The following is an 82,562-nucleotide window of genomic DNA, read 5'->3' as shown; positions in this document are numbered from 1 at the left end:
CAGCAGCGAGACGATCACGCACCAGGCGGATCGCTCGCTCACGCAACTCCTCGGGGTACTTCTTCGGTGCGGGCATATCTGCATCCTCTCGGCAGATCAGACCCTCCACCACACCCGGGGCGACTCATAGTAGGGCTGGTTGCGGACCTGCCCATCCCGCACTGAATCGGCCTGAGTCTATTGGAGGGTTTGATTTAACAAGGAGAGAATCAGATCATGCCCGCTCAAAAGAAGTACGACACCGAGACTCAGGCTCGCGCGGTGCGGATGTTCACTGATCGGATGGCCGAGGGTGGCGTGTCCCAGTTCGCGGTTCGTCGTGAGGTCGGCGAGCTGCCCGGGGTCAAGCAGGAGACGCTGCGTAACTGGATCCGTCGCGACCTCGGTGAAGGGACGACCCCGGCTGCTGGCCAAAGCGCTGATGATGAGTTGGTCGAGCTTCCGCAAGGAGAACGCCCGGCTGCGTCGCGCGAACGAGATATTGAAGCCCGCTTCGACGTTTTTCGCATCGGCGGAGTTCGACCGCAGACTCGGGTCCTGATCGACTACATCAGGATCTACCAGTCCCGCTTCGGGGTCTGAGCCGATCTGCGCAGTGCTTTCCGAACACGGCATCCAGATCGCCCCGAGCACCTACTACACTACGCCGCCCGCGATTTCGGACCGACCGAGACGGAGTACGAAGACGCCTATGCGGCCAATGCACCTGTTGTGGGGGAAGAGCCGGCACCTCTATGGCAGTGGGAAGTTATGGAAGACATCCGGGCGCGCAGACCACGACTGGGGTCGCGACGCGTTGAGCGGTTGATGAAGATCGCCGGCTCGAAGGCGTCAGGCGGGGTTGCCGCAAGACGATCACCACCCGATCGGATCCGACGTCACTGCGGCATCCAGACCACATCAAGCGCCGCTGGGACTGGCCAGCGAGGCCAGACCAGTGGTGGGTCGCGGACTTCACCTAATGGGAGTGCCGTGACGGTGTCGCGTGTCTGATGCGACTGGCAGGGGCCCTGAGATTTCACGTTTGGACGCCGGCTGGGTTCTGCTACGTCTCATTCATCACCGACGTGTTCAGTCGCCGGATCCTGGGCTGGCGGGTCGCCACCTCCAAGACGACCCCTTTGGTGCTCTCAGCACTCGAGCAGGCGCTGGTCACCAGACGCCGGACCAGCTTCGAGTTCACCACCGACGGCCCGCTGCACCACAGCGACGCCGGCAGCCAGTACACGTAGCTGGCATTCACCGAAGCGCTCATCGACGCCGGAATCACCGACTCGATCGGGAGCGCCGCAGACGCACTCGACAACGCACTCATGGAGTCAACGATCGGCCTGGTCAAGACCGAAGTCATCGATCACGAGAACGACGTCTGGACCAGCTGGCGACAGATCGAGGAAGCCACCGCATCCTGGGTTCACTGGGACAACTCAGACCCGCTCCACTCCTCGATCGGAGACGTCCCTCCTGTCGGGCTCGAGCAGTCGCACTACGAATCAACACGAGGGCACGGCGATCCCGTCGCGGCCTGACAACGCCTTCCAAAAACCCCAGTCCGATTCGGGGTGGGTCATGCCGGGGGTGGGGGTCGATCTGGTCGAGGAGGGTGCCGAAGTCTTGGGTGATGGCGATGGGGGTGGTTGGTGGAGGAGGTCGAGGTGGACGCGGGCGTCGACGATTTCGGTGGTGGTTCCGTCGCCGCCGAGGGCAAGGGTGGGGATGAATCCGTAGATGGTGGTCTCGGTGACCGGCCCATGCTGAGCCAGCGCACGTTGGAACAGTGGCACGTCAGGGTCATCATTGACGCCCCAGACGCTCCCAGCTTCTGTGCCCAGCGCGGAGGAGGCCATTCGGCCTCGGTGGGTAAGCATGCGTGAGGCTTGGTTGTTGGGGTTGAGGAGTCCGTGGATAGGGGTGATGGTGAGGCTGCGGCCGGTGCGTGGTCCCCAGCAGTGGAGCTCGCCGAGGGCGGTGCGGAGGACGACGGTGAGGTCGTCGTCGAAGGGGAGTTCCACGTCGGTGAGCCAGGTGTCGAGCATGGGTTGCCAGTGGGCGGGGTCGGTGAGCCAGACCCAGCCGTCGTTGAATCCGCCGAAGCCGTAGCGGCGCCACAGGTAGAACAGGTCGGTGGGGAGCTGGCCGGCGTACTGGTCGTAGTAGTGGGCCGGGACGGGGCGACCGTTGCCCATCGGTACGGCGGGTCGTTTGGTGCTGGTGAGGCTGCGGAGTGGATCTGGACGGCGGCTTCGTCCATGTCATCGGTTCACCAGGGGTCGCCGACGAATGCCATCCGTCCCTGCTCATCGGGCACGTTGACCATGGTCATCCCTCCGGATCGGCATCAACTCACTCCAGAACCTACCAACGGTGGGTGGCAGGGCGACGCTCGCTCCGTTCCCTCCCACGGGCTACCCTTCCTACGGTTGCGTAACTTCGAGGTGGAGGTCGGCATGTCGGTGAGTCACCTGGGTCAGATGTTGGCGTCCAGCGTCGCGTCCCATCCAGATCGCCCTGCGCTGCGTGTAAGCGCCGGCGACGACTGGAGCGTGACGACCTATCGCGAGCTCGGTACGCAGGTCGCCGCCCTCGCGGGGGCGCTCGTCGAACTCGGCGTCGAGCACGGTGACCGCGTCGCGCTGTTCTCCCGCAACCGGCCCGAGTGGACCGTCGCCGACCTCGCTGTGTTGAGCATCGGCGGCGTCGTCGTGCCGATCTATCAGACGTCCACGGCCAGGCAGGCCCGCCACATCCTCGACGACTCCGGCGCGAAGGTCGTGTTCGTCGAGGGCCCCGACGAGCTCGCCAAGGTCGCCGAGGTTCGCGACCGCCTGCCGGGCCTCGCGTCGGTGATCGCGTTCGAGGGTGACGGCGACGAGCAGGCCGGCGTCACCGCGTACGCCGACCTCGCGGCCCACGTGCCGTCCGGCGACTCGCGGCTCGAGGAGCGCCTGGGCGCGGTCGAGGAGGGCGATGTCGCGACGATCATCTACACGTCCGGCACCACGGGCGACCCCAAGGGCGTCGTCCTGACCCACCGCGCGTTCGTCACCGAGGTCGCCGCGGTGCTGGAGTTCTTCGATATCGACGAGCACGACCACAGCCTGTGCTTCCTGCCGCTCGCCCACGCGTTCGAGCGGGCGTGGACGTTCGTGGTGTTGTCGGTGGGCGGCATGAACACCTACCACGCCGATGCGAAGACCGTCGCCGAGGCGATGCCGCTGGTGCAGCCCACGATGATGGTGTCGGTGCCGCGGCTGTTCGAGCGGGTCTTCGCCGTCGCGAACGAGCGCGCCGCGTCGTCGCCGATCAAGAAGCGCGTCTTCGACTGGGCCATCGCGACGGGGCGTAAGGCGCAGGCCGCCACGGCGGCGGGCCGCCGGCCCAACCCGCTGCTGGCGCAGCAGCTGAAGCTGGCCGACAAGCTGGTTCTGTCCGGCATCCGTCACGCGATCGGCGGACCCAAGAAGGCCCTGGCCGCCGGCGGCGCGCCGCTCCGCAAGGAGGTCGAGGAGTTCTTCCACGCGGCGGGAATCCTCGTGTGCCAGGGATATGGGCTCACCGAGACGGCCCCGCTGATCTCCTTCAACTCGCCCAAGGCGTTCAAGTTCGGCACCGTCGGCCGCGTCATGCCGGGCGGCGAGGTCAAGATCGCCGACGACGGTGAGATCCTCTATCGCGGGCCGAACGTCATGGTCGGCTATTTCCACAACGACCACGCGACCGACGAGACGTTCACCGACGACGGGTGGCTGCGTACCGGTGACATCGGGGAACTCGACGACGACGGCTTCCTGCGCATCACCGACCGGCTCAAGGACCTCATCGTCACCGAGGGCGGAAAGAACGTCGCACCCGGCCCGATCGAGGGCGAGCTGGCGGCCGACCCGCTGATCGAATACGCGGTGGTGCTCGGCGACAACCGCCCCTGTCTGACGGCGCTGGTCCGCCCGAGCCTGCCCGACCTCGAGACGCTGGCCGGCCAGCTGCAGATCCAGTTCGCCGAGGCGCGCGAGCTGGTGACCCACGAGAAGGTCATCGAGGAGATCAAGTCGCGCGTGGCGCGGGTGTCGGAGACGCTGCCGAGCCACGAGAAGATCCGCGAGGTCGAGGTCATCGACGAGGACCTGACCATGGACAACGGGCTGCTGACGCCGACGCTGAAGGTCAAGCGCCGCGCGGTGGAGCAGAAGTTCGCGGAGAAGATCGAGGCGATGTACGACCGGGTGAAGAACCGCAAGCGCTGACCGTGTCGGATCGCACGCTCGATGCGGTCGGAGGGTGTGAGGCGTCATCCAGCCGCATCGAGCGTGCGATCGCACACGGTCACGCCGCTCGCATTGCCCGACCCGGCCGGTCACGCCGCTCCGCGCCCGTGAACTTCGCCAGGCCGACCGCGGCCCCGTTGCCGTAGAACGTCTCGATGCCGGCGGCCGGGACGGCGTACGTCTCGTGCCAGATGCCGACCGCGCCGGGGTGCGAGCGGGCGACGCGGTTGAACCGTTTCCACGCAGGCAGGTGCTTGGCCTCGCGGTCGCCGGCGTAGGCGTACAGGTGGTCGGGGGTCTTCCAGTACTGGACGACCCATGGGCCGCGCGCGCCCATCATCGCCTCGGCGCCGAGGAACCCGAGGTCGGGCGCCTCGCCGCGGTCGGCGGCGGCGCGGTTGCGGCTGAGCTCGGCGATCATCGGCGGCATGGCGGCGAAGACCGGTCCCCAGAGGTCGGGGCGGTGCCAGGCCCTGACGGTCATGCCGATGTGGAAGACGACGAGGTCGCCGGTGTGGGCGGCTGTGGTCGGTCGGGGCATGGGTGCCTCCTCGGGATTGGGTAGTTCTTGTATCCAGTGTGGATACCGCTACTATCCAGAGTCAAGGCCCTGTCGAGATCGAGGTACTCCCGTGAAGATGTCCGCCCTGTCGGCCGAGACCGGCGTACCGGTCGCGACGCTGAAGTACTACCTGCGTGAGGGGCTGCTGCAGCCCGGCCGCGCGACGGCGAAGACGCAGGCCGACTATGACGACAGCCACGTCGAGCGCGTACGCCTGGTCCGCGCGTTGACCGAGGTGGGCGGGCTCTCGCTGGCGACGGTGGGGCGCGTGCTCGCGGTGGTCGCCGACCCGGACGTCGAGCGACTCGGGGTGCTCGGGGCGGCGCAGCGCTCGCTGCTGGGGGCGGATCTGGTGGAGATCGAGCCGTTGTCTGAGGGTGACGACCTGCCGCCGAGTCGCGCCCGCGCCTGGATCGCCCGCCGCGGCTGGCAGATCGACCCGCGCGACCCCGTCATCGACGACCTCGACCGCGCGTGGGCGGCGTGCGACGACGCGAAGCTGGGGCTGACCGAGGAGCGCCTGGACGCGTACGCGGCCGCGGTCGAGCAGATCGCCGAGGTCGATGTCGCGTCGGTGCCGGAGGCGCCGGCGGATGCGGTGCGGCACGTGGTGCTGGGGACGGTGCTGGTCGACCCGGTGCTGGCGGCGCTGCGGCGGCTGGCGCAGCAACACCGCGCGGTGAGTGGCTGACTCCTCGACTCGGCCGCAGGCGGCCTCGCTCGGAGAGCGTTGGGTGTGGAGTGGGCGGCCTCGCTCGGAGAACGTTTTTGGTCGCATGCCGCGACCTCGCGTACGATGCTCTCTTGTCGTGTGCCCACCGAGGGCGCGCGACAGGCACACGCCCTCCTGCCATGGGACCTTCCCACGGCCGTTGAGACCAGAGGAGGTGGAGTACGCGTATGCGCAAGTACGAAATCATGGTCATCGTGAACCCCGATGTCGATGAGCGCCAGGTCACTCCCATGTTGGAGAAATACCTGGAGGTCATCACCAAGGGCGGCGGCACCGTCGACAACTTCGATTTCTGGGGCAAGCGTCGCCTGTCCTACGAGATCCAGAAGAAGCCCGAGGGCATCTATGCCGTCATCAACCTCACCGCGAAGCCCGAGGATGTGAAGGAACTGGACCGTCAGTTCACCATCAACGAGCAGATCATGCGGACGAAGGTCCTGCGCCCCGAGCTGCACAACTGAGCCACCCGCTCCCCACTCTGTTCTCTGTCAGTCCCGACTGGCAGGCTGGGGGAGCACAGGGGCCAGAAGTGAAGCCTCATCAAGATCAGATCTGAATCGGAGCGAAACATGGCAGGCGAACCCGTCATCACCCTCGTCGGCAACCTCACCGGCGATCCCGAGCTGCGCTTCACCCCGTCGGGTGCGGCCGTGGCGAACTTCACCGTTGCCTCCACCCCGCGGACGCTCGACAAGCAGTCCAACGAGTGGCGCGACGGCGAGGCGATGTTCATCAGCTGCGCGGTCTGGCGACAGTACGCGGAACACGTGGCTGAGTCGCTGACGAAGGGCATGCGGGTCATCGTGCAGGGGCGTCTTCGCGCCCGCAGCTACGAGACCCGTGAGGGCGAGAAGCGCACCGTGTTCGAGCTCGACGTCGACGAGGTCGGTCCTTCGCTGCGCTATGCGACGGCGAAGATCCAGAAGACCACCGGCGGTGGTGGCGGCGGCCAGGGCGGCTACGGCGGGGGCAACTCCGGCGGTGGCGGCTATGGCGGCGGCAACGCCGGCGGCGGTCAGGGCGGCCAGGGTGGCGGCAACGCCGGGGGCGACTCCGGCAACCGCCAGCAGGCCAACGACCCCTGGGGTGCGCCCCAGGGCGGCGCCGGACAGCAGAACCGTTCCGGTGGATCCGATCCCTGGGGCCAGCCCCAGAACGACGAGCCGCCGTTCTGATCGGTCACCCGATCATTTCGGCGTCGTCCCACTCATTGCATCAAGGCACATTCCGGCATCACGCCGGGCTCTGAACCCGGGCTGTACGCAGCCCCGGGTCATCATGGAAGGAGAGCACCACAATGGCCGCACCATCGCGTAAGCCGATGAAGCCCAAGAAGGTCGTCCCGATGAAGTCGACGCGCATCGACAACGTCGACTACAAGGACATCGTCACCCTGCGCAAGTTCATCTCCGAGCGCGGGAAGATCCGCGCCCGCCGCGTCACGGGGCTGTCGGTCCAGGACCAGCGCAAGGTCGCCACGGCGATCAAGAACGCGCGCGAAGTCGCCCTGCTGCCCTACGCCTCCGGCGCCCGCTGAGAAAGGACACCAGCACATGAAGCTCATTCTGACTGCTGCCGTGGACAACCTCGGCACCGCTGGTGACGTCGTCGACGTCAAGGACGGCTACGGCCGCAACTACCTCCTGCCCCGCGGGTTCGCCCTCCGGTGGACGCGCGGCGCGGAGACGCAGATCGAGGGCATCAAGCGCGCTCGTGACGCTCGTGAGGTCCGCAGCAAGGACCACGCCGACGAGCTGCGCACGCAGCTCGAGGGCCTCCAGGTCCAGCTGCCGGTCAACGCCGGCGAGAACGGCAAGCTGTTCGGCGCCGTCACCGCCGCCGACATCGCCGCTGCGGTGAAGAAGGCCGGCGGCCCGAACGTCGACCGCCGCACGGTCGAGATCGGCAAGCCGATCAAGTCGGTCGGTTCCCACACCGTCGGCGTCAAGCTCCACGAGGCCGTGACCGCCCACTTCCCGGTGGAGGTCGTGGCCGCCGCCAAGTGAGGCAGCGACACGCGTACGCGTGAGGTTGATACGCATGAGCCGGCCGGTCCCTTCGGGGGCCGGCCGGCTCTGTGTCCTGCGTACGGAACAATGGGGCGCATGACTTTCCAGGCTGCGGATGACCGATATGACGCGATGACCTACCGCTTCTGCGGTGCCTCGGGGCTGAAGCTGCCCGTGCTGTCGCTGGGGCTGTGGCAGAACTTCGGCGACGACAAGCCGATGGAGACCCAGCGGGCGATCGTGCGGCGCGCGTTCGACGCCGGCATCACCCACTTCGACCTGGCGAACAACTACGGGCCGCCCTATGGGCAGGCCGAGATCAACTTCGGGACGCTGCTGAAGCAGGACCTCGCGCCATATCGCGACGAGATGATCGTGTCGACCAAGGCGGGCTATGACATGTGGCCGGGGCCGTACGGGCAGGGCGGCGGCTCGCGGAAATATGTCCTGGCGTCGTTGGACCAGTCGCTGCGGCGGATGGGTCTCGACTACGTCGACATCTTCTACAGCCACCGGTTCGACCCCGAGACGCCGATCGAGGAGACGATGCGCGCGCTGGACGCGGCCGTACGCCAGGGCAAGGCGCTCTATGTCGGCATCTCGTCGTACTCGGCGGCGAAGACCAAGGAGGCCGCCGACATCGCGCGCGAACTGGGGACCCCGCTGCTGATCCACCAGCCGTCATATTCGATGTTGAACCGGTGGATCGAGGGCGCACGGTCGTCGAGCGAGGGCCCCCGAGACGAGGAGGAGGGCTCGCTGCTCGACGAGCTCGAGGCGCAGGGCATGGGCTGCATCGCCTTCACCGCGCTCGCGCAGGGCATGCTCACCGATCGCTATCTCGACGGCATTCCCGAGGGTTCGCGGGCGGCGCGCGAGGGGTCGCTGAAGAAGGACATGCTGAACGAGGAGAACCTTGCGCGCATCCGGGGGCTGAACGCGATCGCCGAGCGGCGGGGGCAGTCGCTGGCCCAGATGGCGCTGGCCTGGGCACTCCGCGACGAGCGGATGACATCGCTGGTCATCGGGGCGTCGTCGGTGGCGCAGCTGGAGAACAACCTGGGTGCGCTGGCCGGGTTGGAGTTCAGCGACGAGGAACTGGCCGAGATCGATCGGTACGCCGTCGAGTCGGGCGTGAACCTCTGGGCGAAGGCGACGAAGGACTGAGGGGCGTACGCGCGGCGGCCTGACCCGCGTACCCCGCGTACCCCGCGTACCCCGCGTACGCCGCGTACCCCATTCCCCAACTTGTGCACACGCCTGCACAGGTTGGGTTTCGCGCGCGGCGTGTCGACCCAACTCATGCACACGCGACGTGGGCGTACGCATGCCCGAGCCAGATCAAGTCCGGCCAGACGGGCGAGCGCCCAGTGCGGGGCCCGCGTACGCGCGCCTCCTCACCCATGACTCACGCGTCCTGTCCATGACCCAAATCCGTACGCCGGGCCCAGCCCACGCGTACGTCGTCGCGTGTGCACAGGTTGCGTTCGTGGCCCGGCGTGTCGCCCCAACTCGTGCAGCGGTGTGCACAAGTTGCGCGAGGGGGGACCCCGAGCCACGTTGCGCGAGGGGAAACACACCGGCCCCGACCAACCGAAGTTGGTCGGGGCCGGCGTACGACGAACCGCGACTACTTGTTGTTGTGCACGAACCGCGACAGGCAGACGCCCACCAGCGACAGCGCGCAGGCGGCCGAGTAGTAGAACCCCGGCGCCGTCAGCAGTCCCGTCGCCGCGACCAGCCACGTCAGGATGAACGGGGCGAAGCCGCCGAAGATCGCGACGCCGAAGGAATACGCGACGGTCATGCCGGACGTGCGGACGCCCACGGGGAACATCTCCGACAGCAGCGCCGGCATCGGGGCGAAATAGAGGCACATGAACGTGCCGACGATGATCTCGCAGATCGTCAGCGTCGCGATCGTCGGGTTGGCGTTGAGGAACAGGAACAGCGGCCAGCCCAGGAGGATGCCGGCGATGGACGCCGGGATCATGATCGTCGTCGGACCCACCTTGTCGGCGAGCCTGCCGACGAACGGTGAGCCGATCAGCGTGATGATGCCGGCCACGACCGCGCCCGGGAACGCCGACCAGGCCGGCAGGTGCAGGTTCTTCACCGCGAACGACGGCAGGTAGGTGATCAGATAGACCGAGATCGTCGCCATCGCGATCACGAGGAACGCGGCGAACAGGCGGCCGAAGTGGCGGCCGAACAGCACCGCGATCGGAGCCGACTCGGGCTCGGAGGCCTCGAACTCGGGGGTGTCGCTCATCTTCGTGCGCACCCACCAGCCCACCGGGCCGATCAGCAGGCCGATGGCGAAGGCGATGCGCCAACCCCACGACGTGAGGTCCTCCTTCGACATCGACGAGGTCAGCAGCCACGAGATGCCGGCCGCCATGAACATCGAGACGCCCTGGGTGGCGACCTGCCAGGACGCATAGAAGGCCTTGCTCTTCTCGGCGTTCTCGGTCATGAATGCGGTGGCCGAGCCGAACTCGCCGCCGGCGCTGATGCCCTGGATGATGCGGGCGATGATGAGGATCAGCGGCGCGGCGATGCCGATTGTCTTGAAGCCGGGCAGCACGACGATGATCGCGACGCCGAGCGTCATCAGGCCGATCGTCAGCGAGAGCGCGGCCTTGCGGCCGTGCTTGTCGGCGTAGTTGCCGATGAGGACCGCGCCGAGCGGGCGGACGACGAACGTGATGGCGAACGTCGCCCACGTCATCAGCTGGGCGGCGAGGCCGGTGCCGGGATAGAAGACCGCGGTCATCGTCGACGCCATGAAGGCGAAGAGGATGATGTCATACCACTCGAGCGCGTTGCCGAGTGATGCTGCCACCACGGCCTTGCGCGCGCGGGCGGCATCGTGCTGGCGCGCGGGGGCGACAGCGGGGGAGGAAGTGCTCATGCTCAGGATTCCTTGCTCAGGTGGGAGATGAGGCGTTCGACGAACGCCTCACAGGCGGCGAGCTGGTCGAGCTCGACGAATTCGTTGGCCGCGTGGGCCTGGGCGATGTCGCCCGGTCCGCACACGATGGTCTCGATGCCGGAACCCGAGAACTGGCCGGCCTCGGTGCCGTAGGTCACCTTGCCGTCGGACTTCTCGCCGCCCAGCGCGGCGCCCAGCGAGACGGCCTCGGCGTCGGCCGGCGTCTCGAGCCCGGGGACCATCGCGACGACGTGCCAGTCGACCGACGCGACCTCGTTCTCGGCCTTCATCTGGGCCTCGAGCTCGCCCGCGTACGCCTCGATATTCGCGGCGATCTCGTGGGCGTCGAGCTCGGGCAGCGCGCGGAACTCGAACGACACCTTGGTCAGGTCGGGGACGGTGTTGCCGGCGATGCCGCCGTGGATGACGTTGACCGAGGCCGTGGAGTGCGTGATCGGGTATGCCTCGTCGAACGGCCCCTCGGCCTTCCACGACTCGGCGAGCTCGCGGACGAACACCACGAGGCGCGCCGCGTACTCGATCGTGTTCACGCCCTGCGAGGTCAGCGACGAGTGGGCGGCGACGCCGCGGAAGGTGACTTCGAACGAGTTGATGGACTTGTGGCCCGTGATGACCTGCATCGATGACGGCTCGCCCACGACGCAGGCGCGCGGCGCGAGGCCGAGGTTGGCGATGTCCTTGACGATCTGGTCTCCGCCGATGCAGCCGACCTCCTCGTCATAGGAGATCGCGAGGTGGATCGGCTCGCTGAGCTCGGCCTCGACCATCTGGGGCAGGAACGTCACGGCGACGCCGATGAACCCCTTCATGTCGCAGGTTCCGCGGCCATAGAGCTTGCCGTCGCGGATCTCGGGCGAGAACGGGTCGGACTTCCAGTCCTGGTCGTCGACGGGCACGACGTCGGAGTGGCCCGACAGCACGACGCCGCCGGAGGTCGAGCCATCGGCGGCCGGGACGGTGACGACGAGGTTCGCCTTGGCGCCATCGGGGTTGGGGAACACCTTGGGGTCGAGGCCGAGCCGCCGGGCCTCGTCGGCGATGAGGTCGATGACGGGCAGGTTGGAGTCGCGGCTGGTCGAATCGATGCTGACGAGCTTGCGGACCCATTCCAGGGATCGGAGTTCGGACATGGGCTCCATTCAATCGCTTGTGGCGCGGGAACAATAGGCGTTCCAGCCACCGATCGTGTCGGAGATCACATTGTGATGGGACAGCGGTCTGCTGACGGTCGCGTCAGGCCGCCCCCAGCCTCATCCACCGCTCGCCCCGCGCCCGCAGCGCGAGCGTCACCAGGCGCCCCGGCATGAACACCGCGTACGCGGCCCACAGCCACACCACGCCCGCGCCGGTGCGGTCGACCACGACGGCCAACGGCACGTACGCGGCCGCGGCCACGACGCCGGCGAGCGCGAGATAGCGCGCGTCGCCCGCGCCGATCAGCACGCCGTCGAGCACGAACACGACGCCCGCGATCGGCTGCATCAGCGCCACCACCAGCAACACCTCGCCGATCGTCGCCTGCACCGCCGGGTCGCGGATGAAGATCGGCGCCACGAGCCCGCGTACGGCGATGATCACGAGCCCAAGCGCCACGCCGCCCCCGATGCCCCAGCGCACCATCATCGCCGTGAGCGCGCGCGTGGTGCGGGCGTCGCCGGCGCCGAGGTGGCGCCCGATGATCGCCTGGGCGGCGATGGCGATGGCGTCCAGGGCGAACGCGAGGAAGGTCCAGATGGAGTTGCCGACCTGGTGGGCGGCGAGCCCGCGTGCGCCGGTGTGGGCGGCGACGACGGCTGTGGTGGTGATGGCGAGCTGGAGCGACAGCGTACGCAGGACCAGCCAGACCCCGCCGCGGGCCGCGGCGAGGACGCCGGCGGGGTGGAGCCGCAGCGGCGTCCCCTCGCGCCGGGCTCCGCGGACCACGACCGTGCCGAGGACGGTGGCGGCGATGGCCTGGGCGGCGAGGGTGCCGAGGGCGGAGCCGGCGATGCCGAGGCCGATGCCGTGCACCAGCAGGAGGTTGAGCCCGATGTTGGCGAGGTTCACGCCGATGGCGACATAGAGCGGCGTACGCGTGTCCTGCAGCCCGCGCAGCACGCCGGTCGAGGCCAGCATGACGAGCAGGAACGGGAAGCCGCAGGCGGCGATGCGGAGGTACGCGTACGCCTGGTCGACCACCACGGGCGCCGCGCCGTAGAGCTCGAGGACGGGGCGGCCGACGAGCTGGAGGGTGATGGCGAGAACCACGCCGAGGCCGGCGGCGAGGACCATGCCGTCGATGCCGCCCGCGAGCGCTCCCGCGCGGTCACCTGCGCCGAGGCGGCGGGCGACGGTGGCGGTCGTGCCGTAGGCGAGGAAGACGCAGAGCCCGGTCAGGACGCCGATCACCGAGGCGGCGAGGGCGAGTCCGGCGAGCGCGTCGGCGCCGAGGTGGCCGACGATCGCCGAGTCGCTCATCAGGAGCAGCGGCTCGCTGACCAGCGTCGCGAACGCCGGCAGCGCGAGGGCGAGGACCTCGCGGCGGTGATCGCGGTGATCGGGGGTGGGGGCCACGCGTACAGGCTAGGGGAGGCGCTGTCCACAGGGTTGTCCCCAGTCTGTGCACAAGTGACACGGGTGTAGTTCGGGCTGGTGGTGCGGCCCGGGGGGTGTGGCCTGGGGATGTGAAAAGTGCACACCTGCGCGCAACACGCTGGCCGATCGGGCGGCGGGCCCGCGTGTTGGGCGCAGGTGTGCACTTTTCACCCGCCACGCCGCCGAGGGATGAACCGCGGCGTCCAGTACGCCATCCAGGCCGCCCCCGCCAGCCCGACCGCCCCGATCACCGCGAGTGCGGCACCCAGCGACGACGCCGCGATGACCGCGCTCGCCACCGCCGGGGCGGCGAGGGATCCGGTCGACGCGACCGACTGCCACCAGCCGAGGAAGCGTCCGCGGCCGACCACCGGCGCCAGGTCGACGCCGATCGTCTTCACGATGCCGGACCCGACGCCGTCGCCCAGGCCCACGACAAGGGCGGCCGCGACGAACCACACCGCGTGGGTGCTCCAGGGCATGGCGATCAACCCCAGAGCCATCAGCACCATCGAGACCACGGCCACCGGCATGCGCCCGAACCGATCCAGCGCGATGCCCGCGGGCCAGAACAGGATCAGCTCGAACGCCGCGGCCACGCCGATCACGAGGGCCACCAGGGCGTCCGGCAGGTGCAGTCCGCGCGCGCCCCACAGCGGGATCAACGTCTCCTTGGCGACCCGCAGGGCCGCGAGGGTGACGATCCCGAGCCCGAGCACCACCAGCCCGTGCAGCGCCCGGCGGGCCTGCGGCGCGGCCTCGGCCACGGCCCCGGTGGGCGCGGCCGTGCCCGGCGTACGCAGGTGGCGGACGATCAGCCACAGCGACACCGCGGCGACGGCCGCCCCGACGCCGAACACCTCGGCCGGACCCCACAGCGCCAGGATCGCGGCGGCCGCCAGCGGGCCGAAGACCCGGCCGATCCGCTGCGCGGCGCCGAACGTGTTCATCGCGCGCCCGAGGTGGTGCGGGGCGGCGAGGTCGGCGACGAGGCCCTGCCGGGCGATGCCCCACACCGCCTCGGCGAGTGCGAACAGGGTGAGGGCGCCGATCATGACCCACCGCGCCCCCGGCGTACCGGTGGCCGTGGCGCCCCACGCGGCCAGCAGGCCGACGATGCCGAGCGAGGTCGTGCCGGCCAGCGCCGCACGTTCGCCGATGCCCTGGACCAGATAGCCCGCGGCGAACGACGCGAGGACGGCCACCAGCCCCAGCCACGTGCCGATGAGGGCGACCTCGGCCTCGTGGAACCCGAGGCGCAGGGCGAGCAGGATGTACGCGGGGATGAGCGCGGCGGCGCCGGCGGCGAAGGTGACCGTGGGGACATAGACCGGCCAGAGCAGGGCCCGCAGAGTCTCGGCGGGCGTCGGCTGGGTCACTGGGGCATCCTACGATCGGGAATCCGGGCACCAACCACCTTGACCGTGTGGGAAGTTGCTGGGTCCGTCGTGGGGACCCTTGTCACCCCACCATGTGTCAGCTACAGTTCACACATGGTGGAGGTCGTCCGATCCGCAACCTTTGACGATGGCTGAGCAGACTGAGGGACAAGCGTGCAGTTGCTCGCATTCTGATTCGCATCAACCACCGAATCGCTGGCGAGTGGAGGAAGGAGTGATCATGACCAACGAGACTTTTGCCCCGTTCAACAGTGCTGATTACCTCAACACGTTCGATGATGTTGCCGCCTACCTGGAAGCTGTCCTCGAAGACGCCGCGGACGACCCGAAGGCCATTGCAGCAGCGCTGGGAGCTATTGCTCGTTCGCGCAACCTGAGCGAGATCGCCCGCGAAGCCGGAATGAGCCGGGAGGGTCTCTACAAGGCACTCTCTGCGGATGGCAATCCCTCGCTGGCGACCGTCGTGAAAGTGGCGCACGCGCTCGGGCTTCGGCTGCACTTCGAAGCCATCGCCTGACAGCGAAACGACGCCACCGGTGTATCCTCCGAGCAGAACACGGGAGCCCCCGGGGCTGAGAGGGAGGCGTACGCCTTCGACCGTCGAACCTGATCCGGATCATGCCGGCGCAGGGAGGCCTCTACATCGACCAACCGTTGGTCGCTGACCCGTGCCCCGCAACCGAAAGGGCACGCACATGACATCCACCACACCCCGTCCCACCTCATCGTCGGCCACGCCCCCGGCCGACGACGAGACCCGTCCCGCGACCACCGGCCGCCGCTCCTGGCGCGTCGTCGACATCGTCGTCGCCGCGGTGCTGGGCGTGGCCTGCGGCCTGATCTTCTTCGGCTGGAATTCGATCGGGTACGCGTGGTTCACCGCCATGGACGCCCTCACCCCGGGTATGGGCGGCATCGCCGCGGGAGTCTGGTTCCTCGCCGGGCCGCTCGGCGGCCTGATCATCCGCAAGCCCGGCGCCGCCCTCTTCTGTGAGCTCGTCGCCGGTTTCGTCTCGATGGCGCTCGGCAACCAGTGGGGCTGGACCACCATGTATTCCGCCTTCGCCCAGGGCCTCGGCGCCGAGATCGCATTCGCGATCTTCGCCTACCGCCGCTGGAACGCGCTGGTCGGCGTCCTGTCCGGCATCCTCGCGGGTGCCGGCGCCTTCGTGCTGGAGTGGTTCCTCGGCAACCACGCCAAGGGCGCCGCGTTCAACGCGATCTACCTCGGCTCGCTCCTTGTCTCGGGCGCCGTCCTCGCGGGCCTGTTCGCGTGGATTCTGATGAAGGCGCTCGCGACGGCCGGGGCGCTCAACCGGTTCGCCGCCGGCCGCGAATCCGGGGCCCGGGCCTGACACCCGAACCCCGCGCGCCGCTCCCGGTCGAGGCCGAGGGCTGGGGGTGGCGCCACGCGGGTCGCGCGAACTGGGCGGTCCGCGACGTCAGCCTCCACATCGAGCCCGGCGAGCGCGTGCTGTTGCTCGGCGCCTCGGGCGCCGGCAAGTCGACGCTGTTGCAGGCCCTGGCCGGTGTGCTCGGCGGCGACGAGGAGGGGGAGGAGTCCGGACGCCTGCTCGTCGGCGGCCGCCACCCGACCCGTCGCCGCGGGGAGATCGGGCTGGTGCTGCAGGACCAGCAGTCGCAGGTCGTGCTGGCCCGCGTCGGCGACGACGTCGCCTTCGGGCTGGAGAACCTCGGCGTACGCCGCGACGAGATCTGGCCCCGCGTACGCACGGCGCTGGACGAGGTCGGCCTCCGCGTCCCGCTGGACCGGTCGACGTCCGCGCTCTCCAGCGGCCAGCAGCAGCGGCTGGCGATCGCGGGGGCGGTGGCGATGCGTGCCGGGCTGCTCCTGCTCGACGAGCCGACGGCCAACGTCGACCCGGCGGGGCTGGCCGAGGTGCACGACGCCGTCGCGCGCGTCGTCGCCGAACGCACCACCACGCTCGTCGTCGTGGAACACCGCGTGGACCACTGGGTGGACCTGGTCGACCGGGTGATCGTTCTGGCGCCGGGGTCGGTCGGCGGGCTGCTGGCCGACGGCCCGCCGGGGCGGGTGTTCGCGGAACACCGCGAGGCGCTGCTGGCGGCGGGGGTGTGGGTGCCGGGGGTCGGTCTGGACTCGTTGGCTGAGCGAGCGCCCGACCCGTTGGCTGAGCGAGCGCCAGCGAGTCGAAGCCACCCCGACTCGTTGGCTGAGCGAGCGCCAGCGAGTCGAAGCCACCCCGACTCGTTGGCTGAGCGAGCGCCAGCGAGTCGAAGCCACCCCGACTCCCTGCTCCACGCCCACCACCTCACCGTCGGCCACGGCGGCGTCCCCGTGCGGACCTTCGACGACGTCGCGATCCCCGCCGCCACCTCCACCGTGATCACCGGCTCCAACGGCTCCGGCAAGACGACCCTCGCGCTCACCCTGGCCGGGCTGCTCCCGCCGCTCGCCGGTCGCGTCGAGGCCGCCCCCGAGCTGCGCCCGCCGGCCCGCCGCATCGGCTGGCTGCGGCGTACGCCTGAGCGCGCCGCCGACCCCGCCCGCTGGGCCTCGCGCGACCTCCTCACCCGCATCGGCACCGTCTTCGCCGAGCCCGAGCACCAGTTCGTCACCGGAAGCGTCCGCGAGGAGCTGGCGGTCGGGCTGCGCGCGCTCGGCCGCGACGACCCCCGGCCCCGCGTGGACGAGCTCCTCGGCCTCCTCCACCTGGAATCGCTCGCCGACGCCAACCCGTTCACCCTGTCCGGCGGCGAGAAGCGGCGCCTCAGCGTCGGCACCGTCCTCGCCACCGCCCCCGCCGTGGTCTTCCTCGACGAGCCCACCTTCGGCCAGGACCGCAACACGTGGCTCGACCTCGTCCGGCTGGTGCGTACGCTTCGCGACGAGGGCCGCGCGGTCGTGTCGGTGACCCACGACGAGCCCTATCTCGAGGCGCTGGGGGAGAACCGGCTCCACCTCGCGGCCACCCAACCGGGACCGATCTCCGAAACAGGCCAGACCCCATGACCCGGCTCGATCGCCTCAATCCCGTCACCCGCATCCTGCTGGCGGTCGTCCTGTCGTTCCCGCTCATCCTGACCCTCGACTGGTTGAGCTCGGCGGTGATGCTGGGGCTCGTCGTGGTGGCCGCGCTCCTGCTGGGGTTCCGGCCCGCGCAGCTGGTGCGGCGGCTCGTCCCGCTGGTGCTCGTCGGCGCCCTCGCGGCCATCTCGATGGCGCTCTATGGCGAGCCCGGCGGCCGGGATTGGTTCGCCTGGCTGCTGGTCCACGTCACCGACAACTCGCTGCTCCTCGCGGCAGCGGTCTGGCTGCGCATGCTCGCGCTCGGCCTCTCGGCGATCCTGCTCCTCGGCGACGTCGACCCGACCGACATGGCCGACGGCCTCGCGCAGGTGCTGCGGCTCCCGGCGCGCTTCGTGCTCGGCGCGCTCGCCGGCATCCGCATGGTCCACCTCTTCGCCGACGACTGGCGCACCCTCGCCCTCGCCCGCCGCGCCCGCGGCCTGGGCGACACCGGCCGCGTACGCCGCTGGCTGTCGATGGCGTTCGCCCTCCTGGTCCTCGCCGTACGCCGGGGCTCGCGCCTCGCGACCGCGATGGAGGCCCGCGGTTTCGGGGCGACGGGGCCGGATGCGCCGGTCCGCACCTGGGCGCGGCCGTCACGCTTCCACGCCGTCGACGCGGTCGCCCTGGCCGTGGCGACCGTGATGGTGGCGGTCGCGATCGGGGCCGCGGTCGCGTACGGCACGTTCTTCTGGGTGGGGTCATGAGCGAGTCGCATTGGGAGCAGGAGTGGGCCGACCTGGCCGCGTGGGTGGCGAGCCTGGCGCCGGCCGGCCGCCGGTTCGTGGCGCTGATCGACGGGGGCTCGGGGTCGGGCAAGACGTCGCTGGGGCGGGCGACGGTGGGGGCGCTGGAGGCCTCGGGTCGGAACGCCCACCTCGTGAGTCTCGACGCGTTCTATCCCGGCTGGTCGGGGCTGGAGGCGGCCTCGCGGATGGTGGTGGACGACGTGCTGGGGGCCGGGGCTTCGACTCGCTGGCGCTCGCTCAGCCAGCGTGGGTTCGGGCGCTCGCTCAGCCAGCGTGGGTTCGGGCGCTCGCTCAGCCAGCGTGGGTTCGGGCGCTCGCTCATCCAGCGTGGGTTCGGGCGCTCGCTCAGCCAGCGTGGGTTCGGGCGCTCGCTCAGCCAGCGTCGGTTCGGGCGCTCGCTCAGCCAGCGTGGGCCCGCATACCAGCGCTGGGACTGGGACCGGAACGTCCCCACCGACTGGGTCGCGCTCGACCCCGCGTACGACCTCGTGATCGAGGGCTGCGGCGCCCTGACCGCGTCGTCGCGGGCGCGCGTCGACCTCGCCGTCTGGCTCGAGCGCGACGCCGCGAGCCGCAAGCGCCTCGCGCTGGGTCGCGACGGCAGCACGTTCGCGCCCCACTGGGACCACTGGGCCGAGCAGGAGCGGCGCCACTGGGAGCGCAATCGCCCGTGGGAGCTGGCCGATCTGGTCGTGGAGGCGACGGGACCCTAGGCTCGCGTCATGGCGAAGGGCGAGCACGGCGACGACGTGACCCTCGAGATCGGCGGCCACGACGTGCGCATCTCGAGCCCGGACCGCGTCTATTTCTCGGCGCGGGGCGAGACGAAGCTCGACCTGGCGCACTACTACGCGGCGGTGGGCGACGGGATCCTGCGGGCGCTGCGGGAGCGGCCGACGATGCTGCACCGCTTCCCGAAGGGCGTGGACGGGCCGAAGGTGCACCAGAAACGGCTGCCCAAGGGAGCGCCGCCGTGGGTCGAGACCGTGCGGCTGCACTTCCCGCGCTACGACCTGCACGCCGACGAGCTGTGCCCGACCGACCTCGCCGAGATCATCTGGGCGGTCCAGATGTCGACCGTCGAGTTCCACCCGTGGAACGTGCGCCGCGCCGACGTCGACCGCCCCGACGAGTGGCGCATCGACCTCGACCCCATGCCGGACGCGCCGTTCACGCGCGTACGCCGGGTCGCCGGGGTCGTGCGCGAGGTGCTCGACGAGCTGGCGATCACGGGCTTCCCGAAGACGTCGGGCGGCAACGGGCTGCACGTCTATGTTCGAGTCGAGCCGAACTGGACCTTCACCGACGTACGTCGGGCCGCGCTCGCGTTCGCCCGCGAGGTCGAGCGGCGTGCGCCCCAGGACGTGACGACGACGTGGTGGCGCAAGGACCGCGACCCGGAGGCGGTGTTCGTCGACTACAACCAGAACGCGCGCGACCACACGATCGCGGCGGCCTACTCGGTGCGGGGGAACGCGGAGGCGACGGTGTCGACGCCGATCACGTGGGACGAGATCGCCGACGTCGAGCCGCGCGACTGCACGATCGCGACGGTGCCGGCGCGGTTCGCCGAGCTGGGTGACCTGCACGCGGCGATCGACGAGGTGCACCACGACCTGACGCCGCTGCTGGAGTGGGCCGACCGGGACGAGGCGGAAGGGAAGGCGGCGCCGCCGGAACCGGAGGAGTGAGCGGCAAGATCGTGCCGGTCGGGGTGTGGTGGGGTGTGCGGGGTGTGTGGTGTGAAAAGTGCACAGGTGTGCGCTGTGTGCTTCGGTGGGGGCGGAAAGTGCGCAGGTGCGCGCAAAGCGCAGGGTCTACGCCCGGGTAACCCGCGAAATCAGCACACCTGTGCACTTTCACCGAACGCTCCCTCGACGCCAGCGGCACGATCGTGCCGCTTTCCCTTGACTTGGAATGCTCCAACGGCTCACCATGGAGACATCGGCACGATCGTGCCGGAATGGAGATCGCCATGGACGAGTTGTCCGCGCAACTGCGCGAGCGCCGCGTCGCGCTCTCCCTGACCCAGGCCGACCTCGCCGATCTCGCCGGGGTGTCCGAGCGCTTCGTCCGCGCGCTCGAGGCGGGCAAGACCACGGTACGCGTCGACAAGCTGCTCGCCGTCGCCGATGCCCTCGGTCTGCACCTCGGGGCGACCCTGCGGGAGACCTCGTGACCGACCCCCGCGGCGTACGCCGGGCCCTGGTCCGCAAGGGCGGCGTCGAGGCCGCCGAACTCGTCCGCCACCACGATCACGTCGCGTTCGCCTACCTCCTCGACTATGACGGCCCCGCCGTGGCGACCACCCTGCCGCGCGACGCCGCGCCCGTGCGTACGCCGCCGGGAGCGCTGCCGCCCTTCTTCGCCGGCCTGTTGCCCGAGGGCCGGCGCCTGACCGCCCTGCGTACGGCGGTGAAGACGTCGGCCGACGACGAACTCAGCCTCCTGCTGGCTGTCGGCACCAGCACGATCGGCGACGTCACGGTCGTGGGCGAGGGGTCAGATCCCGAGCCGGTCGCGCCCCTCGTGACGTCGGGTGACCTCCGCTTCGCCGACCTCCTCGCCGCGACCGGTGTCGTCGACCGCGTCGCACTGCCCGGCGTGCAGGAGAAGGCATCCGGGGCGATGATCTCGCTTCCTGTCCGTCTTGACGGCGTCGCGGCGATCATCAAGCTCGATCCGCCGGAATATCCCGATGCGACCGTCAACGAGGACTACTTCCTTCGACTCGCGCGGCGGCTGCGCCTGCCCGTCGCGCGCGCCGAGCTGATCCATGACCGCGACGGACGCCCCGGGCTGGTGGTCGAGCGGTTCGACCGCGTGCGCGACGGGGCCGGCGTACGCTCCCTCGCGGTCGAGGACGCCTGCCAGCTGCTCGGGCGCTATCCGGCCGACAAGTACGCGGTCTCCAGCGAGGAGGTCGCTCTGGCCGCTGCCGGCATGTGTGCCGCGCGTCCGGTCGCGGCCCGCGCCTGCCTCGTGCAGTTCGCCCTCGCCTGGCTCACCGGAAACGGCGACCTGCACGCCAAGAACCTCTCGGTGCTCCAGCACCCGGGCGGGGAGTGGCGCGTCGCGCCCATCTATGACATCCCGTCCACGCTGCCCTACGGCGACCAGACCATGGCGCTGGAACTCGACGGCCGGCGCGACGGGCTGACGCGACGGCGCTTCCGCGCGTACGCAGCCGCGCTCGGCCTGCCCGAGCGGGCGCTCGACGAGGTGCTCGCCGTCACCGAACCGCTGCTGGGCGACCTGGCCGAGGGCGTGCTGCCACTGAACCGCAACGCGGTGCAGACCCTGACCCGGTGGCTGGCGCGGCGGCGACGGGACCTGGAGGCGGACGAGTAGTTCCCGCGGGAACCCGTTGTGGCGTGAGTCCATGAGCGCTCCCGTGATCGCCCGGTACGCCGCCTTCAGCGAGTCGCCTGACGGGCTCGTCAGTCCTCGTCCAGGCTCGCCAGGAAGTCCTTCGCCCGCTGTGATTGCGGGTCGTCGAGCAGCTGCTGGGGCGCCCCCTGCTCGGCGATGCCCTGGTCGGCGATCAGCACGATCCGGTCGGCCACGCGCCGCGCGAACCGCATCTCGTGGGTCACGCACATCATCGTCATGCCCTCGTTCGCGAGGTCGCGCATGACCGACAGCACCTCGCCCACCAGCTCCGGGTCGAGCGCCGACGTCGGCTCGTCGAACAACATCATCGCCGGGTCCATCGCCAGTGCCCGCGCGATGGCGACGCGCTGGCTCTGGCCGCCGGAAAGGCTGCCCGGGTAGGCATCCACCTTGTGGCTGAGCCCCACGTGTTCCAACATCTCGCGGGCCTTCGCGTCGGCCTCGTCCTGCGTGCGTCCCAGCACTTGGCGCTGCGCCAGCGTGACGTTCTGCAGCACGCTCATGTGCGGGAACAGGTTGAACTGCTGGAAGACCATGCCGACGCGCGAGCGCAGGTGGTTCAGCGTCTTCTCGTCGTACGCGAGCTCCTCGCCGGCCACGTTGATGGTGCCGGAGGTGATCTTCTCCAGGCCGTTGACGCAGCGCAGCAGGGTCGACTTGCCGGCGCCCGAGGGGCCGACGAGGACGACGACCTCGCCCGAGGCGACGTCGAGATCGATGTCTTCGAAGACGAGGGTCTCGCCGAATTTCTTCGTCACCCCACGCATCTCGACGATGTTGGTGCCTCGACCGGTGCCGTCGCCGCTCAGCAGGTCGGCGTTCTTCGGCTCGGACCTCTCATGTGTGGTCATCAGTGGACACCCTTCTTGTCGACGTTCAGGCGGCGCTCGATGAGGTGCACGATTCCGGTGAGCGCGAGCACGATGATGAGGTAGTAGACCGACACGGTCAGGTAGGCGTTCAGCGGCGAATATTCGGCGGCCGCCATGTTCTGTGCGGTGCGGAACAGTTCGCCCATGCCGATGAACGCGACCAGCGAGGAATCCTTCACCGCAATGATGAACTGGCTGCCGAGCACCGGCAGGATCGCCCGCGTCGCGAGCGGGATCTGCACGGCCCGCAGCGTCTTCACGCGCGACATGCCGAGCGAGCGCGACGCCTCGACCAGGCCCTTCGACACCGAGCCGAAGCCCGAGCGGATGATCTCCGCGATGTACGCCGAGTTGTGCACCGCCAGCGCGATCGCGCCGGCCCAGAACCCCGACAGCAGCACGAGCTGCGTCAATCCGAAGTAGAGAACGAAAAGCTGGGCGATGAGCGGTGTGCCGCGAATGAGACCGATGTATGCCGCCGCCAGCCACCGCAGCGGCGCGATCGCGCTCATGTTCATCGCCGCGATGATCGCGCCGCCCACGATGGCGATCGCGAGGGCCACCGCGGTGATCGCCAGCGTCAGTCCGGCGGCCTTGAGGAACGTCGGAATGTACTTCACGAACAGTTCCCCGAAGCTCGGCCCGCCCTTGTCGGTCGGTGCCGCAGCCATGACCTCGCGTACGGGGCCGTTGTCGATCTCGCCGGAGATGTCCTTACCGAAGTATCTCGTCGAGATCTCGGCGTACTTGCCGTTCTTGATGATCGCGGCGGTGGCCCGGCTCACCTCGCCGCGCAGCGGATTGCCCTTCGCCACCGCGGGGGCCTGCGTCTCGCTGTAGAGCCTGTCCCCACAGGGAACCAGCCCCAGGCCGGCCTCCTTGATCTGGTGTTGGCCGACGAGTTGGTCGGTGATCGCACCGCCGAGGCGGCCGGTGGCCGCGTCCTGGAGCGCCGTGATGTCGGACTCGAACGACTTCACGCGGTCCGTGATCTTCTTGTCCTTCACGTATTTCTCGTAGGTCGTGCCCGACGCCACGCCGAGCTCCTGGCCGCGGACGTCCTCGATCGAGGAGCACTGCTGGCCCTGCTTCACGAACAGCTGGGCGCCCGAGGAGTAGTAGCCGTCGGCGAAGTCGACCACCTTGGCGCGCTCCGGCGTCGCGGTCGTCGAGGCGACGAGCATGTCGTAGCGGCCGCTGGCGGTTCCCTCAACCAGCGTGGAGAATCCGGCGGTCTTCGGGACGAGCTTCAGACCCATCTCGTCGGCGAGCGCCTGGGCGATGTCGAGGTCGAACCCCGACAGCTTCCCGTTGTCGACGTAGCTGAAGGGGCGATATTCGCCACTCATCGCCACGACGATCTCGCCCTTGGTGATCAGCTTGGGTTCCGCGGACTGGCGCTGCTGGGCCGGCGTACATGCCGAGACCACCAGACCGATCAGGAACACGGACAGGACGGACGCGATGACGCGTACCGGTCGAGACATGGGGTCAGCTCCTCGAGACAGACGAGTCTCGAACTTATGTCGACATGGGCCCAGCGCCAAAGGGGCGTCACGATCAGGTCACGGACGCGTGGCTCCGAATCGCTCCTCCAGACCCTGTCGGTACGCGGGATCCGCGGGCTCGCTCGGGTCGTGGAAGCCGCGGCCCGACGCCGCCCCGCGGCGCCCGTCGGCCAGCAGAGCGTCGATCATCGCGGGCTCGGTCGCCGTCGACAGTTCCGGCCACAGGCGTCCGCAGACCGCACGGAACACCTCGAGCCCGCCCAGGTCGGCGACGCGGAACGGGCCGGCGAGCGACCACCGCGTGCCGAGGGAGGCGGTGACGACCTCGTCCAGGTCGGCGACGTCGACCACGCCGGTCTCCACGAGGTGGATCGCCTCCCGCAGGACCGCCGACTGCAGGCGGTTGGCGACGAATCCGGGTACGTCGCGGCGGAGGCGGACGACCGACTTCCCGGCTGCCGTGAGCAGCGCCTCGACGGCGTCCAGGGCCGCGGGGTCGGTCTCGGGTGAGCCCACCAGTTCCACCAGCGGCACGACGGTCGCGGGGTTGAAGAAGTGCGCGACGAGCAGGCGGGAGGGGTCGGCCGCGTACGGCGCCAGCTCGGTCGGCCCGAACGTCGACGAGTTGGACGCGACGACGGCGCCGGGTGCGAGTTCGCCGAGCGTACGCAGCAGCGCGGCCTTCGCGTCGAGGTCCTCGATGATCGCCTCGACGACGAGGTCGGCATCGGTCACGGCGGCCTCGAGGGAGTCGGCGGGCTCCAGGGTGTCCAGGCCAAGGGATTCGGTGACGTCCGCCGCGACACGGGGCCGCGCGTCGACCAGGCGTACGCGGTGTCCTGCGCGGGCCAGCACCTCGGCGATGCCGGCGCCCATCAGTCCGGCGCCGACGACGGCGATGTGGTCGATGCGCGTGGGTGGAGGAGGCTGGTCCATGGGCTGATCATGCCACCGCGAACCTCGACACCCCCGAACACGGGGCTATAGATTGCGTCAGCCGTCCAACGTCAGGAGACACCGGTGTCCATGCCCCCGCAGCCTCAGGCCGACGCCCGCCCCGCGGCCGCCGTCGCCCCGCCCGTCAGCACGGCGCGCGCGATCGGCAACACGATCAAGGGGTCGCTCGGCAACCTCGTCGAGTGGTACGACGTGTACGCGTACACGGTCTTCGCGACCTATTTCGAGGCCAAGTTCTTCGACCCGGCCGACAAGAACTCGACGGTCTACATCTATGCGATCTTCGCGGTCACGTTCATCATGCGCCCGTTCGGCTCGTGGTTCTTCGGGCGGTACGCCGACCGCCACGGCCGCCGCGCCGCGCTGACGTTCTCGGTGTCCATGATGGCGCTGGCGTCGTTCATCATCGCGATCCTGCCGACGCGCGGCTCGATCGGGGTCTGGGCGGCTGTGGCGCTGATCGCCTGCCGCCTGATCCAGGGCTTCGCGACCGGCGGCGAATACGGCACGTCGGCGACCTATATGTCGGAGGCCGCCACGCGCGAACGCCGCGGCTTCTTCTCGTCCTTCCAGTACGTGACGCTCGTCGGTGGCCACGTGCTCGCTCAGTTCACGCTCCTGATTCTCACCTTCACGATGTCGCAGGAGGCGCTGAAGGACTGGGGCTGGCGCATCCCGTTCGCGATCGGCGGCCTCGCGGCGATCATCGTGTTCTGGTTGCGGAAGTCGATGGACGAGTCGCTGTCGAAGGAACACCTCGACGACGTCGCCGCCGGCCGCGACCACGACTCGGGCTCGCTCAAGCAGCTGTTCGGCCACCACTTCAAGCCGCTGCTGCTGTGCTTCCTGATCACGCTCGGCGGCACCGTGGCGTTCTACACCTACTCGGTCAACGCGCCCGCGATCGTGAAGACGACGTTCAAGGCGTCGCCGATGACCGCGACGTGGCTGAACCTGATCGGGCTGATCTTCCTGATGCTGCTGCAGCCCATCGGCGGCCTGATCTCCGACAAGGTGGGACGCCGCCCGCTGCTGGTGTGGTTCGGTGTCGGTGGCCTGGTGTGGACGTACGTGCTGATCACCTACCTGCCGAAGACCACCAACCCGTTCCTGTCGTTCCTGTTGGTGGCGGTGGGCTATGTGATCCTCACCGGCTACACGTCGATCAACGCGCTGGTGAAGGCGGAGCTGTTCCCGGCCCACATCCGCGCGCTCGGGGTGGGGCTCGGCTATGGCCTGGCCAACTCGATCTTCGGCGGCACCGCGCCGCTGATCTACCAGGCGGCGAAGGAGGCGAAGCAGGTGCCGATGTTCATCGTCTATGTGACGGTCTGCATCGCCGTCTCGCTACTCGTCTACCTGTTCGCGCTGAAGAACAAGGCGGAGACCCACCTCGACCGCGAGCAGGGCCACGCGTACCAGCGTTGAGCCGTCGCGCCCCGTCCGTGTCTGGTGACGCGGGCGGGGCATTGTCTCGTGTGAAAAGTGCGCAGGTGTGCGCAACACGCTGGGTGAAGGGGCCGGCGGGTCGTGGAAAGTGCGCAGGTGTGCGCAACACGCTGGGTGAACGGACCGGCGGGGCGTGGAATGTGCGCGGGAGTGCGCAACACGCTGGGTGAACGGACCGGCGGGTCGTGGAATGTGCGCAGGTGTGCGCAACACGCTGGGTGAACTGACCGGCGGCCCGCGGAATGTGCGCGGGTGTGCGCAACACGCTGGGTGAACTGACCGGCGGGTCGTGGAAAGTGCGCAGGTGTGCGCAACACGCTGGGTGAACTGACCGGCGGCCCGCGGAAAGTGCGCGGGCGTGCACTTTGCGCTTTGGGGCCCTCCCCGAGCCCGCCCAAAGCGCGCACATGTGTCGATTTCACATTCCGGCGAAGCCCGGCACGGCGAGCGTTGTCTCGTGTGCGCGTGTTGGGAATCCTCCCCGGCGTGTCGACGCAACCTGCGCCCGCGTGTGCACAAGTTGCGTTGGGGGGCGTACGCGAGGCCAGACGCACTCACAAACACAGCCGGCCCCGGGGGAAACCCCGGGACCGGCCGCTTTGTTCAGCGTGAGCGCTCAGCTCACTTCGACTCGTACTTCTTGATCTTCGGGTCGGCCTTGACCGCGTCGACGGCCTTCTGCATGTTCTCGCAGAACTGCTCCGGCGTGGACTTGCCCGTCATCAGGTTGCGGACCTGGTCCTTGCCGGCGTTCTTGATCGGCGCATACCAGGTGTCGTACTGCAGCAGGATGACGTTCGAGCCGGCCTTCTCCGCCGCCTCGGCGACCGACTTCAGCGCGGTCGACGGGTTGGCGATCGACTTGCCGGCGTCCTTGACGGCCGCGAGGTTGCCGGTGAGCTCGGCGAACTTCTTGGTGCCCTCGTTCGACAGCATCTGGCGCAGGAACTCCATGCCGCCCGCGCGGTTCTTCGAGTTCTGGGCGACCATGAAGGGCTCGCCGGCGCCGCCGCGAATCGTCTCGTAGGGCATCTTGTCCGACGACGTCAGCGACGGGGTCGGGAACACCTTCATGTCGAAGCCGGCCGGCACCTTCGACTGGCCGGTCGCCTTGTCCTTCATCTCGTTCTCGAGCCAGGAGCCACAGGGGATCACGGCGGCCTTGCCGAGCAGCCACTCGGTCTGCGACGTCGTGTGGTCGAGGCCCTCGGAGCCCGGGTGGATCAGGCCCTTGTCGAACAGCTGGCGCACGGCCTTGGCCGCAGCCAGCATCGAGTCGGACTTCCAGACGCCGTCCTTGAGGTTGTCGAGGTCCTTGGCGAACTGGGCGCCGCCGTGCTTGACGGCCATGGTCGACATCATCGCGAGCATGTACTGCGTGTGCACGCCCGTGTGGATGAACGGCGACATCTTGCCGTCGGTCTTGATCTTCTCGAGCAGCGCGACGAACTCGTCCCACGTCTTGGGGACGGTCCAGCCCTTCTCGGTGAAGAGCTTCGACGAATACCAGAAGCCCCACATCGAGAACACATAGTTGAGCTCGCGGAACACGCCGTCGAACGAGCCGGCCTGCACGGTGCCGGGCACCAGGATGTCGCGGACCTTCTTGGAGGGGTCGTCGACCGTCGGGGCGTCGAGCAGCTCGGTCAGGTCGGCGACCTGGTTCTGGGAGACCAGCGTCGCGCGGGGCATGGCGTCGGCGCCGGAGTTGTCGAACACCTCGGGCGGGTTGCCGCCCGAGAAGCGCGGCTGCAGCGTCGAGGCGATCTTCACCGTCGAGGTCATCTTCGCGGCCTCGGAGCCGGCCCACTTGTTGTAGACCCCGACGTGCTCGGCGCCGTACTTGTCGCCGTAGCCGCCGTTGAACAGCACGAGCTCGACCGGGTCGGACTTCTTGACGCCGAAGGGGTTCGTCGCGTCCTTCTTCTCGGCGCCGCCCGAGCCCTGGGTCGGCGTACCGCCCGTGGTGCCACCGGTCGCGCAGGCGCTGAGCCCACCGACACCGGCGATCGCAGCGCCGCCGGCCGCCACCTGCATCAGGGAGCGGCGGGTGATCTCCATCTTCTGTTCTGCGCTCATGGTGCGCATTCCTTTCCTAGTGCCGAAGCCGGCGGTTGGGTCTGTCGAGTCTGGGTCGGTGTCACTTCACCGCGCCGGCCGTCATGCCGGTCTGGATCTGCTTCTGGAAGATGAAATAGAGGATGAGGACAGGAGCCATGCCGATCACCAGCCCGGCGAACAGGCCGGAGTAGTCGGAGGCGTACCCAGCGTCGGCGGCCATCTTGGCGAGGCCCTGCGTGATGACGTACTTCGTCGGGTCCTGGTTGTTCAGGAACAGCGGGATCAGGTACTGGTTCCACAGGCCCAGGGTGTTGAAGATGCCGATCGACACCAGCCCTGGGCGCGCCATCGGCAACATCACCGACCAGAACGTGCGGAAGTGACCCGCGCCGTCGACGAACGCCGCCTCGTACACCTCGTTCGGCAGCGACCGGAAGAACGACGTCAGGAAGAACACCGTGAACGACAGCGCCCACGCCGTGTAGACCGCGATCATGCCGTGGTAGGTGTTCAGCAGCTGCATGCCCTTCATCACGCCGAACAGCGGCACCATCGCGACGAACAGCGGCACGGCGTTGGCGCCGACGAACAGCCCGAGCAGCAGGTTGCGGCCCTTGAACTCATAGCGCGCCAGGCAGTACGCGACCATCGACCCCAGCACCATCACCAGCACGACCGAGCAGCCGACGATGATCACGGTGTTGAAGAAGTAGTCCTTGAAGCCCGACTGGTTCCACGCCCGGCTGTAGTTCTGGAACATCAGGGCCTTGGGCGGGCGCCACGAGTCGACGAAGATCTCGTTGTCGGTCTTCAGCGAGCTCATGAAGACCCACAGCACCGGCAGCATCGTCACGAACGTCCAGATCAGCAGGACGATGTGGGTGATCGGGGTCAGGACCTTGTCGCCGCCGCCGGCGGCTCCGGCACCGGCGCCGCGCGGCGTGCCCTCGCCGGCGAACTTGACCTCGGTGGTCGCGTCAGGAGTCAGGTTGGTCGTGCTCACAGCTCCACGTGCTCCTTCCGGGTGATGCGGAACGTCATGGCCAGCAGAATGCCGGTGATGAGGAAGACGAAGACGCCCTGCGCGGTGGCGTACCCGAACAGGCCCTGCTCCTTGAAGGAGCGATAGACCGACAGCGCCATGACCTGCGTGGAGTCGTTGGGCCCACCGGGTCCGACGGTCATGACCTGGATGATCGCGAGGCCGTCGAGGCAGAAGATCGCGAGATAGATCAGCGCGGTCTGCACCGACGGCCACAGCAGCGGCAGCGTGATGCGGAAGAACGTCTGGACCTTCGAGGCCCGGTCGATCGACGCGGCCTCGAGCAGCTCGCGCGGGATCGACGCCATCGCGGCGGAAAAATAGACCATGTAGAAGCCGACGTGCATCCACACCATCACGAAGATCACGGTCAGCAGGGCGGTGCGGTCGTCGGCGAGCCAGGACATGCCGTTGATGCCGACCAGCCGCAGCATCGCGTTGAGCAGGCCGTTGGGCTGGAACACCTGCTGGAACATGATGCCGAGCGCGGCGACCGAGATGACCTGCGGGATGAAGAAGAGGAAGCGATAGACCGGCGAGCCCCACACGCCGCGGATCTGGCCTGACGTGGTCGACCCCGCGAGGTTGAGCATCGTGGCGAAGAAGAGCGCGATCGCGATCGTGATCGTCGGGACGGTCACGAGCAGGATCAGGTTGTTCTTCAGCCCGGCCCAGAAGATCGTGTCCGCAGGCGCGCCGATGCCGAACAGGTATTGGTAGTTCTGCAGCCCCACGATGTTGAACGTGGGCGTGTATCCCGTCCAGTCGGTGATTGACAGATAGAACGCCTGGACGAGCGGGGACAGGACGAACACGGCGAACAGCACCAGGGGTACGCCGAGCATGGCGACCAGGAAGGGGGTGCGCCCTTTCTTCATCCGCATTCTCCTCATCGTCGAGTTGGTTCATCATGGCAAAGCGGTTCGCCACTGTAACCGCTTTACGCGCGTTTGGTCGTGCAATCGTTATTGTTTGCGGCATTCGGTTCCGTGCCAAGCGTTCTCGCGCGACGATCATGTAAATCATTTACCTCCCTCGACCGGATCGGCCCCGGATGGGAGGATCAGCCCATGTCGATCACCCGTCCCGATCCGCGCCCGCTCGCTCCCGCGAGCCGCGCCGAGATCGTGTCCACCCGGCTCGTCGACCGGGTAGCGATGGCCGCGGACGCGTCCCACTACCTGCTGCGGCCCCGCGGGGTCGCCACCCCGCGTACGCCCGCCGAGGTCGCCGCGCTGATGGCCGAGGCGAGGTCCCGTCGCGAGCCGCTGACCTTCCGGTCGGGCGGCACGTCGCTGTCGGGCCAGGCCTCCACAGGCGGACTGCTGGTCGACACGCGACGCCACTTCCGCGCCGTCGAGGTGCTCGACGGGGGAGCGCGCGTCCGCTGCGGCCCCGGCGCGACGCTCCGGTCGGTGAACCAGCGGCTCGCGCGGTTCGCGCGCCGCCTCGGCCCGGACCCGGCCTCGGAGATCGCCGCCACGATCGGCGGCGTCATCGCCAACAACGCCTCGGGCATGGCCTGCGGGACGACCCAGAACACCTATCGCACGCTGGAGTCGATGGTGCTCGTGCTCGCGTCCGGCACCGTCGTCGACACGTCGCGCCCCGACGCCGACGCGGCCCTGCGCCGCGACGAGCCCGAGCTGTGGGAGGGACTGGCCGCCCTGCGCGACCGCGTACGTCGTGACCCGGCCTCGGTCGCGACCATCGAGCGGCAGTTCGCGATGAAGAACACGATGGGCTACGGGGTGAACGCGCTGCTCGACTTCGACGAGCCCGTAAGCATCCTCGAACGCCTCGTCATCGGCTCCGAGGGCACGCTGGGCTTCGTGGCCGAGGCCGTGTTCCAGACCGTGCCCGTCCTGCCCCACGCGGCGACCTCCCTGCTGGTCCTCGACACCGCGGGCGAGGCCACCGACGCGCTCCCGATGCTCCTCGAGCACGGCGCGCGCACGATCGAGCTCCTCGATGCGGCCTCGCTGCGTGTCGTCCAGGCGTACGCCGAGGCCTCGCCGCAACTGCGCGCGCTCGACATCGACCGACACACCGCGCTGCTGGTGGAACTGCAGTCCGACGACGCGGCCGACCTCGACGCGCAGGTCGCCGCGCTCACCGGCGCCGCGCGCGGCCTCGGCGAGCCGGAGTTCACGCGCGACCCGCGGTTGCGCGCCGACCTGTGGCACCTGCGCAAGGGGCTCTACACGTCGGTCGCCGGCGCGCGCCCCGCCGGCACGACGAACCTGCTGGAGGACGTCGTCGTGCCGGTCCCCGAGCTCACCGCGACGGTGACCGAGCTGTCGGGCCTGTTCGCGCACTTCGGCTATGACGACGCCGTCATCTTCGGCCACGCCAAGGACGGCAACCTCCACTTCATGATCAACCCGCGGCTCGCCGACCCGCGCGCCCTCGACACGTACGCGGCCTTCACCGAGGACATGGTCGACGTCGTGCTCGACCACGGCGGCTCGCTCAAGGCCGAACACGGCACGGGCCGCATCATGGCGCCGTTCGTGCGGCGGCAGTACGGCGACGAGCTCTATGACGTCATGCGTGAGATCAAGCGGCTGTGCGACCCCGAGGGCGTGCTCAACCCCGGCGTGCTCATGGACGACGATCCGCGGGCCCACCTGCGCCACCTGAAGTCGGTGCCGACGCTGGCTTCTCCGATGGCTGAGCGAACGGAGCGAGTCGACGCCTTCGAGTCGGCCGACCGGTGCGTCGAGTGCGGCTTCTGCGAGCCCACCTGCCCCTCGAAGGACGTCACGACCACCCCGCGCCGGCGCATCGCCCTGCTCCGGGCCATGGACGCCGCCGAGCCCGCCGAGCGCGCCGAGCTCGAGAAGGCGTATGGCTATGAGGCCGTCGACACCTGCGCCGTCGACTCGCTGTGCACCATCGCCTGCCCGGTGAACATCGACACCGGCAAGCTGATGAAGACCCTGCGCCACGACCGGCTCGGCGGCCCGGCCCAGGCCGCGGGCGTACGCGTGGCCGAGTCGTGGGGGTCGACGGTCGACGTGCTGCGCTCGGCGCTCAAGGTCGCGAGCGTCGTGCCCGGTCCGCTGAAGCACGGCGCGACCGCGGCCGCGCGCAGCGTCCTGCCCAAGGACTGGATCCCCGTGGCCGACTCCGACCTCCCGGGCGCCGGGCGGGCGTACGCGAAGGACCGCCGCGACACCGCGACCGGCACCCCCGAGGTCGTGCTGTTCTCGTCGTGCATCGGCAACCTCTTCGCCGCCGAGGGCGACGGACCGGGGGCGTCGGCCGCCTTCGTCGCGCTGTGCCGGACCGCTGGGGTCGGCGTACGCCGGGTCGAGAACCGGCTGTGCTGTGCCACGCCGTGGGTGTCGAAGGGGCTCACCGACGGGGCCGCGGCGATGGCGCGCCAGGTCGTCGACGGGCTGTGGGAGGCGACCCGCGGGGGCGAACTGGCCGTGGTGAGCGACGCGTCGAGCTGCACGCACGGGCTCGAGACGCTCGCCGAGCACCTCGACGAGGTCGACGCGCGGCGGTGGGAGCGGCTGCGCATCGTCGACGCGGTGAGCTTCGTCGCGGACGAGGTCCTCGACCGGCTGCCCGAGCACGACCGACTCGGATCGCTCGTGCTGCACCCGACCTGCTCCACGGTGCACCTCGGCATCGACGACGACCTCGTCGCGGTCGGGCGGGCCTGCGCCGACGCGGTGACCGTCCCCGACGCGTGGGGCTGCTGCGGGTTCGCCGGTGACCGCGGCATGCTCCACCCCGAGCTGACGGCATCGGCGACGGCCGCGGAGGCAGCCGAGGTGCGGGCGGGGACCTTCGACGCTTACGCCTCGGCGAACCGCACGTGCGAGATGGGCATGACGCGGGCGACCGGCCAGCCCTATCGCCACGTGCTGGAGGTGCTGGCCGACCTCGTGGGGTGAGTGGGTGCGACTTTTCGCTCATCAGTGACGATCTCGAGGCGATTCGAGACCGCGAGATCGTCACTGATGAGCGAAAAGTCACACCCACCTGCCGGAACCTTCCGGACCGCCGGGGGTGACGCGGGCGGGCCCGGCTGGTTGGCTCGACGTGCCCCGCCCCTGCGCGCGAGTCCAGGTGGGGGACGGGAGATCCCACACCCCGAACGAAGGATCCACCCATGCCCAGACCCCCAGCGCCTCGCCGCCTCCGCGCGGCGATCGCCACGCTCGCCGCGGCCACCGCAGCCGTCGCCGGCGTCGGCCTCACCCACGCCCAGGCCGCCGGTTCGTTGACCGTGGCCCAGGCCATCGCCACCAACTCCGGCACGAACACCGTCACGGGCTATGTCGTCGGCCAGCCGACGGCCACGACGACGGTCGTCCGCAGCGGTTTCCCGAGCGACTATGCGCTCGCGCTCGCCGACTCGCCGACCGAGACCAGCACCTCCCGGATGCTCTATGTCCAGATCCCCGACGCGTTCCGCGCCCAGTGGGGCCTGCGCTCGAACCCGAACCTGCTCGGCAAGCAGCTGTCCATCACGGGCACGCTCACGCCCTACTTCTCCCACCCGGGACTGAAGAACGCCACGAGGTTCGCGTTCGCGACCACCGCCACGCCGACCCCCACCCCCACACCAACCCCGACGCGCACCGCCACGCCGACCCCGACCAGCACCACCAGCCCGAAGCCCACGGCCACCGCCACCACGACTCCCGGCGGCCCCACCGGCTACTACGCCGCCGCCGAGGGCAAGTCCGGCACCGCGCTGAAGGCCGCCCTCCACGGCATCATCGCCCACAACCAGAAGCTGTCCTATGACCAGGTCTGGACCGCGCTCAAGGACACCGACGAGGACCCGAACAACGCCAACAACGTGATCCTGCTCTACACCGGCCGCTCCCAGGCGAAGAGCTCCAACGGCGGCGACCCCGACCAGTGGAACCGCGAGCACGTCTGGGCCAAGTCGCACGGCAACTTCGGCACCGCGACCGGCCCCGGCACCGACGTCCACCACCTGCGCCCCACCGACGTGTCGGTGAACTCGACCCGCTCGAACAAGGACTTCGACCTGGGCGGCTCCCAGGTCGGCGAGGCCCCCGGCAACTACACCGACGGCGACTCGTTCGAGCCCCGCGACGAGGTCAAGGGCGACGTCGCGCGCATGATCATGTACATGGCTGTCCGCTATGAGGGCACCGACGGCTGGCCCAACCTCGAGATGGCCGACCAGGTCAACACCGGCACCGCCCCGCTCCACGGCAAGATGTCGGTCCTCATGCAGTGGAACCGCCAGGATCCGCCGAGCACCTTCGAGAAGCGCCGCAACGAGGTCATCTTCACGAAATACCAGAAGAACCGGAACCCGTTCGTCGACAACCCCGCGTACGCGGACCTGATCTGGAAGTGACCTGATCCGGCAGTGACACCGAGAAGGCCCGGCCCCGTCGCGGGGGCCGGGCCTTCGTCGTCCGTGGGTGCGCTTCGCGCTCAGGTGTCGTAGCGGTTGATGTCGAGCAGCTTGTCGCCCGGGCCGGCGGTGGGTGCGCCCTCGGGCGCCAGGTCGAGCTCGCCGCGCGTGCGCTTCGTCGCGCTCACGACGGCCGTGCCGACGAGCGTCGTCAGCGGCACCGCGAGGACCAGGCCGATCGAGCCCACCAGCGTACGCAGCAGTTCGCCCGCGAACAGCTCGGTCTGGATGACCTCGAGCCCGGGGCGCTGGAGGATCGTGATGAGCAGCAGGGTGCCCAGCGTCGCGCCGGCCGTGGCGAAGGCGATCGTGTAGACCGTCGAGGCGATGTGGTCGCGCCCGATGCGCATGGCGCGGCGGAACAGGTTCTTGCCGTCGGGATCGGCCTCGGCGAGCTCCCAGACCGCGGAGGCCTGGGTGATCGTGACGTCGTTGAGCACGCCGAGTCCCGCGACGATCACGCCGCAGAGCACCACCGACGTGAGCTTGAGGTCGGGGGCCACGGCGGCGAGCTGGAAATCGTCCTCGCTCGCCACGCCGGTCAGGTGGGCCCATTTCGTCGCGACATAGCCGAGCACCGCCGAGACCACCAGCCCGAACAGGGTGCCGAGCAGTGCTGTGGTGGTTCTGGCGGAGAACCCGTGGGCGGTGTAGAGCACCACGAACATGATCGCCGAACTGCCGACGAGGCCGACGAGGATCGGGTTCGACCCTGCCACGAGCGCCGGGAACATGAACTTCACCAGGATGAAGGCCGCGAAGCCCAGTCCCAGCAGCGACGCGAGGCCGCGCCACCGGGCGACCGCGACCACCGCCACGACGAACAGCAGCGTGAACACGATCAGCGGGGTGGAGCGCTCGAAGTCGGCGAACTGATAGGCCGCGGGTGCGCCCTCGGTCGGCACGCGATAGAGCTTCACCGTCTGGCCCGCGTGGACGCCCGAGGCGAACACGGGCGCCGTCATGTTGATGTCGGAGATGATCTGGCCCTTCTCGGGGCCTTCGAGCACCTCGACCTTCGCGTTGCCGCACACCTGGGCGGGCCCGCCGGCCTGTGTCGACCCGGCCACACCGTCGCAGTTGATCTGGCGCACCTCGGTGATGCGGCCCTTGGGGATCGTGAGGCCCTGGACGGTCGGGGCCGCGTACGTCGACAGCTCGCTGCGGATGTGGGCGGCCGTATTGGTGGGCCACATGACGATCAGGGCGCCGAGGGTCCACACCGCGATCGGGATCAGGGTGATGATCATCAGCCGCATGGCGCGACGCTGACGCGCGTCGGCCTCCGGCGTGCGGATCGTCGGCGAGGTGTGCGAGTGGGACACGATGTTTGACCTAGTCTTGTTCGGGTGAACGAGTCGGGAACAGGGGCGCAACGTTCTGATTCTCCGCAAAATGCCCGCTCGACGCCAACGCGGGCCCCTCGATCGACCGCCGGGGCCACCGTCCTGCTGGTCGCGCTCGTGGTCCTGGTGGTCAGCATCCCGGTGTTGATCAGCCACCACCGCAACTCCCAGAAGACCGCCCCGGCCGCCACCGGATCGGCCGCGCCCACCCCCGCGGCGACGGGCCCCGCTCCCGCTCCCGGAGCCCGGCCGCCCGCTCCGGCGCCCCCGCGTCCCGGCGCCCCCGCCGCCGCGATCCCGGCCGCCGGGTCGGGGAAGACGCGTACGGCTGCGTTCGTGCGTCCGGCGCCCCAGCGTGAGGGCCGTGCCGTACGCGTGCGCGTCGAGGTCGAGAACGAGCTGCCGTTCGACGTCGAGGCGGTGGCCCGCGAGGCCGCCGACGTGCTGCAGGACCGCCGCAGCTGGACCGGCAGGGGCACCGTCCACTTCGACTTCGTCGGCGACCAGCCGTCCGACCTGACGATCTACGTGATCACCCCCGAGACCACCGACAAGCACTGCCGCCCGCTCGACACCGGCGGACAGGTGAGCTGCCAGAACGGCCGCAACGTGAACCTGAACGCGCTGCGGTGGGACCAGGCGGTCCCCGACTACCGCGGCGACATCCCGCTGTATCGGCAATACCTCGTCAACCACGAGGTCGGCCACTTCCTCGGCCACGGCCACGTCGAGTGCCCCGGGCCGGGCCAGAAGGCGCCGGTGATGCAGCAGCAGACCAAGGGGCTCGACGGGTGTCTGGCGAACCCCTGGCCCTGACCCGGACGCTGCCGGGACGCCCGCTGGGCCCGTTCCTCGGGCGGCTGGTGCGCGGCTCCGGTGACCCGACCCACCGCCGCGCGCCCGGCCAGTTCTGGCGTGCGACGCAGTCCCCCGACGGCCCGGCGCTGCTGTGCGTCGTCGAGGGCCGCGAGGTGGAGGCGTACGCATGGGGACCCGGCGCCGCGTACGCCCTCGAGACCCTCCCGGGCCTGCTCGGCGACGACGATGACCCGGGCGACTTCGCCCCCGCACACCCCCTGCTGGCCGAGGCGTGGAGGCGTCACCCGTGGCTGCGGGTGGGGCGTACGCGGGCGGTCGTCGAGGCGATGGTGCCGGCGATCGTCGAGCAGAAGGTGACCGGCGCCGAGGCGTTCCGCGCGCAGCGCCTGCTCGTGCGCCGCTTCGGGACCTTGGCTCCCGGGCCCGCGCAGGACCCGGGGTCGGTGGCGTACGGGATGATGTGCCCGCCGACCGCCCAGGGCTGGGCGCGGGTGCCGAGCTGGGAGTGGCTGAAGGCGGGCGTCGAGCAGAAGCGCTCGCGGGTCGCGGTGCTCGTGGCCTCGCGCGGGCCGGCGCTGGAGCGGACGCTGGCCGCCGCCGATCCCAATGCCGCGCTGCAGTCGATCCCCGGCATCGGGCCGTGGACGTCGGCCGAGGTGCGCCAGCGGGCCCACGGTGACCCGGACGCGTGGAGCGACGGCGACTACCACGTCCCGGGACACATCACGCACGCGCTGGTGGGGGAGAAGCTCGACAACGACGCGGCGCTCGAGGTGTTGGAGCCCTATCGCGGCCACCGCTATCGCGTGCAGCAGCTCGTCGGGCTGATCGGCGGCGGGCCGGAGCGCCGGGGGCCCCGGCGAAGCCTCCCGACGCACCTGCCGTGAGTGAGCGGACTCAGCCCTCGATCTGGGCCTGCTCGGCCTCCAGCGCCTCGAGCGTGGTCTCGCCGGGCAGGCGTACTGTGAACTCCGCGCCGCCCTCGGCCGACCGCGATGCCCGCACCCAGCCGCCGTGGCGCGCGACCGTCTGGGCGACGATCGAGAGGCCGAGGCCGGTTCCGGGGGTGTTGCGCGAGCGGTCCGAGCGATAGAAGCGATCGAAGATGTGGGGGAGGTCGGCGTCGTCGATGCCGGGACCCTGGTCGGAGATGCGGAGCTGGTCGCCCTGGAGCAGCACCCGGATCGTGCCCTTCGGCGGCGAGAACTTCACGGCGTTGTCGAGGAGGTTGGTGACCGCACGCTCGAGGGTGTCGGGCTCGCCGACGAGATAGAGCGGGTTCAGCTCGACGTCGAAGGTCAGGCCGGGGCCGCGGCGGCGTACGCGCTCGAGCGCCGCATTGACGATGTCGCGCAGGTCGACGGGCTCGCGGGCGGGCCTGACCTGGTCGCCGCGCGACAGCTGCACGAGGTCCTGGATCAGGGAGGTGAACTCGGCGAGCTGGGCCGCGATGTCGCGCAGGATGTCGGCGCGGGCACCCTCGGGCAGCATGCCGGACTTCTCGTCGGCCACGAGGAGCTCGATGTTCGTCCGCAACGAGGTGAGCGGCGTACGCAGCTCGTGGCCCGCGTCGGCGATCAGGCGGTTCTGGCGGGCGCGTGACGACGCGAGCGAATAGAGCATGGTGTTGAACGAGCGCGTGAGCTCGGAGAGCTCGTCGGTGCCGCTGACCTCGATGGGGTCGAGGATGTCGGTCTTCGTGACGCGGGCGACGGCGTTCGACAGCTCGCCCACGGGGCGCATGGACGAGCGCGCGATCAGCGAGCCCACCATCGCCGACAGCAGCACGCCGATGGTGCCCACGACGATGAACGTGATGCGCAGGGCGTCGAGGATGCCGAGCGTCGGCTCGAGCGAGCGGCCGAGCACCAGGGCGTACCGCTCGTTCGACTCGGGCAGGGGGACCGCGACGATGCGGAAGGGGCGACCGTCGGTGGTCGACCCGGTGCGGGTCGAGGAGCCCTGCTGGAGGCGCGCGAGCGCGAGGTCCTCGTGGCTGACGCGCAGCTGGGACTGTGCCCCGGGGACGTGGAGCTCGGTGGCGTCGGCCTTGACCAGCACCAGGCTGATGTTGACCGCGCGCAGCGCCTCGGCGTCCATGCCGCCCATGGTCTTGATGTCGGAGCTGATGGTCTCGGCCGTGTGAGCCGCGATGGCGGTCAGCTCCTTGTCGAGCTGGTCATAGAGCGAGATGCGGGCGGTGACATAGCCGGCGATGCCGGTCATGGCCACGCCGAGGGCGACGGCGAGGGCCGTCAGCGTGCCGACCCGCCGCTGCAGCGACGGGGAACTCAGGAAGCGACGGAACCGTGCGATCACGGCGCGGTGTCGCGGAGCACATAACCGATGCCCCGCACGGTGTGGATCAGGCGCTGCTCGCCCTCGGCCTCGGTCTTGCGGCGCAGATAGCCGATGTAGACCTCGAGCGAGTTGGCGGTCGTCGGGAAGTCGAAGCCCCAGACCTCGTTGAGCAGCCAGCTGCGCTCGAGCACGCGCATGGGGTGTTCGAGGAAGGTCTGGAGGAGCGCGAACTCGGTGCGGGTCAGTGAGATGTGGCGGCCGGCGCGCTGCACCTCGCGCGTCTGGGGGTTGAGGGTGAGGTCGGAGAACGACAGCTCGTCGGGGACGACGCCCGCCTGGGTCTCGTTCGGGGCGCCGGCGCGCCGCGTCAGGGCGCGGAGACGGGCGAGCAGCTCGTCGAGCGAGAACGGCTTCGCCATGTAGTCGTCGCCGCCCGCGTCGAGCCCGTCGACGCGGTCGCCCACGGCGTCGCGCGCGGTGAGCACGAGGATGGGCACGTCGTTGCCGGACGCCCGCAGCATGCGCGTCGCCTCGAGGCCGTCGAGCCGCGGCATCATCACGTCCATGATCACGGCGTCGGGGCGGTGGGTCGAGAGCCGCGCGAGGGCCTCGACACCGTCGGTCGCGGTCGTCACCTCGTAGCCCGAATATTGCAGCGAACGCGCGAGGGAATCGCGCACGGCCTGGTCGTCGTCCACCACGAGGATCTGCATGGGGGTCATCCTTCCACTACTCGCCGACAGTTTCGCTCATCCGGCGGTCTGGAGGCGGCGTACCTCGTCGAGGATGCCGGGCATCGCGGCCTCGATCGTGCGCAGGGTGTCGCCGAAACCCTCGGCGTCGCCATACCAGGGGTCGGGTACGCCCGCCCCCGGCTCCGCGTCGGGGTCGAAGTCGGTGAGCAGGTGGATGTGGTCGGTACGGGTGGGCTGGAGGCGGCGTACGCGGTCGGCCTGCAGGTCCTCCATCGCGATGACGAGGTCCGCGTCGTCGACCTCGGCGGCGTCGATGCGGTGGGCGCGATGGTCGCCGGAGCGATAGCCGTGGTCGTCGAGCCACTGGCGGGCGCGGGGGTCGATGGGGTTGCCGAGCTCCTCGGAACTCACCCCCGAGGAGGTGAAGGTGGCGTCGATGCCGGCGTCGGCGGCGTACTTCTCGGCGACGCGCTCGGCCATGGGCGAGCGGCAGATGTTGCCCCAGCAGACGAAGACGACGTTGGTCATGGCGTCAGCCTAGGGGGACGCGCGGACAGCGAGCGCGCGTCACACGGTCTCCGAGCGAGCGCCAGCGAGACGAGGAGCGCCCCAGCTGATCACCGCCCGAGCCCCCACCGCCAGCGCCAGCGACCCGAGCTGCACCACCCAGCTCAGCCGCACCGCCCGGCGGATGTCTGCCACGACGACCTCGCGGCCGTCGCCGAGCACGCCGCGGTCCTCGCTGACCCCCGCGTACGTGTTCGTGCCGCCGAGCCGCACCCCGAGCGCGCCCGCGAAGGCCGCCTCGACCTGGCCGGCGTTGGGGGAGGGGTGCTGGTGGGCGTCGCGGCGCACCGCGGCGAGCGCGGCGGCGGGGCGGCCCTCGACCAGCGGGGCGGCCGCGATCGCCAGCCCGGCGGCGAGGCGCGCCGGGATCCAGTTCGCGAGGTCGTCCACCTTCGCGCTGGCCCAGCCGAAGCGCTCGAGCCGGGGCGTGCGGTGGCCGACCATCGCGTCGAGGGTGTTGACGACCCGGTAGCCCACGAGGCCGGGCAGCCCGAACAACGCGCCCCAGAACAGCGGCGCGACGACGGCGTCGGAGGTGTTCTCGGCGATCGACTCGATGGTCGCGCGGGCGATCTCCTTGGCGTCGAGCTCGGCGGTCTCGCGGCCCACGAGGTTGCGGAGCTGGTTCCGCGCGTCCGGCAGGGCGTCCATCTCGAGCTGGTTGGCGATCGTCGTGCCCTCCTTGACCAGGGACTTCCCGCCCAGCACGGCCCAGGTGGTCGCAGCGGTGGCGAGGGCGTACGCGCGGGGCCGCTGGTGGAGCAGCTCCTCCAGGACCACGGCCGGGGTCTTGGCGGCGAAGGCGCACACGGTGAGGTACGCGACCCCGCGTCCGCGCGAGTCCGCGTACATCGCGTCCTCGAGTTTCGTCGCCGCCGTGCCGAACGCGGCGACGGGATGGCCGTGACGGGGGTCGCCGACGACGAGGTCGGCCAGGAAGCCATAGAGGAGTCCGGATGCGCTCATGGGCGGAAGCGTACGCACCCCCGGGCTGTGACGTCAGCCACATCCGCATAGCCTGATGCCATGGCGAACAATGACGGAATCACTGAGGCGCAGGCCTCCGAGCGGCTGGCCGACTGGCGCATGGTGGCCCACCGCGCCCACCTGACCATCGACTGCGGCGACTTCGTACAGGCGATGGCGTTCGTCAACGCCGTGGCCGACCTGGCCGAGGCCGCGAACCATCACCCCGAGATCGACATCCGCTGGTCGCGCGTGCACCTCGCGATGTCGTCCCACGACGTCGGCGGCATGAGCGAGCGCGACGTGGAACTCGGGACGAAGATCGCCGACCTGGCGCGCGAGCGCGGCCACGACGTCGACGTGACGCGGTTGGCGGAGACCCAGATCGCCATCGACGTGCGCGACATGGCCGCCGTGCTGCCCTTCTGGAAGGCGGTGTACGCCTATGAGCAGGTCGGCGATAACCACCTGAAGGATCCCGAGAAGGTCGGGCCGACGATCTGGTTCCAGGAGACCACGGAGGAGCGCGCCGAGCGGAACAACCTCCACATCGACGTCGACGTGCCGCACGACGAGGTGGAGGTGCGGCTCAAGGCCGTCCTGGACGCGGGCGGGCGGTTGGTCACTGACGAGTTCGCGCCGGCGTGGTGGGTGCTGGCCGATCCGGAGGGGAACGAGGCGTGCCTGTGCACGTGGAGGAACCGGGACTGACGGGGCGCTTCGCCGAACTCGCGGGGCGCCCGGCCCGCGGCGCAGCCGCGCGGCGCCCCTACTGGTCGCTCAGGGCCTCCGACAGCATCACGATGATCCCCTCCGGGCCGCGGACGTAGCAGAGCCGGTAGGCCTCCTCGAACTGCACCACCTCGCCCAGCAGGGCGAAACCCGCGGAGCGCACGTGGGCCACGGCGGCGTCGATGTCGTCGACCGCGAAGGCGATGCGGCGCAGGCCAAGGGTGTTGGCGGGGGCCTCGGGGTCGCTGGGTCGTGCTTGCGGCGACAGGAACCTCATCACCTCCAGGCGGCCGTGGCCGTCGGGCGTCTGCAGCATCACGACCTGCGTACGCACCCCCGACAGGCCCACACACCGGTCGACCCACCCGCCCTCGACCGTGGTCTCGCCCAGGACCGTCAGCCCCAGGCCGACGAAGAAGTCGCGGACCGTGGCGAGGTCGTCGACGACGATGCCGATGTTCTCCAGTGACTGGATGGTCATGCGAGGTCCCGCTGGTGGGTCGCGCGCCCGATGTGTTCGCTCATGGGACCAGTTTCGCCCCGCTCAGGGGTCGCGGGCTTCTCCGATCGTGCTCAGAGCACGAGCACGCGTCCGGCCACCACGAGGTGCACCTCGTCGCACGCCTCGGCGATCGTCTGGTTCGTCCGTCCCAGCCAGTCGGCGAACACGCGGCCCGAGCGGTGTTCCGAGACCAGGCCCCAGCCCACCTCGTTCGTCACGCCGACCAGCGTCTGATCGCAGGCACGCCACGCATGCGCCAGGTGGTCGATCCGCGATTGGAGCTCCGCTTCCCAGTCCGTACGCGAGTCCCAGGCGCCGAGGTCGTCGAGCTGGCGCGTCAGCCACGTGCCGAGGCAGTCGACGATCAACGGGGTGGTCGCCGCCCGCAGAGCTCCGACCACGTCGGCCGTCTCGAGCGTCCGCCAGTGGACCGGCCGGCCCTGCTGGTGGGCCGCCACCCGCGCCGCCCACTCCGAGTCGGCGACCGGGTCCGGCACGTGGCCCGGCGCCACGTAGGTCACCACCGAAAGCCCTGCCAGCAACGATTCCGCGTGGCGCGACTTGCCGGAGCGTACGCCGCCGGTCACCAGCACTCTCTGAGCCCCGCCACGCGTCACCGGCATGCCAACACCACCAGCAGCAGCGTCAGCGCGACCTCGATCGAGGCTCCCATCACGTCACCGTTCACGCCGCCGAAGACGATGCGGCACTTCCGCACCAGCAGGGCCACCCCCGCGTACGCGACCGCCGCGGCCAGCGCCCCGTGCCACCAGGCGAGCCCGACCAGCGATCCCACGAAACCCAACCCCGCAAGGCCGATCGACCACCACAGCGCCGCCGCCCACCGCGGCACCGACTGGGCCACCACGTGGCCGAGGTCGGATCCCGGCATCGCCGCGATCCCTTGCAGGCAGGGGATCGTCAGGGCCGAACGGGACAACGGCACCAGCAGCGTTGCGAGGGCCCAGCCCCACTCCAGCTCAGCGACGCGCGACCAGCCGATGACCTGGGCGACCGCCACGACCACGAGCCACAGCGCGCCCATCGGCCCGACGTCGCCGCGCAACATCACCGCGCGCGCCCGCTCGGGGTCCCAGCCCGCGCCGAGCCCGTCGACGACGTCGGCGAACCCGTCGACGTGCATCGCCCGCGTCGCCCAAGCCAGCCCGGCCACGACGACGACCCCGATCAGCAGGGCAGGAGCGTGCACCAGCGATCCCAACCACAGCAGCGATCCGGCCAGCAGGCCCAGCGGCACCACGGCGAACGGCGCCAGCGTCATCGCCACGCGCGCCGACGCCGGCGTCGCGTCGAACCGCCCGCTCGGGATGACGGTGAGCGTCCCCACCGCCATCCTCATGCCGTCGCCGAATGCGCTCACGCTCAGGTCCGTGCCCCGGGCGCCGCCGGCGCGACGAGATCGGACAGCAGCGCCATGTCGCGCAACACCCCGACGGCCGCGCGGACCACCGGCACCGCCGCCATCGCCCCAGACCCTTCGCCCAGCCGCATGCCGAGGTCGAGGATCGGCGTCAGCCCCAGCTGCGCCAGCGCGTACGCCTGTGCGGGTTCGGTCGACCGGTGGCCCGCCTGGAACCAGGCCGCGGCTCCCGGCGCATACCGCTCGGCCAGCAGCGCTTCGGCCGTCGCGATCAGCCCGTCCACCAGCACCGGTACGCCGGCCTCGGCGGCGCCGGCCAGGAAGCCCACGCCCGCGGCGATGTCGGCCGATCCCAACGCGGCAAGGAGATCCACGACGTCGTCGGTGCGTCCGGCCGCGCGCTCGAGCGCGGCCCGGATCACCGCGACCTTCCGCTCCCGGCCCTCGTCGTCGATGCCCGTCCCGGTTCCGGTCACCGCGTCGGCGTCGAGCCCCAACACGGCGGCGACCAGTGCCGCGGCCGGGGTCGTATTACCGATGCCCATGTCGCCGACGATCAGGAGGTCGGCCCCGGCGGACGCCTCCTCGGCGGCGACCTGCCAGCCGGCGTGCAGGGCCTCGGCGGCCTCGGCCGCGGTCAGTGCATCCTCGACGTCGATCGAGCCCGACCCGCGCCGCACCTTGTGGTCGGTGACGCCCGGCAGGTCGGACAGGTCGGCGTCGACACCCAGATCGAGTACGCGTACGTGGGCGCCCTGCTGGTTCGCGAGCACGTTCATCGCAGCCACGCCGCCGGCGAACGCGCGCACCATGGCGGGCGTCACCTCGACCGGATAGGCCGATACGCCAGCGGCTGCGACGCCGTGGTCGCCGGCGAAGATCACTGCCCGGACGTTGTCGAGCGGTCGCGGCGGGCACACGCCCTGACAGGCGGCGATCCAGGCGCCGAGCTCCTCGAGGCGACCCAGCGCCCCGAGCGGCTTGGCGAGTGCGGCGTGGCGCTCGACGGCGTCCGCGTGCGCGGTCGCGGAGGGAGGGGTGATCGTCATCGTGACTCCTTTGCGGGGTTCAGCGCCCCGTTCGTGGGTGGAGTGCGTTGCGACCCGGGTCTGACTCTCACAGTGGCGCGACCGCGCCGGAATCCCACCGGCTTCCGAGGAGCAACGAACGCCGCCGACTCTACCCGCCTGCGCCCCCGGTCGAGTCCGCACCCGCCAGCACCCGGCCCAGCGCCGCGACGAACGCCTCGCTCGTCGCCTCGTCGCGCACTGCCACGCGGATCCACGGCGGTCCCAGGCCCGGAAACGTGTCCCCGCGCCGGACGGCGAACCCCTCGGCGTGCAGGGCCTCGCGTACGCCGGCACCCACCTCCGCCAGCACGAACGGCGTACGCGGCTCCCCGGAAACCCTCACCCCGAGCGATCCCAACCCGGCCACGAGATGCGCGCGCCGCGCGTCGAACAACCGTGCTGCTTCCTCGGCTTCGGTGCGCGCCCGATGGCTCGCCACCGCGCACATCACTGCGAGCGCCGGGGTCGAGACCGACCAGTGCGGCTGCTGCGCCGCCATGGCCGTGACGAGCTCCGGATCGCCCACCACATAGCCCGCCCGCAGGCCCGCGAGTCCCCACGTCTTCGTCAGCGACCGCAGGACCACGATGCCCGCCATGTCCTTGCCGATCAGCGATTCCGGCTCGCCCTGCACCGCATCCATGAACGCCTCGTCGACCACCAGCCCGCGCCCGTCGCGCCGGAGCGCCCGCAGCTCGTCGGCCGCGTGCAGCGCCCCCGTCGGGTTGGTCGGATTGCCGACGACGACGAGGTCGGCGGCGTCATCCACCGCCCCGGGCGCCAGCCGGAATCCCTGCCCCGCCTCGAGAATCGCCCACCGCGGCGTACGCCCCGCTGCCCGAAGCGCCGTGTCGGGCTCGGTGAACTGGGGGTGCACGACCAGCGGGTCCGCCCCCGCCAATCCTCGCGCCATCAGCGTGAACGCCTCGGCGCCCCCCGCGGTCGGCAGGACCATGGCCTCGTCGACGCCGTGATGGGCGGCCAGTGCCGCCCGCGCCGCGCCCGCGTCGGGATAGGAACCCAGCCCCGCAAGGGATTCCCGGATCACCGAGGCCAACCAAACCGGCGGCTCGGCCACCCGCACGTTCACCGCCAGGTCGACCATCCCGGGCCGCACGTCCCGGTCGCCGTGGTGGCCCAGGTCGGGCTCACCCGGCGCCCGGCTCACCACTCGATGCCCTTCTGGCCCTTCTGTCCCGAGTCGTGGAAGGGGTGTTTGACCTGACCCATCTCGGTGACGAGGTCGGCGATCTCGACGATGCGGGGGTCGCAGTCGCGACCGGTCATGATCACGTGTTGTGTGCCGGGCCGCTGCGTCAGGGTCTCCACCACGTCGTCGGCGTCGATCCAGCCCCACTTCACCGGATAGGTGAACTCGTCCAGCACATACAGCGTGTGGGCCTCGGCGGCCAGGCGGCGCTTGATCTCCTGCCAGCCCTCGGCAGCCTCCGCGGCGTGGTCCTCGGTCGAGCCCTCCTTGCGGCTCCACGACCACCCCGAGCCCATCTTGTGCCACTCGACCGGACCGCCCTCGCCGGTCTCCTCGTGCAGGCGACCCAACCGCTCGAAGACCGTCTGCTCGCCGATGCGCCACTTCGCCGACTTCACGAACTGGAACACGCCGATCGACCAGCCCTGGTTCCAGCCGCGCAGGGCGAGGCCGAACGCCGCGGTCGACTTCCCCTTGCCGGGGCCGGTGTGGACGACGGTCAGCGGCCGGTTGCGGCGCTGGCGCGTCGTGAGGCCGTCATCCGGCACGTTGACAGGGGTTCCTTCGGGCATCGATCAGACCTTTCGTGAGCTCCCGCGATCCTGCCACGACGCGGACCGGCCCGCCCCCGGGGGATGGGGGCGGGCCGGCCGCTGGGTGTCACTTCGACTCGCTGCGCTCGCTCAGTGAGCGTGGACTCGCTGCGCTCGCTCAGTCAGCCCGGAGTCAGCGCACCGACTCCTCGGTCTGCGGAGTCACCTTCTTCGGCTTGCCCGACTTGCCGCGGCTCTCCTTGCCGTTCACCATCGACGTGTCATAGGCCAGCGTGCCGACGGCCGCGCCCATCGCCTTGATGTTGATGTCGATGGCCGCCCGGTTGATGTTGGACAGGTCGTCCTTGGGCGTGTGGTAGTTCGGGTCATAGAGGATGCCCTCGGTGCCGCCGAACATCGCGACCTCCTTGGCGGTCTTCTTGCCGTCGGCCCCGGTGAACAGCCCCGACGCCGGCACGCCGTTGACGATGAAGGCCTGATAGTCGGAGCGGCCCGAGAACTCGGTGTCGACCCACGGCTGACCGGTCGCGTCGAAGTGGTCGGTGAAGACCTTCTCGAGCGCCGCCGAGCCCTCGGGCACCGCGACGGGGGCCTGATAGGTCGACTGGTTCGCGTCATAGACGCCGATGATGTGGTTCGGCGACCCGACCATGTCGAAGTTCAGATAGCCGGCGATGTTCTTCAGCTCCGCCGGGTTGTTCTTCACGAGGTCGTTCACATAGTGCGTCGACCCGAGCAGGCCGATCTCCTCGGCGCCCCACCAGGCGAACCGCACCTTGTTGTTGACCTTGTTGACCGAGCCGAGCTGGACGGCGGTCTCCAGGATGGCGGCCGAACCCGAGCCGTTGTCGTTGATGCCGGGGCCGTCGTGGACCGAGTCCAGGTGGGCGCCGACCATGACGACGTTGTCGGCGCGACCTGTCGCCGTCTCGGCGAGGACGTTGAACGTCTTGCGCGTCTCGACGACCTTGTCGAGCACGAACGTCATGGTCACCGGGCCCCTGGCCATCTCGGCCTTCAGGGCCTCGCCGTCGGCCTTCGTGATGCCGGTGACGGGGGCGTACGCGTCGCCGGGCGCGCCGAGGGTGCCGTTCAGGGCGCCGTCGGCGTTGTTGTAGATGATCGCGGCGGCGGCGCCGGCGGTCTTCGCAGCGGTGGCCTTCTGGGCGAACGGACAGGTGCCGCGGGAGATCAGGGCGATGCGACCGGCGGCCGAGACTCCCGCCCAGTCGGCGGCGTCGCAGCCGAAGTTGGCCGGCGAGACCAGCGAGGCGGTGACGCCGCCCGGCGGCGTGGCCGGCGAGTAGGTCATCGGGTTGTGCGCGAAGGTGCGCGCGGTGGGGGAGACCTCGGTCAGGGAGGTCGCATTGACGTGCTCGTAGACGAAGTCGAAGTACTGCCGCTTCGTCGTGTAGCCGGCGGCGCGCAGCGTCTTCTCGACGTACGCCCCCGAGGCCTCGTAGCCCGGCGTGCCCGCGGCGCGGTCGCCGTGGGTGTCAGCGATCTTCTGGAAGGCGGCCAGGTGGCCCATGACGCGCTCGCCGGAGACGGCGCGCGCGAGCTTGGCGGAACTGTTCGGGTTGCCGGCGGCCGCGGGGGCGGCGACCAGGGTGGTGGCGGTCAGTGCTGCGGCTGCGATGGCAGCGGTTCGACGCTGAAGGCGCACGGGAGTCCTCCTTGACTCGGGTGGTGGCCCCGCTGTGATCGGGGTCACAGCGACAATAGAGACTTGTTCAGTATTTGAGAAGACCCCAAAAGAATTTGGCGAGAATTCAGGCGACGGTCAGGAATGGCTCACGCGGCGACCACACCGATGACCCCGAGCCCCACCATCACCACGAGCCCCAGGCCCAGCAGGGTTCGGTTCGCCGCGCCCGTCGTCTCCGCCGCGTCCGCGTCGACCATGGCCACGGCGAGCGCGACCCGGGTCGGGGCAGCGATGGTCAGCACGCCGGACCCCACGTTCTGGATGGCCAGCAGGTGGCCCTTCGCCACCCCGAGCTGGGTGGCCGCCTGGGCCTGGCTCGCGGCGAACATCGCGTTCGCCCCGGCGTTCGAGCCGGCGATGTAGCCCCCCAGGCCTGCGACGAACGACGATACGAAGAGGTACGCGGGCCCCATCGACGCCAGCGCCCGGGCGACCTCCGCGCTCATGCCGGTCGCGGTCAGCAGCGCCCCCAACACCAGGAACCCACCCGTGGCCACACCGACCGGCCACCATTTCCGCGCCGCCGCGACGACGACGTCCCGCGCCGCGTCCCCCCTCAGCCCCAGCAGCGCCATGCCGGTCACCCCGGCCACCAGCGACCAGACCGACCCGTGGGTCAGCAGCCGCGCGACGCCGGGCACCGCGATCCCGCCCGACTCCAGCCCGCGCACGACCAGCGTCGACGCGAGCAGGCCCACCACGAGCACCGCGTACGGGGTGAACGCCCGCAGGGTCGCACGGTCCATCGCCAGGTCCACGCGGTGCACGAACCGGAACCGCAGCAGGCACGCCGCCGCCGCGCAGAGCCCCCCGATCGCCCCGCCGAGCGCCGGTCCGAGCAGGGCATTGATCGCCATCAGGCCGCCCCACAGCGCCGCCGACGCGAGGGCGAGCTCGCCGAGGTGGGCCCCGGTGACCCGGCGGCCGTGGACCACGACGAGGGCCGTCAGACCCGTAGCCACGATCGGGACGGGGGCGATCAGGGCGCTGCGTACGCCGATCTCGTGCAGGGGTACGCCGCCCAGCGACGCCGAGACGAGGCTTCCCGGTGCCAGCGCGCCCCAGGCGGTCAGGAACAAGCCCATCAGGCCCAGCGTGACCGCCTTGACCGGGCCGAACCCCAGGTGGAGCAGCAGCGGCACGGCCACCACTGCTCCCAGCCCGAAGCCCGTCACCGACTCGGCGAACGGCGTCAGGCCCAGCACCATGAGCAGCGCCGCCGACTCGCCGCTGCCGGCCGAGGCCCGCTCGATCCAGGCCGCGATGCGCTCCTGGGCGCCGGTGGCCGCCAGCACCCCGGCCAGCAGGACGCCGCCGAAGAGGATGGCGAGCACCTCCGCGAGCGTCGGAGCCAGCGCGAGCCCCGCATCGGCCAGCCGGCCGCCCGGGACGCGGAACCGGGTCGCGGCCAGTACGCCGGCGACGGCGATCGAGAGCACCGCGGCCCGCGGCGCCGAGACCCGCAGCGCCAGACAGGCGAGCGCCGCGAGCAGGGGGAGGGCGGCCAGCAGGGCGGTCATGCACGCGAGGCTATTCGGTCCCGTGGGCGCCGCCCCGCCGATCTCGTGTAGACATATCCCCCATGGCGATCTCCGCGACCTATGTCGTCACCGGGCTGGCGCTCCTGTTGGCGGTCGTCCTCCCCGTCGCGCTGCGCCGCATCCCCCTGTCGGCGCCGATCATCCTCATCGGCGTGGGAGTCATCATCGGCATGTTGCCGATCAGCGTCACGTTCGTCTCCCCGCTCAAGCAGCGCAACCTCACCGAGCACCTCACCGAGTTCTGCGTCCTCGTCGCCCTCATGGGCGTGGGCCTCGCGCTCGACCGCCCCCTCTCGTTCCGCGACCGCGGTTCGTGGCGGGCGTGGTCGGCGACGTGGCGCCTGCTTGGCATCGCCATGCCACTGTGCATCGCCGGCGTGGCGGTCCTCGGCTGGGGCCTCATGGGACTGCCGATCGCCTCCGCCGTCCTGCTGGGCGCGGCGCTGTCCCCGACCGACCCCGTGCTCGCCTCCGACGTCCAGGTCGAGGGCCCGGCCACCGACAGCACGCGCCGGGATGACGACAGGGACGACGACAAGGACGACGAGGGCGACGACGCCGACCAGCCCGTCGGCTCCGCCGAGGTCGACGAGTCCGACGAGGTGCGGTTCGCCCTCACCTCCGAGGCCGGGCTCAACGACGGGCTGGCCTTTCCTTTCGTCTACGCGGCGATCTTCCTGGCGTCGAAGGGCCCCGTCCAGGAGTGGGGCCTGCACTGGTTCGGCTGGGAGCTCGTCGGCAAGATCGTCGTCGGTGTCGCCGTCGGCGTGCTGTGCGGGTGGCTGCTCGCGCGGATCGCCTTCCGTTCCCGCGCCGACGCACTGCGCGTGGCAGAGAAGGGCGAACCCCTGCTGGCGCTGGCGGTGCTGCTGCTGACCTACGGGCTGGCCGAGCTCGTCGAGGGCTATGGCTTCATCGCCGTCTTCGCGGCGGCCATGACGTTGCGGTCGACCGAGCGCCACCACGACTACCACCGCCAGATGCACGAGATGATCGAGCGTCTCGAGCAACTCGTCACCCTCGTCGCCCTGCTGCTGCTCGGCGTCGCGCTGTCCGACGGCCTGCTGAAGGCCCTGACCTGGCAGGGCGCCCTGGTGGCAATCCTGCTGATCCTCGTCGTGCGGCCGGTGGCCGCGTACGCGTCCCTCGCCCTGTTCGCCGACCGCGAGCGCATCGGGAACCGTCCCGTCTCGGGACCCGAGCGGCGCGCGATCGCCTTCTTCGGCGTTCGCGGCATCGGTTCGCTCTATTACCTCGCGTACGCCACCGGCCACGCCACCTTCCCCGGGGCCGAGCAGCTCTGGGCGACGGTCGGGTTCGCCGTGCTGGTCTCGGTCATCGTGCACGGCGTGGCGGCGACACCGGTGATGAAGCGCCTCGAGGAACGCGGCTGACCTCCTGCGCGGCGGCTAGGCCACGACGGGCAGTTCCTTGTCCCACCCGCCCAGGTGCTGGGCCGGGTCGCTGCCGAGCACGCGATGGAGCAGGTTCGCATAGACCGACCGAAAATCCACCGTCACCTTCAGGTCGCCGTCATCGAGGTCGGTCAGGCTCGGCTGGTCGCCGTGGAAGCCCGGCCGGACCGCGTCGCCCATGACGAACATGGGCCCCGCCGTGCCGTGGTCGGTGCCCTGCGAGGCGTTGGCCTGCACCCGACGGCCGAACTCGGAGTGCACGACCGTCACGACCCGGGATCCCCGGCCGCTGGCGTCGAGCCGGCGCTGGAAGTCGACCAGGGCCTGGTCGAGCTGGCCCAGCAGCCGTTCCTGGGCGTCGCGCTCCCCGGCGTGGGTGTCGAAGCCGCCGAGCGACACCGAATAGACGCGCGTCGGGAGGCCCATCTCGATCATGGTCGCGGCGAGGGCGAGCTGGCCGCGCAGCCCCTCCGCGCCGCCGGTCCGCGTGGCCGCGCCGGGGTCATGGGCCGGCGGCCAGGCGGTCTCGTCCTCACGGTGGCGATCCACCGCGGGGTTGAGCTGGGTCATGGCGCGCTGGAGGGCCGCGTACGACTTCGCCGCCTCGGCCATCAGCGGGGTGTCCCCGCCGTCGGACTGGCCGAGCAACATCAGCGCATCGCCCAGCCCGCCACCGCCGAGCTTGAGGCCCCGCGGCGGGCACGTGACGCCCGCCAGCCGCTCACCGACGAGGACCGGCGGGAGGGTCGACTCCAGGGAGATCGCGCGCAGCGGGTCGTTGGTGGTGTCGAGCCAGCGCCCGATCCAGCCCGACGGCTGGGGGCGGCGCGGGTCGGCGGTCTGCCAGATCGCCATCGACCGGAAGTGGCTGTGGTCGGGCTGCGGATAGCCCACGCCGCGCACGATGGCGAGCCGGTGGTCGTCCCACAGCCCCTTCATCCCGGTCATCCCGGGGTTGAGGCCGAGTCCGTCGCCCAGCCCGAGGGTCTCCTCGGGCTTGTACGCGAGCTGGGGCCGCGCCTGCTGATAGGCCACGTCGCCGGCCGGGATCACGGTGCCGAGTCCGTCGTTGCCGCCGTAGAGCGTGACCAGCACCAGGACGCTGTCCGTCGTCGACAGGGGTGTCTCGACGGCCCGCCGCTGCAGGTGCTCCCACGTGACCGCGCCACCGACACCGGCCGCCGCCAGACCGGCGGTCGCGCCCGTCCAGGCCAGGAAGCGCCGTCGCGTCGCGCGCGGGACCGCGGTCGATCCGCCCTCGAGCGGCGGGAGGCTGGGTGTGCTCATCGGATGCTCCTCATCGGCTGATCACGACTTCAGGCGAACAGGCGGCGACGACGAAGGCGTGCGCCATGTTGGTGTCGACCTTGGCCAGCGCGGTGCGCGTGCGGGGCGTCCACGTCACGCCGAACGCCCGCGCCCACGCCTCGGCGACGGTCTGGCCGTCAGCAGGGCGGCGCGCCGAGAGCTTGGCCGACGCCGCGATCTGGGAGGCCAGCTGGGTCCGGGCCAGTGACGGCGACGACGACAACCACACCTGCCCCGACGGCCAGCCCCCGACCGACGGGGGCACGAACGGGACCTGGCCCATGCGCCGCAGCAGGCCGATCACCGAATCGAGGGCCTTGGGCTCCCAGGTCCGCAGGTCGGCCCCGACGGCGCGCACCACGCCGACGAACCAGTCGACGGGCGACCTCACCATCGCGTAGGCGTCGTCGGAGAACGCCGGGTCGCGGGCGAGCGCGCCCATCAGCGCGCGGATGTCGCCCCCCGCGTACGCCGACAGCAGCCGCGCCCTCGTCGCCGCGGGGGCGGGCCGCTCGCCCATGAAGCGGAACCACACGCGGTCGACCACGAAGGCCGCGGACTCGGGCCGGGCCAGGCAGAGGTCGACGAAGGCGCGTGCGTCGTGGGTGCCGGTGTGGCCGAAGATCGTCGTCGGACGGGCGTCCTGCTGCTTCGGGTTGAGCACGGCGCGCCCGTCGGTGACCTGCCACCCGGTGAGGGCGCGCGCTCCCTCGCGCACGTCGGCCTCGGTGTAGTTGCCGACCCCGAGGCAGAACAGCTCCATCAGCTCGCGGGCGAGGTTCTCGTTGGGCGACTTCGCGTTGTTGCGCTGGCCGTCGAGCCACAGGATCAGCGCGGGGTCGACGACCATGGCCCGCGCCAACTCGCGGAAGTCGCCGAGCGCGTGGCGGCGCAGGGTCTCGTTCTGCGTCAGCATCAGCGCATTGGGCGTCACCTTGCCGACCGAGGTGGCGAAGTGGCCGTGCCAGAACCAGGTCATGCGCTCGCTCAACTGGTCGTGGGCGGTCGCCATGCGGACCAGCCACCACCGCGTCATGGCCTGGCGGTTGGCCTCCTCGATCTCGTTGGCCTCGCGCATCTCCTGGACCGAGGACTTGCTGGTGATCTTCGGCCGCGGGCGCATCTCGGGCGGCGGCGTCGCCGCGGCGCCGGGATCGGTGTCGGGGCGGGTGAGCAGGGCGGCGATGGCGTCGGTGTGCTGGCCGCGCTCCTGCGGCGACGCGCCGAACCCCAGGCGCTCCCACGCGCGCCGGTTCACGAGCTGCTGGTTCAGTCGGGCCATGGGTCCCATCTTCATCCCAGGTGGGTGCACCAGACCAGAGCACCCACCATCACTTCAGCGAAGGCACAGGTTGGGACGGCGCCGTTGCCGTCAGCCTAGGAACGCCTTCACGATCGGCCCGGCCGTCGTCGACCCCGAGTCGCCGTCGGCGACCCAGACGGCCACGGCCAGGTCGTCGGCGTACGCGATCATCCAGGCGTGCGTCCGCGGGGGTGTCGCCGTGCCGTATTCGGCCGTGCCGGTCTTCGCGCCCTGCGCCACGCCGCGCAGCGACGCGCCGGTGCCGCCGTCGACGACCCCGCGCATCATGCGGCCCAGGGCGTCGGCCTCGCCGGTGGTGAGGGGTACGCGGGGGGCCGGCGGGGCCTTGGCGTCGATGAGCTGGGGGATGACGGTGTGGCCGGCCCGGACCGACGCGGCGACGGCGGCCATGGCCATGGGCGAGGCCTCGGCCTTCCCCTGGCCGATCATGGTCTCGGCCAGGCCCACGACGTTGGCGGGCTCGCCGGCCTGGCCGAAGAACGACGGGAACCCGGCGTCGAAGTCCTGGCCCAGTCCCAGCGAGGCCGCGGCGTCGCGCAGCTGGGCGGGCGACACGCGCTGGTGCTCGGCGATCAGCGCGGTGTTGCAGGAGTACGCGAGGGCCTGCGCGAGACTCAGCGTGCCGATCCGCGACGCCGGGAAGTCGGAGTAGTTCTTGAACGTGCGCCCGTCGACCGTCACCGTCTCGGTGCACTTCAGGGGCGAATCGGGCGTGAGGCCCGAGCGCAGCAGGGCCAGCGCGGTCACGACCTTGAACGTGGAGCCGGGGGCATATTTCCCGAACGTCGCGTCGGGGTTGCCGTTGCTCCCCGCCGCGTTCGCGGCGGCGACCACGCGGCCGGTCGAGGGCCGGATCGCCACGAGGGACGCGGCGCCGGGCACCCGCGCCATCACCGTTTCGGCCTTCTTCTGCAGTTCGAGGTCGAGGCTCGTCGCGAGGTCCTGCCCGGGTGTCGCGGGCGACTCGAAGACCACCTCGGGCGGCGCCGACGGGCTCGGGGCGGGGGCCGGCGTTGCGCCCGGTGAGGCCGTGGGCGACGGGGTGGCGGCGCGCGGCACGATCGCGACGCGCGTCGACGGGCGGCCCCGCAGGGACTCGTCCCACCGCTTCTGCAGGCCGGTCGACCCGGCCTGGTCGCCGGGGAACAGGCCGCCCCTGGACTCGGCGACCTGCTGGGGGGTGGCCTCGGCGACCGTGCCGATGATCTCGGGCGCCAGTTCGCGGTCGACGGCCACGCTGCGGCGCACCGCCACCTTGATGGCGCCGGGGATGTCGCGCCACCCGGCCGGATCGGGGTGGTTCGCCCGCACCGTGATGGCCTCCACGAACTGCTGCGGCCCGGCGCCGCGCACCGCGGCCGCGTACCGTTCCGCGTCGACCCCGTACGCCGTCGCGAGTCTCTGGGCCGCAGCCTCCGCCTGGTCGGCGGGGACGCGGGCCTTGTCGATGCCGACGCGCGCCAGCTGCTGGGTCTCGGTCAGCGGGGTTCCGCCCGCCCCGGTGATGCGGCCGCGGTCGGCCTGGCCGCTGGTGTGCACCAGGCGGGTGTCGACGCGGAGGGCCGGGTGGACGACCGACGGCTGCCAGACCAGCGTCCACGCGTCGTTCTTCCAGGTCAGCCCGGCGGTGGTCGCATAGGTCCACGCGTTCGGCGCGAACGGCCACCGGTACGCGAGGTCGACGGTCACGTCGGGTCCGGTGCGGCGCTGCCCGGTGACGGTGACCTGGGGCCGCAGCCCATCCATGCCGCGGAGGATCTCGGCGAGCTGGGGGTTCGGGTCGACCGTCGCCGCCGTCCCGGTCAGGTCGCCCCGGCCGAGCCCGGCTGCGAGCTGCTCGATCGCCGGCGCGGGATCCGGCCCGTCCTTGGGCGGCGGCGGCGCGCCGCCGGGGGTGCCGCACGACGCGACTCCCAGGGAGAGCGCGACGACGGCCGACAGGCCCGCAGCCCGGCGCCGTAAGGACCCCACGGGTCAGGACTTCCTGGTCGGCTTGGCGGTCGATCCCGAACGGGCGGCGCCCGCGGCCATCTTCGTGATCAGTGATTCGGCCGTCACCCGCGACGTCTTGGCGTCGCCGATGACCACCGCGTACGCGATGTCCTTGCTGTAGCCCACCACCACGCGGCGTCCGTCGACGTCGCCGTCGATGCCGCCCTGCAGCCCGCTGATCGAGGCGCCGCCCGCCTTCATGAGGTCCTGGAGTGCCTTCAGCTCCTCGGGGGCGAGCTGCTTGTCGGACGTGGGGCGGAACCGCTCGGTCACCCACGGCACCACGGGGCGGCCCGACGAGATCGTCGCGGCCATGGCGGCGAGCCCCAGCGGCGAGGCGGTGAGCTGGTCGGTGCCGGCCAGGGCCTGGGCCCGGCCCCCCTCGGCGGCCAGGTCGCCCGCGGCGCCGAGCCTCGCGGCGAAGCCCAGGTCGGGCTGGCCGGTGAGGCCGAGGTCGGCGAGGGCGTCGGCGTACGCCTGGGGCTGGACGCGGCCGGCCTGTTGGGCCAGCGCCGGGGAGCAGCCGCGCGCCGCTGCCTGGGCGAGCGTCATGGAGCCGCTGGCCGACGCGCTGGCCGGGCGGTCGATGGTCGCGCCGCCGACCGTGGCCGACTTCTCGCAGGTCACCTTGTCGGACGGTTTCGCGCCCGCGCGCACGAGGGCGAGCACGGCCGCCGGCGAGGCGGCCAGGCCGGGGTGGAACTCGCCGGTGGTCGCATCGGGGCGACCGCGACCCGCCGGGCTCTCGGCCGCGGCGAGGATCGCCCCGTCGCTCGTCCGGACGGCGGCGACGGCGATGGGGACGTTCGCGGTGACGAGGACGTCCTCGGCCGCGGACTGGAGGTTGGCGTCGATCGTCGTCACGACGCTGGTGCCCTCTCGGGCCTGGAAGTCGGCCAGGATCGTGTCCTTCTTGGGCTCGGTGGAGCCCACCTCGGCGGCCCGCGGGGCGAGGAAGACCTTGCTCTCGCCACCACCGCGCAGCGTGTCGTCGAAGCGCTCCTGCAGGCCGCTGCGGCCGATGATGTCGCCCGCGCCCACGCGGCCCTGCGACGCGGCGGCATCGGCGGGCGTCGCGGTGGTGACGGTGCCGACGATGGAGCGGGCGAAACCCGGGTCGCGGCCGACCGGCAGGGTCATCTCGCGCTGGACGGCTCCCGGGATCCTGTCGAGGGCGCCCCACGGCAGCGCGTTGCGGTGGACGCCGATGGCGTCGACCCGGGCGTCGGCGGGGGCCTTGGCGACGCGGTCCGCGTACGCCGCGGGGTCGATGAGCAGCAGTTCGGCGAGTGCCCGGGCCGAGGTCTCGGCCGCACCGCCGGCCTTCGCCTTGTCGATGCCGACCATCAGGGCGGGGGAGGACCCGACGAGCACGGCGCCCTGGGCTCCGGTGATGCCGCCGCGCGAACCGCTGCCGACGGTCCGCTCGAGCCGTGTCTCCGGCGAGAGCGACGGGTGGATGGCCTCCGGGGTCCAGACGAGCTTCCAGGTTCCGCCGTCGTTGGCGAGGGTCGCCTTGGCGCGATAGGTCCACGGATAGGACAGCGGCCAGGTGTAGTCGAGGTTCACCGTCGCCCCGGTGCCGTTGCGGATCGTCTGGTCCATCTTCACGTCGGGTCGCAGACCTCCCATGCCCTTGAGCACGTCGGCCAGGTCCTTGCTGGGGTCACCGCTCTTGACGGGGAAGCCCGCGAGGTCACCGGAGGTGAGCCGTTGCGCGAGGTCGCGGCCCGCCTCGTCGGCGGTCTGGGGCTTGGGCGTCGGCGCCGCGCCCTTGCCGTCGGCGCCTCCGCCGCAGGCGGTCGCAGCGACGAGGGTCGCCGCGATCGCGCTCGCCAGAAGGGTGCGCCCGGGCACGCGGAAGGACGTCGGCACGGAGGGGCTCCTGGGGTCTCGGATGCGGTCCGGCCCATTTTAGGCAACGCCTCCAACCCCCGGGGGCCGCGGTCTAGGCTGGAGGTCCGGCCGGCCGCGCAGGAGGTATGCCATGACCACCCCCGATCCCACCCACCTCACCCGTGACGAGTGCTGGGAGCTGCTCCACGAGGCCGAGCTCGGCCGACTCGCCTGGGCGGACGACGACCAGGCGACGATCCTGCCGATCAACTATGCGGTCGACGAGCACACCATCGTGTTCCGCACGGCCGAGGGCAGCAAGCTCGAGGCCGTCGTGGGGGATCGCCCCCTGGCGTTCGAGGTCGACGTGGTCGCCGACGAGGTGGGCCGCAGCGTGGTGGTGCGGGGCCACGGCCACGTGTTGCCCGCGTCGGAGGGGGCGCGACTCGAGCAGGTCGGTCTGCGGCCGTGGCTCGGCACGGCGAAGCCGGTGTTGGTGGAGTTGTCGCCGACCGACGTCAGTGGGCGGCGCTATCCGCTGGCGAGGCCGTGGCGCTCGATGCGTCGCTGATCCGGTCCGGCCGCGCGTACACGTTCGCCGACGGCGCCCGCGTGAACCCCAGCAGCGTCAGCCCGGCCTCGGTCGCGACCTCGACGGCCAGCGACGAGGGCGCGGACACCGCGACCAGCGCGGGGATCGCGGCCATCAGGGCCTTCTGCGTGAGCTCGAAGCTGGCGCGTCCCGAGACGACGAGCACGTGGCCGCGCAGGGGGAGCCGGTCGTTCAGCAGCGCCCAGCCGATGACCTTGTCGACGGCGTTGTGGCGGCCGACGTCCTCGCGCGCGACGAGCAGGTCACCCGCGGGCGTGAACAACCCGGCGGCGTGCAGGCCGCCGGTGCGGTCGAAGGCGCGCTGGTGTTCGCGCAACCGGTCGGGGAGCGCGACGAGGACGGCCGGGTTGAGCGTCACCGGGTCGTCGGCGACCTCCCACGGCATCTGGGTGCGGATCGCGTCGATGCTGGCCTTGCCGCACACCCCGCACGAGCTGGTCGTGTAGAAGTTCCTCGTCACGTCGACCGACGGGGGCGCCACCTGCGGCGCGAGCGCCACGTCGAGGACGTTGTAGGTGTTCTGCGCGAACCCCCCGGAGCCCGCCTCGGTCAGGTCGTCGTCCGGCACCACCGCCCCGGCGCAGTAGCGGGCGATCGCGACGTCGCCGCGTCCCGCGATGACCCCCTCGGTCGCGAGGAATCCGTGGGCGAGTTCGATGTCGTGACCCGGCGTACGCATGGTCACCGCGAGCGGGGCGCCGTTCACCCGGATCTCGAGCGGCTCCTCGGCGACGACGTGGTCCTCGCGCGTGCGGCGACCGCCGTCGGCGTCGATGCGCGTGATGCGGTGGCGTGCGGTGACCCGTCCCATGCGTCGATCCTAGGCGGGTTCGTCGATGCCGGGTGCGGCCCTACGATCGGCCCATGTCGTCGTCACGCATGCAGCCGTCGCGCAGGTCCGACATCCCCGCCTTCGAGGTCATGAACATCGTCCAGCGGGTCGTGGACCTGCGGGCGCAGGGCGTCGAGGTCATCTCGCTGTGCGTGGGTGAGCCCGCCCAGGGCGCCCCCACCGCCGTACGCCGCCGCGCGGCCGCGTCGATGACCGACGGGAGCGACCTCGGGTATTCGTCGGCGTACGGCCTGCACGAGCTGCGCGCACAGATCGCCGCCCACTACGCCCGCTGGTATGCGCTCGACGTCGCCGTGGACGACATCGCCATCACGACGGGGTCGTCGGGCGGGTTCCTGCTTGCCTTCCTCGCGGCGTTCGACGCCGGGGCGCGCGTGGCGATGGCGCGGCCGGGCTATCCCGCCTACCGCAACCTGCTCGGCGCGCTCGGCTGTGAGGTCGTCGAGCTCGACTGCGGCCCCGAGGTGCGGTTCCAGCCCACGGTCGAGCTGCTCGCGGACGCCCACGCGCGGGCCCCGCTGGCCGGGCTGGTGCTCGCGTCGCCGGCCAACCCCACCGGCACGATGGTCCCGGCCGACCAGCTGGCGGCGATCGCGCGGTGGTGCGCCGAGAACGGCGTACGCCTGATCTCCGACGAGATCTACCACGGCATCACCTTCGGGCCGGACGCCTCACCGGGCGAGTGCGCCTGGGCCCACGACCGCTCGGCGATCGTCGTCTCGTCGTTCTCGAAGTTCTGGGCGATGACCGGCTGGCGCCTCGGCTGGGCGCTGGTGCCGCGCGACCTGTGGGCGCGGTTCGGGTCGCTCGCCGGCAACGCCGCGCTCTGCCCGCCGGTGCCGGCCCAGCACGCGGCGCTCGCCGCGTTCGACGAGTCCGCGTACGCCGAGGCGGAGCAGGCGGTGGCGGGGTTCGCCGCGGCGCGGCGGGAGGTGCTCGACCGTCTCGAGGCGCTCGGGTGGACCGACGTCGCGCCCGCCGACGGCGCGTTCTACGTGTACGCGCGCCCGCAGCTGGGTGCGTATGCCGACTCCCGCGCGTGGTGCGAGGCCCTGCTGGAGGCCGAGCGGGTCGCCGTGACGCCCGGCACCGACTTCGACCCGGTCCACGGCCACGCCACCGTACGCATCTCCCTGGCCGCGGGTGCCGCGTCCGTGGCCGAGGCGATGGAGCGGATCATTCGCTTTCAGGACTCGGCTTCTGCCGCACCCGGTGGACGATGAACCAGGCGAGCGCGATGACGAGGACGACGATGATGACGTTCTGGAAGACCCCGGTGTATTTCTCGACCTTCGACCACTGGGACCCCAGGGCATAGCCCGCGCCCACGAGGACGGTGTTCCACACCGCGCTGCCGGCCGCGGTCCACAGCGTGAACTGGAGCAGCGGCATGCGCTGGACGCCCGCGGGGATCGAGATGAAGCTGCGGAACATCGGCACCATGCGGCCGAAGAACACCGCGCGGCGGCCGTGGCGGCCGAACCAGGCGACGGTCTTGTCGATGTCGGAGACCTTCATCAGCGGGATCTTCCGAGCCAGCGATCGCAGGCGCTCGATGCCGAGTCGGCGCCCGAGCTCATAGAGGACCAGGGCGCCGACCGTGGAGCCGATCGTGGTCCATAGGATGGCGTCGAACATGCTGAACCGGCCGCGGGCGGCGGTGAAGCCGGCCAGCGGGAGGATCACCTCGCTGGGAATCGGCGGGAAGATGTTCTCGAGCGCGACAGCCACCCCGGCTCCGGGGGCGCCGATCACGTCCATCAGGCCGACGAGCCAGTTGATCAGCGGGCCGAGGAGATCGCCGGCCAGCGCGAGGATCGGGGCGGCGAGGGGGGTGGGGGAGGTCGTCACCCGGCTGATTCTAGGGGGCGTCGGCAACCGCGGCACGGTGGCGTATTGTCGACATAGGAACCCCTCCAATCCCCCTACGGTGTCGTAACTTACGGGACCGTAGGTTAGGCTTGTCCCATGAGTGCCAGCACCGCGTCGACCTCCTCGCTGCTGGGCGGCGTACGCCGCCTCGCGGAGGCGCTCGCGTCCCCGCGCACCCCCGGTGACTACCTCGACCTGTTCGATCCGCTGCGTTCCGGGGCCGACATGCGCGGCCGCATCGTGGCCATCCGTCGCGAGTCCGGCTCGGCCGTGACGGTCGAGCTCAAGCCCGGCCGCGACTGGCGCGGCCACGTCCCGGGGCAATACGTCCGCATCGGCGTCGAGGTCGACGGCGTACGCCAGTGGCGCGCCTATTCGATCACCGGGGCCGCCGGCTCCCCGACCCTCACCATCACCGCGAAGCCCATCCTCGGCGGCGCGGTCAGCAACCACCTCGCGACCACCGCCAAGGCCGGCGACCTCGTCATGCTCGAGCAGGCGGCGGGCGAGTTCGTGCTGCCGGAGACGATGCCCGCGCGACTCCTGTTCCTCACCGCCGGCTCCGGCATCACGCCGGTCATCGGCATGCTCCGCGGCCACGCCGACGAGCTCAGCGACGTCGTCGTCGTCCACAGCGCGCCCAGCGCCGACGAGGTCGTGTTCGGCCCCGAACTGCGCGCGCTGGCGGCCGACGACCGCGTACGCCTGATCGAGCGCCACACCGAGCTCGAGGGACGCCTCGCGGCCGACCAGCTCGACGCCCTGGTGCCCGACTGGCGCGAGCGCGAGACGTGGGCGTGCGGCCCGGCGGCCATGCTGGACGACTTCGAGTCCCACTGGGCCGAGGCCGGCCTGGCCGACGCGCTCCACATCGAGCGGTTCCGCCCGACGGTCCTCGCCGAGCCGGGCGAGGGCGGCGACGTGGCGTTCGCGAAGTCGGGCGTGGACGTCGACGCGCCCGGCGACCGCCCCCTGCTCGACGTCGGCGAGGACGCCGGCGTCCTCATGCCGTCGGGCTGCCGCATGGGCATCTGCTTCGGCTGCGTCGCGCCCCTGCGTACGGGCACGGTGCGCGACCTGCGCACCGGCGAGACCCACAGCGCGACCGACGACCCCGTGATGATCCAGACCTGCGTCTCGGCCGCGGCCGGGACGTGCGTGATCGACCTCTGACCTGAACCTGATCCCCTGATCCCCGAACCTGATCCCCGAGCAGCGCCCCGAAGGAGAGCCCATGACGACCACCGTGGCCCGCACGACCGATACCGACATCACTGATTCGCGCACGACCGCGAAGCGCACCACCGAGACCAGCGTCGCGCTGACCCCCGAGCAGATCGCCGACATCGGTCGCGAGCTCGACCAGATCCGCGCCGACATCATGGGGTCGCGCGGCGCCGCTGACGCCGCGTACATCCGTCGCGTCATCAAGACCCAGCGCCTGCTCGAGCTGACCAGCCGCGCGGTGCTGCTGTTCTCGATCTTCCCGCCGGCGTGGCTCGTCGGCACCGCCGGGCTGTCGATCGCCAAGATCATGGAGAACATGGAGATCGGCCACAACGTCCTCCACGGCCAGTGGGACTGGATGCGCGACCCGAAGATCCACTCGACCACGTGGGAGTGGGACTTCGTCTCGCCCGCCGCGCAGTGGAAGCACACCCACAACGAGCTCCACCACACCTACACGAACGTGATCGGGCGCGACAACGACCTCGGTTACGGCATCATGCGCGTCGACGAGAAGCAGCCCTGGACGCTCTATTCGCTGGTGCAGGCGCCGGTGAACCTGCTGAACGCGATCTTCTTCGAATACGGCATCGCGCTCTATGACATGGAGACGCTGGAATACCAGCAGGGCCACGTCGAGAAGGAGGTCTTCGTCGAGAAGGCGAAGGCGACGCTGCGCAAGGTCGGCCGCCAGGTCGGCAAGGACTTCGTCCTCCACCCGCTGTTGTCGGGCCCGTCGTTCCTCCACACCATGGCGGCGAACGCGACGGCCAACCTCGTCCGCAACGTGTGGACCCACTCGGTCATCATCTGCGGTCATTTCCCCGACGGCGTCGAGGCGTTCGAGACCGACTCGATCGAGGGCGAGACCAAGGACGAGTGGTATCTCCGCCAGATGCTCGGCTCCGCCAACATCTCCGGCTCGAAGTTCTTCCACCTGATGACCGGCAACCTGTCCCACCAGATCGAGCACCACCTGTTCCCCGACATGCCGTCGAACCGCTACCACGAGGCGGCGCCCCGCGTCCGCGCGCTGTTCGAGAAGCACGGCCTGCGCTATGTCATCGGTCCCATGCACCGCCAGCTAGGTTCGGCGTGGTGGAAGATCATGCGGCTGTCGCTGCCGAACCAGGAAGAGGGGCGTACGCGGGGCCGCATCATCGCCGACGCCGCGAAGGGCGCGATCGGGCGCGGCGTACGCGGGCTTGCGCGCAAGATCCCGCAGCCGGCGATCGGGGTCTGACCGTACGTTCCTCTGGTTCACAATGAACCATGCCCGACCATCTCCAGGACCTGCGCTTCGGACTGTTCCCGACCCCGACCGCCGCTGACCCCGACGGCGTGGTCGAGCTCGCCGTGCTCGCGGAGTCGCTCGGCCTCGACCTCGTGTCGATCCAGGACCACCCCTACCAGGCGGCGCACGCCGACACCTGGACGCTGCTGAGCGCGATCGGCGCCCGCACGTCGACGCTGCGCCTGTCGACCAACGTCGCGAACGTGCCGCTGCGACCGCCGGTGGTGCTCGCGCGCTCGGCCGCGACGCTCGACCTGCTGACCCACGGCCGCGTCGACCTCGGCCTCGGCACCGGCGCGTTCTGGGACGCCATCGAGGCCGCCGGCGGCACGCGGCTGGCCGCCGGCCAGTCGGTCGACGCGCTCATTGAGGCCATCGACGTCATCCGCCAGGTGTGGCGCGGCGAGGGCACGGTGCGCGTGGACGGCGAGCACCACCGCGTACGCGGGCTGAAGTCCGGCCCCGCGCCGGCCCACCCGATCGAGATCTGGCTGGGCGCGTACGGGCCCCGGATGCTCCGCGTCACGGGCCGCCTGGCCGACGGGTGGGTGCCGTCGATGGGGTACGCGGACCCGCCCGCGCTCGGCGACCTGAACGCGCGCGTCGACGAGGCCGCGGTGGCGGCGGGCCGCGACCCCGCGGCGATCCGCCGCATCTACAACATCTTCGGCGCGTTCGGCCGCTCCGCCGACTTCCTGCGCGGCACGCCGACCGACTGGGTCGAGCAGCTCGCCGGTCTCGCGATCGACGAGGGCATGAGCACGTTCATCCTCGGCACCGACGACCCCGACATCCTGCGACGGTTCGCGGCGGAGGTCGCGCCGGGCGTACGTGAGCTGGTGGAGGCGGAGCGGGCGCGTGAGGACGGGGACGAGCGCGATCCCGACGAGACGGCGCACCATCTCGGCACCCCGGAGCGGTCCACGGCCACCGAGCTCACCCCGGACCCCGCCGCCGAGCCCGTCGCCGTCGGCGCCGTCCGCCCCACGCCCGACGACGGCGTACGCCTCACCGGCGACCTGCCGTGGGACGAGGCCTCGCGCCCGCGGGCCGCCGTGCCGCGCGAGGCCGCGTACACCGCCGCCCAGCAGGCCCGGCCCCAACACCTCATCGACGTGCACGACCAGCTCCGCGCCGAGCTGACCCAGCTGCGCGACGTGGTCGACCAGGTGCGGCGCGGACATCTCACGGTGGGCGGCGCGCGGTCGGTGATCAACACGATGTCGCTGCGCCAGAACAACTGGTCGCTGGGCGCCTATTGCGAGTCCTACTGCCGCATCGTCACCGGCCACCACACCCTCGAGGACCACTCGGTCTTCACCCACCTCGTGCGCGCCGATCCCGCCATCGAGCCGGTCATCGAGCGGCTGGTCGAGGAGCACGAGGTCATCGCCGAGACGCTCGAGGCGGTAGACCGGGCGCTGGTGGACCTCGTCACGGGCAACCCCTATGGAGTCGAGGGACGCACGCGACTCGACGCACTCCAGCACGCGATCGACCTGCTGACCGACACGTTGCTGTCGCACCTCGCGTACGAGGAGCGCGAACTGCTCCATCCCCTGGCCCGGCACGGGTTCCAGTAGTTCCCGCGGGAACCCGGGAATTGTCAGAGCCCTCGCGTTGACTGGTCGTACGCACCTTCGCGCCACCACGCCACCCAACCCCGGGGGAACGACCATGACCATCATCGAACTGCCGCCGTCCAGCGCCGCCGCCGACATCGCCGTCGACATCGCCGTCGAGATCGACGCGCTCAGGGCGACCGCCGACCGGTTGGGCCAGGAGCAGGCCCTCAGCCTCGCCGGCGTCATCACGGGCCAGGCCTCGGCCCAGGCGCGCCTCGACCACGACCTGCTGGTGAAGGTCGGCGAGTTCGACGCCGGCGACGGCTCGCGGTGGTTCAACGACATCCGCGACACCGCCCACTGGCTGGCGTGGGCGTGTTCGATGGCTCCGCTGACGGCCCTCGAACACGTACGCGTGGCCCGGGCGCTCCGGCGCATGCCGCGCACGTCGGAGCTGATGGCCGACGGGAGGCTGTCCTATTCGAAGGTGCGGGAGGTCACCCGCGCCGTCGGCCTGGTCGACGAGGCGAAACTGTGTGACCTCGCGCTCCAGATGACCGCGGCCCAACTGGCGCGGGTGGTCCGCACCTACCGCGCCCACACCGGCTCGCGCATCGTGCAGGAGACCAACCGCAGGTTCTCCTGGATCGAACAGGGCGACGGCATGATCCGCATGATCGTCGTCCTGCCGCCCGACGAGGCCGCCGTCGTCCGCGCCGCCCTCGACACCGCCGCGGATCAGCAGCTGGAGCGACGAGGTGCCGATGACGAGCCCGTCGCGGCAGCCGAAGGTGTTGACGCCGAGGTCCCAGCCGCGGATCCGGCCCCTCCTCGCACCGTTCTGTTCGAGGAGCGCATGCCTGAGCCGCCCCCGAAACCGTGCCGTGCGAGGGCTCTGGTCGACGTCGCGCGGGCTATCGCGCCGATGCCGCCCCGGCCGACGAGGCCCTCGTCGTCGTCCACGTCGACGCGGAGGTGCTCGCCGCCGCCGAGGCTCACGTTCCTGTTCCCGCGGGAACCGGCTATGTCGAGGGAGGTGGTCCCATCGAGGGCGCGACCGCCGCCCGGCTGGCCTGCAGCGGGTCGGTCGTCGGGGCCCTGGTCGACGGCGAGGGGGCGGTGCTCAACTTCGGCCGCCGCCGGCGTCTCATCTCGCGCGCCCAGCGCCGGGCGCTGATGGTCCGCGCCAACGGCATGTGTGAATACCCGGGCTGCACCAGCACCCACCGCCTCGACGGACACCACGTGGTTCCCTGGCTCCTCGCCGGGCTCACCGACCTCGACAACCTCGCCCTGCTGTGCCGCCGCCATCACGTGGTCATCCACGAGGGCGGCGTCACGATCACCCGCGACATCGGTGATGACCGTGGCGTCCCGTCGCAGTGGCGGTTCACCAGGCCGAACGGCGAACGCGTGCGCGCGCCCGGCGACCCCGGCTATTGGGACCTCGACACCGACACCCAGATCCTCCAGCTGGTGTGGGCCGCCCGCCGCCACGCCGAGCAGTCGGTGGGCGACATCAGTCCGGTCGGCGGGGGAGCGGGATTCCTGCTGCACGAATGCATCCAGGCGATGTGTGCGATGGCGGTGGCCGCTGAGGCAGGATGAAAATTCCTGGAACGTCCGCCCGTGGCGCCCCCCTCGTCTTGTCCCATGTGCTGAACTGTTGTCAGACAGGAGACAGCAGGCAGGAGGAGGTGCGCGGTGAGGGCTGCGGTGGCGTTGGGGTCGGGCGGTGCGCGGGGCTATGCCCACATCGGGGCCCTGTCGGTGCTCGAGGAGCGCGGCCACACCGTCGAGGCCGTGGCAGGGACGTCGATGGGCGCCCTGGTCGGCGGCCTGTACGCGGCCGGCCGGCTGGACCAGTTCGAGGAGTGGGCCCGCAGCCTGACCCAGCGCGACGTGCTCCTCCTCATGGATCCCGCGCTCGTGGGCCCGGGCGTGATCAAGGCCGAGCGCGTGCTCGCCAAGGTGCGCGACATCCTGGCCGGCGCCCAGATCGAGGACCTCGCGATCCCCTTCACCGCCGTGGCCACCGACCTCCACGCCCACCGCGAGGTGTGGTTCCAGCGGGGCCCCGTCGACGCCGCGATCCGCGCCTCGATCGCCATCCCGTCGGTGATCACGCCGGTGGTGATCAACGGGCGTGTGCTGGTCGACGGGGGCGTGCTCAATCCCGTCCCGATCGACCCGGTCATCGGCGCCGCGGCCGACTTCACGATGGCCGTCTCGCTGTCGGGGGAGCGCCGCGACCGGGCGCGCGGCCCGGTGAAGGCCACGTCCGAGCCGCGCGACGACGAGGAGTGGTTCGCCCGCTTCCGCCGGGGGCTGACGTCGATCGACCTGAAGCGCATCCGCCGCTCCGCCGTCCCGCTCACCCTGTCGGCACTGCGGCTCGGCGACGACGCCCTGGGCGAGCACGAGATCCCGTACGAGCCCTATCCGGCCGGCATGAAGACCTCTGACGTCGTGAACCACTCGCTCGAGGCCGTCGAGGAGGTCATCACCCGCTTCCGCCTGGCCGCGAACCCGCCCGACGTCATGGTCTCCATTCCGTCAGACGCCTGCCGCACCATGGACTTCCACCGGGCCGTCGAGATGATCGAGCTGGGCCGCACGGCCGCCGTCGAGGCCTTCGACCGGGCGGGGCTCTGAGGGTGCACGTCCTGCAGGTGTCGATGCACACCTCGCCCTACACGGCCCTGGGGGTGGGTGACGGCGGCGGCATGAACGTGGTCGTCTCGCAGCAGGCGGCCGCGCTGGCCGCGCTGGGCCACGAGGTCACCATCGCGACCCGCCGCTTCGACACCACCCACCCCGACACCGAGCAGGTCGCCCCCGGGATCACGCTGCACCACCTCCCCGCCGGGCCGCGCACCCCGCTGCCCAAGTCGCGCATCGACGACCACCTCGACGAGTTCGCCCACCACCTCGCCCGCCTGCCCCGCCCGGACGTCATCCACTCCCACCACTGGATGTCCGGCGTCGCGGCGCTGCCCGTCGCCGCCGCCTGGGGCGTGCCCCACGCGATCAGCTTCCACTCGGTCGCCGCGCCCGAGGGCGCCGACCTCGATGCCGGCGAGCCGCCCGAGTCGCCGCGACGCATCCCCGGCGAACGCCGCTGTGCAACCGAATGCGACGCCCTGGTCGCCATCAGCCGCGCGGAGGCCGACACGCTGGCGGAGCGGTACGCGGCCCCCGCCGCGCGCGTCGCGGTCGTGCCGCCGGGTGTCGACCACGCGCTGTTCCGGCCCGCGGCCGCCGCGGCGCAGCAGGCGGAACCGGCGGATCCCTATGTCCTCTTCGCCGCCCGTCTCCAGCCCCTCAAGGGTGCCGACCTCGTCGTCGACGCGCTCGCCCTGATGGAACCGGTCGACCGCCCACGCCTCGTCATCGCCGGTGAGGTGTCCGACGACTTCGCCGACCACCACCGCGACATCGCGGACCGCGTCGCACAGGCCGGCCTCGGCGACCACGTCGAGTTCGTCGGATCCCTGCCCAGGCAGGATTTCTCCGACCTGATGCGCGGCGCCTGCGCGCTGGTCGTGCCGTCGCGCAGCGAGACGTTCGGCCTCGTCGCGCTCGAGGCGGCCGCCTGCGGGACCCCCGTCCTCGCATCCGCCCGCGGCGGCCTGGTCGAGGCCGTTGCGGACGGCGTCGGCGGGTTCCTGCTGCCACGCGAGGCGGGCGCGTGGGCGGCGGCGTTGCGCGTGATCCTCCGCGACGAGCAGGCGTACGCTCGGCTGTCGCGCGGCGCGATTGAGCACGCCGCGCGATTCACCTGGGAGGCGACCGCTCAGCGGCTCGTGGACCTGTACGCGGGCCTGCGAACCGGGCGGACCCGCACCGACGAGAGGCGCCCGTGACCGACCCCCACCGCAACGATCGCCCCGCACCCGAGGCGACACCGCTCCTCGACGGTCTCCGCGCCGCCTCCCGCGTACTGCTCTGCCACGCCCATCCCGACGACGAGTCCCTGTCGACCGGAGCGCTCGCGTTGGACCTCGGCGACCACGGCGTCGAGGTGCAGGTCGTCACCGCGACGCGGGGCGAGCGCGGCGAGGTGGTGCCCGGATCCCTCCCCGACGACTTCGCCGGTGACCTGCAGGACCAGCGCCGCGCCGAACTGGCGCTCGCCCTGTCCCGGCTCGGCGTCGCGCGCCACGCCTTCCTGGGAGCCACGCCGGCGTGCGCCGGGCAGCCGCGGGTCTACCGCGACTCCGGCATGCAGTGGGTCGCCGAGGGCCTCGCCGGCCCGGCCGAGGACGTGGAGGACGACGCGTTCACCCTGGCGTCGGTCGCCGAGGCCGCGGCCGACCTCGACGCCCTGGTGGCCGCGTGGCGCCCCGACGTCGTCGTGGGCTACGACCTGGGGGGAAGCTACGGCCACCCCGACCACGTCCACCTCCACCACGTCGCACGCCGGGCCGCCGCCGACGCGGGTGTCCGCTTCGTCATGGTCGCCACGACGCGCCAGGACGCCGAGGAGTGGCACGACTTCCCGGAGTTCCTGCCCCGCCTGCGTCACGTCGTGGCCGCGTACGCCACCCAGCTCTCGGTCGAGGGCGACTCCCTCGTGCACGTGGGGGGCCAGCGCCAGCCGATCGAGACGTGGTTCGGTCTTGCCGAGGGGTTTCCCGGCGCGTCGGCTTGAACTTGCCACAATTCAGGATTTCCTCAGGGGCGTCTCAGGTGGCACACTGATGCGGTCCTGACCGCTTCGGAGGAGATCCCCCGTGAAGACCGTCTCTCGATTGGCCGCCACTTTCGGCGCCATCGTCACCGCCGTGAGTCTGCAGGCCGCCACGGCCCAGGCCGCGCCCGTCGCCACCCCGACTCCGACCGCCCCCTCGGCCACGGCGTCCCCGAACCCGAGCGCGTCGCCGAAGGCCGCCCCGACGTCGGCGGCTCCGACCCGCACCGCGACGCCGACGCCCACGCCCACGCCGACGCCCACCCCGACCCGCGCCGCCGCCAGCCCGCGCCTCACCGCGATCGGTGCCAAGTGGGCCGAGCAGGGTGGCGAGCGTGGTTGGTTGGGTCGTCCGGTGCACGGCGAGTGGTGTGGCCTGCGTGATGGCGGGTGTTTCCAGAAGTTCGAGGGCGGCTCGATCTATTGGAAGGCCTCGACCGGCGCCCACTTCATCCGCGGCCGCATCTTCGCGGCGGCGTGGGGTGGCCAGGGCTGGGAGAACGGCGGCCTGGGCTATCCGACCTCGGACGAGATCTGCGGCCTGCGTGACAACGGGTGCGTCCAGCGTTTCGAGGGCGGCCTCGGCTATTGGTCGTTCGCGACCGACGCCCACGCGGTGTGGGGCGCGATCGGTCAGCGCTATGCGCAGATGGGCTGGGAGAACTCCCCGCTCGGCTATCCCACGACGGGCGAGCTGTGTGGTCTGCGTGACCGGGGCTGTGTCCAGCAGTTCCAGGGCGGTCTGGTCTATTTCAGCCCGAACGCGGGCACCTATCCGGTCTGGGGCGCGATCCGCGGTGCCTATGCGGGCGGCGGCTGGGAGAACAGTCCGCTCGGCTATCCGACCTCCAGCGAGTTCTGCGGCCTGCGCGACGGCGGTTGCGGCCAGCGCTTCCAGGGCGGCCTGATCCTGTGGTCGGCGCGGTCGGGTGCCCATCCGGTGCGCGGTGCGATCCTGGGCGCGTACGCGGCCCAGGGCCACGAGCGCGGCGGTCTGGGTTATCCGACGTCGGCCGAGGGCCGGGTCGAGGGCACGACGATCACCCAGATCTTCCAGGGCGGCAAGCTCGTGTTCCACACCGACACCATGCGCGTCGACAACGGCGAGGTCGCCCTCACCGGCGAGCGCTGCATCGCGTCCCACTACTACGAGCCGCAGCCCACCGCGTCCGGCGAATGGTTCGATCCCAGCACGCTCACGGCGGCCCACAAGACGCTGCCGCTGCACTCGTACGCCCGGGTCACCAACGTCGACAACGGCCGCAGCGTCGTGGTCCGCATCAACGACCGCGGCCCCTATGTCGCTGGTCGCTGCATCGACCTGTCGACCGCGTCCTTCTCGGCCATCGGCGACACCAGCCGCGGCCTGATCAGCGTCGCGGTCCAGCCGCTGTGAGCGCCATGAAGCGCCTTGCGGGGCTGGGTATGGGCCTCGCCCTGGCCGCGGGCATGCTGCCGGGCCAGGCGTACGCCGCACCCTCGCCGACACCCTCGACCACCGCGAGCCCGACCCCGGGCGTCACGGTGACGTCGACGCCCACCGCCTCCCCGACCCCCACGCGGAGTGCGACCCCCACGGTGACCCGGACCCCGACGGCGACGCCGACACGGACGGCCACGCCGACCCCGACCCCGACACCGACACCGGCGCGTCCGGCCGCCGAGGCCCAGGCCTCGCTGACCGCGATCGGCGCGAAGTGGGTCGAGCAGGGTGGCGAGCGTGGGTGGTTGGGTCGTGCGGTGCACGGCGAGATCTGTGGCCTGCGTGATGGTGGGTGTTTCCAGAAGTTCGAGGGTGGCTCGATCTATTGGAAGGCGTCGACCGGTGCGCACTTCATCCGCGGCCGCATCTTCGCGGCGGCGTGGGGTGGCCAGGGCTGGGAGAACGGCGGCCTGGGCTATCCGACGACCGACGAGCACTGCGGCCTGCGCGACCGCGGGTGTGTGCAGAAGTTCGAAGGCGGCCTGGGCTACTGGTCGTTCGCGAGTGACGCCCACGCGGTGTGGGGTGCGATCGGTCAGCGCTACGCCCAGCTGGGCTGGGAGAACAGCCCGCTGGGCTATCCGACGGGCGCCGAGCGGTGTGGCCTGCGCGACGGGGGCTGTTTCCAGTCGTTCCAGGGCGGCCTGGTCTATTTCAGTGGTGCCTCGGGTTCCCACGCGGTGTGGGGCGCCATCGGTGAGCGGTATGCGCAGCTGGGCTGGGAGAACAGCCCGCTGGGCTATCCGACGGGCGCCGAGCGGTGCGGTCTCCGCGACGGCGGCTGCGTCCAGTCGTTCCAGAGGGGCCTGGCCTACTTCAGCCTGAAGGCGGGCACCAATCCGGTGTGGGGCGCCATCGGTGAGCGGTATGCGCAGCTGGGCTGGGAGAACAGCCCGCTGGGCTACCCCACGGGTGCCGAGTTCTGCGGCCTGCGCGACGGCGGCTGTGCCCAGCGGTTCCAGGGCGGCCTGATGTATTGGTCGCCCCGCTCGGCCTCCCACCCGGTCTTCGGTGCGATCCTGAGCGCGTACGCGGCCCAGGGCTATGAGCGCGGCGGTCTGGGCTATCCGACGTCGGCCGAGGGTCGGGTCGAGGGCACGACGATCACACAGTTCTTCCAGGGCGGCAAGCTCGTGTTCCACACCGACACCCGAACCGTCGACAACGGCGTCGTGGCGATCCCCGGGCTCGTGGGGGGCAACTACCCCGACGCCGACGCCGCTCCGTGCGGCAGCTCGTGGTGCAAGAACGGCAGCTCGATGTCGGGCCGCGGGTTCGCCTACCGCAACTGCACCGACTTCGCGGCCTTCCGCCGCGGCATGGTCTGGAGCCAGATCAACGGCGGCGGCGACGGCAACGCCATCGGGTGGCGCCAGGGCTGGATCCAGCGCGGCCGTGTCGTCAGCAACGTGCCGAAGGTTGGTTCGGTGGCCTGGTGGGGCGCCTCGCGCGGCAGCGGCTACGGCCACGTCGCGATCGTGATCGCGGTCAACCCGGACGGCAGCGCGAAGGTGGAGCACTACAACTTCTCCGTCCGCGGCGGCTACTCGGTCGAGGACGTGCGCGCGGAGGCGTACCTGTACTGACGCGAGAGTCAGGCAGAGCGGGCCCCGGGGTCGTCGCCATGCACTGCAGGGAAAGGAATCTTCCACCCCTGCACGCATGGCGAGGGCGCCGGGGCCGCCTTACGTTGAAGGGGACCGATGCACCCCCAGCAGGAGGATCCCCCATGTTCACCACGCCCCACCTGTCGCGCCGCGCCGTCATCGGCGGTGCCGCCGGCGCCGGTGCCGTCGCGCTCGTCGGTGGCGGCTTCGCCGCCGCACCCGCGCTCGCGGCGGTCAAGCAGCCACGCGTCTACACCACCGCGGAGTGGGGCGCGCGGCGTCCCGACCAGAACATCGAGGTCGTCAACCAGCGCCCGACGAAGATCATCGTCCACCACACCGCGTCGCCGAACAGCACCGACTATTCGAAGGCCCACGCGTTCGCCGTGGCCCGCAACATCCAGAACCTCCACATGGCCAAGGACGCCATCCATGACTGGGGCGACTCGGGCCAGCACTTCACGATCAGCCGCGGGGGCTATGTGATGGAGGCCCGCCACGGCAGCCTCAAGCACGTCCAGGGCCGGAAGTCGTTCATCAAGGGCATCCACGCCCGCTCGGCCAACGCCTATTCGATCGGCATCGAGAACGAGGGCCTCTACACCGACGTGCTGCCCCCGAAGGCGCAGTACGACGCGCTCGTGAACCTGCTGGCGTGGCTGTGCTGGTCCTACGGGCTGAAGGCCGACGCGATCGACGGACACCGCGACCACGTGGCGACCGAGTGCCCCGGAAAGCTCTTCTATTCCAAGCTTTCCCAGCTCCGGGCCGACGTCGCGAAGAAGCTCGGCACCACGGCCCCGCCGCCGAAGCCGCCGACGAACCCGACCGAGCCGGTGACCTGGGCGGTCCTCGCCTCGGGGTCGCGCGGCGACAAGGTGTACGCGCTCCAGCACCTGCTGCGCTCCCGCGGGCAGCGCGTCGACGCCGACGGCTCGTTCGGTCCCGGTACGCGCGCCGGGGTGGTGGCATTCCAGCGATCGGCCGGGCTGTCTGCCGACGGCATCGTGGGTGCGAAGACGTGGGCGAAGCTCATCCAGGTGGTCCGGCCGGGGGCACGGGGCGACCTGGCGCTCGGGGTCCAGCGGGCACTCGTGGCCAACGGCGTCCGGGTCGCGACCGACGGGTCGTTCGGCCCGCTCACGCAGAAGGGTGTGCGCTCGTTCCAGAAGGAGAACCACCTCGAGGAGGACGGCATCGTCGGCCCTAAGACGTGGAACGAGCTGCTGAGTCGCTGAGCAGCGCCAGCGCACGCTGGGCCGCGACGGTCGGTTCGGCCGATTCCCGAACCAGGGCGACGATGCGGCGGTTCAGCTCGGCGTCCGCGAGGGGGACGGCCACCACCTCGGGCGGCATGCCCGAGGTGGCCAGGCGCGGGAGGACCGCGACGCCCACCCCGGCGGCGACGAAGGCGATCGAGGTGTGGTGGTCGTTGGTCCGGGCCACCACGCGGGGCACCACTCCAGCGGCGCTGCAGCGCTGGGCGACGATCCGCCCGCAGCAGGTGTCGCGGTGGCTCTCCTCGACCCACGGCTCGTCGGCGATGGCGGCGAGGGGCGCGGATCCCTGCTGGGCAAGAGGATGCGTACACGGGACCACCACCGCGTACGGTTCGGTGCCCAGCTCGTGGCGGCGGTGGCCGGGGCGGCTCGTGGGCGGCTCCCACGGCACCTCGGTCGCGATGTCGATGTCCATGCCCTCCGGATCGGGTGCCTGACCTGTCTCGGACAGGCGAAGCTCCAGCATGAGGTCGGGCAGCTCGGCGCCGAGCTGGCGGGCGACCTCGGGGAGCCAGGCCTGGGCGGCCGAGGCGAAGGAGCCGATCGACAGGTGCTCGGTCCGGCCCTCACGCAGGTGGGTGACGGCGGCGTCGAGCCGGGCCAGGGAGTTCATGGCCTCGCCGCTGAGCTCGGCGAGCTGGGTGCCGGCCGAGGTGGGGGTGATGCCGCGCCCGGCCTTCGCGAACAGGGTCAACCCGGTCTCGCGCTGCAGGGCGGTGAGCTGCTGGCTGATGGCCGACGGCGTGTAGCCGAGGCTGGTGGCTGCGGCGTTCACCGAGCCGGCGGCGATGACGGCGCGGAGGACGCGGAGGCGATGGGGATCAAGCACCCCTCTATTGTGCAGCAGTGCTGAACGATGCACAAGGAAGAATCGCTTGTGCTGAACGGTGCAGCGGCGCAGGCTTGACCCATGAGCATCTTCACGAACACCGTCATCGACCGCGACCTGCAGCGGCAGGCCGACGAACTGCGCTTCCTCGGAGTGCCTCCCGCACCGGCCCGGCCCGGCTGGCGCGAGGTCCTCGCGGGCCTGGCGCGGGTCGACCGCCGGCCCTCACGGCGCCACCGCCGGCACAACCCCGCGACCGCCTGCGCCCACTGAGCCCAGCCCGAACGTCACGATCGGATTACGTCGCAGAACCTTCGCCCTGTTCGGTCCCGTCTTCGTGGGTGAGTCACCACCGACACACCCAGGGGGAAACCATGTCTGCACCGAAATCCGGGCCCGGAGCCCGACGCCCGCCCGTCATCCGCACGCTGGCCCTCGGCGGCACCGCGCTGGTCCTGGCCGGTTCGTTGGGTGGGTGCGCCCAGGACGCGGTCACCGGGGGCACCGCGTACGCCCCCGCAGCCGAGCGGCGCGGGGGGCCGCCCCCAGCTGCCCGGCCCCGGGACGTGGTGCGGCCCACCGGGGCGCCGACGCGCGAACCCTCCACGCGGCCGACGGCCCCTCCGACGGCCCCGAGCAACCCGAAGGTGGCCACGGCCGAGGACCCGAGGTCGACCTTCGCGCTCGACGTCGACAACGGGGCGTGGACCAGGTCGCGCGCCTCGATCCGGGCGCGTGTGGTCCCGAGCCCCGGCGACGTCCGCACCGAGGAGTTCGTGAACGCCTTCGACCAGGACTACGCGCCGCCGGCGCAGGGCATCGACGTCCGCATGGACGGCACCGCCGTGCCGTGGCTGCCCGAGCGTTCGCGGGTGGTGCGGGTCGGCGTACAGTCGTCGGTCGTCGACCAGCGGGCGCGGCCCGACGCCAACCTCACGTTCGTCATCGACGTCTCGGGGTCGATGGCGGACGACAACAAGCTCCCGGCCGTGAAGGAAGCCCTGCACACGCTGACGAAGGCCCTGCGCCCGACCGACACCGTCACCATCGTGGTCTACAGCGACAAGACCCGGACGGTCCTCAAGCGGACACCGGCTGCCCAGGCGTCCGCGATCACCGGCGCGATCGACGACCTCGTGACCGAGGGGTCGACGAATGCGGAGGCCGGCCTGAAGCGCGGCTACGAAGAGGCCCAGAAGTCCTATCAGCAAGGAAAGTTGAACCGCGTGGTGCTCCTCAGTGACGGGGTGGCGAACGTCGGCAACACGGGGCCCGAGGCCATGTTGCGGACCATCGGCGACGCGGCCCGGCGCCAGATCGACCTCGTCACGGTCGGCTTCGGTGACCCGTTCAATGATCCGTTGATGGAACAGCTCGCGAACCGGGGCAACGGCTTCTACGCCTACTGCGATTCGGCGGCGGAGGCCACGCGGCTGTTCCGTGAGAACCTCACCGGGACGCTGGTGGTCACCGGGCGCGACGCGAAGGCCCAGGTCGAGTTCGACCCGGCCCAGGTCGCGAGCTATCGCCTGCTGGGTTATGAGAACCGCGATGTGGCCGACGGCGACTTCCGCAACGACAAGGTCGACGGCGGCGAGGTCGGGTCGGGCCACGCGGTGACGGCGCTCTATGAGATCGACCTCGCCCCGGACGCCGATGCGGCCCTCCCGTTGGGCAGGGCGACCGTGCGCTACCTGCACCCCGAGACCCGCGAGCCCGTCGAACGCACCGCGTCGGTGCGACCCGGCGACCTCGCGGCCAGCCCCGATCGGGCCCCGGTGCGGCTCCACCAGGACATCGCCGTCGCCACGTTCAGCGAGTCGCTGCGCGGCGGCCCGTGGGCGCGGCTGCGTACGCCGCACCAGGTCGCCGAGGACGCGAAGGCCGTGGCCGTGCGTACGCCGGACCCCCGCGTGGCCGAACTGGTCGAACTCACGGGCCGGGTGGCCGACCGCTGAGCCGGCGTCTCCGCGCGGTCGGTGTCAGTCGCTGCGCAGGGCCCACCCGAGGAAGTCGGCGGTGTGCGAACCCCTGCAGGACAACAGATCGCGGGGGTTCCCCTCGAACAGGAGTCGGCCCCCCGCGGCGCCGCCGTCGGGGCCCAGGTCGATGACCCAGTCGGCGTGGGCGATGACGTCGAGGTCGTGCTCGATGACGACCACGGTCGCACCCCGGTCGTCGACCAGGTGGTCGAGCACGCCCAGCAGGCGATCCACGTCCGACATGTGGAGGCCGGTCGTGGGCTCGTCGAGCACATAGACCGCGCCCTCGCGGTGGAGGTGGGAGGCGAGCTTGATGCGCTGGCACTCGCCGCCCGAGAGCGTGGGTAGGGGCTGGCCCAGGTGGAGATAGTCCAGACCGACATCGACGACGCTCGACAGGATTCGCGTGATCGACCGGGTGGCGGCCGTCTGATCGCCGCCAGCGAACAGGTCGAGGGCCTCGCCGACCGTCGTTTCGAGGACATCGCTGATGGATCTCCGGCGCCAGCGGTGGGCGAGCACCGCGTCGGTGAACCGCCGGCCGCGGCAGGCGGTGCAGGGGCTGGTGAACCCCTCGAGGAACGCCAGGTCGGTGTAGACGACCCCTTGGCCCTGGCACTCGGGGCAGGCGCCCTCGGAGTTGGCGCTGAACAGCGATGGCCTCACCCCGTTGGCCTTCGCGAACACTTGGCGGATGGGGTCGAGGGCGCCGGTGTAGGTCGCAACGCTCGAGCGCCGGTTCGTCGTGGGGGCGGACTGGTCGACCACGATGGCGTCGGGGTGGTCGCGGCAGAACACGCCGTGGATGAGGCTCGACTTGCCCGACCCGGCCACGCCCGTGACGGCGGTGAGCACGCCGACGGGAATCCGCGTGTCGACGTGCTGCAGGTTGTGGACGGTCGCGTCGCCGATTCCCAACCACGACTGGGGTTCCCGGAAGTCCGCGCGGATCGCGGGCCGGCGGTCGAGGTGGCGACCGGTGGCCGTGTCGGCGCTGCGCAGGCGGCTGACGGGCCCGTCGAACACGACCCGCCCGCCCTCGGCTCCGGCACCCGGGCCGATGTCGATCGCGTGGTCCGCGGCGAGGATGACGTCGCGGTCGTGTTCGACGACGAGCACGGTGTTTCCCTTGTCCCGCAGCGATCGGAGCAGCGCGACCATGCGATCCACGTCGCGGGCGTGCAGGCCGGTGCTGGGCTCGTCGAAGACATAGAGCAGGTCGACGAGGCTGCTCGCGAGGTGCTTGACCACCTTCACCCGTTGGGATTCCCCGCCCGACAGGGTCGCGGTGCGGCGGTCGAGGCTGAGATAGCCCAGGCCGATCTCGTCGAGGTCGCCGAGTCGCGCGATGAGCGAGTCGACCACGGGTTGGGCGGCCTCGAGGTGCCACAACCGCAGCAGGGACAGGAGTTCCCGCGACTCCATGGCCGACAGGTCGGCGATGTTCCAGCCCTCGATGCGGCAGTCGAGGGCGGCGCGGTTCAGGCGGGCACCCCGGCACGTGGGGCACGGCACCGTCGTGGTGAACCGGTCGACCATGGCCTGCGTACGCGCGGCCAGGTCGACGTCGACGATCTCGCCGAGGCCCGTGCAGTCGGGGCACATGCCCGACGGGAGGTTGAACGAGAAGGCGTCCGAAGAGCCGACGTGGGGAGTCCCCGCCCGGGAGAACAGCAGGCGGAGCAGCGGGGCGATGTCGGTGATCGTGCCGACGGTCGAGCGGGCGCCGCCGCCCAGGCGGGACTGGTCCACCACGATCGTGGCCGGCAGGTTCTCGATCGCGTCGACGTCGGGGCGCGCGTACGACGGCAGGAAGCCGCGGACGAAGGCCGGGAGGGTCTCGTAGAGCTGGCGCATCGCCTCCGAGGCGATGGTGTCGAACACGAGCGACGACTTGCCCGAGCCGGAGACGCCCGTGACGACGGTGAGGGCGCCCTTGGTGATCTCGAGGTCGACGTCGGCGAGGTTGTGGGCGCGGGCACCGGTGATGGAGATCGTGCTCATGGCGCCACCCTTGCACCCTGACGTCGCGTCAGGGCAATCCGATCCCGTCGGCCGCCCGCGTGCTCATCGCCCCGAGGCCCGGGTCCCGCGCTGCGGCGGGGCGACCAGGGGATCCTCCGGCCAGGGGTGCTTGATGTAGCGACCGCGATTCTCGGCGCGCACCCCCGCGTACGCGTTCGCCCAGAAGCTCGCGAGGTCGGCGGTCACCGCGAGCGGGCGCCGCGCCGGGGACAGGAGGTGGAACACCACGGGGACGCGGCCGTCGACGATGCGCGGGGTCTCGGTGAGCCCGAAACACTCCTGCAGCTTGACCGCGAGCACGACGGCACCTTCCGGGTCGTCGGGGTCGGGATAGGCCAGGCGTACGCGGCTGCCCGTCGGCACGGTCAGCGACGAGGGAACCAGCTCGTCGAGGCGCCCGGCCTCCGGCCACGGGAGGAGGCGTCGCAGGGCGGAGGCGAGATCGAGCGAGCGGGACGACGCGCCCCCAGCCAGGCGGTCGAGCTCAGGCGCGAGCCACGCGTCGGCGGCGTCGAGCAGCGCGGTGTCGCCCATCGCGGGCCAGGGGTCGCCGAGGTGGGCGTGCAGCAGCGCGAGTCGGCGGCGCAGGTCGATGGCGGCGTCCGACCAGTGCAGCGCGTCGAGCCCGCGGCGGCGCAGGCCCTCCGCGACGGCGGCCCGGGCGGCCAGGGGCGAGGCCTTCGTCGGCGTCGAGGCAAGCTCGATCGCGCCGAGTCGCCGCACGCGCCGCGCCGTCACGCGACCACCGGACCACTGGGCCTCGTACTGCTCCGTGAGCATCGCGGCACCGGCCTCGAGGGCGGCCGCCTCGTCGAGCGGCGCGGCCGCGCGGATCAGCGCCCCGCTGGCCCCGCCCCCGCGCGCCACGTCCGCGACGGCCAGCCACGGGTGCCCGCGCAGCGCGGTGGCGCGATCGAGCTCGGCGCCGGTGCCGCTCGCCAGGAGGTACGCCTCGCCGTCCGGGCGGGCGCGGGCGATCCGCTCGGGGAACGCGTACGCGGTCACCAGGGCGAGCGACTCCGCCGCACTCCCCGAACGCCGCGCCGGCGCGTCGGGGACCAGGGATTCGAGCCGGCGTACCTCGTCGCGCCAGCGCGCGGCCCCCGGACCCCCTCCGCGGCGGAACGACGTGAGGAGGGCGGCGAGGTCACCGCCCGGCGGGCGTTCGTCGGACGCGAGGAGCGCCACGCTCTCGGCCGCGCGCGTGCGCCCGACCTGCGGCGCCCCGTCGAGCAGCGCGCGGGCGAGTCGGGGATCGGCTGGCACACGAGCCATCGCCCGGCCACGCGCGGTCGGCCTCCCGTCGGTGTCGAGCGCGCCCAGCGAATGAAGCAGGTCCTCGGCGCGCGCGACCGCATCCTCAGGCAGGGGATCGGGGAGGGCGAGGCCCTCGCCGCGGGGCGAACCCCAGCAGGCGAGGTCGAGCACGGCGCCGGTGAGGTCGGCGGTCGACACCTCCGGCCGCGGCCGATCGGCCAGGCGGGCCCAGACCTCTTCGGCGTAGCAGCGCACCACCGTGCCCGGTCCCAGCCGGGCGGCGCGGCCCGCGCGCTGCTCCGCGGAGGCCTTCGAGACGGCGACCGTGACCAGGCCGGTCATGCCGCGAGCGGCATCGGCGCGCACCTCGCGCGACAGCCCCGCGTCGACGACCAGCCCGACGCCGGGGACGGTCAAGGACGACTCGGCGACGGCGGTCGAGACCACGATGCGGCGCCGGTCGGCCAGCGCGAGCGCCGCGTCCTGGGCGCGGGGGGTGAGGCGCCCGTGCAGGGGGAGGACGAGGCGGTCCGACAGGGCGCCGAGTTGCTCGGCGACCCGCTCGACCTCGCGTACGCCGGGCAGGAACACCAGCGCGTCCCCGGTCGGGGTGGTCGCGGCAGGCCTCCGCCGTCGCGCGGGCGACGTGGGCGAGGAAGTCGGGCGTGACACCGCGCCGGTCCTGGGCGGGAGAGGCCGGCGGCGCCCAGCGCACCGTGAGGGGGTGGAGGACCGACGCGGCCCGGACGATCGGGGCGGCGGCGCCGAGCTCACCCAGCACGGTGGCGAACCGCTCGGCGTCGAGCGTCGCCGACATGGCGACCAGTGCCAGGTCGTCCCTCAGCTCGACCAGTTCGCGCACCAGCGCCACGACCAGGTCGGAGTCGAGGTGGCGCTCGTGCACCTCGTCGACGACGACGGCGTCCACGCCTGACAGTTCGGGATCGGCGATCAACCGGCGCAGCAGCACGCCGGTGGTGCAGAACTCCACCCTCGTACGCCGGCTCGTCCGCGCCTCGCCCCGCACGCTGAAGCCCACTTCCTCGCCCACGCGTACGCCGGCCAGCGCCGCCAGCCTGCTCGCCGCCGCGCGGGCGGCCACGCGGCGGGGCTGGGTGACGACGACACGACCCGTACGCAGGTTCGCCACCGCCGGGGGGACCAGCGTCGTCTTGCCGGTCCCGGGGGGAGCCTGGATGACCACCCGTCCGCCGGCGCGCAGCGCGTCCTCGAACTCGCGAACGGCCACGGCGAACGGCAGACCGACGCCGATGGACGCCAGGTCGAAGGGGGGTCGAGACATGGTCGCAGCCTAGGCACTGGGGCCGATTTGACGAGATCCCTGAGGGTCTCTAATGTTCTCCGAGTTGCCCGACGCCGCAAGGCTGAGAGCGGCCGCAAGGAACGTGAACATCTCCCAACATCCGCATGACGCGGAGTTGACGAGGCGAAGCGGACTGAGTAGAGTAGGTCGAGTTGCCGCAAGCGAGAGCGAAGCGGCGACACGCCGAGCTGACAGGCCCGGAGTTGACACTCCGAAACGAAGTCAGTAAGGTTGATCGGGTTGCCCCAAGCCGAGAACGCGAGTTCGAAGCGAGGTGTGTGGTCGATTCTTGAGAACTCAACAGCGTGCTTAAAGTCAATGCCAAATAATTTGTGCAACTCTTTTTGGGGTTGTTCCCGTGGCCTCGCCTGTGGGTGGGGTTCATGGTTTCTT

At 71.1% G+C, this 82,562-nt stretch carries 69 protein-coding genes, 3 pseudogenes, 1 riboswitch and 1 other annotated feature; of the genes and pseudogenes, 38 read left to right on the top strand and 34 right to left on the bottom strand.

Annotated features, from left to right (window positions below):
- Positions 1–216 precede the first annotated feature (216 nt).
- A pseudogene (locus ACYVAG_RS15900) lies at positions 217–1,529 on the top strand (DDE-type integrase/transposase/recombinase).
- Positions 496–628: a sequence feature (AL1L pseudoknot), on the top strand. Its footprint overlaps the pseudogene before it by 133 nt.
- Here the strand turns inward: ACYVAG_RS15900 and ACYVAG_RS15895 are convergent.
- The gene (locus ACYVAG_RS15895) at positions 1,494–2,186 is read right to left on the bottom strand and encodes a GAD-like domain-containing protein (protein WP_460771274.1); all 693 of its coding nucleotides are present in this window, start codon (positions 2,184–2,186) and stop codon (positions 1,494–1,496) included. The pseudogene ACYVAG_RS15900 and the gene ACYVAG_RS15895 overlap by 36 nt on opposite strands.
- 234 nt (positions 2,187–2,420) lie before the next feature.
- Between ACYVAG_RS15895 and ACYVAG_RS15890 the strand changes: the two genes are divergently transcribed.
- A complete protein-coding gene (locus tag ACYVAG_RS15890) occupies positions 2,421–4,241 on the top strand; it encodes an AMP-dependent synthetase/ligase (protein WP_460771272.1) in 1,821 nt (606 codons plus the stop codon).
- Positions 4,242–4,320: 79 nt separating this feature from the next.
- Here the strand turns inward: ACYVAG_RS15890 and ACYVAG_RS15885 are convergent, their stop codons facing one another.
- Positions 4,321–4,803, bottom strand: a complete 483-nt coding sequence (locus ACYVAG_RS15885; RefSeq protein WP_460771270.1) for a DUF4188 domain-containing protein — start codon at positions 4,801–4,803, stop codon at positions 4,321–4,323.
- Positions 4,804–4,900: 97 nt separating this feature from the next.
- Between ACYVAG_RS15885 and ACYVAG_RS15880 the strand changes: the two genes are divergently transcribed.
- The 6 genes from ACYVAG_RS15880 to mgrA all read left to right on the top strand — a co-directional run bounded on the left by ACYVAG_RS15880 (position 4,901) and on the right by mgrA (position 8,733).
- Complete coding sequence (locus ACYVAG_RS15880) at positions 4,901–5,515, top strand: MerR family transcriptional regulator (protein WP_460771280.1); 615 nt, start codon at positions 4,901–4,903, stop codon at positions 5,513–5,515.
- Positions 5,516–5,724: 209 nt separating this feature from the next.
- On the top strand, positions 5,725–6,018 hold the full coding sequence (gene rpsF, locus ACYVAG_RS15875; protein ID WP_460771268.1) for a 30S ribosomal protein S6: 294 nt from the start codon (positions 5,725–5,727) through the stop codon (positions 6,016–6,018).
- 108 nt (positions 6,019–6,126) lie between these two features.
- Positions 6,127–6,732, top strand: coding sequence for a single-stranded DNA-binding protein (locus tag ACYVAG_RS15870; RefSeq protein WP_460771267.1), 606 nt, complete (start codon positions 6,127–6,129; stop codon positions 6,730–6,732).
- A 122-nt stretch (positions 6,733–6,854) separates the two neighbouring features.
- Positions 6,855–7,094 carry a 30S ribosomal protein S18 gene (gene rpsR / locus ACYVAG_RS15865; protein WP_460771264.1) on the top strand — a complete coding sequence of 80 codons (240 nt, stop codon included), beginning with the start codon at positions 6,855–6,857 and terminating at the stop codon, positions 7,092–7,094.
- Between the two features lie 16 nt (positions 7,095–7,110).
- Positions 7,111–7,563, top strand: coding sequence for a 50S ribosomal protein L9 (gene rplI / locus ACYVAG_RS15860; protein WP_460771262.1), 453 nt, complete (start codon positions 7,111–7,113; stop codon positions 7,561–7,563).
- 99 nt (positions 7,564–7,662) lie between these two features.
- Positions 7,663–8,733, top strand: coding sequence for an L-glyceraldehyde 3-phosphate reductase (gene mgrA, locus ACYVAG_RS15855; protein ID WP_460771260.1), 1,071 nt, complete (start codon positions 7,663–7,665; stop codon positions 8,731–8,733).
- Between the two features lie 463 nt (positions 8,734–9,196).
- Here the strand turns inward: mgrA and ACYVAG_RS15850 are convergent, their stop codons facing one another.
- The 4 genes from ACYVAG_RS15850 to ACYVAG_RS15835 all read right to left on the bottom strand — a co-directional run bounded on the left by ACYVAG_RS15850 (position 9,197) and on the right by ACYVAG_RS15835 (position 14,475).
- Positions 9,197–10,480 carry an MFS transporter gene (locus tag ACYVAG_RS15850; protein ID WP_460771258.1) on the bottom strand — a complete coding sequence of 428 codons (1,284 nt, stop codon included), beginning with the start codon at positions 10,478–10,480 and terminating at the stop codon, positions 9,197–9,199.
- A gap of 2 nt (positions 10,481–10,482) precedes the next feature.
- Positions 10,483–11,652 carry an acetylornithine deacetylase gene (argE, locus tag ACYVAG_RS15845; protein ID WP_460771256.1) on the bottom strand — a complete coding sequence of 390 codons (1,170 nt, stop codon included), beginning with the start codon at positions 11,650–11,652 and terminating at the stop codon, positions 10,483–10,485.
- Between the two features lie 103 nt (positions 11,653–11,755).
- Complete coding sequence (locus tag ACYVAG_RS15840; RefSeq protein ID WP_460771254.1) at positions 11,756–13,075, bottom strand: MATE family efflux transporter; 1,320 nt, start codon at positions 13,073–13,075, stop codon at positions 11,756–11,758.
- Between the two features lie 188 nt (positions 13,076–13,263).
- Positions 13,264–14,475, bottom strand: a complete 1,212-nt coding sequence (locus ACYVAG_RS15835) for an MFS transporter (RefSeq protein ID WP_460771252.1) — start codon at positions 14,473–14,475, stop codon at positions 13,264–13,266.
- A 241-nt stretch (positions 14,476–14,716) separates the two neighbouring features.
- Here ACYVAG_RS15835 and ACYVAG_RS15830 point away from each other — a divergent pair, with 241 nt between their 5' ends.
- The 8 genes from ACYVAG_RS15830 (at position 14,717) to ACYVAG_RS15795 (ending at position 21,648) form a co-directional block, all read left to right on the top strand.
- On the top strand, positions 14,717–15,013 hold the full coding sequence (locus ACYVAG_RS15830) for an addiction module antidote protein (protein WP_460771251.1): 297 nt from the start codon (positions 14,717–14,719) through the stop codon (positions 15,011–15,013).
- Positions 15,014–15,042: 29 nt separating this feature from the next.
- A riboswitch (TPP riboswitch) is annotated at positions 15,043–15,146 on the top strand.
- Between the two features lie 45 nt (positions 15,147–15,191).
- Positions 15,192–15,851, top strand: a complete 660-nt coding sequence (locus tag ACYVAG_RS15825; protein ID WP_460771249.1) for an ECF transporter S component — start codon at positions 15,192–15,194, stop codon at positions 15,849–15,851.
- Positions 15,770–17,491, top strand: coding sequence for an ABC transporter ATP-binding protein (locus ACYVAG_RS15820; RefSeq protein ID WP_460771248.1), 1,722 nt, complete (start codon positions 15,770–15,772; stop codon positions 17,489–17,491). The genes ACYVAG_RS15825 and ACYVAG_RS15820 overlap by 82 nt, the downstream gene beginning before the upstream one ends.
- On the top strand, positions 17,488–18,255 hold the full coding sequence (locus ACYVAG_RS15815) for an energy-coupling factor transporter transmembrane component T family protein (protein WP_460771246.1): 768 nt from the start codon (positions 17,488–17,490) through the stop codon (positions 18,253–18,255). The genes ACYVAG_RS15820 and ACYVAG_RS15815 overlap by 4 nt, the downstream gene beginning before the upstream one ends.
- Positions 18,252–19,010, top strand: coding sequence for a nucleoside/nucleotide kinase family protein (locus tag ACYVAG_RS15810; protein WP_460771244.1), 759 nt, complete (start codon positions 18,252–18,254; stop codon positions 19,008–19,010). Before ACYVAG_RS15815 ends, ACYVAG_RS15810 begins: the two co-directional genes overlap by 4 nt.
- Before the next feature lie 9 nt (positions 19,011–19,019).
- Positions 19,020–19,988, top strand: a complete 969-nt coding sequence (ligD, locus tag ACYVAG_RS15805) for a non-homologous end-joining DNA ligase (protein ID WP_460771242.1) — start codon at positions 19,020–19,022, stop codon at positions 19,986–19,988.
- 284 nt (positions 19,989–20,272) lie between these two features.
- Positions 20,273–20,476: a helix-turn-helix transcriptional regulator gene (locus ACYVAG_RS15800; protein ID WP_460771240.1), complete on the top strand. Its 204-nt coding sequence runs from the start codon at positions 20,273–20,275 to the stop codon at positions 20,474–20,476.
- Positions 20,473–21,648: a type II toxin-antitoxin system HipA family toxin gene (locus tag ACYVAG_RS15795; protein ID WP_460771238.1), complete on the top strand. Its 1,176-nt coding sequence runs from the start codon at positions 20,473–20,475 to the stop codon at positions 21,646–21,648. The genes ACYVAG_RS15800 and ACYVAG_RS15795 overlap by 4 nt, the downstream gene beginning before the upstream one ends.
- An 89-nt stretch (positions 21,649–21,737) precedes the next feature.
- On the opposite strand, the gene ACYVAG_RS15790 is transcribed toward ACYVAG_RS15795, so the two are convergent.
- The 3 genes from ACYVAG_RS15790 to ACYVAG_RS15780 all read right to left on the bottom strand — a co-directional run bounded on the left by ACYVAG_RS15790 (position 21,738) and on the right by ACYVAG_RS15780 (position 25,006).
- On the bottom strand, positions 21,738–22,541 hold the full coding sequence (locus tag ACYVAG_RS15790) for an amino acid ABC transporter ATP-binding protein (RefSeq protein WP_460771236.1): 804 nt from the start codon (positions 22,539–22,541) through the stop codon (positions 21,738–21,740).
- The gene (locus ACYVAG_RS15785) at positions 22,541–24,049 is read right to left on the bottom strand and encodes an ABC transporter substrate-binding protein/permease (protein WP_460771234.1); all 1,509 of its coding nucleotides are present in this window, start codon (positions 24,047–24,049) and stop codon (positions 22,541–22,543) included. The genes ACYVAG_RS15790 and ACYVAG_RS15785 overlap by 1 nt, the downstream gene beginning before the upstream one ends.
- Positions 24,050–24,127: 78 nt before the next feature.
- Positions 24,128–25,006, bottom strand: coding sequence for a 3-hydroxyacyl-CoA dehydrogenase family protein (locus tag ACYVAG_RS15780; protein WP_460771232.1), 879 nt, complete (start codon positions 25,004–25,006; stop codon positions 24,128–24,130).
- A gap of 213 nt (positions 25,007–25,219) precedes the next feature.
- Between ACYVAG_RS15780 and ACYVAG_RS15775 the strand changes: the two genes are divergently transcribed.
- Positions 25,220–26,455 carry an MFS transporter gene (locus ACYVAG_RS15775; protein WP_460771277.1) on the top strand — a complete coding sequence of 412 codons (1,236 nt, stop codon included), beginning with the start codon at positions 25,220–25,222 and terminating at the stop codon, positions 26,453–26,455.
- A 642-nt stretch (positions 26,456–27,097) separates the two neighbouring features.
- Here ACYVAG_RS15775 and ngcE read toward each other — a convergent pair.
- The 3 genes from ngcE to ACYVAG_RS15760 form a co-directional block, all read right to left on the bottom strand.
- On the bottom strand, positions 27,098–28,555 hold the full coding sequence (gene ngcE, locus ACYVAG_RS15770) for an N-acetylglucosamine/diacetylchitobiose ABC transporter substrate-binding protein (protein ID WP_460771230.1): 1,458 nt from the start codon (positions 28,553–28,555) through the stop codon (positions 27,098–27,100).
- Positions 28,556–28,616: 61 nt separating this feature from the next.
- Positions 28,617–29,540 (bottom strand): carbohydrate ABC transporter permease, encoded by a 924-nt coding sequence (locus tag ACYVAG_RS15765; RefSeq protein WP_460771229.1) that lies wholly within the window; start codon positions 29,538–29,540, stop codon positions 28,617–28,619.
- Positions 29,537–30,457, bottom strand: a complete 921-nt coding sequence (locus tag ACYVAG_RS15760; RefSeq protein WP_460771227.1) for a carbohydrate ABC transporter permease — start codon at positions 30,455–30,457, stop codon at positions 29,537–29,539. Before ACYVAG_RS15760 ends, ACYVAG_RS15765 begins: the two co-directional genes overlap by 4 nt.
- 192 nt (positions 30,458–30,649) lie before the next feature.
- Here ACYVAG_RS15760 and ACYVAG_RS15755 point away from each other — a divergent pair, with 192 nt between their 5' ends.
- Both ACYVAG_RS15755 and ACYVAG_RS15750 read left to right on the top strand, forming a co-directional pair.
- Complete coding sequence (locus ACYVAG_RS15755) at positions 30,650–33,490, top strand: FAD-binding and (Fe-S)-binding domain-containing protein (RefSeq protein ID WP_460771225.1); 2,841 nt, start codon at positions 30,650–30,652, stop codon at positions 33,488–33,490.
- A gap of 218 nt (positions 33,491–33,708) precedes the next feature.
- Positions 33,709–34,938 carry an endonuclease gene (locus tag ACYVAG_RS15750; RefSeq protein WP_460771223.1) on the top strand — a complete coding sequence of 410 codons (1,230 nt, stop codon included), beginning with the start codon at positions 33,709–33,711 and terminating at the stop codon, positions 34,936–34,938.
- A gap of 80 nt (positions 34,939–35,018) precedes the next feature.
- Here the strand turns inward: ACYVAG_RS15750 and ACYVAG_RS15745 are convergent, their stop codons facing one another.
- Entirely contained in the window at positions 35,019–36,323 is a 1,305-nt protein-coding gene (locus ACYVAG_RS15745; RefSeq protein WP_460771222.1) for a YibE/F family protein, read from the bottom strand.
- 24 nt (positions 36,324–36,347) lie between these two features.
- Here ACYVAG_RS15745 and ACYVAG_RS15740 point away from each other — a divergent pair, with 24 nt between their 5' ends.
- Together ACYVAG_RS15740 and ACYVAG_RS15735 are read left to right on the top strand one after the other, a co-directional pair.
- Entirely contained in the window at positions 36,348–37,160 is an 813-nt protein-coding gene (locus ACYVAG_RS15740; protein ID WP_460771220.1) for a DUF3152 domain-containing protein, read from the top strand.
- Positions 37,136–38,050: a DNA-3-methyladenine glycosylase family protein gene (locus ACYVAG_RS15735; protein WP_460771217.1), complete on the top strand. Its 915-nt coding sequence runs from the start codon at positions 37,136–37,138 to the stop codon at positions 38,048–38,050. The genes ACYVAG_RS15740 and ACYVAG_RS15735 overlap by 25 nt, the downstream gene beginning before the upstream one ends.
- Positions 38,051–38,060: 10 nt before the next feature.
- On the opposite strand, the gene ACYVAG_RS15730 is transcribed toward ACYVAG_RS15735, so the two are convergent.
- From ACYVAG_RS15730 to ACYVAG_RS15715, 4 genes are all read right to left on the bottom strand, one after another.
- Entirely contained in the window at positions 38,061–39,389 is a 1,329-nt protein-coding gene (locus tag ACYVAG_RS15730; RefSeq protein ID WP_460771276.1) for a sensor histidine kinase, read from the bottom strand.
- 89 nt (positions 39,390–39,478) lie between these two features.
- Complete coding sequence (locus tag ACYVAG_RS15725) at positions 39,479–40,177, bottom strand: response regulator transcription factor (RefSeq protein WP_460771216.1); 699 nt, start codon at positions 40,175–40,177, stop codon at positions 39,479–39,481.
- 36 nt (positions 40,178–40,213) lie between these two features.
- On the bottom strand, positions 40,214–40,687 hold the full coding sequence (locus tag ACYVAG_RS15720) for a low molecular weight protein-tyrosine-phosphatase (protein WP_460771214.1): 474 nt from the start codon (positions 40,685–40,687) through the stop codon (positions 40,214–40,216).
- Positions 40,688–40,726: 39 nt separating this feature from the next.
- Positions 40,727–41,692: a cobalamin biosynthesis protein gene (locus ACYVAG_RS15715; protein WP_460771213.1), complete on the bottom strand. Its 966-nt coding sequence runs from the start codon at positions 41,690–41,692 to the stop codon at positions 40,727–40,729.
- Positions 41,693–41,752: 60 nt separating this feature from the next.
- On the opposite strand from ACYVAG_RS15715, the gene ACYVAG_RS15710 reads away from it, so the two are divergent.
- Entirely contained in the window at positions 41,753–42,403 is a 651-nt protein-coding gene (locus tag ACYVAG_RS15710; RefSeq protein ID WP_460771211.1) for a 4a-hydroxytetrahydrobiopterin dehydratase, read from the top strand.
- A 58-nt stretch (positions 42,404–42,461) separates the two neighbouring features.
- Here the strand turns inward: ACYVAG_RS15710 and ACYVAG_RS15705 are convergent, their stop codons facing one another.
- The 8 genes from ACYVAG_RS15705 to ACYVAG_RS15670 form a co-directional block, all read right to left on the bottom strand.
- Positions 42,462–42,905, bottom strand: a complete 444-nt coding sequence (locus ACYVAG_RS15705) for a VOC family protein (protein ID WP_460771209.1) — start codon at positions 42,903–42,905, stop codon at positions 42,462–42,464.
- 92 nt (positions 42,906–42,997) lie between these two features.
- A complete protein-coding gene (locus ACYVAG_RS15700) occupies positions 42,998–43,549 on the bottom strand; it encodes a bifunctional adenosylcobinamide kinase/adenosylcobinamide-phosphate guanylyltransferase (protein WP_460771208.1) in 552 nt (183 codons plus the stop codon).
- Positions 43,540–44,307 carry an adenosylcobinamide-GDP ribazoletransferase gene (locus tag ACYVAG_RS15695; protein ID WP_460771205.1) on the bottom strand — a complete coding sequence of 256 codons (768 nt, stop codon included), beginning with the start codon at positions 44,305–44,307 and terminating at the stop codon, positions 43,540–43,542. The genes ACYVAG_RS15700 and ACYVAG_RS15695 overlap by 10 nt, the downstream gene beginning before the upstream one ends.
- 2 nt (positions 44,308–44,309) lie before the next feature.
- Entirely contained in the window at positions 44,310–45,356 is a 1,047-nt protein-coding gene (gene cobT, locus ACYVAG_RS15690) for a nicotinate-nucleotide--dimethylbenzimidazole phosphoribosyltransferase (protein ID WP_460771204.1), read from the bottom strand.
- Positions 45,357–45,486: 130 nt separating this feature from the next.
- On the bottom strand, positions 45,487–46,545 hold the full coding sequence (cobC, locus tag ACYVAG_RS15685) for an Rv2231c family pyridoxal phosphate-dependent protein CobC (RefSeq protein ID WP_460771202.1): 1,059 nt from the start codon (positions 46,543–46,545) through the stop codon (positions 45,487–45,489).
- Complete coding sequence (cobO, locus tag ACYVAG_RS15680; protein WP_460771200.1) at positions 46,542–47,159, bottom strand: cob(I)yrinic acid a,c-diamide adenosyltransferase; 618 nt, start codon at positions 47,157–47,159, stop codon at positions 46,542–46,544. Before cobO ends, cobC begins: the two co-directional genes overlap by 4 nt.
- Before the next feature lie 154 nt (positions 47,160–47,313).
- Positions 47,314–48,807, bottom strand: a complete 1,494-nt coding sequence (locus ACYVAG_RS15675) for a M20/M25/M40 family metallo-hydrolase (protein ID WP_460771198.1) — start codon at positions 48,805–48,807, stop codon at positions 47,314–47,316.
- A 128-nt stretch (positions 48,808–48,935) separates the two neighbouring features.
- Entirely contained in the window at positions 48,936–50,369 is a 1,434-nt protein-coding gene (locus tag ACYVAG_RS15670) for an L-lactate permease (protein WP_460771196.1), read from the bottom strand.
- Between the two features lie 62 nt (positions 50,370–50,431).
- Between ACYVAG_RS15670 and ACYVAG_RS15665 the strand changes: the two genes are divergently transcribed.
- The gene (locus ACYVAG_RS15665) at positions 50,432–51,784 is read left to right on the top strand and encodes a cation:proton antiporter (protein ID WP_460771194.1); all 1,353 of its coding nucleotides are present in this window, start codon (positions 50,432–50,434) and stop codon (positions 51,782–51,784) included.
- Between the two features lie 15 nt (positions 51,785–51,799).
- Here ACYVAG_RS15665 and ACYVAG_RS15660 read toward each other — a convergent pair whose 3' ends face one another.
- The 4 genes from ACYVAG_RS15660 to ACYVAG_RS15645 form a co-directional block, all read right to left on the bottom strand.
- Positions 51,800–53,092 (bottom strand): DUF1501 domain-containing protein, encoded by a 1,293-nt coding sequence (locus ACYVAG_RS15660; protein ID WP_460771193.1) that lies wholly within the window; start codon positions 53,090–53,092, stop codon positions 51,800–51,802.
- Positions 53,093–53,102: 10 nt separating this feature from the next.
- Positions 53,103–54,395 carry a DUF1800 domain-containing protein gene (locus ACYVAG_RS15655; protein ID WP_460771192.1) on the bottom strand — a complete coding sequence of 431 codons (1,293 nt, stop codon included), beginning with the start codon at positions 54,393–54,395 and terminating at the stop codon, positions 53,103–53,105.
- A gap of 90 nt (positions 54,396–54,485) precedes the next feature.
- The gene (locus ACYVAG_RS15650; protein ID WP_460771190.1) at positions 54,486–56,408 is read right to left on the bottom strand and encodes a penicillin-binding transpeptidase domain-containing protein; all 1,923 of its coding nucleotides are present in this window, start codon (positions 56,406–56,408) and stop codon (positions 54,486–54,488) included.
- Between the two features lie 3 nt (positions 56,409–56,411).
- Entirely contained in the window at positions 56,412–58,304 is a 1,893-nt protein-coding gene (locus ACYVAG_RS15645; protein ID WP_460771187.1) for a penicillin-binding transpeptidase domain-containing protein, read from the bottom strand.
- 112 nt (positions 58,305–58,416) lie between these two features.
- On the opposite strand from ACYVAG_RS15645, the gene ACYVAG_RS15640 reads away from it, so the two are divergent.
- Complete coding sequence (locus ACYVAG_RS15640) at positions 58,417–58,836, top strand: pyridoxamine 5'-phosphate oxidase family protein (RefSeq protein WP_460771185.1); 420 nt, start codon at positions 58,417–58,419, stop codon at positions 58,834–58,836.
- Here the strand turns inward: ACYVAG_RS15640 and fdhD are convergent.
- Entirely contained in the window at positions 58,784–59,689 is a 906-nt protein-coding gene (fdhD, locus tag ACYVAG_RS15635; RefSeq protein WP_460771182.1) for a formate dehydrogenase accessory sulfurtransferase FdhD, read from the bottom strand. The two genes, ACYVAG_RS15640 and fdhD, sit on opposite strands and share 53 nt — an antisense overlap.
- 53 nt (positions 59,690–59,742) lie before the next feature.
- On the opposite strand from fdhD, the gene ACYVAG_RS15630 reads away from it, so the two are divergent.
- On the top strand, positions 59,743–60,954 hold the full coding sequence (locus ACYVAG_RS15630) for a pyridoxal phosphate-dependent aminotransferase (RefSeq protein WP_460771181.1): 1,212 nt from the start codon (positions 59,743–59,745) through the stop codon (positions 60,952–60,954).
- Here the strand turns inward: ACYVAG_RS15630 and ACYVAG_RS15625 are convergent.
- Positions 60,908–61,582, bottom strand: a complete 675-nt coding sequence (locus tag ACYVAG_RS15625) for a DedA family protein (RefSeq protein ID WP_460771179.1) — start codon at positions 61,580–61,582, stop codon at positions 60,908–60,910. The genes ACYVAG_RS15630 and ACYVAG_RS15625 overlap by 47 nt on opposite strands.
- 117 nt (positions 61,583–61,699) lie before the next feature.
- Between ACYVAG_RS15625 and ACYVAG_RS15620 the strand changes: the two genes are divergently transcribed.
- From ACYVAG_RS15620 to ACYVAG_RS15570, 11 genes and pseudogenes are all read left to right on the top strand, one after another.
- Positions 61,700–62,776 (top strand): ferredoxin reductase, encoded by a 1,077-nt coding sequence (locus ACYVAG_RS15620; RefSeq protein WP_460771176.1) that lies wholly within the window; start codon positions 61,700–61,702, stop codon positions 62,774–62,776.
- A gap of 61 nt (positions 62,777–62,837) precedes the next feature.
- Positions 62,838–64,073 (top strand): fatty acid desaturase family protein, encoded by a 1,236-nt coding sequence (locus ACYVAG_RS15615; RefSeq protein WP_460771174.1) that lies wholly within the window; start codon positions 62,838–62,840, stop codon positions 64,071–64,073.
- Between the two features lie 29 nt (positions 64,074–64,102).
- The gene (locus ACYVAG_RS15610) at positions 64,103–65,707 is read left to right on the top strand and encodes an LLM class flavin-dependent oxidoreductase (protein ID WP_460771173.1); all 1,605 of its coding nucleotides are present in this window, start codon (positions 64,103–64,105) and stop codon (positions 65,705–65,707) included.
- 94 nt (positions 65,708–65,801) lie between these two features.
- Positions 65,802–66,434, top strand: a pseudogene (locus tag ACYVAG_RS15605) (DUF222 domain-containing protein); the annotation flags it as partial.
- 134 nt (positions 66,435–66,568) lie between these two features.
- Entirely contained in the window at positions 66,569–67,297 is a 729-nt protein-coding gene (locus ACYVAG_RS15600) for an HNH endonuclease (protein ID WP_460771171.1), read from the top strand.
- A gap of 96 nt (positions 67,298–67,393) precedes the next feature.
- Positions 67,394–68,344 (top strand): patatin-like phospholipase family protein, encoded by a 951-nt coding sequence (locus ACYVAG_RS15595; protein WP_460771170.1) that lies wholly within the window; start codon positions 67,394–67,396, stop codon positions 68,342–68,344.
- A gap of 2 nt (positions 68,345–68,346) precedes the next feature.
- Positions 68,347–69,555, top strand: coding sequence for a glycosyltransferase (locus ACYVAG_RS15590; protein WP_460771168.1), 1,209 nt, complete (start codon positions 68,347–68,349; stop codon positions 69,553–69,555).
- Positions 69,552–70,343 carry a PIG-L family deacetylase gene (locus tag ACYVAG_RS15585; protein WP_460771167.1) on the top strand — a complete coding sequence of 264 codons (792 nt, stop codon included), beginning with the start codon at positions 69,552–69,554 and terminating at the stop codon, positions 70,341–70,343. Before ACYVAG_RS15590 ends, ACYVAG_RS15585 begins: the two co-directional genes overlap by 4 nt.
- Before the next feature lie 82 nt (positions 70,344–70,425).
- The gene (locus ACYVAG_RS15580; RefSeq protein ID WP_460771166.1) at positions 70,426–71,778 is read left to right on the top strand and encodes a septal ring lytic transglycosylase RlpA family protein; all 1,353 of its coding nucleotides are present in this window, start codon (positions 70,426–70,428) and stop codon (positions 71,776–71,778) included.
- A 5-nt stretch (positions 71,779–71,783) separates the two neighbouring features.
- Complete coding sequence (locus ACYVAG_RS15575; protein WP_460771164.1) at positions 71,784–73,451, top strand: CHAP domain-containing protein; 1,668 nt, start codon at positions 71,784–71,786, stop codon at positions 73,449–73,451.
- Between the two features lie 143 nt (positions 73,452–73,594).
- Positions 73,595–74,710, top strand: a complete 1,116-nt coding sequence (locus tag ACYVAG_RS15570; protein ID WP_460771163.1) for a peptidoglycan recognition protein family protein — start codon at positions 73,595–73,597, stop codon at positions 74,708–74,710.
- Here the strand turns inward: ACYVAG_RS15570 and ACYVAG_RS15565 are convergent.
- Positions 74,679–75,581, bottom strand: a complete 903-nt coding sequence (locus tag ACYVAG_RS15565; RefSeq protein ID WP_460771161.1) for a LysR family transcriptional regulator — start codon at positions 75,579–75,581, stop codon at positions 74,679–74,681. The genes ACYVAG_RS15570 and ACYVAG_RS15565 overlap by 32 nt on opposite strands.
- Positions 75,582–75,662: 81 nt before the next feature.
- On the opposite strand from ACYVAG_RS15565, the gene ACYVAG_RS15560 reads away from it, so the two are divergent.
- Both ACYVAG_RS15560 and ACYVAG_RS15555 read left to right on the top strand, forming a co-directional pair.
- Positions 75,663–75,854 carry a hypothetical protein gene (locus ACYVAG_RS15560; protein WP_460771159.1) on the top strand — a complete coding sequence of 64 codons (192 nt, stop codon included), beginning with the start codon at positions 75,663–75,665 and terminating at the stop codon, positions 75,852–75,854.
- Positions 75,855–75,955: 101 nt separating this feature from the next.
- The gene (locus ACYVAG_RS15555; protein WP_460771158.1) at positions 75,956–77,539 is read left to right on the top strand and encodes a vWA domain-containing protein; all 1,584 of its coding nucleotides are present in this window, start codon (positions 75,956–75,958) and stop codon (positions 77,537–77,539) included.
- A 24-nt stretch (positions 77,540–77,563) separates the two neighbouring features.
- Here ACYVAG_RS15555 and ACYVAG_RS15550 read toward each other — a convergent pair whose 3' ends face one another.
- Positions 77,564–79,567 (bottom strand): ATP-binding cassette domain-containing protein, encoded by a 2,004-nt coding sequence (locus ACYVAG_RS15550; RefSeq protein ID WP_460771156.1) that lies wholly within the window; start codon positions 79,565–79,567, stop codon positions 77,564–77,566.
- 63 nt (positions 79,568–79,630) lie between these two features.
- Positions 79,631–82,148: pseudogene (gene hrpB / locus ACYVAG_RS15545) on the bottom strand (ATP-dependent helicase HrpB).
- Positions 82,149–82,562: the final 414 nt, after the last annotated feature.

The sequence above is a fragment of the Mariniluteicoccus flavus genome (assembly GCF_054776655.1).
Note: the sequence above shows the minus strand (reverse complement) of the source record. Positions and strands in the feature narration are given on the sequence as shown.

What these genes read in the sequence shown, in the direction of transcription:
- ACYVAG_RS15895 (WP_460771274.1), bottom strand. Translation starts at nt 2,186, where the DNA reads ATGGGCAACGGTCGCCCCGTCCCGGCCCACTACTACGACCAGTACGCC.
- ACYVAG_RS15885 (WP_460771270.1), bottom strand. Translation starts at nt 4,803, where the DNA reads ATGCCCCGACCGACCACAGCCGCCCACACCGGCGACCTCGTCGTCTTC.
- ACYVAG_RS15880 (WP_460771280.1), top strand. Translation starts at nt 4,901, where the DNA reads ATGTCCGCCCTGTCGGCCGAGACCGGCGTACCGGTCGCGACGCTGAAG.
- rpsF (WP_460771268.1), top strand. Translation starts at nt 5,725, where the DNA reads ATGCGCAAGTACGAAATCATGGTCATCGTGAACCCCGATGTCGATGAG.
- ACYVAG_RS15870 (WP_460771267.1), top strand. Translation starts at nt 6,127, where the DNA reads ATGGCAGGCGAACCCGTCATCACCCTCGTCGGCAACCTCACCGGCGAT.
- rpsR (WP_460771264.1), top strand. Translation starts at nt 6,855, where the DNA reads ATGGCCGCACCATCGCGTAAGCCGATGAAGCCCAAGAAGGTCGTCCCG.
- rplI (WP_460771262.1), top strand. Translation starts at nt 7,111, where the DNA reads ATGAAGCTCATTCTGACTGCTGCCGTGGACAACCTCGGCACCGCTGGT.
- mgrA (WP_460771260.1), top strand. Translation starts at nt 7,663, where the DNA reads ATGACTTTCCAGGCTGCGGATGACCGATATGACGCGATGACCTACCGC.
- ACYVAG_RS15850 (WP_460771258.1), bottom strand. Translation starts at nt 10,480, where the DNA reads ATGAGCACTTCCTCCCCCGCTGTCGCCCCCGCGCGCCAGCACGATGCC.
- argE (WP_460771256.1), bottom strand. Translation starts at nt 11,652, where the DNA reads ATGTCCGAACTCCGATCCCTGGAATGGGTCCGCAAGCTCGTCAGCATC.
- ACYVAG_RS15830 (WP_460771251.1), top strand. Translation starts at nt 14,717, where the DNA reads ATGACCAACGAGACTTTTGCCCCGTTCAACAGTGCTGATTACCTCAAC.
- ACYVAG_RS15825 (WP_460771249.1), top strand. Translation starts at nt 15,192, where the DNA reads ATGACATCCACCACACCCCGTCCCACCTCATCGTCGGCCACGCCCCCG.
- ACYVAG_RS15815 (WP_460771246.1), top strand. Translation starts at nt 17,488, where the DNA reads ATGACCCGGCTCGATCGCCTCAATCCCGTCACCCGCATCCTGCTGGCG.
- ACYVAG_RS15810 (WP_460771244.1), top strand. Translation starts at nt 18,252, where the DNA reads ATGAGCGAGTCGCATTGGGAGCAGGAGTGGGCCGACCTGGCCGCGTGG.
- ligD (WP_460771242.1), top strand. Translation starts at nt 19,020, where the DNA reads ATGGCGAAGGGCGAGCACGGCGACGACGTGACCCTCGAGATCGGCGGC.
- ACYVAG_RS15800 (WP_460771240.1), top strand. Translation starts at nt 20,273, where the DNA reads ATGGACGAGTTGTCCGCGCAACTGCGCGAGCGCCGCGTCGCGCTCTCC.
- ACYVAG_RS15790 (WP_460771236.1), bottom strand. Translation starts at nt 22,541, where the DNA reads ATGACCACACATGAGAGGTCCGAGCCGAAGAACGCCGACCTGCTGAGC.
- ACYVAG_RS15785 (WP_460771234.1), bottom strand. Translation starts at nt 24,049, where the DNA reads ATGTCTCGACCGGTACGCGTCATCGCGTCCGTCCTGTCCGTGTTCCTG.
- ACYVAG_RS15780 (WP_460771232.1), bottom strand. Translation starts at nt 25,006, where the DNA reads ATGGACCAGCCTCCTCCACCCACGCGCATCGACCACATCGCCGTCGTC.
- ngcE (WP_460771230.1), bottom strand. Translation starts at nt 28,555, where the DNA reads ATGAGCGCAGAACAGAAGATGGAGATCACCCGCCGCTCCCTGATGCAG.
- ACYVAG_RS15760 (WP_460771227.1), bottom strand. Translation starts at nt 30,457, where the DNA reads ATGAAGAAAGGGCGCACCCCCTTCCTGGTCGCCATGCTCGGCGTACCC.
- ACYVAG_RS15755 (WP_460771225.1), top strand. Translation starts at nt 30,650, where the DNA reads ATGTCGATCACCCGTCCCGATCCGCGCCCGCTCGCTCCCGCGAGCCGC.
- ACYVAG_RS15750 (WP_460771223.1), top strand. Translation starts at nt 33,709, where the DNA reads ATGCCCAGACCCCCAGCGCCTCGCCGCCTCCGCGCGGCGATCGCCACG.
- ACYVAG_RS15730 (WP_460771276.1), bottom strand. Translation starts at nt 39,389, where the DNA reads ATGACCGGCATCGCCGGCTATGTCACCGCCCGCATCTCGCTCTATGAC.
- ACYVAG_RS15725 (WP_460771216.1), bottom strand. Translation starts at nt 40,177, where the DNA reads ATGCAGATCCTCGTGGTGGACGACGACCAGGCCGTGCGCGATTCCCTC.
- ACYVAG_RS15720 (WP_460771214.1), bottom strand. Translation starts at nt 40,687, where the DNA reads ATGACCAACGTCGTCTTCGTCTGCTGGGGCAACATCTGCCGCTCGCCC.
- ACYVAG_RS15715 (WP_460771213.1), bottom strand. Translation starts at nt 41,692, where the DNA reads ATGAGCGCATCCGGACTCCTCTATGGCTTCCTGGCCGACCTCGTCGTC.
- ACYVAG_RS15710 (WP_460771211.1), top strand. Translation starts at nt 41,753, where the DNA reads ATGGCGAACAATGACGGAATCACTGAGGCGCAGGCCTCCGAGCGGCTG.
- ACYVAG_RS15705 (WP_460771209.1), bottom strand. Translation starts at nt 42,905, where the DNA reads ATGACCATCCAGTCACTGGAGAACATCGGCATCGTCGTCGACGACCTC.
- ACYVAG_RS15700 (WP_460771208.1), bottom strand. Translation starts at nt 43,549, where the DNA reads ATGCCGGTGACGCGTGGCGGGGCTCAGAGAGTGCTGGTGACCGGCGGC.
- cobT (WP_460771204.1), bottom strand. Translation starts at nt 45,356, where the DNA reads ATGACGATCACCCCTCCCTCCGCGACCGCGCACGCGGACGCCGTCGAG.
- cobO (WP_460771200.1), bottom strand. Translation starts at nt 47,159, where the DNA reads ATGCCCGAAGGAACCCCTGTCAACGTGCCGGATGACGGCCTCACGACG.
- ACYVAG_RS15670 (WP_460771196.1), bottom strand. Translation starts at nt 50,369, where the DNA reads ATGACCGCCCTGCTGGCCGCCCTCCCCCTGCTCGCGGCGCTCGCCTGT.
- ACYVAG_RS15665 (WP_460771194.1), top strand. Translation starts at nt 50,432, where the DNA reads ATGGCGATCTCCGCGACCTATGTCGTCACCGGGCTGGCGCTCCTGTTG.
- ACYVAG_RS15660 (WP_460771193.1), bottom strand. Translation starts at nt 53,092, where the DNA reads ATGAGCACACCCAGCCTCCCGCCGCTCGAGGGCGGATCGACCGCGGTC.
- ACYVAG_RS15655 (WP_460771192.1), bottom strand. Translation starts at nt 54,395, where the DNA reads ATGGCCCGACTGAACCAGCAGCTCGTGAACCGGCGCGCGTGGGAGCGC.
- ACYVAG_RS15640 (WP_460771185.1), top strand. Translation starts at nt 58,417, where the DNA reads ATGACCACCCCCGATCCCACCCACCTCACCCGTGACGAGTGCTGGGAG.
- fdhD (WP_460771182.1), bottom strand. Translation starts at nt 59,689, where the DNA reads ATGGGACGGGTCACCGCACGCCACCGCATCACGCGCATCGACGCCGAC.
- ACYVAG_RS15630 (WP_460771181.1), top strand. Translation starts at nt 59,743, where the DNA reads ATGTCGTCGTCACGCATGCAGCCGTCGCGCAGGTCCGACATCCCCGCC.
- ACYVAG_RS15620 (WP_460771176.1), top strand. Translation starts at nt 61,700, where the DNA reads ATGAGTGCCAGCACCGCGTCGACCTCCTCGCTGCTGGGCGGCGTACGC.
- ACYVAG_RS15615 (WP_460771174.1), top strand. Translation starts at nt 62,838, where the DNA reads ATGACGACCACCGTGGCCCGCACGACCGATACCGACATCACTGATTCG.
- ACYVAG_RS15610 (WP_460771173.1), top strand. Translation starts at nt 64,103, where the DNA reads ATGCCCGACCATCTCCAGGACCTGCGCTTCGGACTGTTCCCGACCCCG.
- ACYVAG_RS15575 (WP_460771164.1), top strand. Translation starts at nt 71,784, where the DNA reads ATGAAGCGCCTTGCGGGGCTGGGTATGGGCCTCGCCCTGGCCGCGGGC.
- ACYVAG_RS15570 (WP_460771163.1), top strand. Translation starts at nt 73,595, where the DNA reads ATGTTCACCACGCCCCACCTGTCGCGCCGCGCCGTCATCGGCGGTGCC.
- ACYVAG_RS15560 (WP_460771159.1), top strand. Translation starts at nt 75,663, where the DNA reads ATGAGCATCTTCACGAACACCGTCATCGACCGCGACCTGCAGCGGCAG.
- ACYVAG_RS15555 (WP_460771158.1), top strand. Translation starts at nt 75,956, where the DNA reads ATGTCTGCACCGAAATCCGGGCCCGGAGCCCGACGCCCGCCCGTCATC.
- ACYVAG_RS15550 (WP_460771156.1), bottom strand. Translation starts at nt 79,567, where the DNA reads ATGAGCACGATCTCCATCACCGGTGCCCGCGCCCACAACCTCGCCGAC.